Genomic DNA, 115,343 nt, shown 5'->3' on the forward strand with positions numbered 1-115,343 from the left:
GAGGGCGTCCACGTTCTTGTACGGCATGAAGGAACCCATGTAGACCAGCCGGCCGGTTGCCGGGGCGAGGCGCGGCGCCTGCGGACCATCGTTTGGGGCAGGCGCTGCGGCGTTGGGGACGACCCGCACGGGGCGCCTAGTGAGGTGGTGTTCTGCGATGAGTGAACCGGTGGTCTCGGAAACCGTGACGACCGCGTCCGCGCGATTGAGAAGCATCCGCTGCGGCCACCAGGAGAGGTGGTAGAGGCGCCACAACAACCGAATCGTCCACGAGAACTCTCGAGGGGGCGTGCGATTGCGGTAGTAGATGAGGTCATGCACGGTGAGCAGCAAACGATACGTGCGCCCCCAGGAACCCATGGTCTGCATGGGGCTGAACACGACGTCCGGGTTGAGCCGGTTCACCTGGTACGCGACCAACGGTTCACGGATGCTCGTGGGTGCGCTCACGAGTTGCCACGGCACGTTCGGCAGCATGGCCAGCTGGCGGTGATCGCTGATGAGCATGGTGAGCGGATGCAACGCGGCGAGTTCGGTGACCAGCCCCGCCGTGTAGCGACTGATCCCGTCGTGACGATCCGTCCTGGTGTACCGGCAGTCGAAGACAATCTTCATGTCGTTTCCGCCAGGGCGAGGAAGGTCCGCACCTGCGCGGCGGCGGGGGACGGCATTTCATAGTGGATGAGGTGGCCCACATCCTGGATCACCGCGAGCGAGGCATCCGCGAACAGCGTTTGCAGGCGATACTGCGCCGCAACAGGGGTGATGTCATCTTTTTCCGCGGCGATGAGCACTGTTCGCTGGGGAATGCGGGCTGCGAACTCGCTGACATCGTGTCCGACCGAGGCTCGGAAGGCATCAAGAACGACCGTGCGGTCGGAGAACGCCGAGAAGAATCGGTCGTGCTGGTTGTGGATCCACCGGCGCAGCCCGTGGTTCCTGGTCTTGGTCATCGTGACGCTCATGATGCGCACGATGGCCCGGTTGCAAAGCAGCGCGAAACCGAGGCGCTCCGGAAGGGTTGCCGCTGCCCAGTAGTAGAAAACTGCGAGTCGGGTGAGAACCCCGCGCGGCCCGGACAGAGCCGGCGCCGCGATGGGGTTCACGAGAACGACGTCGTCGGCGGGCATGCCGCCGGCCAGCGCCGCGGCGACAACGATCGACCCGAAGGAGTGCCCGAGGATGACGACGCGACCGGTCGGTGCAAGCGCTTTGAGGAACGCTGCCAGCCAGAACGCGTAGCCGTCCAGGTCGTGGCGTCGGCCCACGAGCGGCTCGGACTCTCCAAAACCCGGCAGGTCCGGTGAGATGATCCGCACCCCGGGGAGGTGCGCCACGACGGGTTCGAGCCCGTGGTGATCGCCCCGAAAGCCGTGCACCATCACGATTGTCGTGGCTGATTCGGGGTCGCCGTACTCCCAGAACGCACTCCGGCTGCCACACACCGTGAGGGTGCGGGCCGTCACAGGGATCAGGTCAAGCAGGTCGGCGTAGGGGGAAGGAACGATCATCAAAGAAAGTTTATCGGGGAGACTTGCCTGCGTCTGGCCAGACACTGACCGCGTCGCTCTAGACTCGGTCTGATCTGGCTTTCAGATCGACTATTTGCTGACCAGTGCCCTGTTGGGCCGGGAGGATCGCCGTGAGCTTTACTGCACCCATTCAGCTGCCCGGGTTGAGTCTGGACCCGCTCTGGTACCGTCGCTCGGTCTTTTACGAGGTGATGGTCCGCTCCTTCGTCGACAGCAATGCCGACGGTTTCGGCGACCTCGCGGGACTCGTCTCCAAATTGGACTACCTGCAGTGGCTCGGAATCGACGCTCTCTGGATTCCTCCGTTTTTCACGTCACCGCTCCGGGACGGTGGTTACGACGTCTCGAATTATCGGTCGATCCTGCCCGAGTTCGGCACGCTGGAGGAGTTCAAGGACCTGGTCACGAAGGCGCACGAACGCAACATGCGCATCATCATCGACCTTCCGCTGAACCACACCTCCGACCAGCACGAGTGGTTCCAGCAGTCCAGGGAAGACCCCGAAGGCCCCTTCGGGGAATTCTATGTCTGGAATGACACGGACGACAAGTACCCCAACATTCGCATCATCTTCACCGACACCGAGGAATCGAACTGGGCCTTCGACGCCGTGAGGCGGCAGTTCTTCTTTCACCGCTTCTTCTCCCACCAGCCCGACCTCAACTTCGAGAATCCGGCCGTGCACGAGGCCATGGTCGATGTCATTCGTTTTTGGCTCGACCTCGGGGTCGACGGATTTCGGCTCGACGCCATCCCCTACCTGTACGAATCGGATGAGGGCAATGGTGAGGGTGAGCCGCCCACGCACGAGTTCGTTCGGCAGCTGCGGGCCATGGTCGATCGGGACTACCCAGGTCGGGTCATGATCGCCGAGGCGAACCAGTGGCCGCGTGAGGTTGCCGCCTTCTTCGGTACGGAGGAGGAGCCCGAATGCCACATGGCCTTTGACTTCCCGGTCATGCCACGGATCTTCTACTCGCTGCGCTCACAGCAGGCCAATGAGCTCGTGCGCGTGCTGTCCGAGACCACCGATATCCCCGAGGGGGCCGGCTGGGCCGTGTTCCTGCGTAATCACGACGAGTTGACGCTCGAGATGGTGAGTGAGGAATACCGGCAGGCGATGTATGGCTGGTACGCCTACGACCCACGGATGCGAGCGAACATCGGCATCCGTCGTCGGCTGGCTCCGCTGTTGGACAACTCCCGCTCCGAGCTTGAGCTCGCGCACGCCTTGCTCTTTGCCCTGCCGGGAAGCCCGTTTCTGTACTACGGCGACGAAATCGGCATGGGCGACAATATCTGGCTGCCCGACCGGGATAGTTCGCGCACACCCATGCAGTGGACACCCGACCGCAACGCCGGCTTTTCCTCCGCCGACCCCGGCAAGCTGTTCCTGCCCCTTGTGCAGTCCCTCGTCTACAACTACACGCAAACGAACGTGGAAACGCACCTCGCCCAGTCGGGATCGCTGCTCCACTGGATCCGCAACGTCATCCACGTGCGGAAGGCGCATCCCACGTTCGGTCTCGGTGCGATCAAGGTGCTCACGACGAACCATGAGTCGGTTCTCGCGTTCACGCGCTCTTACGCCGGAAGCGGAAAGATGTACGGGGACCAGCCGGAAACGGTCCTGTGCGTTTTCAGTTTTTCGCACAATCCGGTCGCGTTTCAGATTACCGACCCGGAGATGGCGGGGACGCGTCTCTACGACCTGTTCGGCGGCGCCGTCTTCCCGAGCTTCGACGCGGAGGGGGCGCTCACACTGACGCTGGGCGCCCAGAGCTTCTTCTGGCTGCGCTGCGGATAGGACAGCCGCCGGGCTGGCCTGCCGGGCAGTGTCGGTAGGCGCCCGTAGGGTGGGGGTATGAGCAACTGGAGCGATCGACTCGCCGTCTTTGATTTAGAAACAACCGGAATCGACGTGGAGACCTGTCGCATCGTTTCAGCGACCGTGGCGGTGCTCGGTGAGAACGGCGACGTTGAACAGCGCATCGATTGGCTGTTGGACCCGGGTGTCGACATTCCCGCCGGAGCCACGAACGTGCATGGCATCACGACCGAACACGCCGTCTTGAACGGGCAGAAGGCTGCCGAGGGGGTCGCGGAGATCGTGGCAGCACTTAGCGCACATCTCGCCAACGGCCTGCCGGTGGTGGCCTACAACGCTCCGTATGACCTCACATTGCTGAATCGTGAGGCCACGCGACACGGGATCGCACCGCTGCTGTCGCCGTATCCGGTGATTGATCCCCTCGTCATCGACAAGGGCGTCGACAAGTACCGCAAGGGAAAGCGCACCCTCGAGGCCACGTCGGCCTTCTATGGGGTGACCCTCGCCGACGCGCACGATGCAGGAGCAGACGCCATCGCCGCGGGTCGGGTGGCGCAGGCCATTCACCGGGCGCATGTGAACGCCCTCCCGACCACGCTCTCTGAGCTGCACGCCGCCCAGATCACCTGGTACCGCCAGCAGGCGGAAAGCTTTCAGGAGTACATGCGCCGGGGCAGAGATCCGGAGTTCGTGGCCGACGTGCTGTGGCCGGAGCGTTAAAGCTCCATTTTCAGTGGCCGCGTAGTTTTCGTTCGCGGATCAGTGCGGAACGCAACGAAAAGGCGACCAGCAGAAGCTGGTCGCCTTTTCGTTGGGGCACGTGCTCTCTCGTCGAAATGCTACGAGAACGCGGTGCCGATTGAGCCTGGTGCGGCTGTTATTTGCCGAAGCCCTTGTAACGCGAGTTGAACTTCTCAACGCGTCCAGCGGAGTCCATGATGCGCTGCTTGCCCGTGTAGAACGGGTGCGACTCGGAGGAGATTTCGACGTCGATGACCGGGTAGGTCGTTCCGTCTTCCATCTCGATGGTCTTCTTGCTGGAGACCGTGGAGCGGGTGAGGAAGGTCGCGCCCGAGGCGAGGTCGCGGAAAACGACGGGGTTATACACGGGGTGGATGTCAGACTTCATGAAGAGTTCCTTATCGCACTTCAGGTGAACAGACTTTTAACTGGTCACAGTGCTGTCTAGTGGTGCAAAACTGTGCGGCCAAATGGCCACCGTCTACGTTAGCAGAAAGGCGTCTCCGCGGGGGAAGGCACAGGCAAAATTAGAGTGACCGGGCCGCGTAACGACCGTCGGTTTCGGTGAGTTCAATGTTGAGGCCAAAGGTCTCCCTCAGGGCCTCGCCCGTCAGTGCTTCAGCGAGGGGCCCCGATGCAACGATGGCGCCGTTCTTGATCAGCAGTACATGGGTGAAGCCCAGGGGTATTTCTTCCACGTGGTGCGTCACCATAATGATTGCCGGGGAGTGCGGTTCCTTCGCGTAGCCGCTCAGCAGCTGAAGCAGGGCCTCCCGCGCTCCGAGGTCGAGGCTCGCGGCCGGCTCATCGAGCAGCAGCATCTCGGGGTCGGTCATAACGGCCCGTGCAATCTGAACGCGCTTCTGCTCGCCATCGCTCAGGGTGCCAAATTTGCGCTGAGCCAGGTGCTCCAATTTCCATTCGTTGAGTACGCGCTGGGCGCGGCGCTCGTCGATGTCTTCGTATTCCTCGTTCCAGCGGCCCGTCACGGAGTATGCGGCCGTCATGACGACGTCGAGGACCTTCTCGTCGGCCGGGACGCGACGCGCCATGGCGGTCGACGCGAAGCCGATGCGCGGACGAAGCTCAAAGAGGTCCGTTCCCCCGAGCGGCTCCTCAAGAACCTCGGCAGTACCGCTCGACGGGTGAGTGATCGCGGCGGCAATCTGCAGGAGCGTGGTCTTGCCGGCACCATTGGGACCGAGAATCACCCAGCGCTGATCATCGTCGACGCTCCAGTTCACTGAGTCGAGGATGGTTGTACCAGCCCGGACGACGGATACGTCGGTGAATTGAAGAACGTTGACCATTAGGCCATGTTATCGGGCGTCGCCCGGTCGCCGGGTACAGGGCGACCGGGCAATGGTCGGTCTACAGCAACGAGGCGTAGATCTCACGGGTGCGCGTCGCGATCTGCGCCCACCCAAATTCCTTCTCCGCGCGGATGCGACCCTGTCGTCCCATCTCGGCCGCCCGCACCGGATCGGCCACGACTTCGGTGAGTACCCGCGCCAAATCGGCCACGAATTGGTCGGGGTCAAGCGGAGTTCCGGTTCCATCCGTCATCTGATCGATGGGAACGAGTCGCCCGGTCTCACCGTCCGCAACAACCTCCGGGATGCCGCCCGTGGCGGTTCCGACGACCGCGAGACCGCACGCCATGGCTTCGAGATTGACGATGCCCAGCGGCTCATAGATCGACGGGCACACGAAGACGGTCCCCTGGGTCAGGACCGCTGAGAGCTCGTGCTGCGCCAGCAGTCGGTTGATCCACACGACTCCGGAACGTTCTTTCTGCAGCTCCTCGACACCGGCCGTGACCTCAGCGAGGATGCCTGGGGTGTCCGGCGCTCCGGCGCACAACACAAGCTGAACATCTGCTGGCAATACTGCTGCAGCCCGCAACAGGTACGGGAGCCCCTTCTGACGGGTGATGCGTCCGACGAAAACGACCGAGGGGCGATCGGGATCGATTCCCAGGGACCGAACGAAGTCAAGGTCGGTGGTCGGCTTCCACCGGTCGAGGTCGATGCCGTTGTAGACAACGTGCACCCGGGATTTGTCCAGGGACGGATAGCTCCGCAGAATATCGCGGCGCATGCCACCGCTCACGGCGATGACGGCATCCGCTGCCTCAAAGGCGGTCTTTTCGATCCAGCTCGACACTCGATAGCCGCCGCCGAGCTGCTCTGCCTTCCAGGGCCTCAGCGGTTCGAGGCTGTGTGCCGTCACGACGTGCGGTACACCGTGCAGGAGCTTGGCGAAGTGCCCGGCACCGTTCGCGTACCAGGTGTGGGAATGCACAATGTCCGCCCCTCCCACGTCCTGTGCCATCTGGAGGTCGACACCGAGGGTGGCCAGCGTGGGGTTCGCATCCGTGAGCGTGGGAGGCACATCATATGCATACGTCTCCGCATCCGTGCGGGGCGGGCCGAAGCACCGCACCGTCACATCCGTATCTTCACGAAGTGCCTTGACGAGCTCCGTCACGTGCACGCCGGCACCGCCATAGATCTCGGGCGGGTATTCCTTGGTCAGTATGTCCACTCGCATGGAGCAAAGCTAGCGCAGCGAGACATGCAACACACGCAGGTGGCGCATGACACTCCCTATTAGCCCTACTCTGTACACATGAAGGCCAAGAAGATCTTTGGAATAGTACTCGCTGGTGGTGAGGGCAAGCGGCTGATGCCGCTCACCGAAGACCGCGCAAAACCCGCCGTACCGTTCGGCGGTCACTACCGCCTGGTGGACTTTGCGCTGTCCAACCTGATCAATTCGGGGTTGACCCAGGTTGTCGTCCTCACGCAGTACAAATCACACAGTCTCGACCGTCACGTGTCACAGACCTGGCATATGAACGGAGGCCTGTCGAATTCGTACATTGCCTCTGTACCGGCGCAGCAACGCCTCGGCAAACGCTGGTTCAGCGGGTCGGCTGACGCCATCCTGCAGAGCCTCGACCTCATCCATGACGAAAAGCCCGACATTGTTGTCGTGGTCGGCGCCGACCATGTGTATCGCATGGACTTCAGCCAGATGATCCAGGCTCACATCCGCTCTGGTGCCCAGGCCACCGTTGCCGCCATTCGTCAGCCGATCGGCCTCGCTGACCAGTTCGGCGTGATCGAGGTCGACGCCGCAACCCCCGACCGGATCAAGGACTTCCGCGAGAAGCCCAAGGACGCCGTCGGCCTGGCCGACGCGCCGCATGAGGTGTTCGCCTCGATGGGTAACTACGTCTTCAACACTGACGCGCTGATCGAAGCCGTTCTGCGCGACGGAGAACGTACAGACTCGAGCCATGACATGGGTGGCGACATCATCCCCGACTTCGTCGCGCGCGGCGAGGCCGGTGTCTATGACCTCCAGCTCAACGATGTGCCCGGTTCCACGGACCGGGACCGCTACTACTGGCGCGACGTGGGAACGATCGACTCGTTCTTCGAAGCGCACCAGGACCTGATCTCTGCCCTCCCGATCTTCAACCTCTACAATCAGGAGTGGCCGATCTTCAGCCAGCAGCTGAACTCGCCACCAGCCAAGTTCGTACGGGACGCCCGAGGCACACTCGGCACCATGATCGACTCGATTGTCTCGCTCGGTTGCGTCATCTCGGGCGCCCACATCGAACGCAGTGTGCTCGGTCCTTGGACGGTCATCGGCTCTGGCGCCGAGGTCGTCGACTCCATCGTCTTCGACCGGGTGCAGATCCTGGCCGACGCCGTCGTGCACCGGGCGATCCTGGACAAGGAGGTCGTCGTTGAGGCCGGTGCATCGATCGGAGTCGACCGGGACCGCGACCTCGCTCGTGGCTTCAGCGTGACCGATTCTGGAATCACCGTGGTCGGCAAGGGCGTGCGCGTCCACCCGTGACCCCTGCAACTCGCTTTCTCGTCGTTCTCGACGTGGACTCCACTCTTATCCAAGACGAGGTCATTGAGCTCCTGGCGGATGCCGCTGGATCTCGTGAACTCGTCACCGAGGTCACCGAACGGGCAATGCTCGGTGAAATCGACTTCGCCGAAAGCCTCCGCGCGCGCGTCGCCACGCTCGCGGGGCTCCCGGAGAGCGTCTTCACCGACGTGGGGCGGATCATCCGCCTCACTGAGGGCGTGCCGGAACTCATCGCCGGCCTGCACGCGAACGGATGCCGCGTCGGCGTCGTGTCCGGCGGGTTTCATGAACTGTTGGATCCCCTGGCCGCGGAGCTCTCCATCGACCACTGGCGGGCCAACCGGTTGGAGATCGTCGGAGGACGCCTCACCGGGCGCGTGCTGGGGCCCGTGATCGACGCCGCAGCCAAAGCGTCGGCACTGCGGGAGTGGGCGCTCGCCGACGGCGTGCCGCTCCCCCGTACCGTCGCCGTCGGGGACGGCGCCAACGACCTGGACATGATGGACGCCGCCGGTCTCGCCATTGCCTTCAACGCGAAACCCCGCGTGAGGGCCGCCGCCGATCTCGCCATCGACGTGTGCGACCTCAGCCAGGTTCTCCCGCTGCTCGGGCTGCGCGGCTGATCGGCGTGCGGCTGAGGAGTGGTGTGCGCCTGCCTGCCGGGCGCTAGTGGCCCATCCCCAAGCCACCATCCACCGGGATGACAGCCCCTGAAATGTACCCGGCGTCGTCGCCGGCGAGCCAGGTGACGACGCGGGCAACTTCCGTCGGCGTTGCGAAGCGACCGGCAGGAATGGAACGCTTGTAGTCGGCCTGCGTCGTGTCCGGCAGCGCCGCGGTCATGTCGGTTTCAATGAAGCCGGGCGCCACAACGTTGGCGGTGATGCCACGAGACCCGAGCTCCCGAGTGATGGATCGCGCGAGTCCGACGAGGCCGCTCTTCGAAGCGGAGTAGTTCACCTGCCCGGCGGAGCCGTAGAGGCCGACGACGCTGGAGATCAGCACAATCCGGCCGAAGCGGGCCTTGAGCATGCCTTTTGACGCTCGTTTGACCACGCGGAATGCGCCACTGAGATTCGTGTCGATGACCGAGGTGAAGTCGTCATCGGACATGCGCATGAGCAGCGTGTCCTTCGTGATCCCAGCATTGGCCACGACAACGTCGACCGGGCCGTAGGCGGCTTCGATTTCCGTAAACGCGGCGTCAATGCTCGCAGCGTCCGTCACGTCGGCGCGAACGGTGAGGCTGCCCTCCGGCCCGTGGCCGGAACGTGAGGTCACGGCCACTCGGTGACCGTGGGCCAGGAACTCCTCCGCAATGGCAAAACCGATGCCTCGGTTGCCGCCGGTAACGAGGACGGTTCGTGTCGTTGTCATGCACATTCCTAACAGTCGTGGCGCGGCAAAACTTTCGCCCGCCGATTCACAGCTTAAGGCGTCTTCGGGATCTCGTAGCGAGACGTAAACTGGACGCAGCGGACAGTCATCCGCTGTAGTGGAGCGTATTCCGACATGAAGCAGCAGTCGATCACCTCACTTCCCCTCTCCCCCGAGGCGGAACGGCGCAGTCGCATGATCAAGTACACGGTTGCCATGGGGATTCGCATGGTGTGCATCGTGCTGATGCTGTTTGTCCATGGCTGGTGGCTTCTCGTCTGCGCGATCGGCGCGATCGCGCTTCCCTACTTCGCCGTCGTCATGGCCAACGTGCAGTCCAATCCCCGCGGCGCTCAGGTTCTGCGGCCCGGCACCGTTGAGCGCTATCGCGGTGACGGTGCAGCGATGAACGATTCGGTTCCGCGCACAGCCAGTCGGGACGATCAGTGATTGGCTTGGGCGCCCCGCTCGACTCGGCGACGTGTTCGCGAGCCGACTGCCGCGACGCCGCCGTATGGCGCCTGGACTGGCGCAATCCCAGAATCCACAGCGAAGATCGGGTGAAAACCTGGCTCGCGTGCAGCCACCATGTTGACTACCTCCGTGAGTTCCTCACCATGCGCGACTTCCCCCTGCGGGTGGCACCACTAACTGCAACGGACGTGCCCACATGAACGCATGGAAATTCGCGTTCACGCGTCGCTGGGCCGGTTACCTGGCCCTCACGATCCTGTTCGCGGCGGTGTGCTCCGGGCTCGGCGTCTGGCAGCTTGCGCGCCGCACGGAGGCGCTTGTCGAAGTGTCCAAGATCGACGCGAACTACGACTCATCCCCGATGCCGCTTGCGGAGGCCCTCCCCCGCCTGGACTCATTCGCGGAGTCTCAGAAGTGGCTCCCCGTCACTATGACGGGCACCTACCTCGTCGAGGAAGAGCTCCTGGTGCGAAACCGACCGCTCAACGTCCGCCCGGGCTTCGAGGTACTGACTCCGCTGCGGTTGAATGATGGGACCGTCTTCGTGGTCAACCGCGGCTGGCTGCCAACAGGCGACCGCCAGGATGCCCCCGATGTCGTTCCGGCACCGCCCGCCGGCCAGGTCACGGTCGTCGCGCGGCTGAAGGCCGGTGAGCCCACACTGAACAACCGCACGGCCAGTGGCAACCAGATCGCCACCATCAATCTGACGGATCTTGCCGGGCGCCTCGGACAACCCCTCTACACGGGAGCCTACGGGCTGCTCGATTCCGAGAATCCCGGGCCGCTCGGGACGCAACCGACGGCCGTGCTGAAACCGATCAGGGACGAGGGCCCGCACCTCTCCTACGCGCTGCAGTGGTTCGTCTTTGGGCTGATCGCCTTCGTGGGACTGGGGTGGTCGGTCCGTGAGGAATACCGCACCGTGAACGCGGCGGATCCCGCCGAGCGCGGACGCGCGGACGAACGCGATCGCAAGCGAGCGGCGAAGCCGCGCAACGATGCCGAGATAGAAGACGAGCTCCTCGATCGGCAGGGCCGCTAGACGCAGGCGCAACAATGCCGAACCGGACCGCGCGATTGCAGGGTCCGGTTCGGCATTGGTCGTCCCAGTTCGACTGGCTAGGAGAGCTCGATCAGGTCGAGGTAGTCCTTGTTCCAGTGGTCTTCTGTTCCCTCTGGCATGATGAGCACGCGTTCCGGGTTGAGGGCCTGCACAGCGCCCTCGTCGTGGCTCACGAGCACAACGGCACCGGCGTAGTGCGCCAGGGCATCGAGGATCTCTTCACGGCTCGCCGGGTCGAGGTTGTTAGTGGGCTCGTCAAGAAGCAGAACGTTCGCACCGGACACGACGATCATCGCGAGGGCCAGGCGGGTCTTCTCTCCTCCGGAGAGAACGCCAGCGAGCTTGTTGGCGTCGTCTCCGGTGAAGAGGAACGAGCCGAGCACGCGGCGCGCCTCCATGTCCGTGATGCTGGGAGACGAGGACACCATGTTCTCGAGTACAGAGCGCTTCACGTCAATGGTCTCGTGTTCCTGGGCGTAGTAGCCGATGCGCAGGCCGTGTCCGGGCTCTATGCGCCCGGTGTCCGGCTCGTCGACTCCGGCGAGCATCCGCAGCAGCGTGGTCTTTCCCGCACCGTTGAGGCCGAGGATAACGACCTTGGAGCCACGATCGATCGCGAGGTCCACGGCCGTGAAGATCTCGAGCGAACCGTAACTCTTCGAGAGGTCGGTGGCCATGAGCGGCGTGCGTCCACAGGGCGAAGGCTCGGGGAAACGCAACTTGGCCACGCGTTCGACGGCGCGCACGGCATCAAGCCCGGACAGGAGCTTCTCCGCACGGGCCACCATCTGGTGAGCCGCCGCAGCCTTGCTCGCCTTGGCTCCGAACTTGGCGGCCTGAAGCTGCAGCGTTGACGCCTTCTTCTCGGCGTTGGAGCGCTCCTTCTTGCGGCGTTCGGCATCTGCCGTGCGCTGCAGGAGGTAGTTCTTCCAGTTCATGTTGTAGATGTCAATCATCATCCGGTTGGCATCAAGGTAGAAGACCCGGTTGACCGTCTCGCCGACGAGTTCGATGTCGTGGCTGATGATGATGCATCCGCCGCGGTAGTTCTTCACGAATTCGCGCAGCCAGGCCACGGAATCGGCGTCAAGGTGGTTAGTCGGCTCGTCGAGGATCATCATTTCGGCGGCAGAGAACAGGATGCGTGCCAGTTCGATGCGGCGGCGCTGACCACCCGACAGGGTACTGAGCGGCTGATCGAGAATATGATCGGGAAGCTTGAGGTTGCTGGCGATCGAGGCGGCTTCCGCTTCGGCCGAGTAGCCGCCGAGCCCGTTGAACTCGTCGGTCAGGCGACCGTACTTCTTCATGGCCGCGGCGCTGATCTTCGGGTCAGGATCGGCCATTTGCAGGCTGGATTCCTGCATGCCGAGCGCGATCGTCCCGAGCCCGCGGGCGTCGAGGATCCGGGTGCGGGCGAGCATGGAGGGGTCTCCGGCACGGGGGTCCTGCGGCAGGTATCCGATCTCGCCGGAGTGGCTGATCGAACCCTTGGTGGGGTTGGTCTCGCCCGCGAGGGTCTTCGTGAGCGTTGTCTTGCCGGCGCCGTTGCGTCCGACCAGTCCGATCTTGTCGCCGTGTGCGACACGGAAGTTCACGCCCTCCATGAGCACGCGAGCTCCAACGCGAATTTCGAGATCTTGCACGTTGAGCACAGCAATAGTCCGATCAGGGGGGTGGTGGGAGTGTCTGGATCAAGTGGTCCAACTGATCAGTATAATTGTCTTCCGGTGCGATCGCGCACACTCCCCTATACGAGAGCCCCGTGGAACGTCTTTTCGAGCCATTCCCGGTACGATTCGACGGACCATCCGACCTCAAGAACGAGTGTGCGATAGACCTGCGGATGTCCGATGGCCCAGATAGCGGCGGCGCCCTCGTGATCGCTCAGCCCCGTTCGCAGGCCGCGCCGGACGCGAAGCACCGTGGCGACCTCGCCGTACCCTCGCAAGCGCGTTACATCCTGCCTGCGGGCGAATTCGGCAACGTCGGGGTCGATCACAGCGGCCTCGGTGACGACCCGCAGTATGCCCGCCGTGCGTTCATTCACGACCTGGCACCAGGCCGCGAGAATTCGAATGATCTCCGAGGGGTTTCGTGCCTCCTCGATCTTGTGACGCATCGACGCCGACACGAGGTCGGGGGCATCCGCTTGTTCGGCCACCCGCTCCAGAATGGCTGCAAGCACTTCGGCCTTTGTGCCGACGGAGTTGTAGATGGTCTGCACCGCCACGTTCGCGTCGGTCGCAATGTCTCCGATCGATACGGCAACGTACCCACGGCCGAGCATGAGGCGCCCGGCGGAGGAAACGATGTCTTCACGTGTTGCCAGGGCCTGCTGCGCCCGCCGGGGTAGTCCTGCACCTATAGCCATGGATCTTAGAATAGCCTCCTAATCAATGGAATAGGTATCCAGTGACGCGCGGAGTACCCGGTCACGTGACTTAAACAGCGATACCCCGGATGCCTGGGCAACCGGGGTATCGCTCGTGTACATGTACCGGCGTGGAACAGCCTTACATGGAGAAGCCGAGGGCGCGCATCATGTCGCGACCGTCATCGGTGATCTTCTCCGGCCCCCACGGCGGCATCCAGACCCAGTTGATACGGAACTGGTTGACGACCCCGTCGAGGGCTTCTGCGGTCTGCTCCTCGAGCACGTCGGTCAAGGGGCAACCGGCGGACGTCAGGGTCATGTGGATGATAAGCGCGTCGTTTTCGTCATCCCAGCCGAGATCGTAGATCAGTCCAAGATCTACGACGTTGATGCCGAGTTCCGGGTCCATGACGTCTTTGAGTGCCTCTTCGATTTCGTCGAAGCGCGCCGGGCTGAGGGTTGAAACCATGCCTCTAGCCTACGTTCGAGGGCGTCAGAAAGCGATCGTAGCCTTCGTCTTCCAGACGGTCAGCAAGCTCGGGGCCACCCTGCTCGGCGATGCGGCCATTCACGAACACGTGCACGAAGTCCGGCTGGATGTAGCGCAGGATTCTCGTGTAGTGGGTGATCAGAAGCAGTCCGAGGCCGGTGTTCTCCTTGGCACGGTTGACGCCCTCCGACACGGTCTTGAGCGCGTCAACGTCCAGCCCGGAGTCGGTCTCGTCGAGAACAGCGAACTTGGGCTTGAGGAGTTCAAGCTGAAGGATCTCGTTGCGCTTCTTCTCGCCGCCGGAGAAGCCTTCGTTGACGTTTCGCTCGGCGAACGTCTTGTCCATCCGCAGCGCGGCCATGGACTCGCGTACGTCCTTGATCCACTTGCGGATGGGGGGTGCCTCGCCCTCGATGGCGGTCTTGGCGGTGCGAAGGAAGTTGGTGACGGTAACGCCGGGAATCTCGACCGGGTACTGCATGGCCAGGAACAGGCCGGCGCGGGCGCGCTGGTCCACGGTCATGGCCAGCACATCGGCGCCGTCGAGGGTGATGGATCCACTCTCGACCTTGTACTTCGGGTGGCCGGCGATCGTGTACGCGAGGGTGGACTTGCCCGACCCGTTCGGGCCCATGATGGCGTGAATCTCGCCCTCTTTGATGGTGAGGTCGACGCCGCGCAGGATCTGCGTAACGCCCTGATCGGTCTGGACGCTGACGTGCAGGTCTTTTATCTCAAGAACTGACATGAATGTTATTCGCTTTCTGAAGTGACTTTAGCTGTGACGGCGCCGCGGGTGAAGCGAGCGCCAGCTGATAGGTGGGGGGAACCGCTAAACGGCCACGATGACTGCGGGATCGATGTAGATATCGCCGTCGATGAGTTCAACCTGGTAGACGGGTACCGGGTCATAGGCCGGCAGCGTGAGCGGCTTGCCGGTCGTGAGGGAGAACATGGACCCGTGGGCCCAGCATTCCAGGGTCTCGCCTTCGACGAACCCCTCCGAGAGCGAGATGTCGCCGTGCGTGCAGGTATCGCCAATGGCGAAGACCCCACCGTTCGCATCGCGCACGAGCGCGATCGCGACACCGTCGATGTCGACCTTGACGGCCTGATTGGGTTCAAGCTCGTCAAACGCGCAAATCTTCGTGGCTGCCATGATTACTTTCCGTCCGTGATGACGAGCTCTGCTTCGATGGCGAGAAGCAGGCGAGCCTCGAGTTCGGGTGAGCCAATCTTCTGTACGATTTCCGTGAGGAATCCGCGAACGACCAGTCGGCGCGCTTCCTCCTCAGAGATACCGCGAGACTGCAGGTAGAAGAGCTGCTCGTCGTCGAAACGTCCCGTGGCGCTGGCGTGACCGGCACCGACGATGTCGCCGGTTTCGATCTCCAGGTTCGGAACGGAGTCGGCCCGAGTGCCCTCGCTGAGCACGAGGTTGCGGTTCTGCTCGTAGCTGTCCGTGCCGGTACCCTTGCTGCCGATCAGCACATCGCCGATCCACACAGTGTGGGCAGCCTTCCCCTGCAGGGCGCCCTTGTAGTTGACGCGGCTGCGGCTCTGCGGAGCATCGTGGTTCACGTACACCTGCTGTTCGAGGTGTTGACCCGCATCGGCGAAGTAGAGACCGAGCAGGTCGGTGTCCGACCCGCTTCCGGCCAGGCGAATTGACGGGCTCACGCGAACGATGCGACCACCGAGCGAAACGACAACGTGCTTGAGGCGGGCGTCCCGACCCACGGATGCGAAGTGGTTGCTGAGGTGCACCGCCTCGTCGTCCCATTCCTGAACCGTCACAACGGTGAGGTTCGCCGATTCGCCGAGAATGATCTCGACGTTTTCGGTGAGCCTGGCTTCACCTGAGTTCTGCAGGATGACCGTTGCTTGGCTGAACGGCCTGGCTTCGATGATCGTGTGCGCGGCACGCGGGGCATAACCCAGCGCAGCGCGCGTGATGGTGATCTCTTTGGCCTCTTCACCGTTCACGGTGATGGCCAGCGCCTTCTCGAAGCCGGTCCAGGCGTTCGCAGAGGCGCGCTCCTCCGGCGCGCCGGCGAGACCAATGCGACCGTCGGAGCGTTCGACCCACTCAACGCTCACGTCGGTGCTGTCGGTCGACTCGATCTCATACGGGGAACCATCAAGGTCACCCGCGAGAAGATCGGTGAACTTTGCTACCGGAAGGTACTTCCAGACGGCTTCGCGACCGGTGACGGTTTCGAAGTCGGCGACGTTTGTGCTCTTGAATCGGGCCGAACGGGTCTGCACGGGTACGTAGCCGAAGCGTCCGTCCGCGTGCTTGCTCACCTTGACAGGCTTGGCAGGTTCGGTTGTAGCCGCAGTGGGCATGGCTGTTGAAGCGCCCTTAGTTGGCGCAGTGGCTGCGGACATTTAGCCGACAGATCCTTCCATGCCCATTTCAATGAGCTTGTTGAGTTCAAGGGCGTACTCCATTGGGAGCTCCCGGGCAATCGGTTCGATGAAGCCGCGCACGATCATGGCCATGGCCTCATCTTCGGGCATTCCACGGCTCATGAGGTAGAACAACTGTTCTTCGCTCACGCGGGACACGGTCGCTTCGTGACCCAGCTGCACATCGTCGACACGGATGTCGATCGCAGGGTAGGTGTCCGATCGCGACTTGGTGTCGACGAGGAGCGCATCGCAACGTACTGTATTGGCCGAGTGGTGTGCGGTGGCGTCCATACGGACCTCACCACGGTAGCCACTGCGTCCGCCGCCTCGAGCGATGGACTTGGACACGATGGAGGACTGCGTGTGCGGCGCCATGTGGATCATCTTGGCACCAGCGTCCTGGTGCTGACCGGGGCCGGCGAAGGCCACGGACAGCGTCTCGCCCTTGGCGTGCTCGCCCATCAGGTAGATGGACGGGTACTTCATGGTGACCTTGGAACCGATGTTGCCATCGATCCACTCCATCGTCGCGCCCTCGCCGGCCGTGGCCCGCTTGGTAACGAGGTTGTAGACGTTGTTGGACCAGTTCTGGATGGTCGTGTACCGAACGCGAGCGTTCTTCTTCACGACAATCTCCACCACGGCAGAGTGCAGCGAGTCAGACTTGTAGATCGGTGCGGTGCAGCCCTCAATGTAGTGAACATAGCTGCCCTCGTCGGCGATGATCAGTGTGCGCTCGAACTGGCCCATATTTTCCGTGTTGATGCGGAAATACGCCTGCAGCGGGATCTCGACGTGCACTCCGGGCGGGACGTAGACGAACGATCCGCCCGACCAGACTGCGGTGTTGAGCGCAGCGAACTTGTTGTCGCCGGAGGGGATGATCGTGCCGAAGTACTCTTCGAAGAACTCCGGGTGCTCCTTGAGCGCCGTGTCGGTGTCCATGAAGATGACGCCCTGAGCTTCGAGTTCCTCATTGATCGTGTGATATACAACTTCGGACTCGTACTGGGCGGCGACACCGGAAACGAGGCGCTGGCGCTCTGCTTCGGGAATACCCAATTTTTCGTACGTGTTCTTGATATCGTCGGGCAGGTCTTCCCAGGTCTGGGCCTGCCGCTCCGTGGAGCGCACGAAGTATTTGATGTTGTCAAAGTCGATCTCAGACAGATCGGCGCCCCAGGTGGGCATCGGCTTGCGCTCGAAGAGCTGCAGGGCCTTAAGGCGTCGCTGCAGCATCCAATCGGGCTCAGACTTCAGATTGGAAATATCCGTGACGACCTCGGGAGAAATTCCGCGGCGAGCGGATGCCCCGGCTTTGTCCGAGTCGGCCCATCCGAATTCGTACGTGCCCAACCCTTCAAGGTCGGGGCGGTCTAGCAGAACATCCGACATATTTACCTCTTCTCTACCCACAACAACCCGGATATTAGTCCGGTCATTCCCGAATCGTTCCCTGTCGAAAAACTGGACTGGGGGAACGAAACAGAATGGATTGCGTGGACAGCTTCATTGCGAACCTAGAATATTCACGGACCACGTTTTCGTTAGCGCGGCCAACTGGCGTGCACTCATGAAATTACGTGGAACCCCGATTCTACAGGCTGTTCGCAGCGATTGTTGTGCTTGCCGGGGTATTCACATGCGCACCCCTCCTGGAACGCAGAACAGAAAGCTGAACCGATGAATCGTATGTCGTCATGGTTGCCCTCCGTCATCGACTCGCGCACGCGGATGATCGCGTGGATCTACCTCGTGGCGCAGATCCTGCTCGTGGGTACGGGAGGCCTCGTCAGGTTGACGAGTTCCGGGCTCGGGTGCCCAACGTGGCCAAGATGCACGGCCGATTCGATCGTGAACACCCCGGAAATGGGCATCCACGGGGTCATCGAATTCGGAAATCGTTTGCTGGGCGTGGCGCTCGGGCTGCTCGCCATCGTCGCCTTCCTCGCCGTCGTGCGGCTCCGACGTGAGCGACCTGACCTCTTTCGGTTGACGCTTCTTGCCGGACTCGGGATTCCGGCTCAGGCGGTCATCGGCGGGATCAGCGTGCTCACGCAGCTCAATCCGTATGTAGTGGGATTTCATTTCGTGATTTCGGTGCTGCTCGTCGCGCTGTGCACCGCATTCGTGCACCGCGTGTACACCGGCAATGCGCCTCGCTCCCTCGCAGTGCCCCGCAGGGTTCTGATTACGGCGTACGTGACGAGCGTGGTGGTTCTGGTGACCATCATTGTGGGTATTCTCACCACGGGTTCTGGCCCCCACGCCGGCGACGCGGAGGCACCGCGGAACGGATTGAACTCGGAGCTTCTGCAACACGTTCACAGCTGGCCGGCCTACCTGACCCTCGCCCTGACCCTCACGCTGCTGGTCTTCGTGTTCCGTGCCCGCTTACCCATGCGGCGCTGGGTCGCGCTTCTGCTCGGCGTCGAACTCCTGCAGATCGCCGGCGGTCTCGTGCAGGCCAATTTGGGACTGCCGCCGTTGCTCGTCGGCATCCACATGGTGCTCGCCTGCGTGCTGGCCGCGTCGATGACGGCCGTCATTCTCCACCTCAAGCAAACGGATGCCGCTGGGCAGGCCGCGAACAACCCGATCCGCACCGGGGCGTCCACCCGCCGCTCGATGTCCTGAGCCGGGAGGAATTCCCTGTTTCCGGCGGAAAATTCGGACACCACGAGGCAGACCCGGTGTATTCTCCATGCATGCATCTCGTCGAGAGAGCCGTTTGGGAACCGCCGGACGATGAGTCACGTCTGGTGGAATTTGGGCCGCCCATATTCGGATTCGTACCCCAGCCACGACTTCAGGAGCGGGGCTGGGACTGGTACTCGTCCCATGGCGTCACCCTGGAGGCGGAAGCGCACTATTGGCTTGCCGACCGAACGGGAAACTTCTGGTTCGAGGATTCACCGGTCGGCCCGGTGGGACTTGCCGAGTTGCGCGGATTCGTCTTCACCGACCGGTCTGGGTCAACAAAACGCGGTGGCGATCCGATCCGTGACGCGCTCAATCAGCACCTACAGTACGTCGTCATGAACCACACCAAGAACCCGCATGAATTCGGGTCCAAGGAGTGGGCAGACCTGCACACACGCCAACAGAATCAGGTCGAGCAGTCCCGGGCCCAGAAGGCGGACCTTCAGGTCGAACAGAACCTCTACCCCGCAATTGCCGTCACCGTGGCCCGGTTTCGGGCCACGACCGCAGCCATCAGCGGGCGAATCGTCACGGTCGTGCTGCACGAGGCAGACGTCGACAAGATCGAACCCGTGCTGACTCGCCGCCTCTAAGCGTCGATCCACCGGCCCACCGGCCGGTGATGTTGCGTAGTGGTTGTGCGGCATTGGGCGGGGTGGTCAGGTGGTGGATGGCCGCGGTGGGACACACACGACACGCACCGGCGACCTCTTCGATGAGAGCGGGGACCTGGAATCAACTACTCGCGGGGCGTTGCCCAGGGGGCGTGGTCTGTGTAGTGGGAGAGGCCAGCGGTTTCGCCGCCGTCGGCAACGAACTCCGCACCGGTAGAGAAGCTTGATTCATCGCTGGCCAGGAAGAGCACGAGGTTGGCTACTTCGCGGGGTTCACCGATGCGGTGCAGCGCGACGTGATTCTGCGGCAGGTCGAGCCCCTCAGTCATCGGCGTTCTGATCGCACCGGGGTGCACGGAGTTCACGCGAACGTTGTACCTGGCCAGGTCGAGTGCGACCGCCTTGGTGAGGCCTCTCACGCCGAACTTGGCGGCGGTGTAACCGGGGAGCGCTTCGTATCCGTGTAGTCCAGCCGTTGACGAAATGTTGATGATCGATCCGGCCCTGGACTTCGTGATCTCGAGGGTTGCTGCCTTAATGCCAAGGAACACGCCGGTGAGGTTGATCGCGATGATCGTGTTCCACGACTCGACCGTATACTCCTCGATGGGGCCGAAGTTGACGATGCCGGCGTTGTTCACCAGGATGTCGAGGCAGCCGAAGGTGTCGACCGCGGTCCTGACCGCGACCTCCCAGTCGTCGAGTTTCGTGACGTCGAGGTGAACGAACCGAACGCCGTCGCCGAGTTCCGCAGCGAGGGCTGTGCCCTCATCATCGAGGATGTCGCCCAGCACGACCTTCGCGCCTTCCTGAACGAGCAGCCGGGCCTGCGAGGCTCCCAGCCCTCGGGCTCCACCGCTGATGAGTGCCACTTTTCCGCGGACGCGTTCCATGGAGGTTTCCCTTTCCATCATGCTCGTGGAGAGACGGCGTCATCCCGTCACGGCTGAAGCTACACCCGTTGGTCGCCATGGTGGTGGAATAGTCAGGCACCGAGCTGGACCTATGGAACAGCTCAGCCAAGAGATGCCCTCCTGATGGGTGAATAGTTGTTGGGGTAACAACTATTCCCCCTGATCAAGAGGGTATTTTCTGCTCAACGGGTCGCTACGGCCTCACGTCGACCGGTGGATCGAGGTTGCGGTGCGGTTACGCGGGATCGGTGATGAACCCTTCGGATTTCATCCATTCGAACGCCACGTAGGCGGGTTCCTCGCCATCGACGTCGACTTTGCGGTTGAGAGAGCGCAGAACCTCGTTCGTGAGGCTCGGGGATATCTGGGCGAAGACGTCCATCAGCTCGGGATACTGCGTGAGCGTCTCTGTGAAGAACACGGGGGCAACGTTGTACGCCGGGAAGAATCCGAGGTCGTCCTCCAGCACGGAGAGGTCGAGGGCATCGATACGCCCGTCGGTCGTGAAGACTTCGCCGAAGTTGCACGCACCGCTGTCCGTCGCACTGTAGATGGCGCCGGTGTCGTAGATTCCCACGTTCTCGTCCGGTACACCGTCCGCGGCTCCCCTCGTCAGCCCGTAGTGCTCGAGCATCGGGTTCAAGCCATCGGGTCGTGAGTTGAACTCGGCCTCGACACAGAATGTGCGGTCCTCGACCGGAAGCGCAGCGAGCTCGGACATCGTGGTGATTCCACCGAGCTCGGCTACCGCCTCGCTCCGCACACCCAACGCATAGGTGTTGTTCATTGGCGCCGGAGCACCCCAGGTTAGACCGTTGTTGATATCGATGTCGTACACGGCCTGCCATTGCTCCTGCTGGTCCGGAATGGCCGTGGTCTGTCCCATGTACGTGAGCCAGGCCGTTCCCGTGTACTCCCACAGGAGGTCTGCCTGCCCCGACAGAATGAGTTCACGGGCGGGTTGGCTGCCGGGGACGTTGCTCAGGTCGTTCACCGTGAATCCCGCTGCGGATGCGGCAAGCACGGCGATCTTCCCCAGGATGAGCTGCTCAGTATAATTCTTCGACGTGACGGTCAGTTCCGCGCCATCGACGCCGGAAACTGGTGTGATCGACCCCGGGCCGAGCGCGGGAACGAACGCGGTCGCCGGCTGTAGACCACAGCCGGAGAGCGCCAGCCCTGCAACGGTCAGGACTCCGGCCACGAGCGAGAAGCGACGGTACTTCGAAGACATTTAGATTCCCTTCGGGCGAGCGACGTGTTCAACGACGCGTCCGACCCAGTCGATCAACAGGGCCAGCAGGGCAACAAGCACGGCACCGGTCACGAGAACGACCGTGAGATTGAGATTGACGCCGGTCGTGATGAGAATTCCGAGCCCCCCACCATTGATGAAGGTGGCGAGTGCGGCCGTGCCCACGAGCAGGACCAGTGCCGTCCGAATGCCGGACAGCATCACCGGAACCGCGAGGGGCAGCTCGACCTTGAAGAGAACCGCAGTCGCGCTCATACCCATTCCGCGACCCGCCTCCACCAAACGCGGGTCCACTTGCTGCAGGCCCACCATGGTGTTGCGCAGTACCGGGAGTACCGCGTACAGCACCAGACCCACGGTGGCTGCCCAGAATCCGAAGCCGAGCCAGAAGGCCAGGAGAACGACCACACCAACCGCCGGGGCGGCCTGCCCGACGTTTGCGAGGGCGAGGATCGGTCCGGTGAAACGGCGCAGGGGGCGCCGAGTGAGCAGGATGCCAACGGGGATGGCAAGGGCCAGCACGATGACAGCGGCGAGCAGCGTGAGCTGGAGGTGCTCAACGGTGTACCCCCACAGCGCATCGGGGGCCAGCGTGTTGAGCTCCGTGGGAGTGAGCTTGGCGGTGAGCAGCCAGACGACCAGTGCCAGGAAGGCGGCGAGGATACCGGCGAGCTGGAAGACGAGGCCCCTCCACGCCAGCCAGCGCGTCCGGGCCAGCGTCGGGACGACGGCCGGAAGGGTGGTCACGGGCGAACCGGTCACGACGGTGCTCACGGCTGGGCCGGCTCACCAGTAGTGGCGGCGGCTGCAGCCTGGAAGACGCCGGTGTTCAGGCCCACCGGCGCATTCGCCGACTGCACGGCTGCGGCGCCCTGCGCCTTCGTAATCGCGTCCATGATCGTTTTTACGTTGATGACGCCCTTGAACATATCCCGGCGTCCGGTCACGAGCGCGGCTCCGGCGCTCGATACGAGCATCGTATCCAGCGCATCGTTCAGGGTCGCCCGGTAGCCGACGACGGGAAGCTTCGGGTCGGGGACGTTCGTAATTGTCTCCAAACGCTCCAGCTGGCGCAGCGAGAGCCACTGGATCGGACGGTCGCGTTCGTCCACGATGACCGCGTGGCCATGCCCGGCCGTCTCTGCCCGGCTCAGCACGTCTGCGGCCCGCTCCCCCGGTTTACCGACAACGGCTTCGCCCAGCCCCACCTCGGCCACCCGGGTGAGGGTGAGCTGTTTGAGCCCGGCACCGGACCCGATGAAGTCCTCGACGAACTCGTTGGCGGGTTCCGCCAGAATTCGCTCTGGCGTGTCGTACTGCACGAGCTGGGCGCCCTCGTTGAAGATTGCGATCCAATCCCCAAGTTTGACTGCCTCATCGAAGTCGTGTGTGACACAAACGATGGTCTTCTGCAGTTCCTCCTGAATGCTCAGGAGTTCGTCTTGCAGGCGTAGCCGGGTGATCGGGTCGACGGCGCCGAAAGGCTCATCCATGAGCAGCACGGGCGGGTCAGCGGCCAAAGCACGCGCGACACCCACGCGTTGCTGCTGTCCACCGGACAGCTCATTGGGGTACCGATCGCGGTACAAAGCGGGGTCCAGCGACACGAGTTCGAGCAGCTCATCGACACGTGCCGCAATGCGGGCCTTGTCCCAACCCAGCATCTTGGGGACGATGCCGATGTTGGTGGCGACGGTCATGTGGGGGAACAGGCCGCCGGCCTGGATGACGTAGCCGATGCCGCGTCGGAGTTCGTCACCGTTCATGCCGGTCACGTCATTGCCGCCGACGACGATCTTGCCCTCCGAGGGCTCAATCAAACGGTTGATCATTTTGAGTGTCGTGGTTTTGCCACACCCGGACGGTCCGACCAGCATCACGATCTTGCCCGCCGGAATCTCCATGGTGAGACCAGCGACAGCCGGCTTTTCCTGCCCAGGGAATCTCTTCGTCACCACGTCAAGCAGAATGCTCACACCGGTGACCTCGATGGATGGGACGGATTCTGTAGTTGATTCAGACACGGATACCTCGCGGAGTTGTCAGCCGGCCGAGGCCGACGAGAAGAAGATCAAGAATGAGGGCGAGCACGATGACGCCGATGACACCCGTCAGGACCGATTCAAGAGAATTGGCGCCGCCGAGCCTGGAGAGTCCGGAGAAAATGAATCCGCCCAGACCCGGACCGAGGGCGTACGCGCTGATTGCCGCGATACCCATGACCATCTGGGCTGACACCCGAACCCCGGTCAAAATGACGGGCCAGGCAATCGGGAGCTCAACCTGCAGCAGGGTCCGGAACCGACTCATCCCGATACCGCGGGCCGATTCGACGATTGCGGGCGAGACTCCGGAGAGCCCCACGACCGCATTTCGCAGGACGGGGAGCGTGGCGAAGAAGGTCACCACAATGACGGCCGGCAAGACCCCGAAACCAATAGGGGCGATGAGGAGACCGATGAAGGCGAAGGACGGAATCGTCAGTCCAATGGCCGAAACGGAGTTCGCGACCGCGCTGAGGCTCTTGCTGCGATACACGAGCGCGGCGAGAACGACGGCGAGGAGAGTGGCGAGCAAGAGGCATTGCACCACGAGACTGAAGTGCTGCCAGCTTGAGAACAGGATTTGATCAAACCTGTTCCCTAGAAAATCCAACACTTTCAAACCCACTTCGCTTCGATGACTTTGGGGCACCGACACCGACACTCGCGACGATGTCGCCGTGCCGAGCCCTACGCGGTAGCGGGCCCAGGTCCGCGGTGAGGGTGTAGGCCCACTATATACGTATGACTACATTGTGGGTTTTGACACAATTCTCTCGTTGACCGCGCGGGCGCTAGAACGGCAGGAGCGGATCAACACCGACGGCCACGAAGAGCAGGGTGAGATACGCGATGGAACCGTGGAAGACCCGCATCGGCGAGACGTGCTCGTGACGGATGGCGAGGTTGTAGAGACGGTGGGTCTCGTAGATGAACCACCCTCCCGTGACAATCGCGACGAAGGTGTAGGTCAGCCCCATCCCCGCCAGGGGAATGAGCAGCATCGAGCAGGCGACGGTTGCCCAGGCGTACAGGATGACCTGGAGCCCGACCTGCGCGCGGCCACGCACCACCGCGAGCATGGGAACCCCAGCGGCCTGATAGTCGGAGCGGTACTTCATGGACAGCGGCCAGTAGTGCGGAGGGGTCCAGAGGAAAATGATCATGAAGAGAATCATCGGGGGCCAGGAAAGGTCCCCCGTAACGGCCGCCCAGCCGATGAGCACGGGCATGCAGCCGGCTACACCACCCCAGACGATGTTCTGCGCGGTGCGGCGCTTGAGAATGATCGTGTAAAACACGACGTACAACAGGATCGCCGCAAAGGACAATGCCGCGGCGAGCCAGTTCGTGAAAATCCACAGCCAGGCAATCGAGGCCACGCCCAGCGCGTAAGCGAAGATCAGCGCCTCGCGATCGCTGAGCTCCCCGGTAACGAGCGGACGATTCTGCGTACGGTGCATGAGACGATCGATGTCACGGTCGATGTAGCAGTTGAACGCACCGGCAGAACCTGCGCTCAGGGCTCCCCCAATGAGCGTCGCGAGCACGAGCCACAGGCTCGGAATCCCGCGCTCCGCGAGGAGCATGGTCGGGGCCGTCACGACCAGGAGCAACTCGACGACCCGGGGTTTTGTCAACGACACGTAGGCCTTGAGCGTGCGCTTCAGCGTACGCGGAGTTCTCTCGATGGTCTGAAGGGCGACGTCCATTAATCCTCGAATGCTAGGCAGTTCTACCAATTGTAGATCACCATTTGGCTCTTCCACGCAAGTGACATGTAACGTCATTTCGCGAAAAAAGGGGCTTTCGTCCCTATACTGGTACTGCTCCCCACAGTGAAACAGTAGTTCGGCGAGCCCCCGGGTGGGAGATGGCCGCATCATGCGGGCCAACTCGCTGGGGGTGACATTTTGCATGCAGTCCCGCGTTCGTAGGCGCGGCACCGCGATGCGAGAACGTTTGCCGACAATTGCACAACTATTAAAGGATGGGTTGAGCTCAACCCGCCTTCGTTTGAATGAAGGGTTACGTGACGTGGCAGCTTTCCAGTGGGATTCCATTGACGATCAGGCGGTAAATACCGCACGAATTCTCGCGGCAGATGCCGTCGAAAAGGTGGGGAACGGGCACCCGGGAACGGCGATGAGCCTCGCCCCCGCCGCCTACCTCCTCTTTCAGAAGGTCATGCGCCGTGACCCGGCCGACAACGACTGGCTCGGTCGCGATCGGTTCATCTTGTCCGTCGGGCACAGTTCTCTCACGCAGTATGTTCAGTTGTACCTCGGTGGTTACGGCCTCGAACTCGACGATTTGAAGGCACTGCGCACCTGGGGTTCCAAGACCCCCGGTCACCCCGAATTCGGCCACACGGCCGGCGTGGAGATCACCACCGGCCCCCTCGGCCAGGGACTGGCTTCCGCCGTGGGATTTGCCTACGCGTCCCGCTTCGAGCGCGGACTGTTCGACCGGGACGCATCCGTCGGCCAGAGCCCCTTCGACCACTTCGTTTACGTGATTGCGGGCGACGGCGACCTGCAGGAGGGCATCACGTCCGAGGCCTCCTCCCTCGCGGGCCACCAGCAGCTGGGCAATCTGATCGCCATCTACGACAGCAATCAGATCTCCATTGAAGACGACACGAACATCGCCTTCACCGAAGACGTCGCAGCACGCTACGAGTCCTACGACTGGCACGTCCAGACGGTGGATTGGAAGAAGACGGGCGAGTACGTCGAGGACGTAGCTGCCCTCAACGATGCCATCGCCGCAGCCCAGGGCGTGACCGGCAAGCCATCGCTCATCATCCTCAAGACCATCATTGGGTGGCCGAGTCCGAAGAAGCAGAATTCCGGAAAAATCCATGGTTCTGCACTCGGCGCCGAGGAACTCGCTGGAGTCAAGACGGTTCTGGGCTTCGACCCGGAGAAGACCTTCGACGTGGCCGACGATGTCATCTCCCACACCAGGGAGGCACTCGTGCGCGGTGCGCAGGAGCACGCCGACTGGAATGTTCGATTCGATGCCTGGGCGGCAGCGAACCCGGAGCGTAAGGTCCTGCTCGACCGCGTCCGCAGCGGCGACCTGCCCGACGGCGTCGAGGAGGCCCTCCCGGTTTTCCCGGCCGGCACCGCGGTGTCGACGCGTGCGGCCTCCGGCAAGGTTCTGAACGCCCTGGGTCCCGTCATCCCCGAACTGTGGGGCGGCTCGGCTGACCTCGCCGAGTCGAACAACACCACCATCGCCGGTGCGGCATCGTTCGTCCCGAGTGAGCATTCCACTGGCGCCTGGACCGGCAACACCTACGGTCGCGTTTTGCACTTCGGAATCCGTGAGCACGCCATGGCGGCCATCCTCAACGGCATCGTGCTGCACGGCAACACGCGTGCCTTCGGAGGCACCTTCCTCATCTTCAGTGACTACATGCGTCCGGCAGTCCGTCTCGCCGCGCTCATGAAGGTGCCGTCGATCTTCGTCTGGACCCACGACTCCGTCGCCCTCGGCGAGGACGGCCCCACACACCAGCCGATCGAACAGCTCGCCACTCTGCGCGCCATTCCGGGTCTCGATGTGGTTCGCCCCGGCGACGCAACAGAAACGGCGTGGGCGTGGAAGACGATCCTCGAACGTCGCAACGGTCCGGCAGGCATCGCCCTGACGCGGCAGAACATCCCCGTGTTCGAACGCGGTGAGGGCGCCGCATCCGGCGAAACATTCGCCTCGGCCTCCAACGTCGCTCGCGGAGCGTACGTGCTCGCGGAAGCGGCCGGCGGAACCCCCGACGTGCTGCTGATCGCCACGGGCTCAGAGGTGCAGCTGGCCGTTGAGGCGCGGGCCCAGCTCGCCGGAGAGGGCATCAGCGCCCGCGTGATTTCGGCTCCCTGCCTGGAATGGTTTGACGAGCAGAGCGCCGAGTACCGTGAGTCCGTTCTTCCCGCGAGTGTCACGGCCCGGGTATCGATTGAGGCCGGAATCGCGTTGACCTGGAGCAGGTACGTCGGTGACCGTGGTCGCAGCATTTCCATCGAGCACTTCGGTGCGTCGGCGGACTACAAGACCCTCTTCCGTGAATTCGGCATCACCACTGAAGCCGTGGTGGCAGCAGCCAAGGATTCCATCGCCAGCTAGTGGGCACCACGCACAACAGAACGACAGCGAAATCGCAGAGCAGTGAAATCGCAGAGCAGTGAAAACAGCACCGATATCGCACAGCAGAAACGCCTACAGAGGAGATTTACGACTATGACTGAAACCACCACCCCCCTCGCCGACCTCTCGGCCGCCGGAGTCAGCATTTGGCTCGACGACCTGTCCCGGGACCGGATCGTCTCCGGTGGGCTGCAGCAGCTCATCGACAACAGCAATGTCGTCGGGGTGACGACCAACCCCACGATCTTCGCCGGTGCACTCGCCAAGGGCGAGGCCTACACGGAGCAGGTTGCGGCGCTGGCTGCTGCCGGCACCAGCGTGACCGATGCCGTCTTTGAGATCACGACGGATGACGTCACCGCAGCGAGCGACATCTTCCGCCCGGTGTATGACCGAACGAACGGCGTCGATGGACGAGTCTCCATTGAAGTTGAGCCGGGTCTCGCCAGGGACACCGCCGGCACGGTCGCCCAGGCTCGTCAGCTGTGGGCCAAGGTCAACCGCCCGAACGCGATGATCAAGATTCCCGCGACGATCGAAGGCCTCGAAGCCATCACGGCCACGATCGCAGCCGGCATCAGCGTCAACGTGACGCTGATCTTCAGCCTCGAGCGTCACCGCCAGGTCATCAACGCCTACCTGACCGGGCTCGAGCAGGCCAAGGCCGCGGGGATCGATCTCTCCACCATCCACTCCGTCGCGTCCTTCTTCGTCTCGCGCGTCGACACCGAGATCGACAAGCGTCTGGTTGCCCTCGGAACGGATGCCGCGATCGCCCTGAAGAGCAAGGCCGGCGTCGCCAACGCCCAGCTCGCGTATGAAGTTTTCGAGCAGGCATTCGCCTCCGAGCGCGCCCGCGGACTCCTCAAGGCCGGCGCCAACAGGCAGCGTCCGCTGTGGGCGTCAACTGGAGTCAAGGACCCGAGTCTTCCTGACACCCTGTACGTGACCGAACTGGTTGCCCCTGCCGTCGTCAACACGATGCCGGAAAAGACCATGCAGGCTGCGGCCGACCACGCGGTGGTGCCGGCCGACTCCATCACGGGGTCCTATGCCGCTGCCAACGCCGTGCTCGACGCCCTCGCCGCCCAGGGCATCTCTTACGACGACGTCACGCGCGTCCTCGAAGAAGAAGGCGTATCGAAGTTCGTCGTGTCGTGGGACGAGCTGCTTGAGACGGTCGCCGCCGCCCTGTCCGCGGCAGAGACCTCGGTCGTCCGTTGAGCTTCCGCATCGGTGTCAGCGGCTCCGCCGCCGACGCGGTTCGCCGCGTGGTTCCAACCCTGGTTGACGACCTTGTGGCGTCGAGCATCACGACCCTCGACCCCTCCCTCTGGGGTTCGGACGCCGAGGCGGAAGCGGCCAAGCGTCTCGGATGGACCGAGTCGGTAGCCATTTCCCGGCCCCTCGTGGCTGAGATCACGGCGCTGAGGGAGTCCCTGCACGCGGCCGGAGTGACCCGGATCGCCCTCGCCGGCATGGGCGGTTCGTCGCTCGCTCCCGAGGTCATCACCAACACCTCGGGCGTCAACCTCACCGTCCTCGACGCCACGGACCCCGGCCAGGTCCTCGCGGCGCTGTCGGATCACCTTGAGTCGACCGCGCTCGTCGTATCGTCCAAGTCCGGTTCAACGGTCGAGACAGATAGCCAGCGTCGCGTCTTTGAGCGCGCGTTCCGTGCCGCGGGCATCGATCCGGCAGAGCGCATCATCGTCGTGACCGATCCCGGTTCGCCGCTCGAGGAATCCGCCCGGGCCGCTGGCTACCGCGTCTTCAACGCCGACCCCAACGTCGGCGGCCGGTACTCCGCCCTGACCGCGTTCGGCCTCGTGCCTTCCGGACTTGCCGGGGTCGACATCGGGGAAATCCTCGATGAAGCCGAATCGGTATTGCTCTCGCTCGCCGTGGACTCGCTCGACAACCCCGGACTCGTTCTCGGTGCGGCCATTGCCTCGGCCCAGCCGCGCCGCGACAAGCTCGCCATCGTCGCCGACGGAACACACATTGTCGGCTTCGCTGACTGGGTCGAGCAGCTCATCGCCGAATCGACCGGCAAGCTCGGTACCGGCATTCTGCCCGTCGTTCTCGACCTCGACGCACCCGAACTGGCGGCGAACCTCCCGGACGTGCAGGTCGTTCGGGTCGTGGCGGACGCGGGTGTGGACATCTTTGCGGATCAGGACGGACGCGACGAAATTCGGGTCAGCGGGACCCTCGGCGCTCAGTTCCTCGTGTGGGAATACGCGACCGTGGTGGCCGGACGCCTCTTGGGGATCAACCCCTTCGACCAGCCCGACGTCGAATCGGCCAAGATCGCCACCCGCGGTTTGCTCGACTCCCGCCCGGAACCTGAGCCGGCCGCTTTCATCGCGGACGGCATTGAGGTGCGCGGCACCCCCCATGTCATTGGTGCTGCGAGCGACCTCGCGTCGGCGATCGATGCCCTGCTCGAAGAGCTTGGCCCTGACGGCTACGTCGCCGTGCAGGCGTACGTCAACCGGCTGGCACTCCCCCAGCTCGCAGGGATTCGCTCGAAGCTCGCGACGCTGTCCAGACGTCCGGTCACGTTCGGATGGGGACCTCGGTTCCTGCACTCGACCGGCCAGTTCCACAAGGGCGGCACCGCAACGGGCGTGTTCCTGCAGATTCTCGCAACGCCCCCGGAGGATCTTTCCATTCCGGATCGTCCGTTTACCTTTGGGGAACTCATCCAGGCTCAGGCCAGCGGGGATGCGAGCGTTTTGGCCGAACACGGTCGTCCCGTGCTCACCCTCACGCTCACCTCACCCGAAGAAAATCTCGATACGCTCTTCGAGGCGCTGGGCTAGCCTGGCACTCCAGCGTTCATCCGCTTCCCGCTTTCATCCCTTAGGAGCTGCATGTCCCCGGTGGAAATTACCCCGGAGTTCAATCCGTTGCGTTCACCCTCCGATTACCGTCTGAATCGCATTGCCGGGCCGTCCAGCCTCGTGATCTTCGGCGTGACCGGAGACCTGTCGCGGAAGAAACTCATGCCCGCCGTTTACGACCTGGCCAATCGTGGCCTGCTTCCGCCGGGCTTCGCGCTCGTCGGATTCGCACGCCGCGAATGGGACCACCAGGACTTCATGCAGGTCGTGCACGATTCGGTGAAGCAGTATGCGCGCACGGAATTCCACGAGGACGTGTGGGCGCAGCTCGCCGAGGGCATCCGTTTTGTTCCGGGCACCTTCGACGATGACGCTGCCTTTGAGGTGCTCAAGGAGACCATCGCCCAGCTCGACCGGGACCGGGGAACCATGGGCAATCACGCCTTCTACCTCGCGATTCCCCCGAAGGCCTTTCCGCTCGTCACCGAGCAGTTGCGGCGTTCGGGGCTCGCGGAGCAGAAGGACGGCCAGTGGCGACGCGTTGTCATTGAGAAGCCGTTTGGAAGCGACCTCAAAACCGCGCGTGAACTCAACGACGTCGTCGAATCCGTGTTCCCTCCCGACTCCGTCTTTCGGATCGATCATTATCTCGGCAAAGAAACGGTTCAGAACATTCTGGCGTTCCGTTTCGCGAACCAGATGTTCGAACCTCTCTGGAATGCCAACCATGTGGAGCACGTCCAGATCACCATGGCCGAGGACATCGGCGTGGGCGGTCGGGCCGGTTACTACGACGGCATCGGCGCCGCTCGCGACGTCATTCAGAACCACCTTCTGCAGCTCCTCGCCCTGACGGCGATGGAGGAGCCGATTTCCTTCGCCGCGGCGGACCTCCGCGCGGAGAAAGAAAAGGTGCTGGCCTCCGTGCACCTTCCGGAAGACCTGGGTCTTGGCACCGCACGGGGGCAGTACACCGGTGGCTGGCAGGGGGGCGAGAAAGTTGTCGGGTTCCTTGACGAGGACGGGATGAATCCCGAGTCTCTCACCGAGACCTACGCGGCCCTGCGCCTCACCATCGACAACCGTCGCTGGTCGGGGGTCCCCTTCTACCTGCGCGCCGGCAAGCGCCTGGGCCGACGCGTGACCGAAATCGCCGTGGTTTTCAAGCGTGCGCCCCAGTACCTGTTCGCAGAGAGCCAGACAGCCGAACTCGGCAGCAATGCACTCGTCATTCGCGTGCAGCCGGACGAGGGTGTGACCATCCGTTTCGGCTCCAAGGTTCCGGGCGCCGGCATGCAGGTGCGCGACGTGACCATGGACTTCGGCTACGGCCACGCCTTCACCGAAGCAAGCCCCGAAGCCTACGAGCGTCTCATTCTCGATGTGCTGCTCGGAGACCCGCCGCTGTTCCCGCGCCATGAGGAAGTCGAGCTTTCCTGGAAAATCCTCGACCCGATCGAGGAATACTGGGCCACGAAGGGCCAGCCGGAGCAGTACCGACCGGGCACGTGGGGCCCGTCATCCGCTGATGAATTGATGGCCCGAGATGGCCGTACCTGGAGACGCCCATGATCGTCGATCTGCCTGACACCACGACCGCCAAGATCTCCAAGGCTCTCGTGCGAATTCGCGAGGAGAGCGGCGCCGTCGCCCTCGGCCGCGTTCTCACCCTCATCATCTCCTCCACGCTTGGTCAGGAGGAGGAGGCGATCGCGGCGGCCAACGACGCCTCCCGCGAGCACCCCATGCGGGTCATCGTGGTGTCGACCGAGCACGTTGATGCGGTGAACTCCTCGGGCACTCCCCGCGTTGACGCGGAGATTCGCGTTGGCGGTGACGCCGGCGCGAGTGAGGTCATCCTCTTGCGCGTCTATGGGGACGCCGCGAGCGATCCGGAGAGCCTCGTGACGGGCCTTCTCCTGCCGGATGCGCCCGTGGTCGCCTGGTGGCCCGGTGCCGCCCCCGCCGTGCCCGCAGATTCTCCCCTGGGACGCATTGCGTACCGACGGATTACGGATGCCTCGGCGCAGCCTGACCCGCAGGGCGCGCTCCAGCACCTGCGCTCAAGCTACCGGCCGGGCGACACGGACTTCGCGTGGACCCGCCTGACACTCTGGCGTACCCAGCTCGCTGCGGTCCTCGATCAGCCTCCCTACGAGCCGGTCATCGCCATCCAGGTCACCGGCGCGGCGGATTCCCCCTCGACGACGCTTCTGGCGGCGTGGCTGCACCTGCAGCTCGAGGTGCCGGTGAACTGTGAGCTGACACGTGGCACGCACACGAACGGCATGCACGGAGTGAACCTCACGCGCGCCGGGGGTGTGATTTCACTCGAACGCGAGCAGACCGGCGTTGCGACCCTGATCCAACCGGGTCAGCCCGTGCAGGATCTGGCCCTGCGTCGACGCAGTCTGCGCGACTGCCTCGCCGACGAGCTCCGGCGACTTGATCCCGATGACCTGTATGGTGAGGTCATCACGCGCGGCCTCCCGCTCTTGGAGAACGTGGTGAACTCACAGACCGGAGCATCAGCGTGACGAATGAACGACGAGTTTTGGTCCACCAGAACAAGCAGGCCCTCGCCGGCTCGGTGGCCGCCCGATTCATCACCAAGATGGTCGATGTTCTGCACGAAGAACCCGAGGCCAACGTCGTCCTCACCGGCGGGTCCGTGGGCATCGCCGTTCTGGAAGCGATCAACGAATCGGCGGCCAGGGACACGATCGATTGGCCCCGCGTCAGTTTCTGGTGGGGCGATGAGCGTTGGGTCCCCCGTGCCGATGCCGACCGGAACGAGCGTCAGGCTCGAGAGGCCCTTCTCGACCACATCGCGGTCCCGGAGTCGAACATTCATCCGTTCCCGGCGTCCGACGACGATCTCAGCCTCGAGGAGGCTGCCGCGCAATACGCGTCCGAACTGGCGGATTTGGCACCGTATGGGGGCTCGCTGCCACGATTCGACATCACGTTCCTCGGCGTTGGTCCCGACGGACACGTGGCCTCGCTATTTCCGCACGGAAGCGGAATTCGGGAGAACGTGGCGAGTGTTATTCCGGTGCGTAATTCGCCGAAACCCCCCGCGGATCGCCTGTCTCTCACCCGCCCGGTGCTGAATTCTTCGGAACGGGTATGGATGGTGTTGGCCGGGTCGGACAAGGCGTCCGCGCTCGGGTTGACCCTGGCCGGTGCGAGCCGGGACGAGGTGCCGGCCGCCGGAATCAAGGGCCGCAAGCGCACGGTCTTCTTTGTGGATAATGAGGCTGCCGCCGAGGTGCCGGAGAATCTCATCGCCCCGTCGTACTAGGCGCAAGCCATAGATCACAAAGAAAGGCTCAACCACCGCGGTGGTTGAGCCTTTTTTGTGGCTTGCGACTAGTTCGTGGGGCTCAGTTTTCCCCGGCGAACACGCAGCTGGTTGAGTGCCTCTTCGAGAAGAGACTCAGCCTCTTCTTCGCTGCGACGCTCCTTGACGTACGCGAGGTGCGTCTTGTAGGGCTCCAGTTTGACGACGGAAGGAGGATTCGCCTTGTCGCGTCCTGCCGGGAGTCCCGAAGACGGGCAATCGATGGTGGCGGGGATCTCCTCGTCAGGAAGGGTTGCCGCGAAGTAACGAACGGTCTCGTTTCCGAGGGCGTCCCAATAGGACACCTTGATCCGGTCAGCGTGGAAACCACGGTCCTGCTCACCCATGGGGCCAGCTCCTACACGTGAGCCCCGAATTGCACTACCACCAGATGCCATTTTTTTCCTCCCATTGAAAAGCAACTCAGCGTGGCGCACGCACCGCCTGCGCCGACTTTTATTACTGGTACTACTACGATGCCTGAGGTGCTAGGCGCCCGTATCAAACTTGGTGATCAACCCGAGCACCACGATGCACGTAATCCACAGTAGGCCTAGTATGACCGTTATGCGGTTGAGGTTACGTTCGGCCACACCCGACGCGCCCAGGTTTGAGGTGACGCCACCGCCGAACATGTCGGACAGCCCCCCGCCCCGACCCTTGTGCAACAGAATGAGCATGGTGAGCAGAAGACTCGTAATTCCTACGAGGACCTGCAACACAACCTGGAGAATCTCCACACGAAACCTTTCACAAATGCGGTGGGCGCAGTAATCCCCACCAAGACCTTGCCAATTATAGCGCGATGGGACGCCGTCCGGTGGGTGCCCACGCGGGCACCCACCGAAGGACTACTGCCCGACGTGCTTCTGGAACCGTACGATGCTGGAGAACTCGGCAATGTCGAGGCTCGCGCCCCCGACGAGGGCCCCGTCGACATTGGGCTCGCGCATGTATGCCGCGATGTTGCCGCTCTTCACGGAACCGCCGTAGAGGATGCGGGTCTTGTCGGCGACATCCTGGCCGAGGCTCTCCTGCAGCACGGAGCGCAGCTGCGCAGCAACCTGCTCTGCCTGCTCGGGGGTGGCCGCTTTGCCGGAGCCGATGGCCCAAACCGGCTCATAGGCCACGACGATGTCGGCCGCGTTGCTGACGCTGGCAAGTGCGGCGCGCAACTGCGCAACAGGAACCGCGCTCGGACCGTGCTCTTCAAGGTCCGCGGCGGTTTCCCCGACGCAGATGATCGGCACGAGGTTGTTGCGCAGCGCCGCCTGGATCTTCGCGGAAACCTCAGCATCGGTTTCGTTGTGCAGGGTGCGACGCTCGGAGTGACCGATGATCACGTACTGGCATTCGAGCTGGGACAGGAACGCCCCGGAGATCTCTCCGGTGTACGCGCCGGAATCGTGGGCCGAGATGTCCTGAGCTCCGAAGCCAAGCTCGAGCTTGTCGGCGGAGATCAGCGTCTGGACCGACCGGAGGTCGGTGAAGGGCGGGAAGACCGCAGCTTCAACGGCCGTGAAGTCGTGTCCGGCGTCCTTGAGGTTCCATGCCAGTTTCTGCACGAAGGCGATGGCCTGGAGGTGATCCAGGTTCATCTTCCAGTTGCCGGCGATGAGGGGTGTGCGTCGAGTTATGCCGTTTACTACCATCCGAGGACCTCCAGTCCTGGCAGGCGCTTGCCCTCGAGGAACTCGAGGCTGGCGCCGCCACCGGTTGAAATGTGACCGAATTGGTCGTCTGCGAATCCGAGAATGCGCACGGCAGCGGCTGAATCTCCGCCGCCGACTACGCTGAGGCCGGACACCTCGGTGAGCGCCGCGGCAACCGTGCGGGTGCCCTCGGCGAATGCGGGGATCTCGAACACGCCCATCGGGCCGTTCCAGAAGACCGTCTGCGATTCGCTGATGATCGCAGCGAACGCCTCGGCCGTTTTCGGGCCGATGTCGAGACCGAGCCCGGCGGCACCGAACGGCGTCTGCTCGATGGCGTCGGCGGCCGTGACCACATGCTCAGCGTCGGCACCGAACTTGGAGGCCACGACGATGTCGGTCGGCAGCACAATCTTGACGCCGAGGCGCTCGGCCTCGGCGAGGTACCCCCGCACCGTCTCCAGCTGATCGGTCTCGAGCAGGCTGGCGCCGACCGGGTGTCCCTGGGCGGCGAGGAAGGTGAAGAGCATTCCTCCACCGATGAGCAGGGAGTTGACGCGCGGGAGCAGATGTCCGATGACGCCGAGCTTGTCGGAGACCTTCGATCCACCGAGAACGACCGTGTAGGGCGCTTCCGGTTTCTCCGTGAGGCGATCCAGCACCTCGAGCTCGGTGGCGATCAAGAGACCGGCCGCGCTCGGGAGGATGGAGGCCAGATCATAGACGCTGGCCTGCTTGCGGTGTACGACGCCGAAACCGTCGGAGACGAGAGCATCGCCAAGGGCGGCGAGTTCGGCAGCGAAGGATGCGCGCTCCGCGTCGACCTTGCTGGTCTCCCCCGGGTTGAACCGCAGGTTTTCCAACACCACGATGTCGCCGTCGGACAGGCGAGCCACCGCATCCGTTGCTGAGGTTCCGACGGTGTCGGTCGCAAACGCAACGGGGCGCCCCACAAGCTCGCTCAGCCGCTCGGCCACCGGGGCCAGGCTGTACGTGGCGTCAAACGTCCCGTCGGGGCGCCCGAGGTGAGAGACGATCACCACGCGGGCGCCCTGCGCGAGAAGCGCGTTGAGGGTAGGCAGCGACGCCCGCACGCGGCCGTCGTCGGTGATCTGTCCGTCTTTCAACGGCACATTCAGATCGAAGCGGACGATAACCCGCTTGCCCTGGAGTGCGCCCAGGGAATCGATCGTGCGAAGTGTCACTGCGCGGCCCGTTAGAGACGCTCGGCGACGAACTCGGTGAGGTCAACCAGGCGGTTCGAGTAGCCCCACTCGTTGTCGTACCAGGAGGCAACCTTGACCTGGTCGCCGATGACCTTGGTGAGTCCGGCGTCGAAGATCGAGGAGTGCGGGTCGCCAACGATGTCGCTGGACACGATCGGGTCTTCGGTGTAGCTCAGGATTCCCTTGAGGGGTCCCTCTGCTGCGGCCTTGTACGCGGCGTTCACCTCGGCGACGGTCACGGGACGAGAGACGGTGACCGTGAGGTCGGTAATCGAACCGGTCGGGACCGGAACGCGCAACGCGTAACCGTCGAGCTTGCCGACGAGCTCAGGGATGACGAGGCCGAGGGCCTTGGCGGCTCCGGTCGACGTGGGGATGATGTTCGCAGCGGCGGCGCGGGCACGACGAAGGTCGCTGTGCGGGCCGTCCTGAAGGTTCTGGTCTGCCGTGTACGCGTGCACGGTGGTCATAAGTCCACGCTCGATGCCGAAGTTGTCCAGCAGCACCTTGGAGAGGGGCGCAAGGCAGTTCGTGGTGCACGAAGCGTTCGAGATGATGTTGTGCATGGCGGGATCGTACGTGTTCTCGTTGACACCGAGAACGAGCGTCGCAACGTCATCACCGGTTGCGGGAGCGGAAACGAGAACCTTCTTGGCTCCGGCTTCGATGTGCTTCTGCGCGTCGACGGCCTTGGTGAAACGGCCGGTGGACTCGATCACGATGTCAACGCCCAGCTCACCCCATGGCAGGTTGGCCGGGTCGCGCTCGGCGAGGACCTTGATGGGCTTGCCGTCGACGATGATGAGGTCGCCATCCACCTCAACAGTGGCGTTCAGGCGGCCGCCGACGGAGTCGTACTTGAGGAGGTGCGCGAGCGAAGCGGGGTCGGAAAGGTCATTCACAGCGACGATTTCGATGTCGCTGCCCTTCGCCAGCGCTGCGCGGAAATAGTTACGGCCGATTCGGCCGAATCCGTTGATACCGATCTTTACGGTCACGAAAAACTCCTGAGAATGCTGAGGGCGCTGTGCGCCGGGGTGGGGAAATACGGGGAAAGATTACCGAGAAACGGCGGCGTCCCCGCTGCGGGGACGCCGCCTCACAAGGCGGCCGGAACGCTACGAGAGTAGCAGCAGGCCGTTCGTCTTCTCGCGGGCGACCGTGAAGCGCTCCTGGACGTTTGCCCAGTTCGCGATGTTCCAGAACGCCTTGACATAGTCGGCGCGCACATTGCGGTAGTCGAGGTAGTACGCGTGCTCCCAAACGTCCAGCATGAGCACCGGAACGATGCCGGCAGCGAAGTTGGACTGCTGGTCGAAGAACTGCTGGACGATCAGCTGCTGGCCGATGGAGTCCCAGGCCAGAACGGCCCAGCCGGATCCCTGTACGCCGAGCGCGGCAGCGGTGAAGTGAGCCTGGAACTTCTCGAACGAGCCAAAGAAATCGTCGATGGCCGCCGCCAGCTCGCCAACGGGCTTGTCTCCCCCGTTGGGAGACAGGTTGGTCCAGAAGATGGAGTGGTTGACGTGCCCACCGAGGTTGAAGGCGAGGTCCTTCTGCAATTTGTTAATGTTTGCGAGGCTGCCCGAGTCGCGGGCTTCTGCCATCTGGGCGAGTGCGGTGTTCGCACCCGTCACGTAGGCCTGGTGGTGCTTGCTGTGGTGTAGCTCCATGATGGTGGCGCTGATGCTGGGCTCGAGGGCCGAGTAGTCATAGTCGAGCTGGGGAAGGGTATATTCAGCCATTGCTTATCTCCTCTGAGTGGTGTCGGGGGGCGGTTCCGTCCCGCGACGTTGTAAGCGACTTTTTCAGTCTAGTCAGGTCGTTTGAAGGGGCACTAAATACGTCGTCAGGCGTCATCCGGGTGCGTCGGGAAGGGAACGTCCGTACCGGGAATCCCGAGGTCGACGGCCTTCTTGTCGGCCATGGCCAATAGTCGTCGGATCCGGCCCGCGACCGCATCCTTCGTCATGGGCGGATCAGCGTGGTGGCCGAGTTCGTCGAGGCTGGAGTCGCGGAAGCTGAGGCGTAGTTCACCGGCGTAGCGCAGGTGCTCCGGGATCTCCGCACCGAGGATGTCCATGGCGCGCTGAACGCGTGCGCAAGCCGCTACCGCGGCCTCGGCAGAACGACGAAGGTTGGCGTCGTCAAAGTTGACGAGTCGGTTGGCCGTGGCTCGTACTTCGCGACGCTGGCGAAGTTCTTCCCAGTTGAGGACCGTGCTCTCGGCCCCCATATGCACGAGCATGGCCCCGATCGCGTCGCCGTCCCGGATGATCACCCGGTGCACGCCGCGGACCTCGCGGGCCTTGGCCGCGATTCCCAGGCGGCCGGCGGCGCCGACGAGAGCCATCGCGGACTCGTTGCCGGGGCAGACCACTTCAAGCGCGGCGGACCGGCCAGGATCGGTCAGGGTGCCGTGTGCGAGGAACGCGCCGCGCCACACGGCAGCGATCTCTTCCCGGGAGCCGGTGGTGAGCCGGTTCGGCAGGCCGCGGATGGGACGCCGGCGGGCGTCGAGAAGGCCCGTCTGGCGGGCAAGGGTCTCGCCACCCTCGATCACGCGAACCAGGTAGTGGTTGGTGCGGCGCAGGCCGGAGGCGGCGATGACCTGCACGTCGCTTCGCACGCCGTAGAGCTCGGCAAGGTCTTTGCGCACGCGCCGCGCCAGAATGGCGGTGTCGAGTTCCGACTCGATGGCGATGCGGCTGCTGATGAGGTGAAGTCCTCCGGAGAACCGGAGGATTGTTGCCAACTCTGCCGCGCGCACTGTGGTTTTGGAGACCTCAACGCGGGAGAGTTCGTCTTTAACGTCGGCGGTGAGTGCCAATCGTATTTCCATTCTGTTATTCGGACGTGCGATTGGGATGAACCGCTCTATCAGCGGCTTGCGAGGCGCTCGCGCCTGGGTTATTCGCGTCCGAGGTCGCGGTGCTTGATGTTCACCACAACGCCGGGAAGTTTTTCAAGTCGGGAGGAGAGCTCCCTGGCCATGGCGACGGAACGGTGTTTTCCGCCCGTGCAGCCAATACCAATCGTCGCATGCCGTTTGTTTTCTCGCTGGTAACCGGCGAGTACGGGTGTCAGCGCCGCGGCATAACCGTCAATGAAATCGGTCGCGCCCTCCTGGGCAAGCACGAAGTCGCGCACCTCTGTATCCTCCCCGGTGTGGCCGCGCAGCTCGGGGATCCAGAACGGGTTTGGGAGGAAGCGCGCATCGGCGACCATGTCGACATCCGTTGGCAACCCGTACTTGAACCCGAAACTCATGATCGTCACCTGAACGCCCGCTGTTCCCTCGGCGGCGAAAAGCTCGGTCGTTGTGGTTGCGAGGCGATGCACGTTGAGGTCGGAGGTGTCAATGACGATGTCGCTCGACTCCCGCACGCTGAAGAGCCGGGCCCGCTCAGCCGCGATGCCGTCAAGGAGCGTCCCCTCGCCCTGCAGCGGATGCGGACGCCGCACGGATTCGAATCGGCGCACCAGAACGTCGTCCCGCGCCTCAAGAAAGATAACCCGAACCTGGATGCCATGCTGAAGCGACTGCACGGTCTCCCGGAAGTCCCCGAACAGATCCCGGCCGCGGATATCGACCACGGCGGCTATTTTGGGCAGTGTCGTGCCGGCACGTTCGACGAGGTCCACAAGGGGCCGCAGCATTTGCGGCGGCAGGTTGTCGACGACATACCAGCCGAGGTCTTCGAGCGCGTTCGCGACCGTCGAACGGCCCGCCCCGGACATTCCCGTGACGATCAGCAATTCTTGCTTGTCGGGCTCCGTTGTCATTCTGAAATGCGCCTTCTGTCGGAGTTGATAAGACATCAAGCCTACCGACCCCCGCACGCTTTCAGGCCCGCAGGTGCCGATGAATCGTGCCGGCCAGCTGGGGACCAATGCCGCGAACCTCGGAAATGGACTCCTCCGTCGCGGCTTTCAGTCGGGCGACGGAGCCGAAATGCTGCAGGAGCACCTTCACTCGCGCCGGGCCGAGGCCGGGGATCTCGCCCAGGATGCTGGAAATATCGCGTTTGCGTCTGGCCCTCTGATGCGTGATGGCGAAGCGGTGCGCCTCGTCACGAATGCGTTGGATGACAAAAAGAGCGTCGCTGTTGCGCGGGAGGATCACGGGGTAATCGGAGTCGGGAAGCCAAATCTCTTCGAGCCGTTTCGCGATCCCGCACAGCTGGATGCCGGTCACCCCGGAGTCGGCGAGTGCCCTGGCCGCCGCCGCCACCTGGGGCTGGCCGCCGTCGACGATGAGCAGATTGGGCGAGTATCGGAACTTCTTGCGTTTCTGTTCGATCTCCTCGGCTGGCGCCTCGCCCGACGTCGTTTCCCTCGGTATCGACGTTTCGCCGGCCGGAGCAAGATAGGCCAGGCGCCGCATGAGGGTTCGGTAGATCGAGTCGGTGTCGTCGGTCGATTCGGGGATACTGAACCGACGGTAGTCGTCCTTGCGCGGAAGTCCGTCTTCGAACACCACCATCGATGCCACGATGTTTGTGCCGCTCAGGTGCGACACGTCGTAGCATTCCATCCGCAGCGGCGCCGCCGGCATTCCGAGGGCCTCCTGAATGTCTTCGAGCGCTTTGGATCGTGCCACGAAGTCGGAGCTTCGCCGGGTCTTATAGAGCAGCAGTGCCTGTTTGGCGTTCTGCGTGGCCGTAGCCAGGAGGGCCGCCTTCTCGCCGCGTTGCGCGGCGACGAGTCGAACCTTCCGGTCAGCTGTTTCGGCCAACCAGAGCTCGAGGGCCTCGGCATTATCGGGCAGTTCCGGGACGATGATCTCCCGTGGCGGAACGGCGCTTCCCGTGTAGGCGGTCTGCATGATGGAGTCGATGAGCTCGCCGGTGGACACGTCCAGCTCCTTGTCCACCATCCATCCCCGCACGCCGCGAATGCGCCCTCCACGCACGTGAAAGAGCTGCACCGCGGCGGCGAGCTCGTCCTGCTCAATCGCGAACAGGTCGATATCGACGGTGTCGCGAAGCACGACGGCGCTCTTCTCGAGGATGGCCGTGAGCGCCATCACCTGGTCGCGTCGCTTGCCGGCGAGCTCGTACTTCTGTTCGCCTGCCGCCTCTTTCATTTCGACGGTTAGCCTGTTGATCAGCTTGCGGTCCTGGCTGCCCATGAAGCTCACGAACTGCTCCACCCGTGCCCGATGCTCCTCGATGGAGACCTTTTGTGAACACGGCCCAAAGCACCGGCCGATCTGGCTCGCGAAGCATGGCTTCCCGCTCTGCATGGCGCGCTTGTAGTTGGCGTTGTTACACGTGCGGATCGGAAAGGCCTTCAGCATGAGCTCGATGGTCTCGTAGACGGCCCACACCTTCGGGTACGGTCCGAAGTACCTGGCGCCCTTGATGCCCTCGGTGCGGGTCACGAGCGCCCGCGGTGCTTCGTCGGCGAGCGTCACGGCGAGGTACGGGTACGACTTGTCGTCCTTGAACTGCACGTTGAAAGGAGGATCGAATTCGTTGATCCACGTCCACTCGAGTTGCAGGGCTTCGACCTCCGTGCCCACGACCGTCCACTCGACGGAGGACGCGGCGGTGACCATGCGCCGGGTGCGTTCGTGCAGGCTCGTGAGCGGGGCGAAGTAATTTGCGAGTCGCGCGCGCAGGTTCTTGGCCTTGCCCACGTAGAGCACACGGCCCGTGTCATCGCGAAAGCGATAGACGCCGGGGGTCGTGGGAATCTCGCCCGGCTTCGGGCGGTAGCTCAATGCATCAGACATGGTGTGATCCGTTGGGGGTGGGCGCGGAACCGGTTCGCTGACCGGCACGCGCTAGTCCGCTGCAAGGACTTCCTTGAGGAACCTTCCGGTGTGGCTCTTCTTCACTCGCGCGAGCTGCTCTGGTGTGCCGGTTGCGAGAATCCTGCCGCCGCCGGAACCGCCCTCAGGGCCGAGGTCGATGACCCAGTCGGACGACTTGATCACGTCGAGATTGTGTTCGATCACGATGACGGTGTTGCCCTTGTCGACGAGGCTGTTGAGCACGAGCAGCAACTTGCGCACGTCTTCGAAGTGCAGTCCTGTCGTCGGCTCATCGAGCACGTACACGCTGCGACCGTTGGAACGCCGCTGCAACTCGGTGGCGAGCTTGACCCGCTGCGCTTCGCCGCCGGAGAGTGTCGTGGCGCTCTGGCCGAGGCGAACGTAGCCAAGGCCAACCTCAACGAGGGTCTTGAGAAAGCGGTGGATGGACGAGATGGGCTCGAAGAAGTCGGCAGCCTCGCCGATGGGCATGTCGAGCACTTCGGCGATGTTTTTGCCCTTGTAATGAACCATGAGGGTGTCGCGGTTGTAGCGCTCTCCCCCGCACACCTCACAGGCCACGTACACGTCGGGCAGGAAGTTCATCTCGATCTTGATCGTGCCGTCGCCTGAGCAGGCCTCGCAGCGCCCGCCCTTCACATTGAAGCTGAAGCGCCCGGGCAGGTAGCCGCGCGCCTTCGCTTCGATCGTCTCGGAGAAGAGGGTGCGAATCTTGTCGAACACGCCCGTGTACGTGGCTGGGTTCGACCTCGGGGTGCGTCCGATCGGCGCCTGGTCAACGTGAATGACCTTGTCGAGGTGGTCGAGCCCGGTGACGCGGATGTGTTTGCCCGGCAGCTTGCGGGCACCATTGAGACGGTTGGCGAGCACGCGGTAGAGAATATCGTTGACGAGCGACGATTTGCCGGACCCGCTGACGCCCGTGACCGCCGTGAAGGTGCCCAGGGGGAATGTCGCGGAAACCTTCTGCAGGTTATTGGCTGAAGCGCCCGTGACGGTGATCACCCGTTCGGGGTCGACCGGACGGCGAGTCGTGGGGGTTTCGATCGACTTGCGACCGGCGAGGTAGTCCCCCGTGAGGGACTTCTCATTCGTCAGCAGGTTCTCGTATGAGCCCGAGTGGACGACGTTCCCGCCGTTGACACCGGCACCCGGCCCGATGTCCACGATCCAATCCGCGGTCTTGATGGTGTCCTCGTCGTGCTCCACGACGATGAGCGTGTTGCCCAGGTCCCGCAAAGAGATCAGGGTCTCGATGAGGCGACGGTTGTCGCGCTGGTGCAGGCCGATGCTGGGCTCGTCCAGTACATAGAGCACCCCCGTGAGCCCGGAGCCGATCTGCGTGGCCAAACGGATGCGCTGCGCCTCACCGCCCGACAGGGTTGCCGCGGCGCGGGCGAGGTTGAGGTAGGTGAGGCCGACCCGAATCAGGAAGTCGAGGCGGGCACGAATCTCGCGCAGAACCTGCGCGGCGATGGTTGCTTCCCGGTCGGTGAGCGTGAGCTCGTCCATGAATGCGCGGGCATCGCTCAGGCTCAGTGCACACACATCGGCGATGCTGGAGCCGTAGACGGTGACCGCGAGGACCTCCGGCTTGAGCCTGGTGCCATTGCAGACGTGGCAGTCGACCTCGCGCAGGTATTCAGACCAGCGCTGCCGCTGGGTGTCGCTCTCGGCCTGCAGGTACTGCCGTTCGATGTAGGGCACGACCCCCTCGAAGCCGGAGGTGTAGCTCATCTCGCGGCCGTAGCGGTTCTTCCACTTGACCCGCACCTCGAAGTTGTCACCGCGCATCACGGCGTTCTGCACGTCACTGGTCAGGTCGCCCCACGGGGTATCGAGCGAGAAGTCCAGGTCGCGAGCGAGGCCATCGAGCAGCTTTTCGTAGTACTGGAACAGGCCTTTGCCCTGGGTAGTCCACGGCAGCACGACGCCCTCGGCGATGCTCAGGTCGGGGTCACCGAGGAGCAGGTCTTCGTCCACGGACATGCGGGTGCCGAGGCCGGAACATTCCGGGCAGGCACCGAACGGTGCGTTGAAGGAGAAGGTGCGCGGTTCGATTTCGGTCAGCTGCACGGGGTGGTTGTTCGGGCAGGACAGCTTCTCGGAGTAGTTCTGCCAGGCCTTGTCGCCTTCTTCGTCGAGGAAATTGATCTGCACGAGGCCGTCGGTGAGTTTGAGAGCCGTTTCGAGCGAGTCGGTGAGGCGGCTGAGCAGCTCGGGTCCGGCGACGAGGCGGTCGACGACGACGGAGATATCGTGCTTCTGCTGTTTCTTAAGCGTTGGCGGTTCGCTCAGCTGAATCTGAGTGCCATCGACGATAGCTCGGGAATAGCCACCACCGGCGAGTTCCTGAAACAGGTCGACGAACTCGCCCTTTTTCTGGGAGACGACCGGGCTGACCACCTGATACCGGATGCCGTCCTTGAGTTCCATGAGCTGGTCAGCGATCTGCTGCACGGTCTGGGACTGGATGACTTCACCGCAGATAGCACAGTGCGGTACCCCGATTCGGGCCCAGAGCAGGCGCATGTAGTCGTAAATTTCGGTGATGGTACCGACCGTGGACCGTGGGTTGCGGTTGGTCGATTTCTGGTCGATCGAGACCGCAGGGCTCAGGCCCTCGATGAAATCCACATCGGGCCGATCCACCTGCCCGAGAAACTGTCGGGCATAAGCGGAGAGTGACTCGACGTAGCGGCGCTGGCCCTCGGCGAAAATCGTGTCGAAGGCGAGCGACGATTTTCCCGAGCCAGAGAGCCCGGTGAAGACCACGAGCGAATCGCGCGGAATCTCCAGATCTACGTTATGGAGGTTGTGCACGCGGGCGCCACGCACACTGAGTTTCGGACCTGTTTCTACCTTGGTAATCGACACTTATCGATTCTATGCAACGCCACCGACACCACTGGACGACACCGACCGCCGAGAGCGAACACCCACCATGACACAAATAGTGTTGTGGAGTATGTATATACTCGGTACTTATTAGTTAGATGAATAGCCGGAGGTCGTATGTCCGTTCGTCAGAGCCTGCTCGCCATCCTGAACCAGGGGCCATGTTACGGCTACCAGTTGCGGGCCGAGTTCGACCGTCGCACCGGTTCGACCTGGCCGCTCAACGTCGGCCAGATCTACAACACCCTCGACCGACTTGAGCGCGACGGCCTGGTGCAGAAGGCACACATTGACGCCGACGGCCAGAACTACGTGGAGATCACGAACGCCGGGCGCGCGGAAGTCACCGATTGGCTCGGTTCGCCCGTGGTGCGCACCACGGCCACCCGCGACGAACTCGCCATCAAACTCGCCATTGCCGTGACGCTGCCGGGCGTGGACATTGCGCAGGTGATCCAGGTTCAGCGCACCGCGACAATGCGCACCCTGCAGGAGCTCACCCGCACCAAGAACGCGACCGCTGACCCGGAATCCTCCGAGCAACTGGCCTGGCTCCTCGTGATCGACTCGCTCATCTTCGCCGCCGAGGCCGAGGCGCGTTGGCTGGATCACTCGGAGAACCGACTGGCCCGTGCCCGTGCCGCCGGCCTCGCCGCTCCCCTCCCGCTCAATACCGACGTTCCGAAGCGTGGCCGTCCGGTCAAGACGGTTCAGGCAGGCGCGTGACCGACTCCGAAATCCTGCTGCAGCTCGACGGGGTCTCGATGCAGTACGGCCGTGGCGAGACCGCGATCACGGCTCTTGCGGGTGTCGACCTGACAGTTAACCGAGGCGAACTCGTGGCGGTAATGGGGGCATCCGGTTCGGGAAAGTCAACGCTGCTGACCGTGGCCGGCGGGCTCACCCCGCCCACGAGCGGCGAGGTCGTGGTCGAGGGCAACTGGCTCAGCCAGCTCTCGCCGAAACAGCTCGCAACGCTGCGCCGACGGAGCCTTGGGTTCGTCTTTCAGGACTTCAACCTGATTCCCTCGCTCACGGCGATCGAGAATGTGAGACTGCCGCTAGAGCTTGACGGCTGGAAGAGAAAGAAGGCCCACCATCCGGCGCTCGACGCCCTGACTCTGGTTGAGCTGGCCGACCGGACCAGCCACTTTCCCTCCGACCTGTCGGGCGGGCAGCAGCAGCGGGTCGCGATTGCGCGCGCCGTGGTCGGTGGTCGCTCGCTCATCCTCGCCGACGAGCCCACCGGGGCGCTCGACAGCACCACCGGCGAGCTCGTGCTGCGGATGCTCCGCTCCCGGATCGACGCGGGTGCCGGCGGTATCCTGGTCACCCACGATGCACGGCATGCGGCCTGGGCGGACCGGATCGTCTTCCTGCGCGACGGTCGCATCGTGGACGAGTCGCGGGCCTCCACCGTGTCGAGCTTGTTGAACGGACTGCCGGCATGAGTGCACGCCTGGCGTTTCGCATGGCCAGACGGATGGCCACGCAGTCGCCGGTGCGCAGCCTGCTCGTAGCCGTGCTCGTCGCGATTCCCGTGCTCGGCATGGCCGGCATCGCCACGGTCTCGGCAAGCAACATCGCAACCCCGGCCGAACACGCCACACTCCAACTCGGTAGCACCGAGGCACGCCTGCGCGTGATGAACGCGCCGGACCCCGCTTTCTCCCAGGACCCGCTCAACGAGCTGAACAATGGTTTGGACGCCACGGTGGTCGACCCGACCGCCCCGCAGTCGTTCTCGACCGAACCGGTCGCGCCCGACACCTATCTCCCTGCCGACACCCGAGTCCTCACCATCAACTACACGAGTCTCGTGGCGGAGACCGCCGACGGAATCGGCTCGTTCGATGCCGTGCAGGGTCAACCGTGGGACGAGGCGTTCGACGGAAAATGGAGCGTGATCGGCGGCACGACCCCGCAGACCGATCACGAGATCATGGTTACGGAGGCAACACTGGGTCGGTTGGGCGCGCACATCGGCTCGACCGTTGACATCAGGAGTCCACAGGTTGCGACTTTTCGAATCGTGGGAACGCTCTCGAGCGCGCGGCTCGACAATGCCGGTGAGGGATTCTATGGTCGGCCTGGCGTCTTCGACGCGGTCCTGCCGAGCGACGACCTGAAGTCGACCGAGTTCTATCTGCCGGACCTCCGGCTGACTTGGTCGGCGGTACAGGATCTCAACCGGCACGGTGCCACCGTGCTCTCCCGGGCGGTGCTCCTGCACCCTCCGGCACCGGGCAGCTACACCATGGCGTTGAACGCCAGCACGGGGACCGGTTGGTTGGCGCTGTACGTGGCCTTGCTCGGCGGATTCGCCCTCTTTGAGGTAGCGCTGCTCGCCGGCGCTGCGTTCACCGTAGGTGCCCGGAGCCAGCAACGCACGCTGGCGACACTGGCAAGCGTCGGCGGCGACAAGCGGATGTTGTTTCGCGTCATGTCTTTCGGCGGGGTGATTCTCGGCGCCGTGGGGGCAGTCCTCGGAACCGCCCTCGGAGTGGCTACCGCCTGGATCTTCATGCAGATCTCCGCGAATGGGAGCGCTGCGCGCTATCCCGGCTTCCACGTCGATCCGGTCGTGCTCTCGGGAATCGCCGCGGTCGCAATTCTCGCCGGCTGGATCGCGGCGGCGGTCCCGGCTCGGGCCGCGTCCCGCGTCGATATCATCGGAGCCCTACGCGGTTCCGAGCGCCCACCAAAACTTTCACAGCGGCGCCCCGTTGTCGGTCTGGTCGTCATGGCGGTCGGTGCGGTGATCGCCGTCGCTGGTGGCCTGATCACTCTTGCGGCCTACACCCCCGTCTACCAGGCCAACCTGCTCACCCTGAGCCTGGCGCTGATTGTCATCGGTCCGGTATCGATGCAAATCGGCGCCGTGCTCATCGCGCCACTCATCCTGCGTTGGGGGGCGCGGCTGCTCTCGCGCGTCGGGCCGGGCGCACGTCTCGGTACACGCGATGTCGCACGCAACCCTGGCCGATCCGTCCCCGCTCTGGCAGCGATCATGAGCACCGTCTTCGTCGCCTCCTTCGCGATGAGCATGGTTGGTATGGCGCAAGCGCACGAAAGAGACGGTTACGTGTTCGACGCCCCGCTCAACGCCGTATCCGTGACCATGTACACCGCTGGCGCCGAGGCCCCCTATAAGCGCATCCCTCGGACAGGGAGCGGGGAGGTTGCTGCCGCAATGCAGGCGGCCTTTCCGAGCGGCACGGCGCGCGTCTTGAGCAGCGCACCCGACCCGGCGCTCCCATTTTATGAATACGAGAAGAACCCCACTGTCGCAGACGCCACCTTCGCGTATCCCCGGGTGAATCCCGCGACCGTGTGCCCCAGCGACGCCATGGGTGGCATGCGCGCGAGCACCACCCCGAACGATATTCGTTGCCCGACCCCGGGGTATTTGGCGACGAACACCTACGGAGCTAACGACCATATCTGGGTCGGCTCCCCCGCTGACCTCGCGGTGCTGCTCGACGAGCCGGTATCGGAACAGTCCCTCACCACGCTGCGGACCGGCGGCGCGGTGAGCTTGTACTCCGAGTATGTCGTCGACGGAACCGTCACGGTGGATTGGACGCATACTGCGGGCGGTCAGGAGGATCCGGTGCAGACACGGACGCTGGTTGGAAGCGTTCAGGAGCCGAAGCATCCGCTGCCCTATGCCATCTTCATGCTCGGAGACACGGCCGATGGCCTGGGTATCAGCTACGCGCCGACCGCGGTCATGACAAACCTCGATGCACCGCCGACCGTGTCCCAACAGGACCGCGCGCGGGCTGAACTGGGGACCGTCTCGGATGGGTTCTACCTGCGGGTCGAAACAGGGCCGTCAGAGTACGCGGCGGCGTGGGCGTGGGGTCTGCTCGGCCTGACGTCACTCATCGCCCTCGCGGCGGCCATCATCGCGATTGGGTTGGCCCGGTCGGACGGTCACCGCGACAGCGCCGTGCTCTCATCGCTCGGGGCCTCGCCACGGGTGCGTCGTGCGTTTGGGTTCTGGCAGGCGGTCGTGATCGCCGGCCTCGGAACCTTCATCGGTGCGGTCCTTGGACTGGTACCGTCACTCGCTCTCGCCCTCCCCCGCGACACTGCCGGACACTCGATGTTCCCGTTCGCTCCGCCGTGGCTACAGCTTTTCTTGCTCGCGCTCGCGCTGCCGGGTTTCATTGCGGTTGGCAGCTGGCTGACTGCCGGCGCAACCCGCACCCGGTTCGCGATCGGCTGAGCTTGTTCGGAATGGTGCTGGTCTCGACAAGCTCGACCAACGGGGGCCGTTGGGTGATGGTCTCGACAGGTTCGACCGGCGGGTGCTGGTTACTGCAGGTGACCAGCCTTCTCCATTTGACGCAGTTCCCGTTTAAGCTCGGAGAGTTCGTCGCGAAGGCGGGCGGCGAGCTCGAATTTGAGCTCACCGGCGGCCTCGAGCATCTGCGAGTTGAGGTCGGCGATGATCGACTCCAGGTCGTTCGCGCCGTTCGCGGCAATGCCGACCCGACGGTTAGGCGTCGAGGACTTGCGGCGGGCGTCGCGGCCGGCCAGCAGCTCGGCGGTGTCGGCCTCCTCCCGGGCTAGTGCCTCGGTGATGTCTCCGATGCGTTTGCGCAACGGAGTCGGGTCGATGCCGTGCAGGGTGTTGTACGCCACCTGCTTCTCCCGGCGTCGATCGGTCTCGTCGATCGCCTTCTCCATCGAGGCGGTCACTCGGTCGGCGTACATGTGCACCTCGCCCGATACGTTGCGGGCCGCCCGTCCGATCGTCTGGATGAGTGACGTCGCCGAGCGGAGGAACCCCTCCTTGTCGGCGTCGAGGATCGCCACCAGCGACACCTCCGGTAGGTCGAGGCCCTCGCGCAGCAGGTTGATGCCAACGAGTACGTCGTAGATGCCAGCGCGCAGCTCGGTGAGCAGTTCCACGCGGCGCAGTGTGTCGACGTCGGAGTGCAGGTACCGTACACGTACGCCCGCCTCGGTGAGGAAGTCGGTGAGTTCCTCCGCCATCTTCTTCGTGAGCGTCGTGACGAGGATGCGCTCGTTGCGTTCGGTGCGCAGCTTGATCTGCTCAAGCAGGTCGTCGATCTGGCCCGCGCTGGGCTTCACGACGATGTGCGGGTCGATGAGCCCCGTCGGTCGAATGATCTGCTCCACGATACCGTCGGCGATGCCCATTTCGTATTTGCCGGGCGTGGCCGACAGGTAAACGGTCTGGCCGACGCGATTCTTGAACTCGTTGAACTTGAGGGGGCGGTTGTCGAGGGCGCTCGGCAGTCGGAACCCGTGCTCCACGAGCGTGCGTTTGCGTGACGAGTCCCCCTCGTACATCGCCCCGATCTGCGGCACCGTCACGTGGGACTCGTCAATGACCATCAGGAAGTCATCGGGAAAGTAGTCGAGCAGGCAGTGCGGCGCCTCGCCGGCCTGCCGTGCATCTATGTGACGGGAGTAGTTCTCGATTCCGGAGCAGAACCCGATCTGCTCCATCATTTCCAGGTCGAAGGTTGTGCGCATGCGCAGTCTCTGAGCCTCCAACAGCTTGCCCTCCCGCTCGAGCTGCTCGAGTCGTTCGGCGAGTTCCTCCTGGATCGTGCCGATCGCCCGCTGCATGACCTCGTTGCTCGCCACGTAGTGCGACCCGGGGAAAACGGCAACCGAATCGAGTTTGCGCACGATGTCGCCGGTGAGCGGATGCAGACTGTGTAGTGCTTCGATCTCGTCGCCGAACATTTCGATGCGAATGGCGAGTTCTTCGTACATCGGGATGATCTCGATGGTGTCGCCGCGCACCCGAAAATTACCGCGGGAGAAGTCGACGTCGTTGCGCTGGTACTGCATGGACACGAACTTGCGGATCAGCCAGTCGCGGTTGATCTTCTGGCCCACCTGCAGGGCCACCATCGCCTCCATGTACCCCTCTGGCGTCCCCAGCCCGTAGATGCAGGAGACCGTGGAAACGACGATGACGTCCCGGCGGCTGAGCAGCGCATTGGTTGTGGAGTGCCGCAGCCGCTCGACCTCCTCATTGATCGACGAGTCCTTCTCAATGAAGGTGTCGGTCTGCGGAACGTACGCCTCGGGCTGGTAGTAGTCGTAGTAGGAGACGAAGTACTCGACAGAGTTATTGGGCATCAGCTCGCGGAACTCGTTCACGAGTTGCGCAGCCAGCGTCTTGTTGTGCGCGAGCACCAGGGTGGGACGCTGCACCTGTTCGATCAGCCAGGCGGTTGTCGCCGACTTGCCTGTTCCCGTCGCACCGAGCAGAACGATATCGGTCTCACCGGCGTTGATGCGCCCCGCGAGATCGGCGATCGCGGTCGGCTGGTCGCCGCTCGGCGTGTATTCACTGACGACCTGAAACGGGTTGACCGAACGGGTAGGTTCCATGTGTCCAGTCTACAAAGCCCCACCGACACGATCGCTGACCGCACCCGGCCGGCTCACCGCATCACCGCATCACCGCATCACCGCATGAGGTCATCAGGCCATCAGGTCATCAGGTCAGTGCGAGCAGGGCGCGTCGCCACACCATATCGGCCTGTGCCCGGGTGGCGTCAACGGTGCCCGTATTGTCGATCACCACGTCCGCGATAGCGAGGCGTTCGCTGTCGCTCGCCTGGGCGCTGATCCTCGCCGCCGCCTCCGCCCGGCTCAAACCGCGATCCCTGATCATTCGTACGATCCGGGTTTCGGCATCGGCATGCACGACCACGATCAGGTCGAAGGCGAGGCGTCGGTCGGCTGCCGCCTCGGCAAGCAGCGCAACGTCGTACACGACAACGGCGAAGGGGTCGTTCTCCTCCGCCTCACGAATCAGCTCGAGAGTGCGGCTCCACACGAGCGGATGCGTAATGGCATTGAGCCTGTCCCGCTTCGTGGCGTCACTGAAAATGATCGCGCCGAGCGCCGCGCGGTCGAGGCTCCCATCAGGCTGAATGACGGAGCTGCCGAATTCGGTCGCGATGGCGGCCAGGCCCGGTGTATCCGGTTCTACGACGTCGCGGGCCAGCCTGTCGGCGTCGATGTGCACGGCTCCGAGCTCCGCGAGTCGCTTAGCGACGGTGCTCTTGCCCGAGGCGATTCCGCCGGTCAGTCCAATGAGGTACATCCGAGCAATCGTATCTGCCGCCGGTCCCCCGCAAAACCGGTTGGATTCGCGACACGCCGGTTCCGGCGGCTGCCCGACGCGGCGTGTCGCGGAAACACCGGTTTTGCGGGCGGGTGCGCAAAAAAACAGGCCGCACCCCGAAGGGTGCGACCTGCCTTAGTTCGTGCGTGTGCTGCTAGTTGCCGCCGGAGAGCTTCTCGCGAAGAGCCGCGAGTGCCTCGTCGTCAGCAAGCGTGCCGGCGCCAGCCGACTCGCTCGAGAAGGCAGAGCCGGTCGGAGCGACTTCGCTGGGGGCAGCGATCTCGTCGTTCGCCGATGCGACCTGCTTCTTGTGGGCTTCCCAGCGAGCCTGGGCTGCAGCGTAGTCCTGCTCCCACTTTTCGCGCTGCTCGTCGAAGCCTTCGCGCCACTCGTTGGTCTCGGAGTCGAAGCCTTCGGGGTACTTGTACTGGCCCTTGTCGTCGTACTCGGTGAGCATTCCGTACAGTGCCGGGTCGAACTCGGTGCCCTCGGGGTCGACACCATCGTTGGCCTGCTTGAGGCTCAACGAAATGCGACGACGCTCGAGGTCGATGTCGATGACCTTAACGAAGACCTCGTCGCCAACGGACACAACCTGCTCGGCAAGCTCAACGTGCTTGCCGGATAGCTCGCTGATGTGAACCAGGCCCTCGATGCCCTCGGCGACGCGAACGAACGCACCGAACGGAACGAGCTTGGTGACCTTACCCGGTGCAACCTGGCCGATCGCGTGGGTGCGAGCGAATACCTGCCACGGGTCTTCCTGCGTTGCCTTGAGCGACAGCGAAACACGCTCGCGGTCCAGGTCAACCTCGAGGATCTCGACGGTGACTTCCTGGCCAACTTCAACAACCTCGCTGGCGTGCTCAATGTGCTTCCAGCTGAGCTCGGAAACGTGAACCAGACCGTCAACGCCACCCAGGTCGACGAACGCACCGAAGTTGACGATCGACGAGACGATGCCCTTGCGGACCTGTCCCTTCTGGAGGTTGTTGAGGAACGTGGTGCGGCTCTCGGACTGCGTCTGCTCGAGCAGGGCGCGACGCGACAGCACAACGTTGTTGCGGTTCTTGTCGAGTTCGAGGATCTTGGCCTCGATCTCCTGGCCCAGGTACGGGGTCAGGTCGCGAACACGGCGAAGCTCGATGAGCGAAGCAGGAAGGAAGCCACGAAGACCGATGTCAACGATGAGTCCACCCTTGACGACCTCGATGACCGAACCGGTGACAACGCCATCGGATTCCTTGATCAGCTCGACGTCGCCCCATGCACGCTCGTACTGAGCGCGCTTCTTGGACAGGATGAGACGGCCTTCTTTGTCTTCCTTCTGAAGAACGAGAGCCTCAACCAGGTCGCCGACCTTGACAACCTCGGAAGGGTCAACATCGTGCTTGATGGAAAGTTCGCGGGAGGGGATTACACCCTCGGTCTTGTAGCCCACGTCGAGGAGAACCTCGTCGCGGTCGATCTTCACTACGGTGCCTTCGATGAGGTCGCCGTCGTTGAAGAATTTCAGAGTCTTTTCGACCGCGGCGAGAAAGTCTTCAGCAGATCCAATGTCGTTGATGGCGACCTGCTTGGGTGCCCGTTCGGTCGTTGCGTTTGTCATGTAGTAGTTGCTCCAGGATGGACATTATTAGGCCATACGCGACCAGAATCCGGTATACACCGGGACTGAATGCTCCGCGCATGGCAACGGATACTTCGCCACAAACGTGACACTCTATGCTAGCTGCTCCCCCGCGGCTGCGCCAACTTGCCACGCGCCGCACATACCGGCCGCGGCGGGCGCTACAGCAGCAACGCGGAGCGAAGCGTGTCGAGACCCACTCCGCCGAGGTTGAGAGCCTCGCGGTGGAAGTCCTTGATCGAGAAGTCGGTACCACCGCGCGCCGCAGCGGAATCCCGCAACTCTTCCCAAATTCGCTGGCCCACCTTGTAGGACGGCGCCTGTCCGGGCCAGCCGAGGTAGCGATTCACCTCGAACTTCACGAAGCCCTCGTTCATGTTCACGTTGTGGCCCAGGAACTCCAGGGCGTACTCGCCCGTCCAAATCCCGTTGCCGTCCGGACGCTTCTTGCCCAGGTGAACACCAATGTCGAGGACGACGCGGGCGGCACGCATCCTCTGGCCGTCGAGCATTCCGAACCGGTCAGCCGGGTCGTCGAGATAACCCAGCTGTTCCATGAGGCGTTCCGCGTAGAGCGCCCAGCCCTCGGCATGCCCCGACGTGCCGGCGAGCTGTCGGCGCCACGTGTTCAGTGTGCGGCGGTTGTACACCGCCTGCCCGATTTGCAGGTGGTGACCGGGAACGCCCTCGTGGAAAACGGTGGTGAGCTCCCGCCAGGTGTCGAATTCTGTGACTCCAACGGGAACGGACCACCACATGCGACCGGGCCGGGAGAAATCGTCGGTGGGACCGGTGTAGTAGATTCCACCCTCCTGCGTCGGCGCGATCATGCACTCGATCGTCTTGATTTCATCGGGAATGTCGAACTGCGATTTCGACAGTTCGGCGACGGCGTTGTCGCTCGTCTTCTGCATCCACTCCTGGAGTGCCTTCGTACCGTGCAGTTTGCGGCTCGGGTCGGTGTCGAGGAAGGCGATGGCTTCGTGAACGCTCGCGCCGGGCTTGATCTGGTCTGCGACGCCTTCCTGTTCCTGGGTCATGCGAGCGAGCTCCTCGATGCCCCACTCATAGGTCTCATCGAGGTCGATTGTTGCGCCCAGAAAGCCGCGTGAGGCCAGGGAGTAGAGGTCCCGGCCGATGGCGTCCTGCTCCGTTGCAGCGCCCTTGAGTTCATGACTGAGAAAATCGCCGAGCTTGCGGTACGCGGCGGCAGAGGCGCGAGCCCCGGCGTTGAGGTCCTTCGCGAGCGAGGCGGGCAGGTTGCCGTCGTCGAGCGCCGCGTCGGCCGCGAAGTGCGCGAAGAAGCCGTCGTTGGCCTGGTGACGTCGCGTCTGCGCGAGAACCTCCCGCACCTGCCGTTTCGCCGGGGTCACGCCCTTCTCGATGCCCAGCCGAAGCGTCTCGATGTAGCCATCGACCGCGGCTGGCACGCTGCCGAGCCGGGAGGATATGTTCGACCAGTCCGCCACGGTGGCTATGGGCATGAGATCAAAAATTTCCCGGATGCCCTGGGCCGGCGACGCGATCACGTTCAGGTCACGCAGGTGGAGACCCTGCTCTGAGCTTTCGAGCTGCAGGGCGAGTGTGCTTCTGAGGTCGGTTCGGGTCACAGTGTCCACCGAGTCGACGTCGCTCGCCGCATCCAACCGTGCGATAACGGCGGTGGCCTCGGTGACGAAACGCTCCTGACCGGCGGGAGAGAAATCCCCGAATCGTCCGGCACCCTCGCTGCGGCCGATGTAGGTGCCCACCGTGGGGTCGAGGTCGACGAGAGCGTCAACCCAGTCCTCGGCAATCTGATCGATTGCCGAGGCTGGACGCTGAATTTCCTGTGTCATGGCCCGAGCCTATGACACTGCGGGCGACCGGTCCCGTCTCAGTGAGCGGCGTCGTCCCAGTTCGCGCCCCGACCCACCTGAACCTCGAGTGGCACGAGCAGTTCCACGGCGGTACTCATCCGGTGGGTCACAACCTCCCGTAAGACGTCCCACTCGCCGGGAGCCACGTCAAAGATCAGTTCGTCGTGCACCTGCAGGAGCATGCGCGAGTCCATGCTGCGTGTGCCGAGGTCGCTCGCGATCCCGTTCATCGCGATCTTCATGATGTCCGCCGCCGAACCCTGGATCGGCGCGTTGAGGGCCGCACGCTCCGCATTTTCCCGGAGGGCTCGATTCGGGCTCTGCAGCTCGGGGAACGGACGTCGTCTGCCGAAGATTGTTTCCGTGTATCCGTCGACCTTTGCTTGCTCAACGACGTGCCGCAGGTAGTCGCGCACGGCCCCGAACCGTTCGAAATAGTCGGTCATCAACTGCTTGGCTTCCTTTGTCTCGATCCGCAACTGCCTCGAGAGACCGAAGGCGCTGAGACCGTAGGCGAGGCCGTACGACATCGCTTTGACCTTGCTGCGCATCTCGGCGGAAACGTCTTCCGGTGACACACCGAAGATCCTGGACCCGACGAACCGGTGCAGGTCTTCCCCGGCGGCGAACGCCTCAATGAGGCCGGCGTCCTCCGACAGGTGCGCCATGATGCGCATTTCGATCTGCGAGTAGTCCGCCGTGAGCAGGCATTCGCTGCCCTCGCCGGCGCGGAAGGCCGCTCGGATCCTGCGCCCCTCCTCCGTGCGAACGGGTATGTTCTGAAGGTTCGGGTCCGTCGAGGAGATTCTGCCGGTCGCCGTGCCGATCTGAACGTAGTTCGTGTGGATGCGGCCGGTGTCGTCAATGGCCCGATCGAGCGTCTCCACGATCTGGCGCAACTTCGTCGCGTCGCGATGCTTGAGGAGCAGATCGAGGAACGGATGCGGGTTGCTGGCCTGCAGGTCAGCGAGAGCACCGGCATCCGTGGAAAAGCCCGTCTTGTTCGCCCGCGTCTTGGGCATCTCCAGCTGGGTGAACAGCACGTCCTGCAGCTGCTTGGGCGATCCGAGGTTCACCTCGCGACCGATTTCGGCGTAGGCACTCGCGGCCAGCGCCGCCGACTTCTCGCCGAGCTCGGTCGACAGCGCAGACAGCTCCTCGTGTGACACGGTGACACCGGCCAACTCCATGTCGACGAGGGTCATCAGGGTGGGCATCTCAATCTCGGACAGCACCTGCCGGGAACCCTCATCGAGGGCCTCCATGACGGCGGCGGCAACGCGCACCGTGTACCAGGCCTGCATGGGAACGCCACCACCCGTCGCCTCGTCGGGAACCAACTGGTTCGGATCGGTGACGGGAAGTTCTTCCTGCAGGTACCGACTGACGAGGTCAGACAGGGTCTTGTCCGGACCGCCCGGACGCACGAGCCACCCGGCCACGAGGGTGTCGATCGCCAGCGCACTGAACGCCACCCCGCTGCGACGCAGCGCCTTGATCTGCATTTTCGCGTCGTGCATGAGCTTGGGCGCATCGCTCGCGAGCCACGCCTCGACGGGAGCGTAGTCTGCGCGTCCGGGGTGCCACGGCAGGTTGATGGTTTCGGTGAGGCTGGACAGACCGAAACCGATGGCCTTGCCCTCCTGTACCTCAACGGTGAAGCCCAGCCCCTGCGGTGACCCCGCGATCGAGCGCGCAATCCACGCTGCCAGCTCCTCGTCGAGAAGGTCCTGGGCGGGCGGTGCAAGCGGAGCGGCCGGGATTTCCTCGGCGGCGGCCGGGGAAGCAGCGACGGCTGCGGAACCCTCGGCCGTGACTTCCAGTTTCAGCACGCGGTCGAGAAGGCTCTTGAACTCCAGCCGCGAGAAGACGTCCCGCACGGCATCGGTGTTCATGGGATTCCGACCGAGGTCCGCCGGACCGACCGGCAGGTCGACCGTCGTGACGAGCCGGTTCAACCGGCGGTTACGGATCGCATTTTCCTTCTGCTCGCGCAGATTGTTCCCCACGACGCCCTTGATCTCCTCGGCGTGCTCCAGGATTCCGTCGAGGCTTCCGTACAGGCCGAGCCACTTCACGGCCGTCTTCTCGCCGACCTTCGAGATTCCAATGAGGTTGTCGCTCGTCTCACCAACGAGGGCGGCGACGTCGGGGTATTGTTCCGGCGCAATGCCGTACCGCTCACGCACTCGTGCGGGGTCGTATCGGGTGAGAGCCGAGACGCCCTGGCTCGCCGGATATAGCAGCGTCACCTTGTCATTCACGAGCTGGATCGCATCGCGGTCACCGGAGACGACGAGAACATCGAAACCCGCCTCCGATCCCTGTACCGAAAGGGTCGCGAGGATATCGTCGGCCTCGAAGTCTTCCTTCGTGATCGTGATGATGTTCATGGCCGCCAGCGCCTCCTGAAGAAGCGGTATCTGACCGAGAAATTCCGGGGGCGTCGCGTTGCGGGTGCCCTTGTATTCCGGGTATTCCCGCGTGCGGAACGAGGCACGTGAAATGTCGAAGGCCACGGCAATGTGCGTGGGCTTCTCGTTGCGCAGCAGGCTGAGCAGCATGGACAGGAAGCCGTGAATGGCGTTCGTGTGCTGCCCGTCGCGGGTCTGGAAGCTGTCCACGGGCAGGGCGTAGAACGCCCGGAACGCCAGGGAATGGCCATCGATGATCATGAGGGTAGGCTTTTCTGAATCCAACACGCTCCCAGCCTACAAGCGTCATCCGGGCTGAAGCTGGCACATCGACCAGAGGTGAACATGTTCAATCAGACCGAAGACGCATCCGCATGGCTTGAGAAGCGGGGCGGCGGAGCGTTGGCCGACAAGATGGGCATCGAATTCACCGAGTTCACGATCCAGCGGGCCGTGGCGCGGATGCCGGTCGAGGGCAACACCCAGCCGGCGATGCTCATGCACGGTGGGGCATACGTCGTACTCGGGGAATCGTTGGGTTCCATGGCGGCCAACCTGCACGCCGGCGCGGGCAAGCTCGCCGTGGGAATCGAGATCAACGCCTCACACAATCGGTCTGCGACGTCCGGTTACGTCACGGGCGTCTGCACTCCGATCCACCTGGGCCGAACCCTGACCACCCATGAGATCGTCGTAACGGATGATCAAGGTCGCCGCTGTTCAACGATTCGCATCACGAATCTCATCAAGGAGATGCCCGCGGCCTGATCGCGCTGCCCCCGAGCGCGTCGGGGAGTGCGGGCACGACGCACACAGCCGGTGGGTTGGGCACCGAAGTACCCACCCACCGGCTGATCGGTGCGGGTCTACTTCTTCGCGCTGAGCTGCTCGATGATCGCCTGGGAGACGTCGTGCATGGTGAGACGGCGGTCCATGGACGCCTTCTGGATCCAGCGGAACGCCTCGGGTTCGGTCAGGCCCATTTTCTCGTTGAGCAGGCCCTTGGCCCGGTCGACGAGCTTGCGAGTCTCGAACCGCTCGACGAGGTCGGCGACCTCGGCCTCGAGCGTGATGATCTGGCTATAGCGCGAGAGGGCGATCTCGATCGCGGGCAACAGATCGTTGGGCGTGAAGGGCTTGACCACGTAGGCGAGCGCTCCCGCCTCGGTGGCACGCTCGACGAGCTCCTTCTGGCTGAATGCCGTCAGGAGAACGACAGGGGCGATGTGTTCCTTGGACAGGCGCTCGGCGGCGCTGATGCCGTCGAGCTGTGGCATCTTCACGTCCATGATCACGAGGTCGGGGCGGAGTTCTCGCGCAAGCGCCACCGCAGTCTCTCCGTCACCGGCTTCACCAACGACTTCGAAGCCGTTGTCACGGAGAATTTCGACGATGTCGAGGCGGATAAGGGACTCGTCCTCCGCGACGACAACGCGACGGGGAGGGCTGGGGGTGCTGTCTTGGTCGGTCACGCCCAAAAGCCTACGGTATTCTTGACGAGTACATGTGAGCCGGTGTGGCGGAATGGTAGACGCGGAGCACTCAAAATGCTTTGTTCGCAAGGACGTGTGGGTTCGAGTCCCACCACCGGTACCGCTAAATAAAAAGAAAACCCCTGCTCAGGCAGGGGTTTTTCTGTTTGTATCTGAGTCGACCGTGCAGTTCGAGAGCGGCGACGGCGCGCCGCTAACCAATATTCTCCGCGCGGATCGACGAGACCCTGCTCGTGAGCTGACCCGAGAATGTGGCGAGGATGGCCTGTACGACCTCCTCCCTGGGGCGTTCGGGATCGAAAACGAGCCATTCGAGCCCCACGAGCAATGTTGCCCCGAAGACGCCACTGGCGATGAGTTTGGCCCGGCCCGGGCGCGCGTCCGGTGGGAGAGCCTCCGTGATCGCCGCCGCAAATTCAGCCAGTGCGGCATGTCGAAATTCAAACGACGATTCCTGCCACGTGCGGTCCGTCCGAAAGGTCTCCCCCGCAATTACCCTGGCGAGGGCGGTGTTGCCGGAAATGCGCTCAAGGAGGGTTTCCACCAGAGCCTCGATTGCCCCCCATCCCGACTTTCCGGATCGTGCAGCCGCGAGCGCCTCGGTGAGTGCTGACATCCCCTCAAGCAGGAGGCCCTCGAAGATTTTGCCTTTAGAGGGGAAGTTGTAATACAGCGTGCCCTTGGCCACTCCCGCACGCTGGGCCACATCGTCCATGGACGTTCCGCTGATCCCCTGCTCGGCGGCGAGGCTGAGAGCCGCGTCGAGGATCGCTCGTTTTGATCTGGTCTCGCGTGCCATCTGTTGCCGCCCCTCGGTGGTCTCCTTGATCCTGCACTGACTAGTCAGTATAGTTTGAACTACGCCCTGCAGCGACGCACGTGTCCGATCTTCGTGACAGGCCATAGTCCGCGCACACACCGAACACGCACTTGTCGAGGGCACACATATGCATGTCATTCTCTCTGCGGTCAGCAAGGGACCCAACGATTCCTCCCTGCCGCCAACATCCGTTGAATTCTCCAGCGGAACCGCGACTCTGGCCCGCGCCGAAACGGAGCGACGGCCCACGGTACTCGGCCTGATCGCGAGCGGACGAATGCGCGCCGATGCGGGTCGGGTCACCATCGACGGGGCGACGGACTATTCCGCGCTGCGCCGACGCGTCGCCCTCATCGACGCGCCGGGAGTGTGCGAACCAGCCGATGACGTCACGGTGGCGCAGGTCGTTGCCGAAGAGCTGATGTTTGCCGGGCGCGTCGGAACGCGCCGCAGCGTGCTGCGGGTCCTGGCGGACCTCGGGCTGAGCAGCGACGAGAAGTCCGCCATGGCGAATCTGGGACCCGACGCCCGCATCCGCCTGCTCACGGAACTTGCCGTGCGTCGCGAGGGCGTCGAAGGCCTCGTGCTCTGTTCCCCCGATCGGCACGGCGGGAACCCGCGGGGCTGGTGGGCCATCGCACAGGGCCTCGCTGCGCGCGGCTATGCGGTTCTCGCCATCGCCGGGGATGCCTCCGCCCACGCCATCTCCGCCCATACGTTCGAGCTTGAGGGAATTGCCTGATGAAGATCTTTGCCATGGTGCGCGCCGAACTGGCGCGCCTCACCTCCACGGCCATGTCCCGGATCGCCCTGATCGCACTTCTCCTCGTGCCTGTTGTCTACGGCGGCCTCTATCTCTGGGCCAACCAGGATCCCTACGCGGGGCTCGACCGGGTCCCGGTCGCGCTCGTCGTCGCCGACACGGGCGCGGAGAAGGACGGTGCACCAGAGAACTACGGCGACGAGGTGGCCACCCAGCTCGTCGCCGATGCGGATTTCGAGTGGCACCGCGTCTCGGCAGCGAAGGCGCACTCCGGGGTCACGGACTCCATCTATGACTTCAGCGTCACGATCCCGGCCGATTTCTCGACCGCCATCGTCTCCGCCGCGGGTGATTCCCCGCACCGGGCGACCATCACCCTGGCCACCAACGACACCACGGGCTACCTCGCCTCAACGATCGGTACCCAGGCCGCCAAATCCATTCGCGCGGCCATCGTGACCAAGGTCAACAGGCAGGCCGCGGACGGCTTCCTCCTCGGACTCTCCGACGTACGCTCCAGCCTCGTCAAGGCCACCGATGGAGCCGGTGAGGTCACGGACGGCGCGGCATCCGCTGCGACCGGCGCCGAGGACCTGGTGTCGGGCGCGGAGCAGCTCTCGATCGGTGCGCACGACCTCTCCAGCGGCCTCGGCACCCTCAACGAGGCCACCGGCACGCTTGCGACCGGTGCGGGCCAGGTCGATGCGGGGGCCGCCTCGGTCGCGCAGGGCACCGGCAAGGTGGCGGACGCCACCACCTCCGTCGCTGCCGGGGCTGATCGACTCGCCACCGGCACGGATCAGGTTGCGACGGGAGCCGCCTCACTGGCCGCCGCACAGTCGGCACTCTCCGGAGCTGTGGCAGGCGCCGGCCAGAGCACGGCCGACGCCGCGTCCGCGCTCCTCACCGCGCGCCGCAGCATCGCCGCTCAGCTGGATTCGGACGGGCTGACGCCAGCACAGATCGACTCGGTTCTCGCGACGCTCGACGCCCCCGGCGCACGGATAGACACGGCAGGAACCGTCCTGCAGTCCGCCGGCGCCCAGATCGATCAACTGGTCGCGGCGGGAGACCAGGTCTCCGCCGGTGCGCGGGCGAGCGCCACGGGTGCGGCGACGCTTGCGGACGGGGCGCACGAGACGCAGGTCGGCGCCGGCCAGGCAGCCGATGGTGCCAACCAGACCGCAGCCGGAGCCCACACCCTGGCCACCGGGGCGGCCGACGTGCACACCGGCGCCGCCACAGCGGCCGAGGGAGGTGCGAAGCTTGACACGGGAACCGCAGCCCTGAATACGGGAGCCGGGGACCTGCGCACCGGACTGGCTGATCTGGCGACCGGAGCGGCCACCCTGCGCGACGGACTCCAGTCCGGTGTGGATGAGATCCCCGCCTCTGACCCGGAGAGTCGCGCCCTGCAGGGCACCACCATCGCCGACCCCGTTGACCTCAATACGGCCGCCGTGACGAGTGCGGGCACGTACGGGGCAGGACTCGCTCCGTTCTTCATCAGCCTGGCCGGGTGGATCGGAATCTATGCCCTGTTCCTCATCGTCAAGCCCGTTTCGCGACGCGCCATCACCGCGCTGCACTCCCCCGTCAAGATCACCCTCGCCGGCTGGCTGACCCCCGGGTTGCTCGGCATGGTGCAGATGGCCGTGCTGTTCGCCATCGTGGCAGGCGCTCTCGGCTTCACCGTTCACAATCCGGGGGGCACCTACGCGATGATGGGCCTCGCCGCCCTCACGTTTGCGGCCATCATTCTCGCCCTCAACGTCTGGCTGGGCAGCGTCGGACAGTTCATTGGCCTCGTGCTGATGGTCGTTCAACTGGTGACGGCGGGAGGCACCTTCCCCTGGCAGACGTTGCCGTTCCCGCTCGATTGGCTGCACCACATTATGCCGATGAGTTACGCCGTCGACGGCATCCGCCAACTGATGTACGGCGGAACCCCGGCTACCGCCTGGGCCGATGCCGGCGTTCTGGTGCTGTGGCTGGTGGGCGCGCTGGTACTCACGCTCGTCGGCGTCATCCGAATGACACATTTCCGCACCCTGCGTGACCTGCGACCGAGCCTGATCGGCTAGTGCGCGGTGCGGGCGTGAGAAGAGCCCCGCCCCACGTCGAGTCGACGTGGGGCGGGGCTCTTCCTCGTTCGCGGTGTGACCCGGATTACCGCTTCACGTACGCCGGTGCGACCTCGTTGTGGGCGTCACCCACGCAGTGCACGCGAATGTCGTTGGTGGATCCCACGATTCCGGGAGGGGAACCGGAGATGACAACAACCTTGTCTCCGACCTCTGCGAGGCCCTGGCCCAGAAGCATGTCGTCAACCTGTCCGAACATGGCGTCCGTGTGCGTCACGGGATCAACAAGGTACGTCTGCACGCCCCACGTCAACGCCAAACGGCGACGGATGCCGGGATCAGGCGTGAAGGCGAGCATCGGGATATTGGACCGCAGACGCGACATGCGCCTGGCGGAGTCGCCCGACTCGGTGAAGATGCACAGGTACTTCGCCTCAACGAATTCTGCGACCTCGATCGCGGCGAGGGTGATCGCCCCGCCCTGGGTGCGCGGCTTGTTCGTGAGCTTACCGATGCGTTCGAGTCCGTGAATCTCGGTCGATTCGACAATGCGCGCCATGGTCTGCACCGTAACAACCGGGTACTCCCCCACGCTGGTTTCGCCGCTGAGCATCACGGCGTCGGCACCATCGAGCACGGCGTTGGCGACGTCGGAGGTCTCGGCGCGGGTCGGAACGGGGCTGAGGATCATCGATTCCAGCATCTGCGTCGCCACGATAACCGGCTTCGCCATACGGCGAGCGATCTCAACGGCCTGCTTCTGCACGATCGGAACGGCCTCAAGCGGAAGCTCGACGCCAAGGTCTCCACGGGCAACCATGATCGCGTCAAACGCGTCGATGATTTCCTCAAGGTTTTCTACGGCCTGCGGCTTCTCGATCTTGGCGATGACGGGAACGCGACGTCCTTCTTCCGCCATGATCTCGTGCACGCGCGTGATGTCCTCGGCGTTGCGCACGAATGACAGCGCGATCAGGTCGGTGCCGAGGCGCAGTCCCCAACGCAGGTCCGCTTCGTCCTTGTCCGACAGTGCGGGCACGTTGACCGCAACGCCGGGAAGGTTGATGCCCTTGTTATTGGAGACGGGGCCGGCGACGATCACCTTGGTCGTGACGACGACGCCATCCGTTTCGACGACCTCAACCTTGACCTTGCCGTCGTCGATGAGAAGGAAATCACCGGGCTTGACGTCGTTGGGCAGGCCCTTGAACGTGGTTCCGGACAGTTCCTGGGTGCCGAGTACGTCTTCGGTCGTGATCTTGAAAATGTCGCCGACCGCGAGGTTGTACGGGCCGCCCTCAAACTTGCCCAGGCGAATCTTCGGGCCCTGCAGGTCCACCATCACAGCCACGGCGCGGCCGGAGTCGTTTGCGGCCTTCCGCACGTTGGCGTACACGCCTTCGTGCACCTGATAGGTGCCGTGGCTGAGGTTCATGCGACAGACGTCAACGCCCGCGTCGATGAGCGCCCTGATCTGCTCGTAGCTGGCAGCTGCCGGCCCGAGGGTGGCGACGATTTTGGCGCGTCTCATGCTGGAGGATCTCCGGTTTCTGCGCCATCGGCGCATTGTGACTCTGTTCGAACAAATGAAAAAAGGGGAAGGGCCTAGATCGCCATGGCCCCGTCAGTGGGTTTGACCGGTGACGGGAGGTGTGTTTCGCCCTCGAGGAACGTGTCGACGGCTGCGGCCGCCGCGCGGCCCTCCGCGATGGCCCACACGATGAGGGACTGCCCACGACCGGCGTCTCCGGCGACGAAGACTCCCTCGTGACTGGTCTGGTAATCCGTGCCGCGTTCGACATTACCCCGGTCCGTGAACGGAAGGTTCAGCTGATGCTCGAGGTCAGTCGCCTCCGGACCGGTGAAGCCGAGGGCGAGCAGCACGAGATCCGCGGGAATTTCCCGTTCCGTGCCCGCCTTGGGCACACGGCGTCCGTCCATGTATTCGGTCTCCGCGATGCGGATCGCCCGCACCTCGCCGACGTCATTCGACAAGAATTCAACCGTCGATGCGAGGTACTCGCGAGTTCCGCCCTCCTCGTGGGCGCTGGACACCTCGAAGAGTGTCGGCGCCATGGGCCACGGCTGGTTTTCTGGACGAGACGTCCCCGGCTGCTTTCCGATCGCGAGGTTCGTGACGGATGCAGCGAGGTGACGGTGAGCGGTGCCGATACAGTCCGACCCGGTGTCGCCACCGCCCAGAACAACCACGTGCTTGCCCTCGGCCGTGATCTGGTCGGCAATTGTTCCGCCGGCACCAACCCTGTTCTGCTGAACGAGGTATTCCATCGCAAAGTGCACGCCAGGAAGGTCGCGCCCGGGGATTGGCAGGTCCCGGGGCACCATGGCGCCCGTGGCCACCACAACGGCGTCGTAGCGGGCACGCAGGTCGTCCCAGGTAATGTCGACGCCAATGTTGACACCGGCGCGGAAACGCGTTCCCTCCGCGGTCATCTGGGCGAGCCGAATCTCCAGATGCTTCTTCTCCATCTTGAAGTCGGGAATCCCGTACCGCAGCAAGCCACCGATGCGGTCATCACGTTCGAACACGGCCACCGTGTGTCCGGCGCGGGTGAGCTGCTGCGCGGCGGCGAGGCCCGCGGGCCCCGAGCCGACAACGGCAACCGTCTTGCCGGTCAGGCGTCCGGGAGGCTGCGGCTGCACCCATCCCTTGGCGAAGGCCTGGTCGATGATCGAGACCTCCACCTGCTTGATGGTGACGGCCGGCTGGCTGATCCCGAGCACGCAGGACGACTCGCATGGAGCAGGGCACAGCCGGCCGGTGAACTCCGGAAAGTTGTTGGTCGCGTGCAGGCGTTCGATGGCCTGACGGCCCTCGTCCCGCCAGACCAGGTCGTTCCACTCCGGAATGAGGTTGCCCAGGGGGCAGCCCTGCTGGCAGAACGGTACGCCGCAATCCATGCACCGACCGGCCTGCCGCTTGAGCACGGCGGAGTCGCCCTGCTCGTAGACCTCTTTCCAATCCATCAAACGGATCGCCACCGGCCGACGGGCCGGAAGCTCGCGTTCGGTCGTCTTGAGGAATCCCTTCGGATCAGCCATTGGTTACCTCCAAAATTCGATTCCAGACAACGTCACCGTCGGGATCGAGTCCCTCATCGACGGCGGACTGTCTGGTCGCCAACACGGCCGCGTAGTCACGCGGCAGAACCTTGACGAATGTGCTCATGGTTTCGTCCAAATTGGTCAACATACGCTCGGCCAGGGTGGAACCGGTCTGGTCACGGTGCTGCTCCAGCAGGTCGCGCACAATCTCACGGTCAGCGCTTCCGAGCGCCGACAGCGTGAGCTCCCCGGAGTCGAGCGCATTGGAGTTGACGAGTTGCGCGTGAAGACCGTACACGTACGCGGTACCGCCGGACATGCCGGCACCGAAGTTACGTCCCGTGCTGCCGAGGATGACGGCGAGGCCGCCGGTCATGTACTCCAGCGCGTGGTCGCCCACACCCTCAACGACCGCGGTCGCTCCGGAGTTGCGCACGAGGAAACGTTCACCCACCATGCCGCGAATGAACATGCTGCCCTGCGTGGCACCATAACCAATCACGTTTCCGGCGATCACGTTGTCCTCGGCCGGGAACACGCTGCTGCGGTCAGGGAGCACGACGATCTGGCCGCCCGAGAGTCCTTTGCCCACATAGTCATTGGAATCGCCCTCAAGCTTCAAGGTGATGCCGCTCGGCAGGAACGCACCAAAAGACTGACCGGCGGAACCGGTGAGGGTGACCTCGATAGACCCGTTCGGCAGGCCGTTCTGGCCGTGGCGCAGCGTGACCTCGTGTCCGAGCATGGTCCCGACGGCACGTTCCGTGTTGCGAATGGGAAGGTCAATCTTCACCTGGCCACCGTGTGCCAGCACGCTCGCGCTGCGACGGATCAACTCGTTGTCGAAATGCAGTTCAAGCTCGTGCTCCTGCCCACGCTGATGCTGGCGAGGTTCCGACTCTGAGAAGTCCGGGCCCACCAGAATCGGAGCGAGGTCAAGGCCGGAGGCCTTCCAATGCGTCATGGCACGGTTCACGTCCAGCAGTTCGCGGTGTCCGATGACCTCGTCGAGGCTGCGGTAACCCAGCTCTGCGAGATACTCCCGCACCTCCTGGGCGATGAACTCGAAGAAGTTGATGACGTACTCCGCCTTCCCTGTGAAACGCTTGCGCAGCTCAGGGTTCTGGGTGGCAACGCCAACGGGGCAGGTGTCGAGGTGACAGACCCGCATCATGATGCAGCCCTCCACCACGAGGGGAGCCGTCGCGAACCCGAATTCCTCGGCACCGAGCAGGGCGCCGATGATGACGTCACGCCCGGTCTTCAACTGGCCGTCAACCTGCACGACGACGCGGTTCCGCATGCCGTTGAGCATGAGGGTCTGCTGCGTTTCAGCCAATCCCAGTTCCCAGGGGGTACCGGCGTGTTTGAGGGAGTTGAGCGGGCTGGCGCCCGTTCCGCCGTCGTGGCCGCTGATCAGAATGACGTCGGAGAGCGCCTTCGCCACACCCGCCGCGACCGCTCCAATGCCGGATTGGCTGACGAGCTTCGTGTGGATGCGCGCCTTGGGATTGGCGCGCTTCAGGTCGAAGATCAGCTGCTTGAGGTCTTCGATCGAGTAGATGTCGTGGTGCGGGGGCGGCGAGATGAGGCCGACGCCCGCGGTGGCGTTGCGTGTGCGGGCGATCCACGGGTACACCTTTGTGGGCGGTAGCTGGCCGCCCTCGCCGGGCTTCGCGCCCTGGGCGAGTTTGATCTGGATGTCGTCGGCGTGGGTGAGGTACATGCTCGTGACGCCGAAACGTCCGGAGGCGACCTGCTTGACGGCGCTGCGACGTTCCGGGTCGAGCAGCCGGTCAAGGTCTTCTCCGCCCTCACCGGTGTTGGAACGGCCACCGAGCTTGTTCATGGCGATGGCGAGGGTCTCGTGCGCCTCCTGGGAGATCGAACCGTAGCTCATCGCACCGGTGGAGAAACGCTTCACGATGGAGGACACGGATTCCACCTCGTCGAGCGGCACCGGGCGTCGGGCACCCTTGTTGAAGCTGAACATTCCACGAAGGGTCATGAGCGTTTCGGACTGGTCATCGACGAGCTTCGTGTATTCGCGGAAGATGTCGTACCGACGCGTGCGAGTGGAGTGCTGGAGGCGAAAGATCGTCTCCGGGTTGAACAGGTGCGGTGCACCGTCGCGGCGCCACTGGTATTCGCCGCCGGTGAGCAGGCGCTCATGAGCGGTGACGGCGGCATCCATCGGGTATGCGACCGCGTGGCGCTGCAGGTTCTCGGCCGCAATGACCTCGATACCGACACCGCCGAGCTTGGTCGTCGTTCCCGTGAAGTACTGGTCGACGAATTCCTGCCCGAGCCCGACCGCTTCGAACGCCTGCGCGCCCGCATACGACGAGACGGTCGAGATGCCCATCTTGGACATGATCTTGAGCACGCCCTTACCAAGGGCCTTGATCACGTTGTTCACGGCCTTTTCGGGCGTGACGTTCGTGATCATGCCGCTGCGGACGAGGTCTTCGCAGGTTTCCATGGCCAGGTACGGGTTCACCGCGGAAGCTCCGTACCCGATGAGGGTGGCGACGTGGTGCACCTCGCGCACATCGCCAGCTTCGACGATCAGGCCGACCTTCATCCGGTTCTCGGTGCGAATGAGGTGGTGATGAACCGCCGCGATCATAAGGAGCGACGGGATCGGCGCGAGGTCCTTGTTGGAGTCACGGTCGGAGAGCACGATGAACAGTGCCCCGCCCTCGATGGCCTCATCGACCTCGAGGCAGAGGGCGTCGAGGCGGCTGGAGAGCGCATCAGCGCCCTCCTCGAATCGATAGAGTCCGCGGATGGTCGTGGTGGTGCGGCTGCCGATGGCCGGATCGATGTGCTGGATCTTGGCCAGTTCATCGTTGTTGATCACCGGGAAGTCAAGCACGACCTGGCGGGCGTGCTCCGGGCCGGCGAGCAGAAGGTTGCGCTCCGGGCCGAGCCCGAGTTTGAGCGACGTGACAACTTCCTCGCGGATGGAGTCGAGCGGCGGGTTCGTAACCTGCGCGAACTGCTGCGCGAAGTAGTCGAACATGAGGCGGGGTCGATCGCTCAGTACCGCGATGGGGGTGTCGGATCCCATCGCGCCGAGGGGCTCAGCCCCCGTGCGTGCCATCGGGGCAAGCAGGATGCGCACCTCTTCTTCCGTGTAGCCGAAGGTGCGCTGGCGACGGACAACGGATGCCGGCGGGTGCACGATGTGCTCACGTTCTGGCAGGTCCTTGAGGTTGATGCGTCCGGCGTCGAGCCATTCGCCCCAGGGCTTGCTGGCGGACAGTTCGTCTTTGATTTCGTCGTCTTCGATGATGCGGCCGGCAACCGTGTCCACGAGGAACATCTTCCCGGGGCGCAGGCGGCCCTTGCGCACCACGCGGCTCGGGTCGATGTCGAGGACACCGATCTCGCTCGCCAGCACGACCAGTCCGTCATCGGTAATGAGGTATCGGCCGGGGCGCAGCCCGTTGCGGTCCAGCGTGGCACCGACGAGTGCTCCGTCGGTGAAGACGATGGCGGCTGGTCCGTCCCACGGCTCCATCAGCATCGAGTGGTACTCGTAGAAATCGTGGCGCTGCGCGTCAAGGTCAGGCTGGTTCTCCCACGCCTCCGGCATCATCATCATGACCGCGTGGGGCAGGGAACGACCGGACAGGCTCAGCAGTTCGACCACCTCGTCGAAGGACGCGGAGTCGCTGCCACCGGGCGTCACGATCGGGAGCAGAGGTGCGAGATCACCGAGTTCGACGGATTCGAGCTGTGACTGGCGGGCACTCATCCAGTTGCGGTTGCCCTGCACCGTGTTGATCTCGCCATTGTGCGCGATCATCCGGAAGGGCTGCGCGAGCGGCCAGGACGGGAACGTGTTGGTGGAGTAGCGCGAATGTACCAGTGCCAGGGTCGAGGCGAAGCGCTCGTCCGAGAGATCGGGGTAGAACGGTTCGAGCTGCAGGGACGTCACCATTCCCTTGTAGACCAGGGTTCGGCAGGACAGCGAGGGGAAGTACAGCTCAAGCTCGCGCTCGGCACGTTTGCGCAGGCGCAGCGCCTGGCGGTCGAGAGCGATGTCGCCGACGGTGTCGCCGGCTTCGTCCGTGAGGCGGCTCTGCACAAACAGCTGCTGGATCGCAGGCATGGCGGCGCGCGCCAGGTTCCCCAGCTGATCGGGACGCACCGGCACCTCGCGCCAGCCGAGAACATCGAGGTTTTCCTCACCCGCCTTGCGGTTTATGGCGCGTTTGATGCTCGTGCGTGCCGTTGGGTCGGTCGGCAGGAACACGTTACCCACGGCGTACCGCCCCACGGGGGGCAACTCGAAGTCGGTGACATCGCGGAGGAAGGCATCCGGGACCTGCGTGACTATGCCGGCGCCGTCACCCGTGCCGGCGTCGGAGCCGACGGCGCCGCGGTGCTCGAGGTTGCGGAGGGCGTCCAGGGCCAGCGCAATGATGTCGTGACCGGCGGTGCCTCGAAGGGTGGCGACCATAGCCAGACCACAGGCATCACGCTCGGCCGCCGGATCGTACAGACCCTGTTTGGCCGGCATCGTGCTGAATTTGGAGTAAAGAGAGTTCTGCGTCATTGAGACCGTCCTCACGAAATGACTGGCAGGGAGGGACGACGCTGGCCCGCTGGAAGGAAAATACACGCTAACCCGGGGCGGTGCGCGCGGGTGGACCGGGTGATGGGGTTGGCCTGGCCGGAGTTACGTGTGTGGAGAGGCGCTACCCGCGGTTGCTTGTGGCTGTGGGCGCGTTGCGTGCGTCGGACCCTTCGGCCTCGGCGCCGTGATCCTCAGGGTCCGGATCAGTGTCTTGTGATTCTACATCAGGATCAGGAGCTACCCATTCGCGGCCGGGTACGCAGGCGCTGGGCTCGAGCCCCGGATGCGCCCGACGTTGGACCAGGAAGATGATGATGCCGAGCACGATGGCTCCGAAGGCGGCCCACACGTTGGTGCGAATCCCGAAGTAGATCTCGCTCGGGTCGATGCGGATCGTCTCGAAGAAGCTGCGCCCGACTCCGTACCAGATCAGGTAGACGGCGATGGCCTTTCCCCAGCGCAGGTTGATGCGTCGTTCAAGCATCAGGATGACGAAAACGCCGACGACATTCCAGATCATCTCATACAGGAACGTGGGGTGGAAGAGCGTCTCCGGGGGAAGTCCCACCGGATAGGCCGGGTTGGTGGATTCAATTTCCAGGCCCCACGGGAGGGTGGTCGGCACGCCGAAGAGTTCGTGATTGAACCAGTTGCCGAGGCGCCCGGTGGCCTGGGCGATGAGCATGGCCGGAGCGACCGCATCCGCGAAGGACCAGAAACGTACTCCCGTCTGACGGCAGCCGATGTAGGCCCCGATGGCGCCTCCGATGAGGGACCCGAAGATGGCGTTACCGCCCTCCCAGATCTTCACCGTGTCCCAGAGGTCGGCTCCGTCGTAGAAGTAATCGCCCGGGTGTGTGAGCACGTGATAGACGCGTGCGCCGACGATGCCGAGCGGAACAGCCCAGAGGATGATGTCGAGTACGACTCCCGGCTCGGCGCCGCGCTTGGTGAGGCGGCGTGACGTGATCATCGTGGCCAGGATGATTCCGGCGAGGATGCAGAGGGCGTAGGCGTGGATGGTGAGCGGTCCCACGCTGAAGGAACTCCACTCGGGGCCCGGACTCGGGATGCTCAGGGGCATAGACAAATCAGTATTACCTTCCGGAGATTACAGGACGCTCAAAACCGTAGAAGCTGTGGTTTCCGCGGTCGATCAGTGAATTTATTCTAGAGTGTGCGAATGTCGCGTGTGCCCTCAGAGAGGGCCAGGGCGAGCGCTGCGACCGCAGGAACCCCGCCGTCCGCGAGGGCCTTCACGAGGGCTGAACCCACAATGGCACCGTCGGCGTAGCCGAGAATTTCGCGTACCTGTTCCGGCGTGGAGATTCCCAGGCCGACGCACGCGCTCGTGGAACCGGCGGCACGCAAGCGCTCAACCAGTATGCGAGCGGCGGAATCGACGCCGGCGCGCGCGCCCGTGGTACCCATGGTGGATACCGCGTAGACGAATCCACGGCTTGCCGCGATGGCCTGCTGGAGACGCGCGTCCGAGGAGGACGGTGCGGCCAGGAACACCCGGTCGAGTCCGGTCCGCTCGCTCGCAGCGAGCCATTCGCTCGCCTCGTCGGGAATCAGGTCGGGGGTGATGAGGCCCGCGCCGCCCGCGGCGAGCAGGTCATCGGCGAACCGGTCGACGCCGTACTGTACAACCGGGTTCCAGTAGGTCATGACGAGGACCGGGGCGCTCACCTGGGCGGTGATGGCCGCGACGGCTTCGAAGCCGTGGCGCAGGCGGAACCCGCCGGCCAGGGCCTTCTGTGTGGCGACCTGAATGACCGGGCCGTCCATGACCGGGTCGGAATAGGGGAGACCGAGCTCGATGATGTCGACGCCATTGGCGGCGAGGGCCACTGCGGCGTCGATGCTCTCGGTAAGGCTCGGGAAGCCAACGGGAAGGTAGCCGATGAGGGCCCCACTTCCCGCTTCGCGGCGCCGGGCGATCGTCGTCTCCACGGCGCTCACGACCGTGTGGCCGGCCGCGGCGTGGTTTGTGGCGTTGCTCATGACTGTTCTGCACCTTCGTCGACGAGCTCAAAGTACCGAGCTGCGGTTGCCATGTCCTTGTCTCCGCGGCCGCTCAGGTTCACGAGGATGGTCGCATCCGGTCCCAACGTGCGCCCGAGTTCCAGGGTTCCGGCGAGGGCGTGGGCCGATTCAATGGCGGGGATGATTCCCTCGGTACGGCTGAGCAGGCGCAGCGCAGACATCGCCTCGGAGTCGGTGACCGGGAGATAGCTCGCCCGGCCGATGCTCGCGAGCCACGCATGCTCAGGCCCGACGCCGGGATAGTCCAGGCCGGCCGAGATCGAATAGGACTCAACCGTCTGGCCGTCCTCGTCCTGCAGCAGGAAGCTGCGGGCACCGTGGAGCACCCCCGGGCGTCCCTTGGTGAGGGTCGCGGCGTGGCGGGGCGTTTCGGCACCATCGCCGGCAGCCTCGTAACCGTAGAGCGCAACGTCCGGGTCGTCGAGGAAGGCGTGGAAAATACCCATGGCGTTCGAGCCGCCGCCGACGCACGCGGTGACGGCATCCGGGAGCGTGCCGGTCAGGTCGAGAACCTGTTGGCGGGCCTCGTCACCGATGATTTTCTGGAAGTCGCGAACCATGGTCGGGAACGGATGCGGTCCGGCAACGGTTCCGAAGATGTAGTTGGTGTTCTCGACGTTCGTCACCCAGTCGCGCATGGCGTCGTTGATGGCGTCTTTGAGGGTGCGGGACCCGGTCTTCACCGGAACGACCTCGGCGCCGAGCAGGCGCATGCGAGCTACGTTCAGCGCCTGGCGCTCGGTATCCACCTCGCCCATATAGACGACGCATTCGAGTCCGAAGAGCGCGGCGACGGTGGCCGTGGCCACGCCGTGCTGGCCGGCACCCGTCTCGGCGATGACGCGCGTCTTGCCGATGCGCTTGGTGAGCAGCGCCTGCCCGAGGGCATTGTTGATCTTGTGCGACCCCGTGTGGTTCAGGTCTTCTCGCTTGAGGATGATGCGAGCGCCACCGGCGTGCTCGGCGAAACGGGGCACCTCGGTGATGATCGACGGCCGTCCCGTGTAGCTGCGGTGGAGCTCCATGAGCTCAGCCGCGAAGGCCGGGTCCTTCCTGGCCAGGTCGTACTCTGCCGTGAGCTCGTCCAGGGCGGCCACGAGGGACTCCGGGACGAAGCGACCTCCGAAATCACCGAAGTACGGGCCGGAGCGTTCGCTCAGGGGCTGGGCGCTTGTGGGCTGGGAATTCACGGGCATGTTTTATACCGCCAAAAATTCGGAGAGGGTGCGGATGGGGTCGCTCGTGACGAGCGCTTCACCGACGAGCACGACGTCGGCCCCGGCGGAGCGGTAGTGGGCGACGTCGGCGGCCGTCTTGACGGCGGACTCGGCGACACGCACCACACCGGAGGGAATCCGATCGGCCAGGGAACCGAACAGGTCTGGGTCGAGGGTGAAGGTGGAGAGGTTGCGGGCATTGACCCCGACCAGGCTTGCGCCGATGTCGAGGGCACGGTTCACCTCATCGCCACTGTGGGTTTCGACGAGCGCCGTCATACCCAGCTCACGAATCAGGTCGTGCAGGGACAGCAACGTTGGCTGATCCAGCGCCGCGACGATGAGCAGCACGAGATCGGCACCCGCCGCGCGGGCTTCGAGCACCTGGTACGGCGTTCCGATGAAATCCTTGCGGAGCACGGGGATCGTGGCGGCCGCGCGAACCTGTTCGAGGTCGTCGAGCGTTCCGAGGAAGCGGCGCCCTTCGGTGAGTACGCTGATGGCGCTCGCTCCCCCGGCCTCATACGAGGCCGCGAGGGCTGCGGGGTCGACGATGTCGGCGAGTGCCCCGCGGGACGGACTCGCACGCTTGATCTCGGCGATGATCTTGACGCGGTCGGCGGGCGCGAGCGCCGCCAGGGCGTCGAGAGCGGCCGGACGATCCAGTGCCGCGGCTTCGACGTCGGCAAAGGTGCGGTTGAGGCGGCGTTCTTCGGCATCGGCTATCGCGCCGGCCAGTAGCTCGGAGAGCACTCGGTCAGTGACCGTGCGGTGCAGCGGTCATGTCACCGACGCCGTAGCCGGCCTTGGTCATGATCCAGCCGACAGCGGCGCCGACGAGCAGGAGCCCGAAGGAGGCCCATACGAGCCACGGGATCACGAAAAAGAAGGCAGCGGTGCCGATCGTGAAAGCCAGCAGCATGATGATGACTGCGGTCCAGGCGGCCGGTGAGTGGCCGTGACCCGGGTCTGACGCGTCGATGCTCATGAATCTCCTTTTGTGCGTTGACGAACGTTTACATTCTAGTGGGCGGGCTCGACCGGTCTAGGCAGTCGGGTCCTCGCCGCGGCTGAGGTCGTCCCAGTCCACGACAGCATCGGGCTCGGAGCCCCCGGTCGGGGAACCGGCAGCCGGCACGAGGCGGGTGGTCTGGTACCTGGTGGTCGGGCCCGGCCAGCGCGACGCCGTGGCGATGATTCCCGCACCGGTCACGAACATTATGACGGATGCCGCAAGCGCGACGTAGGGCCACGGCGTCACCGAGGCCGACGCGACGGCAGCAAGAATCGACTCTGTTCCGGCGATTCCGGTGGCCGCGGTGACGGCGGGGGCGCTCGCGAGGGCGGGATTACCGAGGACCAGGTATGCGGAAAGGAAGACGGACACCGCCAGGAGAATTTCGAGGACGCCGAGAACCACGCGAATGCTGCGACCCGCGATGGTGAGCGCACCTCCCAGCGCGAAGCCTGCCAGGGCCAGCGCCGTGACCGCGGGGGCGGCGTCCGACCCATCGACGGCCAGGGTAAGGGCATCCACACCGGTTTCGGCGACGACGGCGTTCACCCACACCTGCGTCCACGCGAGGAGCGCGAGGGTGCTCGCAACCAGCACGAGCAGAATGAAGATGAGCTTCACCCGGCGCGGCGGCGTGTGGGACAGGACTCCGGCCATGATTTAGTCCACCCGGCGCATCGCGTTGGCAACGGCCACCGCTCGGAGCGGGGCGGCTGCCTTGTTCTGTGATTCCTGATACTCGGAGGCGGGGTCGGAATCAAGCACCACTCCTCCTCCGGCCTGCACCCGGGCGACACCGTCCTTGATGGTGGCCGTGCGGATCGCGATGGCGAGGTCGGCGTCCCCGGCGAAGCCGAAGTAGCCCACAACTCCCCCATAGACACCCCGCTGGGCCGGCTCGAGCGCGTCGATGACGTCGAGCGCTCGCGGTTTCGGCGCCCCGGAGAGCGTGCCGGCGGGGAAGGCCGCCCGGAAGACGTCGATGGCCGTCTTATCGGGGAGCATGTCGCCCTCGACCGAGGAGACGAGGTGCATGATGTGGCTGAACCGCTCGATTCGTTTGAATTCGGTGACTTCCACGGAGCCGGCCGCGCAGACCTTGAGAAGGTCGTTGCGAGCGAGGTCAACAAGCATGAGGTGTTCCGCGCCCTCCTTCGCGTCGGCGGCGAGTTCGTCGGCAAAGTCGGCGTCGGCCTCCGGCGTGCTTCCGCGCGGCTTGGATCCCGCGATCGGGTGGGTGAAAACTCGTCCGTTCTGTATCTTGACGAGGGCCTCCGGCGACGAACCCACAATCCAGTAGGGCTCACCAGTGGGTGATTCCAGGCTCAGCAGGTACATGTACGGGCTCGGGTTGAGGCTGCGCAGCACCCGGTACACGTCGATCGGGTGCGCGGTGCACTCCAGGTCAAAACGCTGCGAAATGACGACCTGAAAGACGTCGCCGGCCACGACATGTTCCTTGGCCGTCCTGACGGAGGCAAGAAATTCGTCGCGCGTGGTGCGGTTGCTCGGGTGCGCCGGGGTCGTGAGGTCAACCTCGGCCAGCCAGGTCTCGCTGGGCGCGGCGAGGCGGGCCTGAAGGGAGTCGAGTCGGGACTGTGCGGCGGACCAGAGTTCGTCGGGCGTGTCGGTACCGTCGTTGAGCACGTTGGCGATGAGCTGCACTGTGCCGTACTTGTGGTCGAGCACCACCAGATCGGCCACGAAACTGAAGGATTGGCCCGGCACGTCGTAGTCTGCCGGCGGCTGGTGCGGCAGCTTTTCGATCTGGCGGATGGCTTCCCATCCGATGAAGCCGACGAGGCCGCCGGTCAGGGGCGGGTGCGCGGCCAAACGCGGCGTCTGCCAGCGTTCGAACAGGTAGTCGAGGGCGGCGAGCGGCCCGAGGGCGGCGGCATCACCGAGCGCGCGGTCCGCGGAGATGCCGTAGTCGATCCACCGGGTCTCTGCGCCCTCCTGGGTGAGCACGCCGAAGGACGACACCCCCACGAAGGAGAAGCGTGACCAGATTCCGCCCTGCTCGGCGGACTCCAGCAGAAAGCTGCCGGGCTTTTCGGCGGCAAGTTTGCGATAGATGCCCACCGGCGTTTCACCGTCGGCAAAGAGCTCCCGAATCACCGGGATGACGCGGTGGGCGCCGAGAAGTGCGGCGAACTGGCCGTTCGTCGTCGACCCGGCCGTCATTTCGCGGGCCGTTCCATCGCGACGACGTCGAGTTCCCGACCGTCAAAGCATGTGCGGGTTCCGGTGTGGCAGGCCACACCGACCTGGTCGACCCGCACGAGCAGGGTGTCGTTGTCGCAGTCCAGCGCGGCCGAGTGCACGTATTGGGCGTGGCCGGAGGTGTCACCCTTGCGCCAGTATTCCTGGCGACTGCGCGACCAGAAGGTCACGCGTCCCTCGGTGACCGTGCGCCGCAGCGCCTCCTGGTCCATCCACCCGAGCATGAGCACCTCGCCCGTGTCCCACTGCTGAATCACGGCGGGGAGCAGGCCGACGGAGTTGTAGACCGCAGCGTCGAATCGTGTGTCGTTCGTCATCAGCGCACCTGCATTCCGGCATCCGCCAGCTCTCGCTTGACGTCACCAATTGTAAGAATTTGGCCGTGGAAGACGGATGCCGCGAGCACAGCGTCCGCGCCCGCCCGGATGGCGGGCGGGAAGTCTTCGACCCGCCCGGCGCCGCCGGAGGCGATCACGGGGACGCGGCTGATGGAGTGCATCAGGGCGATGAGCTCCGTGTCGAACCCCTGCTTTGTTCCGTCGGCGTCGATGGAGTTGATGAGCAGCTCCCCCGCACCCAGTTCGATGGCCTGCCTCGCCCACGCGACGGCGTCGATATCCGTCTCGGTGCGACCACCGTGAGTGGTGACGATGAAGCCGGACTCGGTGCGGTCGCTGCGCTTCACGTCGAGGGAGAGCACGATGACCTGCGCGCCGAAGCGGTCGGCGATTTCGGTGATCAGCGCCGGGCGGGCGATCGCGGCACTGTTGATGCCGACTTTGTCGGCGCCGCTGGCCTGCAGACGGGACACGTCTTCGACGCTGCGGATACCGCCGCCGACCGTGAGCGGGATGAAGACCTGCTCCGCGGTGGCCCGCACGACGTCGTATGTCGTGGAGCGGTTGTCGACGGTTGCGGTGACGTCGAGGAACGTGAGTTCGTCGGCGCCCTGCTCGTAGTACATCCTCGCGAGTTCGACGGGGTCACCGGCGTCGCGAAGGTTCTTGAAGTTGACCCCCTTCACCACACGCCCGTTGGCCACGTCGAGGCAGGGAATGACTCGCACGGAGAGGCTCATGTCGGGATCCCTGCGCTAGAGACGGGCGTTGTGGATGGTGGTGACGAGGATCGCCCTGGCACCGAGGGCGTAGAGGGCGTCCATCACGTTGTTCGTGTCGAGGCGCGCGATCATCACGCGAACGGCAACCCATTCCGGGTCGTGCAGCGACGAGACGGTCGGCGATTCGATCCCGGGGGCCAGATCGCAGGCAGCGTCGAGCAGGGTGGACGGAATGTCGTAGTCGAGCAGCACGTACTGCCGGGCGACGAGCACGCCCTGCAGACGGCGCAATAGTGTGGCAATGCCTGGCTTGTCGTTTTCCGAGCTGATGAGCACGGCGGTCGACTGCAGGATGACGGGACCGAAGATCTCCAGGCCGGCCTTGCGCAGTGTTGTGCCGGTGGAGACGACGTCGGCGACGGCATCCGCGACACCCAGCTGCACGGCGGACTCGACGGCGCCATCGAGGGGAACGAGGGTCACCTTCACGTCATAGCCGGCGAGGAACGTCTCGACGAGTCCGGGGTAGCTTGTGGCCACGCGCAGGCCGGTGAGGTCGGACAGCTCGCGAAAGCGTCCCGCGGGTCCGGCGAAGCGAAACGTGGAGTCGCCGAAATCGAGGCTGGCGATCTCGAGCGCCGTCGACCCGGAGTCGAGCAGCAGGTCACGGCCGGTGATGCCGACATCGAGGGCGCCGGAGCCGACGTAGGTGGCGATGTCACGCGGACGCAGGTAGAAGAACTCGACGTCGTTGCGGGGGTCGGCGGCGACGAGGTCGCGCGGATCGCGGCGGCCGCGGTAACCGGCCTCCGACAGCATTTGGGCTGCAGTTTCGGACAACGAGCCCTTGTTGGGCACGGCAATTCTTAGCATGGGGACACTCTCTGGTGGTGTGGATTCGGGTGCTGTATGGCGCACGTGCCGCGTCGCAGTTCTCGATCAGAGATGTCGGTACACGTCGGCGGGCGACAGGCCCTTCGCGATCAGCAGAACCTGAAGGTGGTACAGCAGCTGGGAGATCTCGGCCGCCGTCTCTTCATCGCTCTGGAACTCTGCGGCCATCCATACCTCGGCGGCCTCTTCGACAATTTTCTTGCCGATGGCGTGCACTCCGGCGTCCAGTTCGCGAACGGTACCGGACCCTTCCGGGCGGTTCAGGGCCTTGTCGCTCAGCTCAGCAAAAAGGTCATCAAAAGTCTTCACTTGTCTAGGTTACTCGTGCCCGTGGTCGTGCCGAGCCGCAGCGGCGCGCAGCAGCGCGATCTGCTCGCCGGGATCGGCAGCCCCGAACACGCTGGATCCGGCCACGAATGTGTCTGCCCCTGCTTCCGCGGCAATGTCGATGGTCTCCGCCGTGATGCCACCGTCGACCTGCAACCACACGTCGAGTCCGCCCCGGTGCACAGCGGCGCGTAAGGCGTGGAGCTTGTGCATTGTTGAGTCCATGAAGCTCTGGCCGCCGAAGCCGGGCTCCACAGTCATGACCAACACCTGGTCGAATTCGGGCAGCAGCTCAAGGTACGGTTCGACGCTGGTCCCGGGTTTGAGGGCGATTCCCGCCCGAGCGCCGATGGAACGCAGCCGACGGGCCAGAGCGACCGGGTCGCTCACCGCTTCCGCGTGGAAGGTCACCGAGGACGCTCCAACCTCGGCGTAGCCGGGAGCCCACCGGTCGGGGTCATCAATCATGAGATGCACGTCGAGGGGCAGCGGCGAGACCTGTTGCAGGCGCTCGACCATGCCGAGACCGAAGGTCAGGTTCGGCACGAAGTGGTTGTCCATGATGTCGACATGCACAAGATCAGCGGCGCGGATGCGCCCGAGCTCCCGTTCAAAGTTCGCGAAGTCGGCGGCCAGGATGCTCGGGTTAATGCGTATGGGCATGCTGAAAGCCTAGACGAACGCATGCCGCGGGCTGGCGTGCCGCGCTCGTCCAGTCACGCGCAGAGACACGCAGGTCGCTCCCGTTGCCATCGGCCAGGAGAGCCGCTTCTTCGAGGAACGGGGCCGTGGCAACTGGAGAGCGGATGGCGCTTCCCTGCGCTTTAGGATGGATCCTTGTTCCAGTCAGTGGAACACCCTTCCACTGGGGCAATTGCCGCTCGTCAGTCCCCGAGGGGCGCTTCTCATGCCTCCCGGCAGACGTCGCCGACTGAACGGTTCGCCCGGCACAGCCGCCCCGTGCTATCCCCCGTGGTGGTCTCCTCTCCGATGTGCGTGGAGCGACGTTGTGCACGAGTCGTGAGGTTTCATCAGGAATGTCGGTGGTGGGTGGGAGCATTGACGTGTGGAAGGCCCCTTGGAAGGCCTCACAGGTCTCGATGAGCAGTTGCGTGCGCCCGCCGCAGCGGTCGCCGACCACCGGCGACTCAGCGACACCTACTCGGCGTTTCTTTCCGGCACGATCAGCGCCCGCTCCCGGCGAGAGCTCGGCGCCACCGGACTGTCAGCGCGGCAGGGGTTCATCACGCCGGAGGCGATGGTGCAGCACGCCACCGGCACGGCGCGGGGTGAAGCGGCGAAGCTCGTCGCCGCCGGCACCCTGATGGCCGAGACCGACAGGGCAGAGAAAACCGTGCACAACACGGCGCAGCACCCGGAAACGCGCCTCCCGGTCCGCCCGGTTCCGTGGCAGGCGCCCGTCGTGCACGCGGTCACCTCCGGCGCGCTGTCGGTCGATGCTGCGGACGCTCTCCGCCGGGGCCTCGGAGACGTCGACCAGCCCGTCACAGCCGAGAGCCTCGTGACTGCCCTGACCCGGGTGCTGAAGGAAGCCGCTGACCTGACAACGGACCAGTTGTTCAAGCGGGCCCGTCGACGACGAGACGAACTCGACGAGGCCGGTATCAAGGCCCGGGAGAAACAGGCTCGCGACGACACGAGATTCACGATCTTCCGCCGCGCGGACGGCATGGTCGCCGTCAACGCCCTGCTCGCCCCCGAGCAGCGCGAGTGGTGGGTATCCACATTCGACTGCGTGACCAGCCCGAGGCGCGGCGGGGTGCGATTCGTGGACCCGGAGAAGGCGGCGTAGGCCGCCGGGGTCCAGAGCGACTCGCGCACCCTCGATCAGATTGCCGCCGACGCGTTCACCGACCTGCTGCGCCAGGCCACCGAGGTCGACACGGGCCGGGTGTTCGGCGGACGCCGCCCCGCCGTGCGGGTGATCGTGACAGAGAAGGTGCTCACCAAGAAGACCGGACACGCTCTTCTCGAGGGAAACCCGGCCTCGGTGTCCGGGGAGAGCATGCAGCGCGAGCTCTGCGACGCCGGGTACATCGACGTCACCGTCGGTGGCAGCGGGCAAGCCCTGGACGGAAGGCGCACGGAACGGTTTTTCACCCAGACGCAGCGCATCGCCCTCGGCGTGCGAGACGCCGGCTGCCTGCTCTGCAGACGCGACCACCTCAGACTGCACAACGATGGCTGGCGCATCCTGCATGACAACGGTCGGTATCGGCTCAGGCTGCCGCCGAGCGTGGATCCGGAACGAAAGCTCCTCCCCTGCCCAGCAAGAACCCACTGATGCTCGCCCTCCGCGCCTGATGGACGTCGTGTGGTCCATCAGCCCACGCTCGTGCTAGTCCGGAAGACGCTCCAGCAGTGTGATGAACATGGCGTCTGTGCCGTGGCGGTGCGGCCAGAGCTGCACACTCGACGGGTCGCCGGCCAGGTCGAGTTCGGAGTTGCTCAGCGATTGAACGACGGCGGCCGTGTCGAGGGCGTTCACCGTGCCCGCCCACTTCTTCAGCGCGGTCGCCACAATGCCACGTGTCTCCGCGGTATGCGGTGAACAGGTGACATAGGCGAGGACTCCGCCCGGCTTGAGTGCGCCGAGGGCGGCGTCGATCAGGCCGGACTGCAGTCCGGCGAGCTCGGCGACATCCTTCGGCTGCTTGCGCCAGCGGGCCTCGGGGCGGCGGCGGAGCGCGCCCAGACCTGTGCAGGGGGCGTCGAGCAGGATCCGGTCGAACTCCCCGGGGTGCAGCTCGGCGATGCGGGTACCGTCAAGCTCCCACACCTCCACGTTCTCGGGGATTGCGGCCAGCGCGTTGCGCACGAGCGTCGCCCGGCTGTGCACGAGCTCGTTGGCGACGAGTTCGGCGCCGTGGGTTCGCGCTTCCGCGGCCAGCAGGGCGGCCTTGCCGCCGGGGCCAGCGCAGAGGTCGAGCCAGCGCTCCCCCGACTCAATCGGGCGAGCATGGGACAGCGCGAGGGCCGCGAGCTGGGAGCCCTCGTCCTGCACGCGAATGCGCCCCTTCGCCTGGGTCATGAGGTGGTACGGGTCTCCCCCGGCCAACACGTACCCGGTGGGGGCGTAGGCATCCTTCGTTCCGAGCAGACTCTCATCGTCGGCGGTCGCGATCCCGGGAAGGGCCACCATATTCACCTTGGCCGGCACGTTGTTGGCCGCGAGCAGGTCTTCGATCTCGTCCTCACGGCCCTCGGCTTTCAGCGCCTGGCGGAACGCACGTACGACCCACGAGGGATGCGAGTGCTCGGCCGCGAGGCGATCATCGACACCGGCGGCTCCGTCGAGCACCCGCTCGCGCCATTCCTCGGCGCTCGAGCGCGAAATGGTGCGCAGCACGCCGTTCGTGAATCCGGTCGCCGACCGTGAGCCGACCTGCTTGGCGATCGAGACCGATTCGTTGACGGCGGCGTGGGTGGCCACGCGGGTCGCGAGAAGCTGGTGTGTGCCGAGGCGGAGCACGTCGAGGATCGCCGGGTCGATCGCATCGACGGAACGGTTCGCGGCCAGCGCGATGACCCGGTCGTAGAAACCCTGCATGCGCAGGGTGCCGTAGGTCAGCTCGGTCGCCAGGGCGGCATCCGCCGTGTTCAGCGCTGCGCGCTGGATACGGGTGGGCAGCAGCAGGTTCGCGTAGGCGTCGGATTCTCGCACGGCCGCAATGACCTCGTAGGCCACTCGACGGGCCGGCTGCACGAATTCCGTGGTCGCTGCACGGGATTTCGGAAGTTGGACGCGATCATTCATGAGGCGACCACCTCATCTGCTGCTACTCCGCGCCACCAGTCGATTGCTGTCATTACTGTCTTTCCGGCCGGTTGTACGCGTCGAAGCTCAAGCGGCGTCGTACGCGTGCCAATCAGCACCGTTCGTTCTCGTTCCAGGATGTGCCCTGCGGGAATGGGTGGGTCGTGGGCGTCGTCGCGGTCAGCGCTCGGCACGACGGGTGCCACGTCAAGAATCTTAAGGCGTGCGTCGCTCACGGTGGTAAAGGCACCCGGCTCCGGGGTCACGCCGCGGATCAGGTTGTAGACGGCTGCCGCCGACTGGTTCCAGTCGACGTGTGCGTCATCGATGGTGAGTTTCGGTGCCAGCGTCACCTCACCGGTCTGCTCGGTGGCCCGGGCGGTGCCGCGGCCTAGGTCGTCGACCACGCGGAGGAGCAGCTCGGCGCCACTGTGGCTGAGCGACTCGAGAAGCATGCCCGACGTGGCATGCGCATCCAACGGCTGGGTGAAGCTGTCGAAAATGGCACCCGCATCGAGTTCCCGCACGAGCTGGAACACGGCGGCACCGGTGTCGGCATCGCCCGCGATCACGGCGCGCTGCACCGGTGATGCCCCTCGCCACCGGGGCAGCAGGGAGAAGTGCAGGTTGATCCAGCCGAGCCGAGGAACCGACAGGAGCGGTTCGCGCACGATGCCGCCGTAGGCGACGATCACTCCGAGGTCGGGCTGAAGGGCCGCGATCGTTTCGGTCGCGTCAGCATCGAGGCGGTTGGTCTTGAGCATCGTCAGGCCGAGCTCTTCGGCGGCGGCGGCGACCGGCGACGGGGTGAGTACACGCTTGCGACCGAGCGGGGCGTCGGCCCGGGTGACGACGGCCTCGATCGAGTGCCCCGTCGCGGCGAGGGACTTGAGGCTCGGAACGGCGACGTCGGGCGTACCGGCAAAAATCAGTTTCATTACAGGAGCTCCGGGTCGTCGAATCGAACCTTAAGTGTAGGCGTCGGCTGGAACGAGCCCGACTTCGTGGGCCGGCGACGCCTGGCCGCGTTACGCACGACGGATGCTTTGAGTGCGTGGGACACCCCGTCGCCCTTCGCGTAGGCGAATCGGACGATCGCCCGCACGAGGGGCACCTCGGTGTCGACCGGGCCCAGCACGTCGATGCCGGCGCTCTCCCTCAGATCTGCCAGAGCGGAATCGACGTCGGCGGCCGTTCCGGTGACCGAGGCGACCCGCACGGCCGGGGGGAACCGCAGCTGGCGCCGGTCGGCGAGTTCCGAACTCGCGAACGCCTCCGGCTGCCAGGCATTCAGTGCCCGGGCGAGGGCACCGCCCACACCCACCAGGACAACGGGCGCCCCCGGCGCGGCCAGCGCGGCCGCGTTCGACCACCAGCGCAGGCAGTCCTCGCCAACGCGCAGAGATTCGCGGGCGAGCATCCGTTCCCCGTCGAGAATGAGAATGGCGCGATAACCGCTCGCGGGAATCGGTTCTGCGCCGCGGGTGGCGATCACGAGCGCGGGCTCCGCGCCGAGCGTCTGGATGGAGTGTTCACCGTCCGCGATGATGATGCGGGCTCCCGGAAAGGCGCGCCCGAGCTCTTCCGCCGTGCGCCCGGTTCCCATTGTGACGACCCGGAGTTTGTGGCCCTCGCAGTGGATGCAGGTCCACGCGGCGGCGAGTGCACCGCACCAGCGGCAGGCGGGTACCGCGCGCGCCGAGGTGAGGCCGAGCGGGCCCTGGCACGTGGTGCAGCGCGCCGCCTTCTTGCAGGTCTGGCAGGCGAGCATGGGTGCGTAGCCGGGGCTGGCGACCTGCACGAGCACCGGGCCGTGGTGGAGGGCTTCCCTGGCGGCGTTCCACGCCGCCGTCGGAATGCGGGCGGCGCGGGCCTGCTGGTCGGATTCGGACTGGAAATCAGTGGGGATGACGCGGGGGTGGCGGTTGATGGCGGGGTGTACCTCGCCGAGCCAGCCAAGTTCGACGAGCCTCTGCGTTTCCACGCTGCGGGTGTGGCCGAGCAGCACGAGGCTGCAGTCGGCTTCCTCGCGTCGGATAAGAGCGGCATCGCGAGCGTGCACGTACGGGCTCAGGGGCTCCGAGTACAGCGGGTCCCCGTCGTCCCAGAGGGCTATGAGGCCGAGTGAGGCCGCGGGGGCGTAGACCGCCGACCGGTTTCCGAGAATGATGCGAGGCTCGGTGCCGAGGCAGGCCAGGAAGGCCCGGTAGCGGTCGGGGTTGCTCTGCCGGGCGTCGACCCTGCTGACCGAACCGGCTGGTGCCAGCTGGTCGAGGGCGGCCTGCACCTGGTCCTGGTCCCGGTAGTCGGGGACGCACAGCACGGCGGTCTTGCCGGTCGCCAGCGTGGCGACACCGAGCTCGGCCAGGGTCTGGGCCCAGTGCCCGATGGTGGTGCCGTCGTCGAGCTGTACGAGCTCCGGGATGGCGGCGACCGCCACCCGCTGGCGGTCCATGATGGCGGTGTCAAGCCGGCCCGTTGGGTAACCGACGAAGGCCGGTGCGGCCAGAGAGAGCCCGATGGTTTGGACCAGCGGGGTCTCGACAGGCTCGACCGGCGTGGTCGGCTCGACCACCGGGGCCTGCGCGATCAACCAGGCCTTCTCCACGCGCACCTGGCGAGGCGGCACGGCCAGACGGATGATGTCACTCGCGTTACCGGCGGCCCGGTCGGCTGCTCGACGCGCGAGCCGCCACACCTCGGGGGTGAGCACCTGGGCCGCGGAAACCACGGCATCGAGCGGGCTGAGGGTGCCGGAGAACTGCTCGCTCGGTGCCGTCGACGGATCGATCACCTCGATGAGGTAGCCGTCGATGATTCGACCGCCGGAGCGGAACGGCACCCGCACCCGCACCCCGGGACGCGCCACGTCAGCGAGTTCCTCGGGGATGCGGTAGTCGAACAGGTGGTCGAGCTGCGGAAGGGGCGAGTCGATGAGCACACGGGCCACGAGTCCGGAACGATTCACGCTGTCCCTCTCCCCGTCGCCGTCACTACCGATGTGCGTTCCCTACAGCCCCGCAGCGCTTCGGAGGTCGTCGACGCGGTCGAGGCGTTCCCAGGTGAAGTCGGGCAGTTCCCGGCCGAAGTGGCCGTAGGTTGCCGTCTGCTGGTAGATGGGCCGCAGCAGGTCGAGGGAATCGATGATCGCGGCGGGACGCAGGTCGAAGACCGAGCGAATCGCGGCGGTGATCTCCTTGTCGGGTAGTGCCCCGGTGCCGAAGGTCTCCACATACAACCCCACCGGGGAGGCTTTGCCGATGGCATACGCCACCTGGACCTCGAGCCGGTCGGCGAGTCCGGCGGCGACGGCGTTCTTCGCCACCCAGCGCATGGCGTACGCGGCCGAACGGTCCACCTTGGACGGGTCCTTGCCGCTGAACGCGCCACCGCCGTGCCGGCTCGATCCGCCATAGGTGTCGATGATGATCTTGCGACCGGTGAGGCCGGCGTCGCCCTGCGGGCCACCGATCTCAAAGCGTCCCGTGGGGTTGATGAGCGTGGCGAGGCGCGAGGAATCGAGATCGATGCCCTCCAGCACGGGGCGTATAACGAGTTCGTTGACCTCGGCCCGGAGCCGCTCGGTGGTCACGGAGGGGGCGTGCTGCGTCGAGACGACGACGGTCTCAACCGTGCGCGGCACGATGCCGTCATACCCGATGGTGACCTGCGTCTTGCCGTCGGGCCGCAGGTAGTCGAGTTCCTCCGACTTTCGTACGTAGGCGAGGCGTTCCGCGAGCCGGTGCGCGATCCAAATGGGAATCGGCATCAACTCGGGGGTCTCCCGGGTTGCGTAGCCGAACATGATGCCCTGGTCGCCGGCACCCTGCCGGTCGTAGTCGTCGAGGCTCGACTGCTCCCTGGTCTCGAACGCGTTGTCGACCCCCTGGGCGATGTCGGGAGACTGCCCGCCGATGGAGATTTCCACGCCGCAGGATCGACCGTCAAACCACACGTCGGAGGAGTCATAGCCGATATCGGTGATGCACTTGCGCACGATCGAGGGGATCTCGACGTAGGCCTCGGTGGTCACTTCGCCGGCAACGTGAACAAGCCCCGTGGTGACGAGCGTTTCGACGGCCACACGGCTGTGCGGGTCTTCGGTGAGAAGGGCATCGAGGATGCTGTCGGAGATCTGGTCGCAGATCTTGTCGGGGTGGCCCTCGGTGACCGATTCGGAGGTGAAGAGGCGAAGATCGCTCATCTGGCCCGTCTCTATAGATGTGTCTGTATGAAAAGACTGTGCGTATGGATAGCCGCGTGGCGGAAGCTACGGCAAGCGGGTCTGGACGACCACGTCAAGTATGCGGTGGGCCACCGACATCTTGCTGCCGGAAGCCTCTTTCACTATAACTCCGTGCCGGTCGAGCAGCAGAACCGTGTTGCGGTCTGTGGCGAAACCCTCAGACCATCCGACCCGGTTGACCACGAGATAGTCGCAGCCCTTACGGGTGACCTTCTCCCGCCCCAGGGTCAACAACCGATCAGGGTCTGACTCGGTCTCGGCGGCAAAGCCCACGATCACCTGCCCCGGCCGGCACGCGGCGGAGAGCTCGGCGAGGATGTCGGGATTTTTCACGAGTTCGAGAGTCAGCGTGTCCCCGGTGTGCTCTTTTTTGATTTTTTCGCTCCGGACATCTGTGGGGCGATAGTCGGCAACCGCCGCCGCCATGATGATGACGTCGGCCGACGCAGCGGACGCGCTCAGGGCTTCCTGCAGGTCGCGGGCGCTGCCGGCCTGCACCACGTGCACCCCGTCGGGCGCCGGCACCTCAAGGTTGCAGGCCACGAGGGTGACGAGTCCGCCCCGCGCGCGAGCGGCTTCCGCGAGGGCGACGCCCTGCTTTCCGCTCGACCGATTGCCCAGGAAGCGCACCGGGTCGAGCGGTTCTCGGGTTCCGCCGGCGCTGATCAGGATTCGCCGGTTCACGAGATCCTGCTCGGGTTGGCCGGCGTCCGGCGTGCCCTCGAGCGCGGCCATGGCGACCGCCACGATCGTGTCGGGCTCCTCCATCCGGCCGGCTCCGACGTCGTGCCCGGTCAAACGCCCGACGCCGGGACCCACGACGGTGACGCCGCGGCTGCGAAGCGTGGCAATATTCGCGACGGTCGCCGCGTGGTTCCACATTTCGGTGTGCATGGCCGGGGCGATCACGAGGGGTGCCGTGCTCGCGAGGATGGTGTTTCCGAGCAGGTCATCCGCGAGGCCGGCCGCCAGCTTGGCGATGGTATTCGCGGTCGCCGGTGCGACCACGATCAGGTCAGCGGACTGGCCGATTGCCACGTGGCGCACTTCGGCGACGCCCTCATAAAGCTCCGAGTAGACCGGATGCCGTGAAATCGCCTCGAGGGTCGGTTTACCGATGAACCGCAGGGCCGCCGGTGTGGCGACGACGTGCACCGAATCCCCGTTTAAAACAAAAGCGCGCACGATGTTGACGGCCTTGTACGCAGCGATGCCTCCGGTGATACCGACGACAATCGTACGGGCTGTCTTCATCGTGCGCGCTTCCGCGAGCCCGATTACTCGACGATGGGAGTAGAGGTGAGCTTGTCCTCGTTGATCTCGCGAAGGGCCACCGACAGGGGCTTGTCTTCGACGGTCGAGTCGACGAGCGGGCCCACGTTGTCGAAGAGGCTGCCTTCGTGCAGGTCAGCGTAGTAGTCGTTGATCTGACGTGCACGCTTGGAGGCGAAGATCACGAGTGCATACTTGGAATCGACCTTGGAGAGCAGGTCGTCGATGGGCGGGTCAATGATGCCAGTGGGCTTGTTTGCCATTGGTGTCACACTCCTTTAGAGCAGTTCGAGAACAGGGCTGTTCGAAATAAAACAGTGCGTCTTGGTCAGCACGGCCGCGTCAGATGACGCGTAAGAAATCTCCAGCGGGCGCTACGACGTTTCCGCCGCAGGGCGTACCTGCATCAAGTCTACGACCTCCCGGGCCGCTTCGGATGCGTCTGCGTTGACAATTCGGTAGTCGAACTCCCCCTGAGCGGCCAATTCGAGCTTGGCGGTCTCCAAGCGGCGGGCCTGTTCCGCGGAATCCTCGGTGCCTCGACCAATGAGCCGACGCACAAGTTCCTCCCAAGTGGGCGGCAGAAGAAAGACGAGTTTCGCCTCCGGCATGGCCCGGCGTACGGCCCTGGCGCCCTGGATGTCGATCTCCAGCAGCACACTGTTGCCGGCGGTGATGGCTGCATCGACCGGTCCACGAGGCGTCCCGTAGCGATGCGCGTTGTGCACGGTCGCCCATTCGAGCAGTTCGCCCGATTCGATCATGCGGTCGAAGGCTGCATCGCTGACAAAGAAGTAGCTGACACCCTCAACTTCGCCCGGCCGCGGGGCACGGGTCGTGGCCGAGACGGACAGATGCACGTCGGGGTAATTCTCGCGAATATGGTTTGCGACCGTGCCCTTGCCGACGGCCGTGGGGCCAGCAAGCACAATGAGTCCTGAGTCGGGTGCCCCGTGGCGCGTGGCCGGGCGGTCGGACAGAAAGTCCCGCAGGCGATCGCGCTGGTGGCGTCCGAGGCCGCCGAGGCGTTTTGACGGGGAGATTTCGAGGCGGTGGATGATGCGCTGCATCTTGGTCACGCCAATGGAGGGAATGCTCACGAGCATCTCGGTGACCCGGAGACGTCCTTCCACACCGAGGGGGTCTTTCAACGCCGCGCCAAGAACTTCGAGGGCCGAACGCTCGCCGGAGGCGATCTGCGCTTTCACCCTGGCTCTGGCACGCCGCGCGGCAACAGCAGCACGCGAGGCTGCAACCCGGTCGACTTCGGGTGGGGTGGGACGGTTTTCAGCCACGGACGGCTCCTACTTCACTAACGCGGCGCTCGATCGCTGCCGCAAGCCGGTCGGAACCCTGGGAGAGGACACTACGCGACTCACTTACGATAACCCCTCCGGCGTATTCACCATATATCGAGACAAGATCCATGATATTCCCACCTTGGTGTCCGAAGCCGGGTGCGAGAACAGGAGTCAGGCAATTTTTTGGCGCCGCCGCAACGTCAATGCCGAACTCTGCCAGGTCGAGGGTGGCTCCCAGCACAACCCCGAGAGAGCCGAATGTGGGCGTCGTCACCGTGACGGCATCGGCATTGAGCCGGGCGACATCCTCGAGAACGGCTCGTGCAACCGTGAGTCCGGCGTGCGGTCCGCCGGCGACGACGGCCTGCTGCACGCCTGCTGCCTCGGGGTTCGACGTCGCCGCGAGGAGGAACAGCCCTTTGCCGTGTTGCAGGGCGATCTCGATGGGGCGTTGGAGGGAGCCGACGCCCATGAAGGGTGTCACCGTGATGGCATCCACTTCGAGGGGTGATCCCGGCGTGAGCCACGCGTCGGCGTAGGCCTCGACGCTCGTACCCAGGTCGCCCCGCTTGACGTCACCGATGACAAGCAGTCCCGCGGCGCGCGCATCGGCGAGCACGCGTTCCAGGGCCACGAAGCCGGCCGAGCCGAAACGTTCGAAGAACGCGACCTGCGGTTTGACGATCCCGGCCCGGCCGGCCGCTGCGGCAACAACCGAGCGGCCGAAAGACTCCGCGCCGGCTGCCGAATCGGCCAGACCCCAGCCCGCCAGCAGCCAGCTGTGCGGGTCAATACCCACGCAGAGCTGGCCACGCGCGGCAAACGCCTCACCGAGGCGGTCACCGAACGTGGAGACCGTCATGGCCCCCTGGCTCACAGAAGTGCCTCCCGCGCGACGGTGTACTCCTGAAGCGACGTCACCTCGAAACCGCCACGAATCGCGTCAATGGAGGCAACCGCCGCGCTGAGTTCCGCGATGGTCGTGAACAGGGGAAGGTCCCCGGCCACGGCGGCCGCACGGATCTCGTAGCCGTCGGCACGTGCCGTGCGCCCACCAGGCGTGTTGATGACGATCTGCACCTCCTCGCGGCGAATCAGTTCGACGATCGACACGTCCTGCTCGCCGGACTTCTCGCTGTACTTCGTGACGATCCGGGCCTGGATGCCGTTGCGCTGGAGCACCTCGGCGGTGCCCTCGGTGGCGGCGATCTCGTAGCCCAGCTGCTGCAGGCGCAGCATGGGCAGGATGATGGCACGCTTGTCGCGGTCGGAAACCGAGACGAAAACCGTTCCGCTGAGCGGGATTCCACCGTAGGCGGCCAGCTGGCTCTTCGCGAACGCGCGGGGGAAGTCACGGTCGATGCCCATGACCTCGCCGGTGGACCGCATCTCCGGGCCGAGAATGGAGTCGACGACGTCGCCCTCCGGTGTACGGAAACGGTTGAACGGCAGAACCGCTTCCTTCACGGCGACAGGCGCCTCCATGGGCACCCGCGAGCCGTCGATCTCCGGCAGCTGGCCGGAGGCCTTGAGCTCAGCGATGGTCTTGCCCACCATGATGAGGGCCGCGGCCTTGGCAAGGGTGATGCCGAGGGCCTTCGCGACGAACGGGACCGTGCGCGAGGCGCGCGGGTTCGCTTCGAGGACGTAGAGCACGCCGGCTCCGATGGCGAACTGCACGTTGAGCAGTCCGCGCACCCCGATGCCCTGTGCGATTCCCAGAGTGGCCTCTCGGACGCGGTCGATTTCCGCGCGTCCCAGGGTGACGGGCGGCAACGTGCAACTGGAGTCACCCGAGTGGATCCCGGCCTCCTCGATGTGTTCCATCACGCCGCCGATGTAGAGCTCGTGTCCGTCGTAAATGGCGTCGACGTCGATTTCGATGGCATCGTCGAGGAAACGATCGACGAGGAGCGGATGCGACGGGCCGATGATGCCCTGCCCTGCCATGCGCGCGAAGTAGTCCGAGAGGGAGGCGGAGTCATAGACGATCTCCATGCCTCGCCCGCCGAGCACGTAGCTCGGGCGCACCAGCACGGGATAGCCGATCTCTTCCGCGGCGACAACGGCACCGGCGTAGTCGATGGCCACGGCGTTACGCGGCGCGAGCAGACCCGCCGCGTCAAGAATGCCCGAGAACAGTCCGCGTTCCTCGGCAAGGTCGATGGCGTCCGGGCTGGTGCCGAGAATCGGGATCCCTGCGGCCTCGAGGCCCTTGGCCAGGCCGAGGGCGGTCTGGCCGCCGAGCTGAACGACCACGCCCACCAGTTCGCCGCTGAGGCTCTCCGCGTGGATGACCTCAAGCACGTCTTCCAGGGTGAGGGGCTCGAAGTAGAGGCGATCGGAGGTGTCGTAGTCGGTCGATACCGTCTCCGGGTTGCAGTTGATCATGATCGTCTCGTACCCGGCGTCGGACAGGGCGAAGGAGGCGTGCACGCAGGAGTAGTCGAACTCGACACCCTGGCCGATGCGGTTGGGGCCGGAACCGAGGATGACGACCTTCTTGCGGTCGCTCGGGATGACCTCCGTCTCCTGGTCGTAGCTCGAGTAGTGATACGGCGTGAGGGCCGGGAACTCCCCCGCGCAGGTGTCGACGGTCTTGAAGACGGGACGCAAGCCGAGAATGTGACGCACCTTGCGGACATCCGCTTCGCCGAAGCCCCGGAGCTCGCCGATCTGGGTGTCGGAGAAACCGTGGTCCTTCGCGTGGAGCAGCACGTCACGGTCGAGGCGGTCGGCGCGGGCAACGGAGTCGGCGACCTCGTTGATGAGCACGATCTGGTCGATGAACCACGGGTCGATCTTGGTGGCTTCGAAGACCTGCGCAATGGTGGCACCCTTGCGCAGCGCCTGCTGCACGGTGACGATGCGACCGTCCGTGGGAATTTCCGCTTCGATGAGCAGTTCGTCGACAGTGCGGTCCTCGGTGCCCCAGTGGAATGAGGACCCGCGCTTCTCCAGCGAGCGGAGGGCCTTCTGCAGGGCGGAGGCGTAGTTGCGGCCGATCGCCATGGCCTCACCGACCGACTTCATGGTGGTGGTGAGGCGGGGGTCGGCGGCGGGAAACTTCTCGAAGGCGAAGCGCGGCACCTTGACGACCACGTAGTCGAGGGTCGGTTCGAAGCTTGCCGGGGTCACGCCGGTGATGTCGTTGGGGATCTCGTCGAGACGGTACCCGAGGGCAAGCTTGGCGGCGATCTTGGCGATCGGGAAGCCCGTTGCCTTGCTCGCGAGTGCCGAGGAGCGGGACACGCGCGGGTTCATCTCGATCACGATGATGCGGCCGTCGGCCGGGTTGATCGCGAACTGGATGTTGCAGCCACCGGTGTCGACGCCGACGGCGCGGATGATGTCGATGCTGATGTCGCGCAGGTTCTGGTACTCACGGTCGGTCAGCGTGAGCGCCGGGGCGACCGTGATGGAGTCTCCCGTGTGCACGCCGACGGGGTCGACGTTCTCGATGGAGCAGACGACGACCGTGTTGTCGGCGGTGTCGCGCATCATTTCGAGCTCGAACTCCTTCCAACCGAGGATGGATTCTTCCAGGAGCACCTCGGTGGTGGGGCTGTGGTGCAGGCCATCCCCCACAATGCGGCGCAGCTCCTGCTCGGTGTACGCGAACCCGCTGCCGAGTCCGCCCATGGTGAAGGACGGGCGCACCACAAGCGGGTACCCGAGGTCTTCGGCAAAGCCAACGGCCTCGTCGACCGTGTGCGCGATGAACGAGCGAGCAACGTCGGCGCCAGCGTCGAGCACGAGCTGCTTGAAGATCTGGCGGTCTTCGCCCTTGTTGATCGCTTCGAAGCTTGCGCCGATGAGTTCCACGTCGTACTTCTCGAGGATTCCGCGTTCGTGCAGCTGGATCGCCGCGTTGAGCGCGGTCTGGCCGCCGAGGGTGGGGAGGATCGCGTCGGGGCGTTCCTTGGCAATGATGGTTTCGAGGATCTCCGGGGTGATCGGCTCGATGTATGTGGCATCCGCGAAGTCGGGATCGGTCATGATCGTGGCCGGGTTGGAGTTGACCAGGATGACGCGTACGCCCTCGGCCCGCAGCACGCGGCAGGCCTGCGTTCCCGAGTAGTCGAACTCACAGGCCTGGCCGATGACGATCGGGCCGGATCCAATGACAAGGACGCTGTTGATATCGTCGCGCTTGGGCATTACTTGCCGTCTCCTGCTCCGGCGGCCGCGTTTCGTTCGACCACCACGTCCCTGAACCGATCAAAAAGGTAGTTTGCGTCGTGCGGGCCTGCTGCGGCCTCTGGGTGGTACTGCACCGAGAAAGCGGCAAGGTCGAGGCAGCGGATGCCTTCGACGACCTGGTCGTTCAGGCTGTAGTGGCTCACTTCCACGCGGCCGAAACCGGTGCGGGACTCGTGCACGCCTTCGATCGGCATGTCGACCGCGAAGCCGTGGTTCTGCGAGGTGATCTCCACCCGGCCGGTGGCCTTGTCCAGCACGGGCTGGTTGATGCCGCGGTGGCCGAAGGGCAGCTTGTAGGTGCGGAACCCGAGGGCACGACCGAGCAACTGGTTGCCGAAACAGATCCCGAAGTAGGGAACCCCGGCGCGCAGGATCTCCTGCAGCAGCGTGACATGCGCGTTCGACGCGGCCGGGTCCCCCGGGCCGTTGGAGAAGAACACGGCGGAGGGCTTGAGTGACAACACGTGCTCGGCGGTGACCGACTGGGGCAGAACGAGAACCTCGAAGCCCCGTTCGGCGAGGTGCGTGAGCGTCGACTGCTTGACGCCGAGGTCGAGCACGACCACGGAGCCGATGCGGTCACCCACGGGCGGCACAGAGAAGGGTTCGACGGTCGAGACGGTGTCGGAGAGGTTTCGCCCGGTCATGGCCGGCCCGGTGCGCACCCGATCCAGCTGTTCGCCGTCGGAGAGTTCAAGAAGGTCCCCGGAGAAGATGCCGGAGCGCATGGCGCCCTTATCGCGGATGTGGCGGGTGATGGCCCGGGTGTCGACGCCGCAGATACCGACGATGCCGCCCTCCTCGAGGTCGTGGTCGAGCGTGCGCGTGGCCCGATGGTTCGAGGAAATGCGAGCGGGATCGCGCACCACGAAACCGGCGACCCAGATGCGCCGGGATTCCATGTCCTCGTCATTGGCGCCGGTGTTACCGATGTGCGGTGCCGTCATGAGCACGATCTGCCCGGCGTACGAGGGATCGGTCAGGGTCTCCTGGTAACCGGTCATTCCGGTTGCGAAGACGATCTCGCCGAGCGTTTGTCCTTCGCTGCCGTAGGCGCGACCTTCAAAGCGCTTACCGTCTTCGAGTACGAGAACGGCCGGGGCCGTTCGATTGATTGCCTTGTAGTCGGCGACTGAGAGCACCAAGCTACACCTCACTTTCGTTGCGGTCAGCGGGCGCGGTGGCCTCGGCTGCAATGGAACGGATCGCGTCGACGAGACGGGCGCGATCACTCGGGTCAATAATGCGGAAGTAGCTGTCGACCGAACGGCCGGGCTCTGGTGTGGCGCCCGGCGTCGGGGCGAGTCGCCAGCCGAGCAACACGAGGCCGTCGGTCTCGACCACGCGGTCGATGGCCCACGTGGCCGGGGTCAGAAGTTCGATGGCGTCGGTCGGCACGAAAACCGGGCCTGTCCCGGTGAGATCGAGCCTCACCCCGGCATCCGTTGCGGTGATCTCGGCCCTGGCTCGAAACGCGAGGCCGGGGATGAAGAGCCGTTCGAGCGGCGTGTCGCGGGGTGTTGTCGCCACGTAGTAGCCGCGGGCAACGGCCAGCACCATCTCGGTGCCGCTTGGCACGGGGTACCCGGCCACGGTTCCCGAGTCGCGTTTGCTGCGCTTGCGCCAGCTGCGGAACATGAGGGTGAACACGCCGAGGAGAACCACGGCGATGATGATCGTGGGAACGGCCCTATCCATTGCTGTGCTCCGCCATCTGAACGCGAGCGGCGGCAGCGACCTCCGCGGCGTCACGCAGCACGCCGTCGAGCAGCGTGGCGTAGCCCTGGTAGAAGGTGGCCTGCACGACGCCTGGAAGCGTCATGGACAGGTACGGCGAGTTCACGCTGGTTCCCGACAGGTCGGAGCGGGTGAAGACCCGGCTGGTCGAGGCGTCGTAGAGCGTGAGGTGGGCCGGGCCGCCTTCCCTGATCGGTTGCCCCTGCGAGGCGAGGCGTCCGATCCGCGCGGGCGTGGCGGAGAGCACGCGGGCGATGTCGCTCCAACCGAGCAGACCGTTGGAGACCACGGATGCGTGAACGACCGACAGCGCGGACTCGAGGCCCACCATGCCGTTCGCCGCGGCATCCCACTCGCAGTCTTTCGACTCGATCGGGTGCGGGGCGTGGTCGGTGGCGACGATGTCAATGGTGCCGTCGGCGAGCCCGGCGCGCAGCGCCTCGACGTCTTCGCGGCGGCGCAGCGGGGGGTTCACCTTGAACCGCGCGTCGTAGCCGGCCACGAGATCCTCGGTGAGCAGCAGGTGGTGTGGGGTGACTTCGGCGGTGACGTTGATGCCGCGGGCCTTGGCCCAGCGGATGACGTCAACCGAACCGGCCGTCGAGACATGGCAGACGTGCAGGCGAGAACCCACGTGCTCGGCGAGGAGCACGTCGCGGGCGATGATGGATTCCTCGGCGACGGCCGGCCAGCCGACGAGACCGAGTTCCCCCGACAGCGCGCCCTCGTTCATCTGTGCCTTTTCGGTCAGGCGCGGCTCCTGCGAATGCTGGGCAATGACGCCGTCGAAGGCTTTGACGTATTCGAGTGCGCGGCGCATGAGCAGCGGGTCTGACACGCAGAAGCCGTCGTCGGAGAAGACGCGGACCCGGGCCCGACTCGTGGCCATTGCTCCGATCTCGGCGAGTTGCTGGCCCTTCAGGCCCACGGTCACGGCACCGATCGGCTGCACTTGCACGTAACCGGAACGTTCGCCGAGGGCGAGCACCTGTTCGACGACGCCGGCGGTGTCCTGGGCCGGTGAGGTGTTGGCCATGGCGAACACGCTCGTGAAGCCGCCGCGCGCGGCGGCCTGGCTTCCGGTGAGCACGGTCTCGCTCTGCTCGTAGCCTGGTTCACGCAGGTGGGCGTGCAGGTCGACGAGGCCGGGGAGGGCGATGAGCCCGTCGGCGTCGACGAGGGTTGCTCCCCGGTGGGACAGGCCCGTTCCGAGCTGCTTCACTCGACCGTTTTCCAGCACAATGTCGGTACGCGCGCCGTCGGGAAGTGTCACTCCCCGGATCAGGTACGTCTGGCTCTTGCTCGACTCAGCGGGCATCATGCATCCTCTCGGTCACCGGACAGCAGCAGATACAGCGCGGCCATCCGCACGGAAACCCCGTTTGCGACCTGCTCGAGCACGGTCGAATTGACCGAATCGGCTGCCGCAGACGATATTTCCAGCCCGCGATTCATCGGGCCAGGGTGCATAACAATGCTATCCGTGCCGAGTCGATTAAATCGCGCGTCGTCAAGCCCCCAGGCGCGGGAATACTCCCGACTGGTGGGAAAAAATGCCGCGCTCATGCGTTCGGCCTGGATTCGGAGCATCATGACCACGTTGGGTCGGGCGTCAATGGCCGCGTCGAGGTCGAAGCCGAAGGTGGCCGGCCAGCCGCTCGTGTCGGCTGGCAGCAGGGTGGGTGGTGCGACGAAGGTGACCTCGGCGCCGAGGGTGGGCAGCAGCCACAGGTTTGAGCGGGCGACACGCGAGTGCAGCACGTCCCCCACGATCGTGACGCGCACGCCGTCGAGTCCCTTGCCGCGGCTGGCCGCACCGTGGATGCGGCGCCGGATGGTGAAGGCATCGAGGAGCGCCTGGGTCGGGTGCTCGTGGGTGCCGTCGCCGGCGTTGATGATGCCGGCGTCGATCCACCCGCTCTGTGCGAGCACGTGGGGTGCGCCCGACGCCGGGTGCCGAATCACGACCCCGTCGGCGCCGATGGCGGCCAGGGTCTGTGCGGTGTCCTTGAGGCTTTCGCCCTTCGACACGCTGGAACCCTTGGCGCTGAAGTTGATCACGTCGGCGCTGAGCCGTTTGGCGGCGGCTTCGAAGGAGATGCGGGTGCGGGTGGAGTCCTCGAAGAAGAGGTTGACGACGGTCTTTCCGCGCAGCGTCGGGAGCTTCTTCACCTCGCGCTGGGAGACATCCGCCATGTCTTCGGCAATGTCGAGGAGCGCGATGGCGCGGTCACGACTGAGATCGCGCGTTGTGAGCAGGTGCCTCATGAGACTCGCCCTCCCTCGATCGATACGAATTCGTCGCCGTCGGTTTCTTCGAGGTGCACGTTGATGCGTTCCTCGGTGGAGCTCGGCAGGTTGCGGCCCACGAAGTCGGCGCGGATGGGCAGCTCCCGGTGCCCGCGGTCGACGAGTACGGCCAGTCGCACGATGTTGGGCCGGCCGTGGTCGCCGAGCGCGTCGAGCGCCGAGCGGATGGTGCGGCCGGAGTAGAGCACGTCGTCGACGAGCACGACCGTGGCGCCGTCGATGCTTCCCGGCACGTGGGTTCGAGATGGCGTTCTCGTGCGTGTGTGGGCGAGGTCGTCGCGGTACAGGGTCACGTCGAGGGAGCCGGCCTGAACGTTGGTGGCGGTGGGTTCGATCCGAGCGATCGTCTCGGCGATCCGCCGGGCGAGGACCACGCCGCGGGTGGGTATGCCGAGGATGACGAGGTTGTCTGGACCCCGATTGGACTCCAGGATCTCGTGGGAGATTCGAGTCAACGCGCGGGTGATGTCAGCTTGGGTGAGCACAATGTGTTCCAACAGCCGACCTCCTTCCCCGTCTCACAGGACGGCTGTTAAAGGATGTCAATTTTCTGGGGTCTATCTGGATCTCATTCAGAATAACGGATGCTGCGGGTCAGATGAAACTCGACCTTGACACCTCGTGTTACTAGGCCTAGCATCTCTAAGTATGAACAGGGAAGCACTCAAGGGTCATCTCGACCTGCTGGTCCTGTCCGTCCTGGCCGACGGACCCCTGCACGGTTATGCCGTCATCGAGCAGTTGCGCACGCGCAGCGACGACGTTTTTGACCTCGCAGAGGGCACCGTCTACCCCGTCCTGCATCGGCTCGAGGTCTCGGGTCTGCTCGAAAGTGAGTGGAGCACGGTCGCGGGTCGCAGGCGCCGGTCATACCGGCTCACCGGTCCCGGACACGCCATGCTCTCGGAGCAGAGCGAACGCTGGCACCTGTTCTCATCAACCGTCAATTCCGTTCTGCGCAGCAAGCCGTGGCCGACTACCCCCTGATTTCGAGCTACATCACCGCGTTTGACGCTGCGCTCAGCAGCCGACCCGACGCCGTCGATCTCCGTGACGAGGTTCATGATCACCTCATCACCGCCGTAGAAGGGCTGTGTGCTCGCGGTCTCGACAGCGAAACGGCCCAGCGCCGCTCCCTGGATATCTTTGGCGAGCCCGCCGTCATAGCGGGGATGATCTCTGCAGTTCCCGTGAAAGGTTCACCCATGAACACCTTCTTCACCCGCGCAGCCCCATATTTGGGCTTCGCGGCAGCGGCACTCTGGATCGCGGCGGCCGCTGCGTTCCCTTTTGCTATGGATACCCTGTTTTGGTCCTGGCGTCCATTGGGGCGCTCCTCTTCACGTGGTTCTGGATTCTCTGGCTGGGCCTGCTCGTCGCCGCGACCATCCTCACATTCGTCCGCAGGAAGGATTCAGAGCTGGCGCGCGGAATCCCGCGGGTCCTGCTGGTCGTGGTCTGGCCGGTTCTCGTCCTGGGCACGGTCGTGGCAGCAGTTGTCGAACCTCAGTGGGACCCGAGGTCGTCCGCAACCGTGCAGGCGGCGGCGCTGGCCACTCTGTGCCTGATCTACGGACTCGGAATCGCGGCGCTCGGTGTGCGCCAGCGTAAGTCGGCCCGAACAGTCGACAGCAACCGGCATCCGCTCATCACTGCTTAGCGCACGGGTGGATCAGGGAGTGAAGGCGCCCGTCACGAACTGGGCAAACTCCACCGGGTCGGTGAGGCTGCCTCGGTAGACAGCGCCGTCGACGAGCACGGTGGGGGTTCCGGAGATCGCGGGGATCTCCGCACCGTCAAGGGGGCCCGTGACAGCTGCTTCGGTGTTGGCCTGCGACCAGGCGTCGTAGGCACCGCTCGTCAGGCAGTCCGAAATGCTCGCACCACCGGGCACGAGGGCGACGAGTTCGTCGTCGGACAACCCCTCCGTGTCTTCTGCCGGCTGGTTGGCGAACAGGGCGGCGAGGTAGTCGAGGGTCAGCTCGGGGTTGAGCGTGGCCTGGCAGGTGAGCGCCGACGACGCGCGGGTGGAGTAGTCCGTTCCCTGGGAGAGACGATCGAGGAAGGTCATCGAGTGCAGCCGCAGCGTGATCGCGTCGTTCGTGGCGGCCAGGGCGAGGCTGCCCCCATTCGTCTGCTCGAACTGCCGGCAAAACGGGCACATGGGGTCGAAGTACACGTCAATCGTGACCGGGCCGGTGCCCACGGTGAGGTACCCGGCGTCGAAGTCGGCAGTGCCGACCTTGCCGGAGGGCTCAGTAGAGGCATCCGGAGCGTTCGGGGAACCGGCGTGCGGCGTCGGTGAGGCTGACGACGGAAGGCCGTGGGGTATGCCGTTCAGGGCGGCAACGAACACGGTGCCCATCGTCGCCGCGAAGACAACCATCAGCACCACCACGAGGGCGGTGAACACGGTGGCGACCGAACCGATGATGATTCCCGCCAGCGCCAGTCCCCGCCCTGCTTCCCCGCGCGCTCGAATCTGCGCGAGGGCCAGGAATCCCGTGACGATGGCGATGACGCCGATGAAGAACGACAACGCCAACGACACGACGGCCAGGGTGTTCGTCTTCGGTGCCTGCGGGAACGGCTGCGCCGGGGGCTCGGGCTGGTCCGGTCCGGTACTGGTCATGAGATCCCTGGATTACTCGATTTGGCGCCTCAGGCGGTGGGGGCCGTCTGGGCGATCTTGCCGAGGAGTCCGTTCACGAAGCCGGCCGAGTCATCCGTTGACAAGGTCTTGGCCGCTTCCACGGCTTCGTCGATGGCCACGGCGTGCGGAACGGCTTCGTTGTAGAGGATCTCCCAGATCCCGATGCGCAGAATGGCACGATCGATGTTGGGCAGGCGTGCCAGCGACCAGCCCTGCGAATAGGTCTCGATGAGTTCATCGATCTCTTCGCGGTGGTCGACGACGCCGTCTACGAGTTCGCGAGCGTAGAGCCACGACGCGAGGCGAGCCGGTTCGCTCGCCGCACGCTGCGCCTCGGTGGCAAGCGACTCGGGGATGGTGATCTGACGCACATCAGCGGCGTACAAGATATCGATGGCGCGTTTGCGTGCCTTGGTGCGGGCGCTCACTAGTTGACGCGGCCCAGGTAGTCGCCGGTGCGGGTGTCGACCTTGACCTTGGTGCCCTGCTCAAGGAAGAGGGGAACCTGAATCTGGTACCCGGTCTCCACGGTCGCCGGCTTGGTGCCGCCGGTTGAACGGTCGCCCTGCAGGCCGGGCTCGGTGTACGTGATTTCGAGTACAACGGATGCCGGCAGCTCAACGTACAGCGGGTTGCCGTCGTGCAGTGCCACGGTCACGGACTGGTTCTCGAGCATGAAGTTGATCGCCTCGCCCACGACGGCCGAGGAGACGTGCAGCTGGTCGTAGTCGGCCATGTCCATGAAGACGTAGGACTCGCCATCGGCGTAGAGGTACTGGAAATCGCGACGGTCAACGTTTTCGGTGTCGATCTTGGCGCCGGCGTTGAATGTACGGTCGACGGTCTTGCCGGAGATGACGTTCTTGAGCTTGGTGCGAACGAACGCACCGCCCTTGCCCGGCTTGACGTGCTGGAATTCGATGACGGCCCAGAGGTTACCGTCGATCTTGAGCACGACGCCGTTCTTGATATCAGCGGTAGAAGCCATGGGGGGTGTGATCCGTTCAATTGTTAAAGTGCGTGGTCGATTCGACCGTGAACGAGTCTACGTGACCGAACCGCAAGAGCCAAAGGGGGCGGGTGTTCAGTGCTTTCGGGTGACGAAGTCGAGGGCCAGGCGGTACGAATCGAAGCCGAGCCCGGCGATGACGCCGGTAGCGATCGCGCTGACCACGCTCGTGTGCCGGAAGGTTTCCCGCGCGTGGGGGTTTGAGATGTGTACCTCGATGAGTTCGAGGCCGGCCGTGGTCACGAGGGCGGCCGCGTCGCGGAGCGCATAGCTGTAGTGCGTGAACGCCGCCGGATTGATGATGACCGGGAGGCTGTTATCCACGGCCTCGTACAACCAGTGGATGAGTTCGGCCTCGTCGTCGGTCTGCCGGAGGTCGATGGTCACTCCGTCCGGAGCTGACGCCGTGAGCAGGGCGCGAAGGTCATCGAGATTGGCGGAACCGTAGACATCCGGTTCACGACTGCCGAGTCGACCGAGGTTGGGTCCGTTCAAAACCAAAACTGTGCTCATGACCACAGCCTAAAGGCGTGCAGGGCCCGTCTCCGAACCGGGGGCAGGGCGTCACCCGATGACGAACCACGCGAACAGCGCGATCAGCACTCGCCCGGCACGCACCGCGGACGACAGGAAGGACGCTTTCGTGATCTGCGCGTGTCTCGCTCGAACCGGGATTCGAGCTAGCCAGCCCGGGTCTATGTGTCGTGGGTGCCCCAGGGCGGATCGCTGCTCGGGGTGTTCGCCCGGTGGGTGGCGGCGGGTCGCCAGGTTCGGGTGGGGTCGAAGAGCACGGGGCCGCGCAGGTGGGGCCTCCCGTTGATCATTCGAATGTCCCACCCGGCGGTGTCAATGGTGTGGTGGTGGAACCAGCACAGCAGCACACCGTTTTCCACGTCGGTCAGTCCGTGGGATTGCCACGGAATCACGTGGTGCACCTCGCACCAGGCGGCGGCGATTTTGCAGCCGGGGATGACGCAGCCGCCGTCGCGGGCGGCGATCGCGCGGCGCTGGGCGGGGCTGAAGAATCGTTCCTTCGCTCCCAGGTGCAGTACGTGGCCGTCGTCGCCGATGATGACCTGCCGGTAGCCGCCCGCGCACAGCCGCTGGTTTACGCTGCGAAGGCTGATCGGGGCGTCCACGCCGTCGATCCAGCCGACGCCGCGACCGTTCTTCAGGTCGCGGGCGTTCACGTGCACCATCACGACGGGCGCCGCGCCGCCCATGGTCGGGGTCTTCGGGTCACGGGCGGTCTTTTCGAACACCGCCCGCAGAATGTCGGCGCACTTCTCCCCGCCGGTACGGTCGTCGACGGCTTCTTCGGCGCCGGGGATGAGTTCCCCGGCCTCCAGGCGCGCCTGGTCCTCCGCCGACGGAAACGCCGGTGCCGCGTGGGCACTGAGGAACGTGTTGAACACCCCGTTCATCACGCCGCGAAGGTCGGGCGTCACACCGCCGCGCAGCGGATACAGCCCATCCCGCAGGAGCCCGAACCCGAACGTGCTCTTCGCGGCCGTCTTGTCGTCGCTCGGCGCCGCCCCATCAGGGTCGAGCATCGCCGCCCATTCGTGGGCCTGCGCCCGAATGAGGTCGGCACTGAACGCGATCCCGGCACCCGGGAGTCCTTCGGTCTCGGCGGTGATCGCCCCCGTCGCCGACGCCACCAGGGCGCGTTCGGCCCGGTCGAGGTCGTCCGGGGCGACCCGGGTCGAGATCTGCTCGAGTGCGGTGACGATGACGTCGGCGGCGTCCACCCCGAGTTCCCCGGCGGCCAGACTCTCGGCGACGGCGGGGTGCCGCACCGGCATGACTTGCCCGACCAGGCCGCTGGTCGCGGACGAGACCCCGGTGATGGTGCCGCCGAGGCGCATCCGCCGCTTCGCCTCGCTACTCGAGATACGCGTCACCCCGGTGATCAGTTCGAACTTGCCGCGGCATCCGTTCTTCCACGCGAGCGAGTCATGACCGAGGCCGGAGTCGGCGCGAAAAGCCACGTTGGCGGCGGAGCTGATCCGGCCACCATCCACCCGACGCCCCACGGCCTCCAGCGCCGCCATCACGCTGAGTGCATCGTCATCATCGAGGAGGCTGAACTGCACTCCGGCGAGGGCGGCCGTGACGAGTTCGCCGGCCTGCAGTAGCAGGGCGACCATCTCAGCTCCGGACTTCACCGTCGTGAACATACCCCCATTTTAGCGCGAATCGAACGTAAACGCGAGAGTTGCTCACGTAGCTCTTTCTGAGTTTCGTATCTGATTCCCTCGCGTCGACGCCCCGAACACACCCGTCAGCGGCCCCACGGGCGGCACTGACGCCGGTTCCGGGAACGGACACAGCTCACCCACCGGCCAATTCTTTGCCCTGGCTTCGGCGCTCAACCTGGTCGGTGCAACATGCCAGGCTGCTACTTACTTCTGGCCCATGCTGAGCCACGCGCCGCCGACCGACTCGACGCTGTCGAAGCGGTCGCTGAGTGCGTCGACGGGTTCAACAATCGACGCGTCCACGGCGAGATCGGCTACATTCCCCCGGTCGAGGCCGAAACCAACTCCGACGCCCACCCACCCGCCACCGTCCAGAGGAAACGCATATCGCCGGGGCTTGACAGTGTTGCGTGGAAACGCCATGGTCGACGTGATCGTCGAACCCGCAGAGTTAACTTCAGTGCGATGGCGCAACGGCTGCTGGGGCCCGTCGAACCCGCACGGACATTACCGTGGAATGGAACGTTGCAGGGTCAGAGCTGGAGAGGAGTCCCACGTGGACGAGAGCGATGACGACGCTCAGACCGTGCGTGGAACGATCGTCTTCCCGCCCGCGCAGCGCCCCGAGGAGCCGTTCACCGTCATTGTCCAGCTCGAAGATGTGTCGCGAATGGATGCCCCGAGCAGGATCCTCGCGGAGGTCCGGCTGGCCAACCGCGACTTTGGGGCAGGCAGGGGCCGCGAACTTCCGTTCCGTCTGCCGTTTCCGACCGAGTTACTCGACCCGGCGAAAGCCGGCCCGCTTCGCCTCAACCTGCGGGTGCATGTGCGTCACACGGCAGTGAGTCATGAGCCCGCCAGTCGCGGGATCATGACGCACGTCGATGTGACCGAGGGAGATTTCGTCTCGACTCAATCACACCCGGTTCCACGGGGTGGGGCGCTAGTCCGTATCCCGGTGCAGCGAGTCTGATCCGGTCTTCTGTTCAGGCTCGTCGAACGCAGTGATCACCCCGCCGAGACTCTCGTAACCGGTCAGCGACGGGCCCCACGCCGAGCCATTGAACCACTTGTGGAACAGTGCACTGTTCGTGCCCGTCAGGAACACGTCGAGCCGGTTCGGCGCCCAGGAGACCACTCGCGGTTGCGAGGTCGCAATGCCGCCCATGTTCTCGTACCCGGTCAGCGACGGGCCCCACGCCGAGCCGTTCCACCACTTGTGGTGGAGCGCGCTGTCCGTGCCGATCACGAACACGTCGAGCCGGTTTGGACCCCAGGCGACGACCTCCGGTTCGCCGACACAGACCCCGCCCATCCGTTCGAAGTCATTGATCGACGGGCCCCACGCCGAGCCGTTCCACCACTTGTGATAGAGCGCGCCGTCGGTGCCAGTAACGAACACGTCCAGCCGGTCCGGCCCCCACGAGACAACCCGTGGCGATGACATGCAGACTCCGCCGAGCCGTTCGTAGCCCGTCAGCGAGGGACCCCACGCGGCACCGTTCCACCACTTGTGGTACAGCGCCCGGTCGGTGCCGATCACGAATACGTCGAGCCGATTCGGGCCCCAGGAGGCGACCTCGGGTTGGCCGATGATACCGCCGCCCATGGCCTCGTAGCCCGTTACTGACGGACCCCACGCCCCGTTGAACCACTTGTGGTAGAGCCCACGGTCGCTGCCAACAACGAAGACATCGAGCCGGTTCGGCCCCCACGAGACGATCCGTGGGTCGCCGAGGCAGACCCCGCCCATGTATTCATAGCCGGTGGCCGAGGGCCCCCACGCCGAGCCATTCCACCACTTGTGGTAGAGCGCACTGTCGGTGCCGGTCACGAACAGGTCGAGCCGGTTCGGTGCCCACGCGACCGCCTGGGGTACGCTTTCGGCGATGCCGCCCATGTTCTCGTAGCCCGTCACCGATGGCCCCCAATTCGCGCCGTTCCACCATTTGTGGAACACGGCGCGGTTGGTGCCAAGCACGAACGCGTCGATCCGGTTTGGCCCCCACGACACGACCGGCCCCGAACTCGCGCGTGGCGTCGACGGGTACATGAAGTCGACCGCCGCAATATCGCCGGCCGAAAGCGCGGTGCGCTGGCCTATCTGGACCCCCGCCTGCACCGGGGTAATCGTCTCAAGCCCGTTCTTCGAAAAGGCTGTGCGTGGATAGTGCATGATCGAGCCGTAGTCGTAGGCCCCCACATCATCACCATCAACAATGTGCTGGTCAAACTGGCTTTCCATCCCGGGAGAGATGTTCTGCCGGTTGATCGTGACGAAGGTGTCACGGTCCTCACGACTCTGCTCATGCCACAACCCCACCGTGTGGCCGATTTCGTGGATTGCATTGCCGGTCGTGCAGTCGCTGCCGAGACTGATGGTTTGCCTGCCGTTACCCTGCATGCCGAGTCGTGACCAGCATCCGCCGGCATCAGAGAACTCGACAAAGTTCGGGAATTGAGCGGCATTGGCCGGCGTGCGCTCGGGGAACCTGATCGGCGTACGTGCTTCCCAGTGCGCGATCGCGTCCCGTACTCGCTGTTGGTTGGGTAGAGCAGCGTTGATCTGGAACGGGACCTGGGAATTCGGCCAACGGAACCGGGCGCCGGGGATGATGACGGCGCGGGCATGCTCGTCGGCCGAGAGTCCCTGGGCATCCTTGGTCTGTTGCATCTCGGCCACAGTGCCGAGCACAATGTCACCCTCGAAGACTGCCAGTCCGTCAACCTCGTGGTACGTCACCTCCGTCGGGGCCAGGTTCACGCCGGAAATAACGGCGGTTCCTGTGGTCTGTTCGGCTTGGAACTCGCCCTCACTCGTGAAGACTCCGAGGCCATCGTCGGACTCATTTTCGTTCATCTTGTGTACTCCTCACTACTGTTCGGGGTCGCCCAAGGCACTCCTCAAGGCACGCTCCGAGGCATGTGTGCACAACGTCCACTGAATGCGCGCCAGAGTACGCCGCGGGGCGTTATCGACGCGTTACTGCTGCGCAGCACGGGTGCACCGCTTCCCGGTACACCGAAGGCGGTCCGGCGCGAGCCGGCCGGTGGCATCCCGGTAGGGGCGACGTTCGTGAGCGCTGATCGGACTGCGCCCGCACCGCACGCTGACGAGACGGCTGGAGTGGTCGAGCCTCACAACCTCTGCGCATGAGGGCCGCGCGGCCATGGTGTCGACGCAGCGGCCAGGCCATAGGGTTCAGAAACTTTTTGGCGGCGTGCACACATCGGCATTCCCCTCTTCCAAGGACCGGTGTGTCGATGTTGCGGCGCGCCTGACGATTGCCCAACTCCGATTCGATGCGATAGTCAATCGCGCCGGGTCACGCACCTGCCGCTTGGATAGCCGTGACCTTTGGGTGGGACTCAGGCGCGGGATTCAACCTCAAGCACGGCGGCTTCGAAGGCCACCCAGGGCAGCATGGCGCACTTGACCCGCGCCGGATAGCGCGAGACACCGCTGAAGGCTGCCGCGTCTCCGAGCACGTCCTCGTCGGGCTCGATCTTGCCGCGTGACCGCAGCATTTCGCGGAACGTGTCCAGCAGCGTGCGTGCCTCCGCCACGGTGAGGCCGCGCAGTGTGTCGTTCAGTACCGAAGCGGATGCAATGGAGATCGAGCAGCCCTCGCCTCGCCACACGAGGTCCTCCACAGTGGTCTCGCCCCCTGCCGGGCTGAGCGTCACGCGCATGGTGACCTCGTCGCCGCAGGACGTATTCAGCTGGTGCGACTCGGCCACCCGCGGCGAACCCGCGGCGTCGAGAGCCGCGAGGGGTTCCGCGGAGGCACCATGCCGCGCCTTGTAGTGGTCGAGGATGATGGTCTGGTACAGCTGTTGCAGGTCGCTCACGGCGTGACTCCAAAGAAAGGTGCGACCTCACGCAGGGTGGCCAGGAACTGGTCCACCTCGTCGGTCGTCGTGTACAGATAGGTGCTCGCGCGGGTTGATGCGGTGACTCCCAGACGGCGGTGCAGTGGCTGGGCGCAATGGTGTCCCACACGCACGGCAATGCCCGCGTCGTCGAGGTACTGGCCCACGTCGTGCGCGTGAACGCCGACCACCTCGAAGCTCGCGAGTCCGAGGCGTTCCACACCGATTCCCGGGCCCAGCACGCGGATGCCGGGAATCTCGCCGAGTCCCTCCATGAGGCGCTGCCCGAGCGTGGCCTCCCAGCCAGCGATGCGGGCCATGCCGGTCTCGCGCAGGTAGTCCACCGCGGCAGCGAGGGCTATGGCCTGCGAAATGCGTTGCGTGCCCGCCTCGAAGCGCTGGGGCGGCGCCAGGAATTCAGCCTCATGCATGCTGACCGTGGTGATCATGGAGCCACCGGTGAGGAAGGGCGGCATGTCGGCGAGCAGTTCCGCCTTGCCGTAGAGCGCGCCGATACCGGTGGGCCCGAGCATTTTGTGACCGGAGAAGACCGCAAAATCCACATCGAGCTCGACCACATTCACCGGCAGGTGCGGAACGGACTGGCACGCATCAAGAACCACGAGGGCGCCGACGCGCCTGGCCAGTCGTACCAGCTCGGCAACGGGGTTGATCCCGCCGGTCACATTGGACGCGTGCGTGAACGCGAGCACACGTGTGTGCGTCCCCACGATCTCGGCGGCCGCGACGAGGTCAAGCGTGCCATCGTCGTGAACGGGGATGAAGCGAAGCGTGGCGCCGGTGCGCAGGGCGAGCTGCTGCCAGGGGATGAGGTTGGCATGGTGCTCCATCTCGGTGACCACGATCTCGTCACCCCCAGCGAGCGCGAAGCGTTTCGCGGCCTCTCCCCCGAGTCCGAGAGAGGCATTGGAGAACGAGTAGGCCACAAGGTTGATCGCCTCGGTGGCGTTGGACGTCCAGACAAGCTCGGTGCTCTCCGCCCCGATGAAGGAGGCAACCGTCTCGCGGGCGGCTTCGAACACCTCGGTCGCACCGACCGCGAGGGTGTGCGCCCCGCGGTGCACGGCGGCGTTGCGCTGCTCGTAGTACTCCTGCTCGGCTTCCATCACGCTGATGGGGTTCTGCGATGTTGCCCCGGAATCCAGATAGTTGAGCGGATGTCCGTTCACGAGTTGGGCCAGCACGGGAAAGTCATTGCGGATGCGTTCCACCTCGGCGGCGGTAAGCGTGGGTGCCATCATGGTCGGTGGAACAAGAGAGGTCATACATCAAGGATATTCCCTCGCTCGGTTTGTGTTTCCGCCAGCGTCCTCACAATTGCTCGGGTGCGAGCGGTGGAAATCGGTTCGAAGCCGTGTAACGCTTATACGGTGACCGTGACCGAGCCCCTACTTGACGTGCGTCCTGACACCGTGCTGGATCGGCCATGGGTGACTCTGGTCTGGAATGACCCGGTCAACCTCATGTCTTACGTGTCCTACGTGTTCCGCAGCTACTTCGGTTTCACCCCGGAGGAGGCCGAACGACTCATGTTGCAGGTGCACCACAACGGCAAGTCGGTCGTGGCAACCGGCAACCGTGAGGCCATGGAACGTCACGTCGAGGCCATGCACGGCTATGGTCTCTGGGCGACGCTCGCCAAGGCCGACTCGTGAGCATCTTCGGACTCGCTGCCTCCGGCAACCTTGTCGGTCGGTTCAAGCCGGTCGAGGCCGACCTGATGCAACTCGCGGTCGCCCAGCTCGTGGACATGCTCGAGACCGCCGGTGACGACGTGGTTGTGGCATCCGCTGACCCCGTGCTGCGCCGCATGCTGCCGGATGCCTACCCTGACGACGAGGAGGCGACCGCCGAGTTTCGTCGCTTCACGGCCGGCGACCTGCTCGCGGCCAAGGTGTTCAATGCACGGGTGGTACTCGCGACCCTGCGAGCGGCCCTCGCCGATACGCCGATGACGCCGGCCGATAACTCGCCGGGCGCGGCAGCGCGGCGCGCCCGCGAGCCGAACCCTAAACCCCGCGAACCCGTCACCCTCGACCTCGACCCGGAGGCCGTGCAGTCGTGGTTGCGCACGCTCAACGACCTGCGCCTCACCCTGGCGCAACGTCTGCTGATCTCCCCCGACGGTGCCCTGCACCTCGAAGATGACGAAGCACCGTTCCTCAACGAACTCTATGCGTGGGTCGGCATGGTGCAGGAGTCACTCATTTACTCCATTGATATCTAGCGCGGTCTGATCTGTCGCTCAAGCGATAGGTGGCCTGTTCGCCCGTTTCGTGTGGCCAACATCAACCCGAGGGCTGTGCCGCAAGCCTCGCCAGGCGAAGAAGCGCGATGTCTCGCAGTTCGTTGGTGACGTTCGTCAGTTCTGCGGCATCGTCGAGTTCAAGTCGACGATTGAGTTCAGTGAGAATTTCGGTCCGTGAGCGCCCAGCGGCTCGAATCAAAAAGATGCGACCGAAACGCTCTTCGTACGCCCGATTTCCTTCCGCGACGGCCTCGTCGACCGCCTCGTCGTGGGCGTCAACGGATTGCTGCTCGCCACGGGAGAACTGACTGGCCTGCGAGTCACCCGCGGCGGCTTCCCCGATCCGAGGGTGCCCGGACAGCGCCTGCTCGATCTCGGCCGGGCTGAGCGGGGTCGCCTCCTCCCGCGCCGCCAGCAGCAGGTCGGCTGGCGCATTGAATGGCCCACGGGCCAGGACCCCGTCGACCCACCGCGGAACGGCCAGGCACGATTCCAGCCACCCGCGTAACTCCTGAGCACCTACAGTTTTCATTCGCTCCCCAGACCTCGATCGACAAGGATAGTGTGCTCGATCAGCCTAGGGCCTGCGCCGCGGCGAGACCATACGGCGGCGGGCCGGCGAATCGGCGATGAGCACGAGCGGAATCCCGCAGCGGCGACCAACTCGTCCGCGTGGCGGCCGCGGCCCCTCAACGGGCGTGGCGGCGGATTGAGGTGAGGACTCCGTTCGGGAGCATGCCCTACAGACTGAGCAGCTGGTGGGCGAGGGAGTCAAGAGTCCCAGGGACGAGCTTGTAATAGGCCCAGATCCCGCGTTTGTCCCGCGACAGGATGCCCGCCTCAACGAGGATCTTCAGGTGGTGGGAGACGGTGGGCTGGCCCAGGTCCAGGGGCGCTGTCAGGTCACACACGCAGACTTCAGCCTGCTCGTGCGCGGCGACCATGGAAATCAACCGAAGCCGGGTCGGGTCGGCGACCGCCTTGAAGATCCGAGCCAGGTCAACGGCGCTCTCGGCGCTCAACGCGGGCGTCGTTGCTGGTTGGCATGCGCTCACGTCGGTCAGTGGGAGCAACTGGGCTAACGGCACGTGAACACCCTCTCGCTAGATTGACAAGTATCGATACATTCGTGAAACTTAACATATCGAAGTACTTCGATCTTATCCTGGAGGCGACCGCGCCCAATGATTTCCCCCGAACCAGTTTCTTCGGCGTCACTGTCGCAGGGGCCGCCCCAACTCGGGCTCACCGACCGGTACCTGCCGGTCTGGATCATCGCGGCGATGGGAGCCGGCCTGCTCCTGGCCGCGTTCCTTCCGGCTGTCGGTGACGCGCTGCACGCATTCTCGATCGGCTCAGTAAGCGTCCCGATCGCGATCGGATTACTCGTCATGATGTACCCCGTGCTGGCGAAGGTGCGCTATTCGGATGCCCGGACGATCGCGGGCGACAAGCGCCTGCTCGTCTCCTCGCTGCTCCTGAACTGGGTGCTGGGTCCCGCGCTCATGTTTGCGCTGGCATGGATCTTCCTGCCCGACCTGCCCGAGTACCGCACCGGACTGATCATCGTGGGCCTCGCCCGCTGCATCGCCATGGTGCTGATCTGGAACGACCTTGCCTGCGGTGACCGGGAGGCCGCCGCGTTCCTGGTGGCGGTCAACTCCGTGTTCCAGGTCATCGCCTTCGGTGCGCTCGGCTGGTTCTACCTGCAGGTTCTCCCCGCCTGGCTGGGCCTGCCCACCACAAGCGCGGACTTCTCCTTCTGGGCCATCACCGCAAGCGTGCTCGTGTTCCTCGGCATCCCGCTCCTGGCCGGCTACCTCTCCCGGCGCATCGGTGAAGCGCGCCGCGGCCGCACCTGGTACGAGGCAACATTTCTTCCCAAGGTCGGACCGTTTGCGCTCTACGGCCTGCTGTTCACGATCGTGATGCTGTTCGCCCTGCAGGGCCGACAGGTGATCGACGCCCCGTTTGACGTCGCGCGAATTGCCTTGCCGATGCTGGTCTACTTCGGCGTGATGTTCCTGCTCGGGTTCGCCGTGGGCAAGATCGCGGGCCTGGCCTACGAGCGTTCGACCACGCTGGCCTTCACCGCCGCCGGCAACAACTTCGAACTGGCCATCGCCGTCGCGATCGGCACATTCGGTGCCACGAGCGGGCAGGCCCTGGCCGGGATCGTCGGTCCGCTCATTGAGGTGCCGGCCCTCGTGGCCCTTGTCTACGTGGCGCTCTGGTTGCGGCCCCGCCTCTTCCCCACCACTCCCGCATCCACGCCGACTCCGGCATCCACACCGACTCCGGCATCCACACCGACTCCGGCACGGCAAAGGACAACACCATGACCTCTCCCACACCCATTGTGCTCTTCGTGTGCATTCACAACGCCGGCCGCTCGCAAATGGCCGCCGGTTACATGACGGCCCTCTCCGATGGCGCCGTCCGGGTGCTCTCGGGCGGGTCGGAGCCCGGCAACCAGATCAACCCGATCGCAATCCAGGCCATGCAGGAAGAGGGCATCGATATCACGGGCAACGTGCCCCAGCTTCTCTCCACCGAGCAGGTACAGGCCTCCGACGCCGTCATCACCATGGGTTGCGGCGACGTCTGCCCCATCTTCCCCGGCAAGCGCTACGAGGATTGGGAGCTGACCGACCCGGCCGGCAAGAACCTCGATGAGGTGCGACCCATCCGCGACGACATCAAACGGCGCGTGCAGGCGCTGCTCGCCGAGATCCTCCCGGCCACGGTCTGAGTCTTCTGACAATCGGGGCCGGCCGTGGAGACACCCCGTCCCTGCTGCGTGCGCGGGAGGCACCGCGACCGGGCATCTGGCGCGCGCCGTCGTCGACGCCTCCGGCACACCCGCCGGCCGCACCGCCGGGTTGGGATGGGGACGTGCAGCAAAACCTCGACTACGGGGCGTTTTCGGCTGGTGTTCCCTCGTTGGCGGGGAAGTGGCTCTCAGCCTGATCGATGGCCCACGCGGCATTGATCAGTCCGACGTGACTGAACGCCTGGGGAAAATTGCCCAGTTGTTCGCCCGTTTCCGAGTCGATCTCCTCCGCGAGCAGGCCGACGTCGTTGGTGTGGCTCACGGCTCGCTCGAACACCTCGCGGGCTTCACCGGACCGGCCTCCGGCGGCGAGGACATGGGCGAGCCAGAATGTGCAGAGCAGGAAGGTGCCCTCGTTTCCGTTCAGGCCGTCGACGCCCGTGTCTGTCTGGTACCTGTAGACCAGCCCTCGGGTGTCCGTGAGCCGCTCGATGATGGCGTCCACGGTGGCGAGCACGCGGGGATCGGATGCCGGCAGGAACCCGACGATCGGTAGCATCAGTGCCGCCGCGTCCAGGTCGGGCGAATCAAAGGATTGCGTGAAGGCGCCGGCCTCCTCGTTCCATCCCTTCTCGAGGATGGTGGCGCGGATCTGCGCGGCCATCGTTGACCACTCGGCGACTCGGTCTGTTGCGTGCAGCTGCTCGGCCATGGCGATTGCGCGGTCGAGGGCTACCCAGCACATGAGTTTCGAGTAGAGGAAGTGGCGCGGGGCACCGCGGATTTCCCAGATGCCGTTGTCCGGCTGCTGCCATTGGCTTGCGGCCGCATCGGCGAGGGCGACCAGGAAGGTTCGTGTGGCAGGTTCGATCTCGCCGAGTTGCTCACTCAGCCGGAACGCCGCGTCGAGGAGTTCGCCGTAGACATCAAGCTGTGGTTGGTCCCACGCGCCGTTTCCCACCCGGACAGGGCCGCTCCCGCGCCACCCGGTCAGTTGTGGGAGGAACCGTTCGGACAGGTCATGTTCGCCGCCGATGCCGAACATGATCTGCAGATGACGGTCGGGGCTGGAGTGCGCGGCGGCGGCGGTCATGAAGTCGAAGAATTCGTGGGCTTCATCCGGGCAGGCAGCAACCCAGAGGGCCTTCATGGTGAAACTGGCGTCGCGTACCCACGAGTAGCGGTAGTCCCAGTTGCGTTCACCGCCGATTTCCTCGGGCAAGGATGTCGTAGCGGCGGCCACGATCGCACCGGTGGGCTGGTAGCTCAGCGCCTGGAGCACCCGTCCCGAGTGATGAACCAGCTCCCGCCACGGCCCGTCATAGCTTTGGTGGATCGCCGACCACTCCTGCCAGCTCGCGGTCGTGGACGCCAAGCCGGTCGCGATCTCATCCTGGGTGTAGGCACCCGGTAGCGGCTCGCCGAGGCGCGTGCGCTGCAGGGCAAAATACCGGTGTTG

The 115,343-nt window shown here is 64.7% G+C and carries 104 protein-coding genes, 1 tRNA gene and 1 pseudogene (2 of these 106 only partly in view); 29 read left to right on the plus strand and 77 right to left on the minus strand.

From position 1 onward, the window contains the following. Together EDD25_RS00830 and EDD25_RS00835 are read right to left on the minus strand one after the other, a co-directional pair. Positions 1-615 carry the 5' portion of a glycosyltransferase family 4 protein gene (locus tag EDD25_RS00830; RefSeq protein WP_134171596.1) on the minus strand. The gene continues 471 nt to the left of window position 1, outside the view, so 615 of the gene's 1,086 nt are visible here — the first part of the coding sequence; its start codon is at positions 613-615; its stop codon lies off the left edge, out of view. After that, positions 612-1,511, minus strand: coding sequence for an alpha/beta fold hydrolase (locus EDD25_RS00835; RefSeq protein WP_134171597.1), 900 nt, complete (start codon positions 1,509-1,511; stop codon positions 612-614). Before EDD25_RS00835 ends, EDD25_RS00830 begins: the two co-directional genes overlap by 4 nt. Positions 1,512-1,642: 131 nt before the next feature. Between EDD25_RS00835 and treS the strand changes: the two genes are divergently transcribed. Further along, positions 1,643-3,340, plus strand: a complete 1,698-nt coding sequence (gene treS / locus EDD25_RS00840; protein WP_134171598.1) for a maltose alpha-D-glucosyltransferase — start codon at positions 1,643-1,645, stop codon at positions 3,338-3,340. Positions 3,341-3,397: 57 nt separating this feature from the next. Then, complete coding sequence (locus tag EDD25_RS00845) at positions 3,398-4,084, plus strand: exonuclease domain-containing protein (protein WP_134171599.1); 687 nt, start codon at positions 3,398-3,400, stop codon at positions 4,082-4,084. Positions 4,085-4,241: 157 nt separating this feature from the next. Here EDD25_RS00845 and EDD25_RS00850 read toward each other — a convergent pair whose 3' ends face one another. The 3 genes from EDD25_RS00850 to glgA form a co-directional block, all read right to left on the minus strand. Further along, positions 4,242-4,493: a type B 50S ribosomal protein L31 gene (locus EDD25_RS00850; protein ID WP_134171600.1), complete on the minus strand. Its 252-nt coding sequence runs from the start codon at positions 4,491-4,493 to the stop codon at positions 4,242-4,244. A 139-nt stretch (positions 4,494-4,632) separates the two neighbouring features. Further along, complete coding sequence (locus EDD25_RS00855) at positions 4,633-5,415, minus strand: ABC transporter ATP-binding protein (protein WP_134171601.1); 783 nt, start codon at positions 5,413-5,415, stop codon at positions 4,633-4,635. Between the two features lie 61 nt (positions 5,416-5,476). Next, a complete protein-coding gene (glgA, locus tag EDD25_RS00860) occupies positions 5,477-6,658 on the minus strand; it encodes a glycogen synthase (RefSeq protein WP_134171602.1) in 1,182 nt (393 codons plus the stop codon). A gap of 78 nt (positions 6,659-6,736) precedes the next feature. Between glgA and EDD25_RS00865 the strand changes: the two genes are divergently transcribed. Beyond that, complete coding sequence (locus EDD25_RS00865) at positions 6,737-7,981, plus strand: glucose-1-phosphate adenylyltransferase (protein WP_134171603.1); 1,245 nt, start codon at positions 6,737-6,739, stop codon at positions 7,979-7,981. Next, on the plus strand, positions 7,978-8,625 hold the full coding sequence (gene serB, locus EDD25_RS00870; protein ID WP_134171604.1) for a phosphoserine phosphatase SerB: 648 nt from the start codon (positions 7,978-7,980) through the stop codon (positions 8,623-8,625). The genes EDD25_RS00865 and serB overlap by 4 nt, the downstream gene beginning before the upstream one ends. A gap of 43 nt (positions 8,626-8,668) precedes the next feature. Here the strand turns inward: serB and EDD25_RS00875 are convergent, their stop codons facing one another. Then, the gene (locus EDD25_RS00875) at positions 8,669-9,379 is read right to left on the minus strand and encodes a beta-ketoacyl-ACP reductase (protein WP_134171605.1); all 711 of its coding nucleotides are present in this window, start codon (positions 9,377-9,379) and stop codon (positions 8,669-8,671) included. 135 nt (positions 9,380-9,514) lie between these two features. Between EDD25_RS00875 and EDD25_RS00880 the strand changes: the two genes are divergently transcribed. Beyond that, positions 9,515-9,829: a DUF3099 domain-containing protein gene (locus EDD25_RS00880; RefSeq protein WP_134171606.1), complete on the plus strand. Its 315-nt coding sequence runs from the start codon at positions 9,515-9,517 to the stop codon at positions 9,827-9,829. A gap of 220 nt (positions 9,830-10,049) precedes the next feature. Next, positions 10,050-10,898 carry an SURF1 family cytochrome oxidase biogenesis protein gene (locus tag EDD25_RS00890; RefSeq protein ID WP_134171608.1) on the plus strand — a complete coding sequence of 283 codons (849 nt, stop codon included), beginning with the start codon at positions 10,050-10,052 and terminating at the stop codon, positions 10,896-10,898. Positions 10,899-10,975: 77 nt separating this feature from the next. On the opposite strand, the gene EDD25_RS00895 is transcribed toward EDD25_RS00890, so the two are convergent. The 7 genes from EDD25_RS00895 to sufB all read right to left on the minus strand — a co-directional run bounded on the left by EDD25_RS00895 (position 10,976) and on the right by sufB (position 17,596). Then, positions 10,976-12,574, minus strand: coding sequence for an ABC-F family ATP-binding cassette domain-containing protein (locus EDD25_RS00895; protein WP_134171609.1), 1,599 nt, complete (start codon positions 12,572-12,574; stop codon positions 10,976-10,978). A gap of 95 nt (positions 12,575-12,669) precedes the next feature. Next, positions 12,670-13,293 (minus strand): TetR/AcrR family transcriptional regulator, encoded by a 624-nt coding sequence (locus EDD25_RS00900; protein WP_134171610.1) that lies wholly within the window; start codon positions 13,291-13,293, stop codon positions 12,670-12,672. Between the two features lie 142 nt (positions 13,294-13,435). After that, positions 13,436-13,765 carry a metal-sulfur cluster assembly factor gene (locus tag EDD25_RS00905; RefSeq protein WP_134171611.1) on the minus strand — a complete coding sequence of 110 codons (330 nt, stop codon included), beginning with the start codon at positions 13,763-13,765 and terminating at the stop codon, positions 13,436-13,438. A gap of 4 nt (positions 13,766-13,769) precedes the next feature. Continuing rightward, the gene (sufC, locus tag EDD25_RS00910; RefSeq protein ID WP_134171612.1) at positions 13,770-14,534 is read right to left on the minus strand and encodes a Fe-S cluster assembly ATPase SufC; all 765 of its coding nucleotides are present in this window, start codon (positions 14,532-14,534) and stop codon (positions 13,770-13,772) included. Positions 14,535-14,618: 84 nt separating this feature from the next. Next, positions 14,619-14,945 carry a non-heme iron oxygenase ferredoxin subunit gene (locus tag EDD25_RS00915; protein ID WP_134171613.1) on the minus strand — a complete coding sequence of 109 codons (327 nt, stop codon included), beginning with the start codon at positions 14,943-14,945 and terminating at the stop codon, positions 14,619-14,621. 2 nt (positions 14,946-14,947) lie between these two features. Beyond that, entirely contained in the window at positions 14,948-16,135 is a 1,188-nt protein-coding gene (gene sufD / locus EDD25_RS00920) for a Fe-S cluster assembly protein SufD (RefSeq protein ID WP_134171614.1), read from the minus strand. Positions 16,136-16,177: 42 nt separating this feature from the next. Beyond that, the gene (gene sufB / locus EDD25_RS00925; protein ID WP_134171615.1) at positions 16,178-17,596 is read right to left on the minus strand and encodes a Fe-S cluster assembly protein SufB; all 1,419 of its coding nucleotides are present in this window, start codon (positions 17,594-17,596) and stop codon (positions 16,178-16,180) included. Positions 17,597-17,884: 288 nt separating this feature from the next. Here sufB and EDD25_RS00930 point away from each other — a divergent pair, with 288 nt between their 5' ends. Together EDD25_RS00930 and EDD25_RS00935 are read left to right on the plus strand one after the other, a co-directional pair. After that, a complete protein-coding gene (locus tag EDD25_RS00930) occupies positions 17,885-18,838 on the plus strand; it encodes a COX15/CtaA family protein (protein ID WP_134171616.1) in 954 nt (317 codons plus the stop codon). Between the two features lie 71 nt (positions 18,839-18,909). Further along, on the plus strand, positions 18,910-19,497 hold the full coding sequence (locus tag EDD25_RS00935) for a hypothetical protein (RefSeq protein ID WP_134171617.1): 588 nt from the start codon (positions 18,910-18,912) through the stop codon (positions 19,495-19,497). Positions 19,498-19,643: 146 nt separating this feature from the next. Here the strand turns inward: EDD25_RS00935 and EDD25_RS00940 are convergent, their stop codons facing one another. The 6 genes from EDD25_RS00940 to EDD25_RS00965 all read right to left on the minus strand — a co-directional run bounded on the left by EDD25_RS00940 (position 19,644) and on the right by EDD25_RS00965 (position 25,441). Next, positions 19,644-20,411 carry an SDR family oxidoreductase gene (locus EDD25_RS00940; RefSeq protein WP_134171618.1) on the minus strand — a complete coding sequence of 256 codons (768 nt, stop codon included), beginning with the start codon at positions 20,409-20,411 and terminating at the stop codon, positions 19,644-19,646. Between the two features lie 256 nt (positions 20,412-20,667). Then, positions 20,668-21,666 (minus strand): glycine betaine ABC transporter substrate-binding protein, encoded by a 999-nt coding sequence (locus EDD25_RS00945; RefSeq protein ID WP_134171619.1) that lies wholly within the window; start codon positions 21,664-21,666, stop codon positions 20,668-20,670. Then, complete coding sequence (locus EDD25_RS00950; RefSeq protein WP_241986329.1) at positions 21,667-22,434, minus strand: ABC transporter permease; 768 nt, start codon at positions 22,432-22,434, stop codon at positions 21,667-21,669. It abuts the gene before it with no gap. Between the two features lie 23 nt (positions 22,435-22,457). Further along, a complete protein-coding gene (locus EDD25_RS00955) occupies positions 22,458-23,711 on the minus strand; it encodes an ATP-binding cassette domain-containing protein (RefSeq protein ID WP_134171620.1) in 1,254 nt (417 codons plus the stop codon). After that, complete coding sequence (locus EDD25_RS00960) at positions 23,704-24,345, minus strand: ABC transporter permease (protein WP_134171621.1); 642 nt, start codon at positions 24,343-24,345, stop codon at positions 23,704-23,706. The genes EDD25_RS00955 and EDD25_RS00960 overlap by 8 nt, the downstream gene beginning before the upstream one ends. Before the next feature lie 178 nt (positions 24,346-24,523). Then, positions 24,524-25,441 carry a heme o synthase gene (locus tag EDD25_RS00965; protein ID WP_134171622.1) on the minus strand — a complete coding sequence of 306 codons (918 nt, stop codon included), beginning with the start codon at positions 25,439-25,441 and terminating at the stop codon, positions 24,524-24,526. A gap of 325 nt (positions 25,442-25,766) precedes the next feature. Between EDD25_RS00965 and tkt the strand changes: the two genes are divergently transcribed. The 6 genes from tkt to pgl all read left to right on the plus strand — a co-directional run bounded on the left by tkt (position 25,767) and on the right by pgl (position 34,031). Beyond that, positions 25,767-27,857, plus strand: a complete 2,091-nt coding sequence (tkt, locus tag EDD25_RS00970; RefSeq protein ID WP_134171623.1) for a transketolase — start codon at positions 25,767-25,769, stop codon at positions 27,855-27,857. A 114-nt stretch (positions 27,858-27,971) separates the two neighbouring features. Next, positions 27,972-29,102, plus strand: coding sequence for a transaldolase (gene tal, locus EDD25_RS00975; RefSeq protein ID WP_134171624.1), 1,131 nt, complete (start codon positions 27,972-27,974; stop codon positions 29,100-29,102). After that, entirely contained in the window at positions 29,099-30,706 is a 1,608-nt protein-coding gene (locus EDD25_RS00980) for a glucose-6-phosphate isomerase (RefSeq protein ID WP_134171625.1), read from the plus strand. The genes tal and EDD25_RS00980 overlap by 4 nt, the downstream gene beginning before the upstream one ends. 51 nt (positions 30,707-30,757) lie before the next feature. Continuing rightward, positions 30,758-32,299, plus strand: coding sequence for a glucose-6-phosphate dehydrogenase (gene zwf, locus EDD25_RS00985; RefSeq protein WP_134171626.1), 1,542 nt, complete (start codon positions 30,758-30,760; stop codon positions 32,297-32,299). Further along, on the plus strand, positions 32,296-33,264 hold the full coding sequence (locus tag EDD25_RS00990; protein ID WP_134171627.1) for a glucose-6-phosphate dehydrogenase assembly protein OpcA: 969 nt from the start codon (positions 32,296-32,298) through the stop codon (positions 33,262-33,264). Before zwf ends, EDD25_RS00990 begins: the two co-directional genes overlap by 4 nt. Further along, the gene (pgl, locus tag EDD25_RS00995) at positions 33,261-34,031 is read left to right on the plus strand and encodes a 6-phosphogluconolactonase (protein WP_134171628.1); all 771 of its coding nucleotides are present in this window, start codon (positions 33,261-33,263) and stop codon (positions 34,029-34,031) included. The genes EDD25_RS00990 and pgl overlap by 4 nt, the downstream gene beginning before the upstream one ends. A 68-nt stretch (positions 34,032-34,099) precedes the next feature. Here the strand turns inward: pgl and EDD25_RS01000 are convergent, their stop codons facing one another. The 10 genes from EDD25_RS01000 to uvrA form a co-directional block, all read right to left on the minus strand. Then, positions 34,100-34,468, minus strand: coding sequence for an RNA polymerase-binding protein RbpA (locus EDD25_RS01000; protein WP_134171629.1), 369 nt, complete (start codon positions 34,466-34,468; stop codon positions 34,100-34,102). 90 nt (positions 34,469-34,558) lie between these two features. Continuing rightward, a complete protein-coding gene (gene secG, locus EDD25_RS01005; protein ID WP_035835950.1) occupies positions 34,559-34,810 on the minus strand; it encodes a preprotein translocase subunit SecG in 252 nt (83 codons plus the stop codon). 111 nt (positions 34,811-34,921) lie between these two features. Continuing rightward, entirely contained in the window at positions 34,922-35,722 is an 801-nt protein-coding gene (gene tpiA, locus EDD25_RS01010) for a triose-phosphate isomerase (protein WP_134171630.1), read from the minus strand. Next, positions 35,716-36,927 (minus strand): phosphoglycerate kinase, encoded by a 1,212-nt coding sequence (locus EDD25_RS01015; RefSeq protein WP_134171631.1) that lies wholly within the window; start codon positions 36,925-36,927, stop codon positions 35,716-35,718. The genes tpiA and EDD25_RS01015 overlap by 7 nt, the downstream gene beginning before the upstream one ends. A gap of 11 nt (positions 36,928-36,938) precedes the next feature. Further along, positions 36,939-37,946, minus strand: a complete 1,008-nt coding sequence (gap, locus tag EDD25_RS01020; RefSeq protein ID WP_134171632.1) for a type I glyceraldehyde-3-phosphate dehydrogenase — start codon at positions 37,944-37,946, stop codon at positions 36,939-36,941. Positions 37,947-38,066: 120 nt separating this feature from the next. Beyond that, complete coding sequence (locus tag EDD25_RS01025; RefSeq protein ID WP_134171633.1) at positions 38,067-38,693, minus strand: superoxide dismutase; 627 nt, start codon at positions 38,691-38,693, stop codon at positions 38,067-38,069. Between the two features lie 104 nt (positions 38,694-38,797). Continuing rightward, entirely contained in the window at positions 38,798-39,778 is a 981-nt protein-coding gene (gene whiA, locus EDD25_RS01030; protein WP_134175012.1) for a DNA-binding protein WhiA, read from the minus strand. 80 nt (positions 39,779-39,858) lie between these two features. Further along, positions 39,859-40,734, minus strand: a complete 876-nt coding sequence (gene rapZ / locus EDD25_RS01035) for an RNase adapter RapZ (protein WP_134171634.1) — start codon at positions 40,732-40,734, stop codon at positions 39,859-39,861. Positions 40,735-40,795: 61 nt separating this feature from the next. Further along, positions 40,796-42,688, minus strand: coding sequence for an excinuclease ABC subunit UvrC (gene uvrC, locus EDD25_RS01040; protein WP_134171635.1), 1,893 nt, complete (start codon positions 42,686-42,688; stop codon positions 40,796-40,798). Between the two features lie 51 nt (positions 42,689-42,739). Then, positions 42,740-45,607 (minus strand): excinuclease ABC subunit UvrA, encoded by a 2,868-nt coding sequence (gene uvrA / locus EDD25_RS01045; protein WP_134171636.1) that lies wholly within the window; start codon positions 45,605-45,607, stop codon positions 42,740-42,742. Positions 45,608-45,745: 138 nt separating this feature from the next. On the opposite strand from uvrA, the gene EDD25_RS01050 reads away from it, so the two are divergent. The 3 genes from EDD25_RS01050 to EDD25_RS01060 are packed head-to-tail and all read left to right on the plus strand — an operon-like array spanning position 45,746 to position 49,862. After that, on the plus strand, positions 45,746-46,354 hold the full coding sequence (locus tag EDD25_RS01050) for a PadR family transcriptional regulator (RefSeq protein ID WP_134171637.1): 609 nt from the start codon (positions 45,746-45,748) through the stop codon (positions 46,352-46,354). Positions 46,355-46,392: 38 nt separating this feature from the next. Then, positions 46,393-47,079: an ABC transporter ATP-binding protein gene (locus tag EDD25_RS01055; RefSeq protein ID WP_134175014.1), complete on the plus strand. Its 687-nt coding sequence runs from the start codon at positions 46,393-46,395 to the stop codon at positions 47,077-47,079. Further along, positions 47,076-49,862: an FtsX-like permease family protein gene (locus EDD25_RS01060; RefSeq protein ID WP_134171638.1), complete on the plus strand. Its 2,787-nt coding sequence runs from the start codon at positions 47,076-47,078 to the stop codon at positions 49,860-49,862. The genes EDD25_RS01055 and EDD25_RS01060 overlap by 4 nt, the downstream gene beginning before the upstream one ends. 89 nt (positions 49,863-49,951) lie before the next feature. Here the strand turns inward: EDD25_RS01060 and uvrB are convergent, their stop codons facing one another. The 5 genes from uvrB to polA form a co-directional block, all read right to left on the minus strand. After that, on the minus strand, positions 49,952-52,015 hold the full coding sequence (gene uvrB / locus EDD25_RS01065) for an excinuclease ABC subunit UvrB (RefSeq protein ID WP_134171639.1): 2,064 nt from the start codon (positions 52,013-52,015) through the stop codon (positions 49,952-49,954). A 109-nt stretch (positions 52,016-52,124) separates the two neighbouring features. After that, a complete protein-coding gene (gene coaE / locus EDD25_RS01070; protein WP_134171640.1) occupies positions 52,125-52,736 on the minus strand; it encodes a dephospho-CoA kinase in 612 nt (203 codons plus the stop codon). A 175-nt stretch (positions 52,737-52,911) separates the two neighbouring features. Further along, entirely contained in the window at positions 52,912-54,366 is a 1,455-nt protein-coding gene (rpsA, locus tag EDD25_RS01075; protein ID WP_134171641.1) for a 30S ribosomal protein S1, read from the minus strand. A gap of 182 nt (positions 54,367-54,548) precedes the next feature. Continuing rightward, positions 54,549-56,225 carry a DUF885 domain-containing protein gene (locus tag EDD25_RS01080; RefSeq protein ID WP_134171642.1) on the minus strand — a complete coding sequence of 559 codons (1,677 nt, stop codon included), beginning with the start codon at positions 56,223-56,225 and terminating at the stop codon, positions 54,549-54,551. Between the two features lie 38 nt (positions 56,226-56,263). Continuing rightward, positions 56,264-58,948 carry a DNA polymerase I gene (gene polA, locus EDD25_RS01085; RefSeq protein ID WP_134171643.1) on the minus strand — a complete coding sequence of 895 codons (2,685 nt, stop codon included), beginning with the start codon at positions 58,946-58,948 and terminating at the stop codon, positions 56,264-56,266. 57 nt (positions 58,949-59,005) lie between these two features. Between polA and EDD25_RS01090 the strand changes: the two genes are divergently transcribed. Then, positions 59,006-59,428: a hotdog fold thioesterase gene (locus tag EDD25_RS01090; protein WP_134171644.1), complete on the plus strand. Its 423-nt coding sequence runs from the start codon at positions 59,006-59,008 to the stop codon at positions 59,426-59,428. Between the two features lie 98 nt (positions 59,429-59,526). On the opposite strand, the gene EDD25_RS01095 is transcribed toward EDD25_RS01090, so the two are convergent. Further along, on the minus strand, positions 59,527-60,132 hold the full coding sequence (locus EDD25_RS01095; protein ID WP_134171645.1) for an ANTAR domain-containing response regulator: 606 nt from the start codon (positions 60,130-60,132) through the stop codon (positions 59,527-59,529). Positions 60,133-60,170: 38 nt separating this feature from the next. Here EDD25_RS01095 and EDD25_RS01100 point away from each other — a divergent pair. Next, positions 60,171-60,253, plus strand: a tRNA-Leu gene (locus EDD25_RS01100). A 93-nt stretch (positions 60,254-60,346) separates the two neighbouring features. Here the strand turns inward: EDD25_RS01100 and EDD25_RS01105 are convergent. Then, complete coding sequence (locus EDD25_RS01105) at positions 60,347-60,952, minus strand: TetR/AcrR family transcriptional regulator (RefSeq protein WP_166671156.1); 606 nt, start codon at positions 60,950-60,952, stop codon at positions 60,347-60,349. 148 nt (positions 60,953-61,100) lie between these two features. Here EDD25_RS01105 and EDD25_RS01110 point away from each other — a divergent pair, with 148 nt between their 5' ends. Continuing rightward, entirely contained in the window at positions 61,101-61,715 is a 615-nt protein-coding gene (locus tag EDD25_RS01110; protein WP_134171647.1) for a hypothetical protein, read from the plus strand. Then, positions 61,715-63,820 (plus strand): YhgE/Pip domain-containing protein, encoded by a 2,106-nt coding sequence (locus tag EDD25_RS01115; RefSeq protein ID WP_134171648.1) that lies wholly within the window; start codon positions 61,715-61,717, stop codon positions 63,818-63,820. The genes EDD25_RS01110 and EDD25_RS01115 overlap by 1 nt, the downstream gene beginning before the upstream one ends. Positions 63,821-63,905: 85 nt before the next feature. On the opposite strand, the gene pyk is transcribed toward EDD25_RS01115, so the two are convergent. The 15 genes from pyk to rpe form a co-directional block, all read right to left on the minus strand. After that, entirely contained in the window at positions 63,906-65,351 is a 1,446-nt protein-coding gene (gene pyk / locus EDD25_RS01120) for a pyruvate kinase (protein ID WP_134171649.1), read from the minus strand. Between the two features lie 74 nt (positions 65,352-65,425). Beyond that, positions 65,426-66,883: a glutamate synthase subunit beta gene (locus tag EDD25_RS01125; RefSeq protein WP_134171650.1), complete on the minus strand. Its 1,458-nt coding sequence runs from the start codon at positions 66,881-66,883 to the stop codon at positions 65,426-65,428. Continuing rightward, complete coding sequence (gene gltB / locus EDD25_RS01130) at positions 66,876-71,453, minus strand: glutamate synthase large subunit (protein WP_134171651.1); 4,578 nt, start codon at positions 71,451-71,453, stop codon at positions 66,876-66,878. The genes EDD25_RS01125 and gltB overlap by 8 nt, the downstream gene beginning before the upstream one ends. 142 nt (positions 71,454-71,595) lie before the next feature. Beyond that, the gene (lgt, locus tag EDD25_RS01135; RefSeq protein WP_134171652.1) at positions 71,596-72,558 is read right to left on the minus strand and encodes a prolipoprotein diacylglyceryl transferase; all 963 of its coding nucleotides are present in this window, start codon (positions 72,556-72,558) and stop codon (positions 71,596-71,598) included. An 86-nt stretch (positions 72,559-72,644) separates the two neighbouring features. Beyond that, a complete protein-coding gene (trpA, locus tag EDD25_RS01140) occupies positions 72,645-73,481 on the minus strand; it encodes a tryptophan synthase subunit alpha (protein WP_134171653.1) in 837 nt (278 codons plus the stop codon). Next, the gene (gene trpB / locus EDD25_RS01145; protein WP_241986328.1) at positions 73,478-74,713 is read right to left on the minus strand and encodes a tryptophan synthase subunit beta; all 1,236 of its coding nucleotides are present in this window, start codon (positions 74,711-74,713) and stop codon (positions 73,478-73,480) included. Before trpB ends, trpA begins: the two co-directional genes overlap by 4 nt. A 9-nt stretch (positions 74,714-74,722) precedes the next feature. After that, entirely contained in the window at positions 74,723-75,493 is a 771-nt protein-coding gene (gene trpC / locus EDD25_RS01150) for an indole-3-glycerol phosphate synthase TrpC (protein ID WP_134171655.1), read from the minus strand. A 4-nt stretch (positions 75,494-75,497) separates the two neighbouring features. After that, positions 75,498-75,728 carry a DUF6704 family protein gene (locus EDD25_RS01155; RefSeq protein WP_134171656.1) on the minus strand — a complete coding sequence of 77 codons (231 nt, stop codon included), beginning with the start codon at positions 75,726-75,728 and terminating at the stop codon, positions 75,498-75,500. A 57-nt stretch (positions 75,729-75,785) separates the two neighbouring features. Beyond that, positions 75,786-76,412, minus strand: a complete 627-nt coding sequence (locus tag EDD25_RS01160) for a Trp biosynthesis-associated membrane protein (RefSeq protein ID WP_134171657.1) — start codon at positions 76,410-76,412, stop codon at positions 75,786-75,788. 3 nt (positions 76,413-76,415) lie between these two features. Then, positions 76,416-77,939, minus strand: coding sequence for an anthranilate synthase component I (locus EDD25_RS01165; protein WP_134171658.1), 1,524 nt, complete (start codon positions 77,937-77,939; stop codon positions 76,416-76,418). Continuing rightward, entirely contained in the window at positions 77,936-78,295 is a 360-nt protein-coding gene (gene hisI / locus EDD25_RS01170; protein WP_134171659.1) for a phosphoribosyl-AMP cyclohydrolase, read from the minus strand. Before hisI ends, EDD25_RS01165 begins: the two co-directional genes overlap by 4 nt. Next, a complete protein-coding gene (hisF, locus tag EDD25_RS01175; RefSeq protein WP_134171660.1) occupies positions 78,295-79,056 on the minus strand; it encodes an imidazole glycerol phosphate synthase subunit HisF in 762 nt (253 codons plus the stop codon). Before hisF ends, hisI begins: the two co-directional genes overlap by 1 nt. 15 nt (positions 79,057-79,071) lie before the next feature. Further along, a complete protein-coding gene (gene hisG / locus EDD25_RS01180) occupies positions 79,072-79,911 on the minus strand; it encodes an ATP phosphoribosyltransferase (RefSeq protein ID WP_134171661.1) in 840 nt (279 codons plus the stop codon). Positions 79,912-79,977: 66 nt separating this feature from the next. Beyond that, entirely contained in the window at positions 79,978-80,241 is a 264-nt protein-coding gene (locus EDD25_RS01185; RefSeq protein WP_134171662.1) for a phosphoribosyl-ATP diphosphatase, read from the minus strand. Positions 80,242-80,250: 9 nt separating this feature from the next. Continuing rightward, entirely contained in the window at positions 80,251-80,922 is a 672-nt protein-coding gene (rpe, locus tag EDD25_RS01190) for a ribulose-phosphate 3-epimerase (RefSeq protein ID WP_134171663.1), read from the minus strand. Positions 80,923-81,367: 445 nt separating this feature from the next. Here rpe and EDD25_RS17850 point away from each other — a divergent pair. Then, positions 81,368-82,564 (plus strand): annotated as a pseudogene (locus tag EDD25_RS17850) (DUF222 domain-containing protein). A 54-nt stretch (positions 82,565-82,618) separates the two neighbouring features. Here the strand turns inward: EDD25_RS17850 and EDD25_RS01205 are convergent. The 14 genes from EDD25_RS01205 to pyrR form a co-directional block, all read right to left on the minus strand. Then, positions 82,619-84,037 carry an RsmB/NOP family class I SAM-dependent RNA methyltransferase gene (locus EDD25_RS01205; protein ID WP_134171666.1) on the minus strand — a complete coding sequence of 473 codons (1,419 nt, stop codon included), beginning with the start codon at positions 84,035-84,037 and terminating at the stop codon, positions 82,619-82,621. Continuing rightward, positions 84,034-84,975, minus strand: a complete 942-nt coding sequence (gene fmt / locus EDD25_RS01210) for a methionyl-tRNA formyltransferase (RefSeq protein ID WP_134171667.1) — start codon at positions 84,973-84,975, stop codon at positions 84,034-84,036. The genes EDD25_RS01205 and fmt overlap by 4 nt, the downstream gene beginning before the upstream one ends. Further along, on the minus strand, positions 84,975-87,005 hold the full coding sequence (locus EDD25_RS01215; protein ID WP_134171668.1) for a primosomal protein N' family DNA-binding protein: 2,031 nt from the start codon (positions 87,003-87,005) through the stop codon (positions 84,975-84,977). The genes fmt and EDD25_RS01215 overlap by 1 nt, the downstream gene beginning before the upstream one ends. Positions 87,006-87,047: 42 nt before the next feature. Beyond that, a complete protein-coding gene (gene metK, locus EDD25_RS01220) occupies positions 87,048-88,241 on the minus strand; it encodes a methionine adenosyltransferase (protein WP_134171669.1) in 1,194 nt (397 codons plus the stop codon). Between the two features lie 66 nt (positions 88,242-88,307). Next, on the minus strand, positions 88,308-89,537 hold the full coding sequence (gene coaBC / locus EDD25_RS01225; RefSeq protein WP_134171670.1) for a bifunctional phosphopantothenoylcysteine decarboxylase/phosphopantothenate--cysteine ligase CoaBC: 1,230 nt from the start codon (positions 89,535-89,537) through the stop codon (positions 88,308-88,310). Positions 89,538-89,560: 23 nt separating this feature from the next. Further along, on the minus strand, positions 89,561-89,818 hold the full coding sequence (gene rpoZ / locus EDD25_RS01230) for a DNA-directed RNA polymerase subunit omega (protein WP_134171671.1): 258 nt from the start codon (positions 89,816-89,818) through the stop codon (positions 89,561-89,563). A gap of 111 nt (positions 89,819-89,929) precedes the next feature. Next, positions 89,930-90,850 (minus strand): guanylate kinase, encoded by a 921-nt coding sequence (gmk, locus tag EDD25_RS01235; RefSeq protein ID WP_134171672.1) that lies wholly within the window; start codon positions 90,848-90,850, stop codon positions 89,930-89,932. Beyond that, positions 90,843-91,718 (minus strand): orotidine-5'-phosphate decarboxylase, encoded by an 876-nt coding sequence (gene pyrF / locus EDD25_RS01240; protein WP_134171673.1) that lies wholly within the window; start codon positions 91,716-91,718, stop codon positions 90,843-90,845. Before pyrF ends, gmk begins: the two co-directional genes overlap by 8 nt. Positions 91,719-91,729: 11 nt before the next feature. After that, on the minus strand, positions 91,730-95,017 hold the full coding sequence (gene carB, locus EDD25_RS01245) for a carbamoyl-phosphate synthase large subunit (protein WP_134171674.1): 3,288 nt from the start codon (positions 95,015-95,017) through the stop codon (positions 91,730-91,732). Continuing rightward, positions 95,017-96,204: a glutamine-hydrolyzing carbamoyl-phosphate synthase small subunit gene (gene carA / locus EDD25_RS01250; RefSeq protein WP_241986327.1), complete on the minus strand. Its 1,188-nt coding sequence runs from the start codon at positions 96,202-96,204 to the stop codon at positions 95,017-95,019. The genes carB and carA overlap by 1 nt, the downstream gene beginning before the upstream one ends. Position 96,205: 1 nt before the next feature. Further along, positions 96,206-96,757 (minus strand): PH-like domain-containing protein, encoded by a 552-nt coding sequence (locus tag EDD25_RS01255; protein ID WP_134171675.1) that lies wholly within the window; start codon positions 96,755-96,757, stop codon positions 96,206-96,208. Beyond that, positions 96,750-98,117 (minus strand): dihydroorotase, encoded by a 1,368-nt coding sequence (locus tag EDD25_RS01260; RefSeq protein ID WP_134171676.1) that lies wholly within the window; start codon positions 98,115-98,117, stop codon positions 96,750-96,752. Before EDD25_RS01260 ends, EDD25_RS01255 begins: the two co-directional genes overlap by 8 nt. After that, entirely contained in the window at positions 98,114-99,064 is a 951-nt protein-coding gene (locus EDD25_RS01265; protein WP_134171677.1) for an aspartate carbamoyltransferase catalytic subunit, read from the minus strand. Before EDD25_RS01265 ends, EDD25_RS01260 begins: the two co-directional genes overlap by 4 nt. Continuing rightward, positions 99,061-99,606, minus strand: a complete 546-nt coding sequence (gene pyrR, locus EDD25_RS01270; protein WP_134171678.1) for a bifunctional pyr operon transcriptional regulator/uracil phosphoribosyltransferase PyrR — start codon at positions 99,604-99,606, stop codon at positions 99,061-99,063. The genes EDD25_RS01265 and pyrR overlap by 4 nt, the downstream gene beginning before the upstream one ends. A gap of 148 nt (positions 99,607-99,754) precedes the next feature. Here pyrR and EDD25_RS01275 point away from each other — a divergent pair, with 148 nt between their 5' ends. Both EDD25_RS01275 and EDD25_RS01280 read left to right on the plus strand, forming a co-directional pair. Further along, positions 99,755-100,093 (plus strand): PadR family transcriptional regulator, encoded by a 339-nt coding sequence (locus tag EDD25_RS01275; protein WP_134171679.1) that lies wholly within the window; start codon positions 99,755-99,757, stop codon positions 100,091-100,093. 322 nt (positions 100,094-100,415) lie between these two features. Continuing rightward, the gene (locus EDD25_RS01280; RefSeq protein ID WP_134171680.1) at positions 100,416-100,766 is read left to right on the plus strand and encodes a hypothetical protein; all 351 of its coding nucleotides are present in this window, start codon (positions 100,416-100,418) and stop codon (positions 100,764-100,766) included. A gap of 12 nt (positions 100,767-100,778) precedes the next feature. Here EDD25_RS01280 and EDD25_RS01285 read toward each other — a convergent pair whose 3' ends face one another. From EDD25_RS01285 to EDD25_RS17340, 6 genes are all read right to left on the minus strand, one after another. Continuing rightward, positions 100,779-101,738 (minus strand): DUF4190 domain-containing protein, encoded by a 960-nt coding sequence (locus EDD25_RS01285; RefSeq protein ID WP_134171681.1) that lies wholly within the window; start codon positions 101,736-101,738, stop codon positions 100,779-100,781. Positions 101,739-101,767: 29 nt separating this feature from the next. Next, positions 101,768-102,187, minus strand: a complete 420-nt coding sequence (gene nusB / locus EDD25_RS01290; protein WP_134171682.1) for a transcription antitermination factor NusB — start codon at positions 102,185-102,187, stop codon at positions 101,768-101,770. Further along, positions 102,187-102,747, minus strand: coding sequence for an elongation factor P (gene efp / locus EDD25_RS01295; protein WP_134171683.1), 561 nt, complete (start codon positions 102,745-102,747; stop codon positions 102,187-102,189). Before efp ends, nusB begins: the two co-directional genes overlap by 1 nt. Positions 102,748-102,843: 96 nt before the next feature. Then, positions 102,844-103,281 (minus strand): type II 3-dehydroquinate dehydratase, encoded by a 438-nt coding sequence (locus EDD25_RS01300; RefSeq protein WP_134171684.1) that lies wholly within the window; start codon positions 103,279-103,281, stop codon positions 102,844-102,846. A 182-nt stretch (positions 103,282-103,463) separates the two neighbouring features. Continuing rightward, positions 103,464-104,948: an HNH endonuclease signature motif containing protein gene (locus EDD25_RS01305; RefSeq protein WP_134171685.1), complete on the minus strand. Its 1,485-nt coding sequence runs from the start codon at positions 104,946-104,948 to the stop codon at positions 103,464-103,466. Between the two features lie 225 nt (positions 104,949-105,173). Next, on the minus strand, positions 105,174-105,326 hold the full coding sequence (locus EDD25_RS17340; RefSeq protein ID WP_166671158.1) for a hypothetical protein: 153 nt from the start codon (positions 105,324-105,326) through the stop codon (positions 105,174-105,176). Between the two features lie 199 nt (positions 105,327-105,525). Between EDD25_RS17340 and EDD25_RS17345 the strand changes: the two genes are divergently transcribed. Next, entirely contained in the window at positions 105,526-105,942 is a 417-nt protein-coding gene (locus EDD25_RS17345) for a YbaY family lipoprotein (RefSeq protein WP_166671159.1), read from the plus strand. Here the strand turns inward: EDD25_RS17345 and legP are convergent. The 3 genes from legP to EDD25_RS01325 all read right to left on the minus strand — a co-directional run bounded on the left by legP (position 105,913) and on the right by EDD25_RS01325 (position 110,128). Beyond that, a complete protein-coding gene (gene legP, locus EDD25_RS17675; protein ID WP_198418807.1) occupies positions 105,913-107,829 on the minus strand; it encodes a Dot/Icm T4SS effector Zinc-dependent metalloprotease LegP in 1,917 nt (638 codons plus the stop codon). The genes EDD25_RS17345 and legP overlap by 30 nt on opposite strands. Positions 107,830-108,338: 509 nt before the next feature. Beyond that, complete coding sequence (gene sufU / locus EDD25_RS01320; RefSeq protein WP_134171687.1) at positions 108,339-108,821, minus strand: Fe-S cluster assembly sulfur transfer protein SufU; 483 nt, start codon at positions 108,819-108,821, stop codon at positions 108,339-108,341. Continuing rightward, a complete protein-coding gene (locus tag EDD25_RS01325; protein ID WP_134171688.1) occupies positions 108,818-110,128 on the minus strand; it encodes a SufS family cysteine desulfurase in 1,311 nt (436 codons plus the stop codon). The genes sufU and EDD25_RS01325 overlap by 4 nt, the downstream gene beginning before the upstream one ends. A 111-nt stretch (positions 110,129-110,239) precedes the next feature. Here EDD25_RS01325 and clpS point away from each other — a divergent pair, with 111 nt between their 5' ends. After that, positions 110,240-110,518, plus strand: coding sequence for an ATP-dependent Clp protease adapter ClpS (gene clpS / locus EDD25_RS17855; RefSeq protein WP_241986234.1), 279 nt, complete (start codon positions 110,240-110,242; stop codon positions 110,516-110,518). Continuing rightward, positions 110,515-111,090, plus strand: coding sequence for a DUF2017 family protein (locus tag EDD25_RS01335; protein ID WP_134171690.1), 576 nt, complete (start codon positions 110,515-110,517; stop codon positions 111,088-111,090). Before clpS ends, EDD25_RS01335 begins: the two co-directional genes overlap by 4 nt. Positions 111,091-111,151: 61 nt before the next feature. Here EDD25_RS01335 and uraD read toward each other — a convergent pair whose 3' ends face one another. After that, a complete protein-coding gene (gene uraD, locus EDD25_RS01340) occupies positions 111,152-111,643 on the minus strand; it encodes a 2-oxo-4-hydroxy-4-carboxy-5-ureidoimidazoline decarboxylase (protein ID WP_134171691.1) in 492 nt (163 codons plus the stop codon). Positions 111,644-111,851: 208 nt separating this feature from the next. Beyond that, positions 111,852-112,166, minus strand: coding sequence for an ArsR/SmtB family transcription factor (locus tag EDD25_RS01345; RefSeq protein ID WP_243834545.1), 315 nt, complete (start codon positions 112,164-112,166; stop codon positions 111,852-111,854). Between the two features lie 129 nt (positions 112,167-112,295). On the opposite strand from EDD25_RS01345, the gene arsB reads away from it, so the two are divergent. Then, the gene (arsB, locus tag EDD25_RS01350) at positions 112,296-113,453 is read left to right on the plus strand and encodes an ACR3 family arsenite efflux transporter (RefSeq protein ID WP_134171693.1); all 1,158 of its coding nucleotides are present in this window, start codon (positions 112,296-112,298) and stop codon (positions 113,451-113,453) included. Beyond that, positions 113,450-113,863, plus strand: a complete 414-nt coding sequence (locus EDD25_RS01355; RefSeq protein WP_134171694.1) for an arsenate reductase ArsC — start codon at positions 113,450-113,452, stop codon at positions 113,861-113,863. The genes arsB and EDD25_RS01355 overlap by 4 nt, the downstream gene beginning before the upstream one ends. Before the next feature lie 160 nt (positions 113,864-114,023). Here EDD25_RS01355 and EDD25_RS01360 read toward each other — a convergent pair whose 3' ends face one another. Beyond that, on the minus strand, positions 114,024-115,343 hold the 3' portion of the coding sequence (locus EDD25_RS01360; protein ID WP_134171695.1) for a glycoside hydrolase family 15 protein. Its footprint extends 537 nt past the window's final position; only the last 1,320 of its 1,857 coding nucleotides appear in the window; its start codon lies beyond the right edge, outside the window; it ends in the stop codon at positions 114,024-114,026.

Source organism: Cryobacterium psychrophilum, assembly GCF_004365915.1.
Lineage (GTDB): Bacteria > Actinomycetota > Actinomycetes > Actinomycetales > Microbacteriaceae > Cryobacterium > Cryobacterium psychrophilum.

Coding starts and splice junctions, on each gene's coding strand:
- EDD25_RS00835 (WP_134171597.1), bottom strand. CDS start 1,511: ATGATCGTTCCTTCCCCCTACGCCGACCTGCTTGACCTGATCCCTGTG.
- EDD25_RS00845 (WP_134171599.1), top strand. CDS start 3,398: ATGAGCAACTGGAGCGATCGACTCGCCGTCTTTGATTTAGAAACAACC.
- EDD25_RS00850 (WP_134171600.1), bottom strand. CDS start 4,493: ATGAAGTCTGACATCCACCCCGTGTATAACCCCGTCGTTTTCCGCGAC.
- EDD25_RS00855 (WP_134171601.1), bottom strand. CDS start 5,415: ATGGTCAACGTTCTTCAATTCACCGACGTATCCGTCGTCCGGGCTGGT.
- glgA (WP_134171602.1), bottom strand. CDS start 6,658: ATGCGAGTGGACATACTGACCAAGGAATACCCGCCCGAGATCTATGGC.
- EDD25_RS00865 (WP_134171603.1), top strand. CDS start 6,737: ATGAAGGCCAAGAAGATCTTTGGAATAGTACTCGCTGGTGGTGAGGGC.
- EDD25_RS00875 (WP_134171605.1), bottom strand. CDS start 9,379: ATGACAACGACACGAACCGTCCTCGTTACCGGCGGCAACCGAGGCATC.
- EDD25_RS00880 (WP_134171606.1), top strand. CDS start 9,515: ATGAAGCAGCAGTCGATCACCTCACTTCCCCTCTCCCCCGAGGCGGAA.
- EDD25_RS00890 (WP_134171608.1), top strand. CDS start 10,050: ATGAACGCATGGAAATTCGCGTTCACGCGTCGCTGGGCCGGTTACCTG.
- EDD25_RS00900 (WP_134171610.1), bottom strand. CDS start 13,293: ATGGCTATAGGTGCAGGACTACCCCGGCGGGCGCAGCAGGCCCTGGCA.
- EDD25_RS00905 (WP_134171611.1), bottom strand. CDS start 13,765: ATGGTTTCAACCCTCAGCCCGGCGCGCTTCGACGAAATCGAAGAGGCA.
- sufC (WP_134171612.1), bottom strand. CDS start 14,534: ATGTCAGTTCTTGAGATAAAAGACCTGCACGTCAGCGTCCAGACCGAT.
- EDD25_RS00915 (WP_134171613.1), bottom strand. CDS start 14,945: ATGGCAGCCACGAAGATTTGCGCGTTTGACGAGCTTGAACCCAATCAG.
- sufD (WP_134171614.1), bottom strand. CDS start 16,135: ATGCCCACTGCGGCTACAACCGAACCTGCCAAGCCTGTCAAGGTGAGC.
- sufB (WP_134171615.1), bottom strand. CDS start 17,596: ATGTCGGATGTTCTGCTAGACCGCCCCGACCTTGAAGGGTTGGGCACG.
- EDD25_RS00930 (WP_134171616.1), top strand. CDS start 17,885: ATGAATCGTATGTCGTCATGGTTGCCCTCCGTCATCGACTCGCGCACG.
- EDD25_RS00935 (WP_134171617.1), top strand. CDS start 18,910: ATGCATCTCGTCGAGAGAGCCGTTTGGGAACCGCCGGACGATGAGTCA.
- EDD25_RS00940 (WP_134171618.1), bottom strand. CDS start 20,411: ATGGAACGCGTCCGCGGAAAAGTGGCACTCATCAGCGGTGGAGCCCGA.
- EDD25_RS00945 (WP_134171619.1), bottom strand. CDS start 21,666: ATGTCTTCGAAGTACCGTCGCTTCTCGCTCGTGGCCGGAGTCCTGACC.
- EDD25_RS00965 (WP_134171622.1), bottom strand. CDS start 25,441: ATGGACGTCGCCCTTCAGACCATCGAGAGAACTCCGCGTACGCTGAAG.
- tal (WP_134171624.1), top strand. CDS start 27,972: ATGACTGAAACCACCACCCCCCTCGCCGACCTCTCGGCCGCCGGAGTC.
- zwf (WP_134171626.1), top strand. CDS start 30,758: ATGTCCCCGGTGGAAATTACCCCGGAGTTCAATCCGTTGCGTTCACCC.
- EDD25_RS00990 (WP_134171627.1), top strand. CDS start 32,296: ATGATCGTCGATCTGCCTGACACCACGACCGCCAAGATCTCCAAGGCT.
- EDD25_RS01000 (WP_134171629.1), bottom strand. CDS start 34,468: ATGGCATCTGGTGGTAGTGCAATTCGGGGCTCACGTGTAGGAGCTGGC.
- tpiA (WP_134171630.1), bottom strand. CDS start 35,722: ATGGTAGTAAACGGCATAACTCGACGCACACCCCTCATCGCCGGCAAC.
- EDD25_RS01025 (WP_134171633.1), bottom strand. CDS start 38,693: ATGGCTGAATATACCCTTCCCCAGCTCGACTATGACTACTCGGCCCTC.
- rapZ (WP_134171634.1), bottom strand. CDS start 40,734: ATGACAACGGAGCCCGACAAGCAAGAATTGCTGATCGTCACGGGAATG.
- uvrC (WP_134171635.1), bottom strand. CDS start 42,688: ATGTCTGATGCATTGAGCTACCGCCCGAAGCCGGGCGAGATTCCCACG.
- EDD25_RS01050 (WP_134171637.1), top strand. CDS start 45,746: ATGTCCGTTCGTCAGAGCCTGCTCGCCATCCTGAACCAGGGGCCATGT.
- EDD25_RS01055 (WP_134175014.1), top strand. CDS start 46,393: ATGCAGTACGGCCGTGGCGAGACCGCGATCACGGCTCTTGCGGGTGTC.
- EDD25_RS01060 (WP_134171638.1), top strand. CDS start 47,076: ATGAGTGCACGCCTGGCGTTTCGCATGGCCAGACGGATGGCCACGCAG.
- uvrB (WP_134171639.1), bottom strand. CDS start 52,015: ATGGAACCTACCCGTTCGGTCAACCCGTTTCAGGTCGTCAGTGAATAC.
- coaE (WP_134171640.1), bottom strand. CDS start 52,736: ATGTACCTCATTGGACTGACCGGCGGAATCGCCTCGGGCAAGAGCACC.
- rpsA (WP_134171641.1), bottom strand. CDS start 54,366: ATGACAAACGCAACGACCGAACGGGCACCCAAGCAGGTCGCCATCAAC.
- EDD25_RS01080 (WP_134171642.1), bottom strand. CDS start 56,225: ATGACACAGGAAATTCAGCGTCCAGCCTCGGCAATCGATCAGATTGCC.
- EDD25_RS01090 (WP_134171644.1), top strand. CDS start 59,006: ATGTTCAATCAGACCGAAGACGCATCCGCATGGCTTGAGAAGCGGGGC.
- EDD25_RS01105 (WP_166671156.1), bottom strand. CDS start 60,952: ATGGCACGCGAGACCAGATCAAAACGAGCGATCCTCGACGCGGCTCTC.
- EDD25_RS01110 (WP_134171647.1), top strand. CDS start 61,101: ATGCATGTCATTCTCTCTGCGGTCAGCAAGGGACCCAACGATTCCTCC.
- EDD25_RS01115 (WP_134171648.1), top strand. CDS start 61,715: ATGAAGATCTTTGCCATGGTGCGCGCCGAACTGGCGCGCCTCACCTCC.
- pyk (WP_134171649.1), bottom strand. CDS start 65,351: ATGAGACGCGCCAAAATCGTCGCCACCCTCGGGCCGGCAGCTGCCAGC.
- EDD25_RS01125 (WP_134171650.1), bottom strand. CDS start 66,883: ATGGCTGATCCGAAGGGATTCCTCAAGACGACCGAACGCGAGCTTCCG.
- gltB (WP_134171651.1), bottom strand. CDS start 71,453: ATGACGCAGAACTCTCTTTACTCCAAATTCAGCACGATGCCGGCCAAA.
- lgt (WP_134171652.1), bottom strand. CDS start 72,558: ATGCCCCTGAGCATCCCGAGTCCGGGCCCCGAGTGGAGTTCCTTCAGC.
- trpA (WP_134171653.1), bottom strand. CDS start 73,481: ATGAGCAACGCCACAAACCACGCCGCGGCCGGCCACACGGTCGTGAGC.
- EDD25_RS01155 (WP_134171656.1), bottom strand. CDS start 75,728: ATGAGCATCGACGCGTCAGACCCGGGTCACGGCCACTCACCGGCCGCC.
- EDD25_RS01160 (WP_134171657.1), bottom strand. CDS start 76,412: ATGGCCGGAGTCCTGTCCCACACGCCGCCGCGCCGGGTGAAGCTCATC.
- EDD25_RS01165 (WP_134171658.1), bottom strand. CDS start 77,939: ATGACGGCCGGGTCGACGACGAACGGCCAGTTCGCCGCACTTCTCGGC.
- hisI (WP_134171659.1), bottom strand. CDS start 78,295: ATGACGAACGACACACGATTCGACGCTGCGGTCTACAACTCCGTCGGC.
- hisF (WP_134171660.1), bottom strand. CDS start 79,056: ATGAGCCTCTCCGTGCGAGTCATTCCCTGCCTCGACGTGGCCAACGGG.
- hisG (WP_134171661.1), bottom strand. CDS start 79,911: ATGCTAAGAATTGCCGTGCCCAACAAGGGCTCGTTGTCCGAAACTGCA.
- rpe (WP_134171663.1), bottom strand. CDS start 80,922: ATGCCCATACGCATTAACCCGAGCATCCTGGCCGCCGACTTCGCGAAC.
- EDD25_RS01205 (WP_134171666.1), bottom strand. CDS start 84,037: ATGAATGATCGCGTCCAACTTCCGAAATCCCGTGCAGCGACCACGGAA.
- fmt (WP_134171667.1), bottom strand. CDS start 84,975: ATGAAACTGATTTTTGCCGGTACGCCCGACGTCGCCGTTCCGAGCCTC.
- metK (WP_134171669.1), bottom strand. CDS start 88,241: ATGAGCGATCTTCGCCTCTTCACCTCCGAATCGGTCACCGAGGGCCAC.
- coaBC (WP_134171670.1), bottom strand. CDS start 89,537: ATGAAGACAGCCCGTACGATTGTCGTCGGTATCACCGGAGGCATCGCT.
- rpoZ (WP_134171671.1), bottom strand. CDS start 89,818: ATGGCAAACAAGCCCACTGGCATCATTGACCCGCCCATCGACGACCTG.
- pyrF (WP_134171673.1), bottom strand. CDS start 91,718: ATGACGGTCTCCACGTTCGGTGACCGCCTCGGTGAGGCGTTTGCCGCG.
- carB (WP_134171674.1), bottom strand. CDS start 95,017: ATGCCCAAGCGCGACGATATCAACAGCGTCCTTGTCATTGGATCCGGC.
- EDD25_RS01255 (WP_134171675.1), bottom strand. CDS start 96,757: ATGGATAGGGCCGTTCCCACGATCATCATCGCCGTGGTTCTCCTCGGC.
- EDD25_RS01260 (WP_134171676.1), bottom strand. CDS start 98,117: ATGATGCCCGCTGAGTCGAGCAAGAGCCAGACGTACCTGATCCGGGGA.
- EDD25_RS01265 (WP_134171677.1), bottom strand. CDS start 99,064: ATGAGGCACCTGCTCACAACGCGCGATCTCAGTCGTGACCGCGCCATC.
- EDD25_RS01275 (WP_134171679.1), top strand. CDS start 99,755: ATGAACAGGGAAGCACTCAAGGGTCATCTCGACCTGCTGGTCCTGTCC.
- EDD25_RS01285 (WP_134171681.1), bottom strand. CDS start 101,738: ATGACCAGTACCGGACCGGACCAGCCCGAGCCCCCGGCGCAGCCGTTC.
- efp (WP_134171683.1), bottom strand. CDS start 102,747: ATGGCTTCTACCGCTGATATCAAGAACGGCGTCGTGCTCAAGATCGAC.
- EDD25_RS01300 (WP_134171684.1), bottom strand. CDS start 103,281: ATGAGCACAGTTTTGGTTTTGAACGGACCCAACCTCGGTCGACTCGGC.
- EDD25_RS01305 (WP_134171685.1), bottom strand. CDS start 104,948: ATGTTCACGACGGTGAAGTCCGGAGCTGAGATGGTCGCCCTGCTACTG.
- legP (WP_198418807.1), bottom strand. CDS start 107,829: ATGAACGAAAATGAGTCCGACGATGGCCTCGGAGTCTTCACGAGTGAG.
- EDD25_RS01325 (WP_134171688.1), bottom strand. CDS start 110,128: ATGACCTCTCTTGTTCCACCGACCATGATGGCACCCACGCTTACCGCC.
- uraD (WP_134171691.1), bottom strand. CDS start 111,643: ATGAAAACTGTAGGTGCTCAGGAGTTACGCGGGTGGCTGGAATCGTGC.
- arsB (WP_134171693.1), top strand. CDS start 112,296: ATGATTTCCCCCGAACCAGTTTCTTCGGCGTCACTGTCGCAGGGGCCG.
- EDD25_RS01355 (WP_134171694.1), top strand. CDS start 113,450: ATGACCTCTCCCACACCCATTGTGCTCTTCGTGTGCATTCACAACGCC.